At 63.3% G+C, this 111,668-nt stretch carries 107 protein-coding genes, 1 tRNA gene and 2 pseudogenes; 61 read left to right on the forward strand and 49 right to left on the reverse strand.

Annotated elements, in window-relative coordinates; all coding sequences use genetic code 11:
- Positions 1–30: 30 nt before the first annotated feature.
- Positions 31–312 (reverse strand): DUF2199 domain-containing protein, encoded by a 282-nt coding sequence (locus ABIG06_RS15985; protein ID WP_424578351.1) that lies wholly within the window; start codon positions 310–312, stop codon positions 31–33.
- A 112-nt stretch (positions 313–424) separates the two neighbouring features.
- On the opposite strand from ABIG06_RS15985, the gene ABIG06_RS15990 reads away from it, so the two are divergent.
- Positions 425–1,018 (forward strand): hypothetical protein, encoded by a 594-nt coding sequence (locus ABIG06_RS15990; RefSeq protein ID WP_370137747.1) that lies wholly within the window; start codon positions 425–427, stop codon positions 1,016–1,018.
- A 119-nt stretch (positions 1,019–1,137) separates the two neighbouring features.
- On the opposite strand, the gene ABIG06_RS15995 is transcribed toward ABIG06_RS15990, so the two are convergent.
- From ABIG06_RS15995 to ABIG06_RS16015, 5 genes are all read right to left on the reverse strand, one after another.
- The gene (locus ABIG06_RS15995; protein WP_124163985.1) at positions 1,138–2,226 is read right to left on the reverse strand and encodes a TRAP transporter substrate-binding protein; all 1,089 of its coding nucleotides are present in this window, start codon (positions 2,224–2,226) and stop codon (positions 1,138–1,140) included.
- Positions 2,227–2,406: 180 nt separating this feature from the next.
- The gene (locus tag ABIG06_RS16000; RefSeq protein ID WP_370137750.1) at positions 2,407–3,720 is read right to left on the reverse strand and encodes an NAD(P)H-dependent oxidoreductase; all 1,314 of its coding nucleotides are present in this window, start codon (positions 3,718–3,720) and stop codon (positions 2,407–2,409) included.
- A 168-nt stretch (positions 3,721–3,888) separates the two neighbouring features.
- Positions 3,889–4,689 carry a phytanoyl-CoA dioxygenase family protein gene (locus ABIG06_RS16005; protein ID WP_370137752.1) on the reverse strand — a complete coding sequence of 267 codons (801 nt, stop codon included), beginning with the start codon at positions 4,687–4,689 and terminating at the stop codon, positions 3,889–3,891.
- A 134-nt stretch (positions 4,690–4,823) separates the two neighbouring features.
- Positions 4,824–5,501 (reverse strand): GntR family transcriptional regulator, encoded by a 678-nt coding sequence (locus ABIG06_RS16010; protein WP_124163988.1) that lies wholly within the window; start codon positions 5,499–5,501, stop codon positions 4,824–4,826.
- A gap of 175 nt (positions 5,502–5,676) precedes the next feature.
- A complete protein-coding gene (locus ABIG06_RS16015) occupies positions 5,677–6,531 on the reverse strand; it encodes a sigma-70 family RNA polymerase sigma factor (RefSeq protein ID WP_370137753.1) in 855 nt (284 codons plus the stop codon).
- 99 nt (positions 6,532–6,630) lie between these two features.
- On the opposite strand from ABIG06_RS16015, the gene ABIG06_RS16020 reads away from it, so the two are divergent.
- Entirely contained in the window at positions 6,631–7,086 is a 456-nt protein-coding gene (locus tag ABIG06_RS16020; protein WP_370140861.1) for a carboxymuconolactone decarboxylase family protein, read from the forward strand.
- Positions 7,087–7,269: 183 nt separating this feature from the next.
- Here the strand turns inward: ABIG06_RS16020 and ABIG06_RS16025 are convergent, their stop codons facing one another.
- Both ABIG06_RS16025 and ABIG06_RS16030 read right to left on the reverse strand, forming a co-directional pair.
- On the reverse strand, positions 7,270–8,082 hold the full coding sequence (locus ABIG06_RS16025; RefSeq protein ID WP_124163977.1) for an alpha/beta fold hydrolase: 813 nt from the start codon (positions 8,080–8,082) through the stop codon (positions 7,270–7,272).
- Between the two features lie 3 nt (positions 8,083–8,085).
- The gene (locus tag ABIG06_RS16030; protein ID WP_124163978.1) at positions 8,086–8,904 is read right to left on the reverse strand and encodes an alpha/beta fold hydrolase; all 819 of its coding nucleotides are present in this window, start codon (positions 8,902–8,904) and stop codon (positions 8,086–8,088) included.
- Positions 8,905–9,037: 133 nt separating this feature from the next.
- Here ABIG06_RS16030 and ABIG06_RS16035 point away from each other — a divergent pair, with 133 nt between their 5' ends.
- Positions 9,038–9,580: a methylated-DNA--[protein]-cysteine S-methyltransferase gene (locus tag ABIG06_RS16035; RefSeq protein WP_370137756.1), complete on the forward strand. Its 543-nt coding sequence runs from the start codon at positions 9,038–9,040 to the stop codon at positions 9,578–9,580.
- 139 nt (positions 9,581–9,719) lie between these two features.
- On the opposite strand, the gene ABIG06_RS16040 is transcribed toward ABIG06_RS16035, so the two are convergent.
- Both ABIG06_RS16040 and ABIG06_RS16045 read right to left on the reverse strand, forming a co-directional pair.
- Complete coding sequence (locus ABIG06_RS16040) at positions 9,720–11,264, reverse strand: acyl-CoA synthetase (protein ID WP_424578352.1); 1,545 nt, start codon at positions 11,262–11,264, stop codon at positions 9,720–9,722.
- 115 nt (positions 11,265–11,379) lie between these two features.
- Positions 11,380–12,552: an acetyl-CoA C-acetyltransferase gene (locus ABIG06_RS16045; RefSeq protein ID WP_370137759.1), complete on the reverse strand. Its 1,173-nt coding sequence runs from the start codon at positions 12,550–12,552 to the stop codon at positions 11,380–11,382.
- Positions 12,553–12,706: 154 nt separating this feature from the next.
- On the opposite strand from ABIG06_RS16045, the gene ABIG06_RS16050 reads away from it, so the two are divergent.
- The 8 genes from ABIG06_RS16050 (at position 12,707) to ABIG06_RS16085 (ending at position 21,871) form a co-directional block, all read left to right on the forward strand.
- Positions 12,707–13,366 (forward strand): TetR family transcriptional regulator, encoded by a 660-nt coding sequence (locus tag ABIG06_RS16050; RefSeq protein WP_370137760.1) that lies wholly within the window; start codon positions 12,707–12,709, stop codon positions 13,364–13,366.
- 67 nt (positions 13,367–13,433) lie between these two features.
- On the forward strand, positions 13,434–14,192 hold the full coding sequence (locus ABIG06_RS16055) for an SDR family NAD(P)-dependent oxidoreductase (RefSeq protein WP_124163983.1): 759 nt from the start codon (positions 13,434–13,436) through the stop codon (positions 14,190–14,192).
- 186 nt (positions 14,193–14,378) lie between these two features.
- Positions 14,379–15,185 carry an enoyl-CoA hydratase/isomerase family protein gene (locus tag ABIG06_RS16060; RefSeq protein ID WP_370137762.1) on the forward strand — a complete coding sequence of 269 codons (807 nt, stop codon included), beginning with the start codon at positions 14,379–14,381 and terminating at the stop codon, positions 15,183–15,185.
- 43 nt (positions 15,186–15,228) lie between these two features.
- Entirely contained in the window at positions 15,229–17,100 is a 1,872-nt protein-coding gene (locus ABIG06_RS16065; RefSeq protein WP_370137764.1) for an AMP-binding protein, read from the forward strand.
- A 143-nt stretch (positions 17,101–17,243) separates the two neighbouring features.
- Positions 17,244–18,371 (forward strand): acyl-CoA dehydrogenase family protein, encoded by a 1,128-nt coding sequence (locus tag ABIG06_RS16070; RefSeq protein ID WP_124163297.1) that lies wholly within the window; start codon positions 17,244–17,246, stop codon positions 18,369–18,371.
- A 118-nt stretch (positions 18,372–18,489) separates the two neighbouring features.
- Positions 18,490–19,734 (forward strand): acyl-CoA dehydrogenase, encoded by a 1,245-nt coding sequence (locus ABIG06_RS16075; protein ID WP_124163296.1) that lies wholly within the window; start codon positions 18,490–18,492, stop codon positions 19,732–19,734.
- 119 nt (positions 19,735–19,853) lie between these two features.
- The gene (locus ABIG06_RS16080; RefSeq protein WP_124163295.1) at positions 19,854–21,098 is read left to right on the forward strand and encodes an acyl-CoA dehydrogenase; all 1,245 of its coding nucleotides are present in this window, start codon (positions 19,854–19,856) and stop codon (positions 21,096–21,098) included.
- A gap of 74 nt (positions 21,099–21,172) precedes the next feature.
- Positions 21,173–21,871 (forward strand): nitroreductase, encoded by a 699-nt coding sequence (locus ABIG06_RS16085; RefSeq protein ID WP_124163294.1) that lies wholly within the window; start codon positions 21,173–21,175, stop codon positions 21,869–21,871.
- A 79-nt stretch (positions 21,872–21,950) separates the two neighbouring features.
- On the opposite strand, the gene ABIG06_RS16090 is transcribed toward ABIG06_RS16085, so the two are convergent.
- Together ABIG06_RS16090 and ABIG06_RS16095 are read right to left on the reverse strand one after the other, a co-directional pair.
- Positions 21,951–22,499: a sigma-70 family RNA polymerase sigma factor gene (locus ABIG06_RS16090; RefSeq protein WP_018316216.1), complete on the reverse strand. Its 549-nt coding sequence runs from the start codon at positions 22,497–22,499 to the stop codon at positions 21,951–21,953.
- Entirely contained in the window at positions 22,499–22,729 is a 231-nt protein-coding gene (locus ABIG06_RS16095) for a NepR family anti-sigma factor (RefSeq protein WP_199752298.1), read from the reverse strand. The genes ABIG06_RS16090 and ABIG06_RS16095 overlap by 1 nt, the downstream gene beginning before the upstream one ends.
- Before the next feature lie 218 nt (positions 22,730–22,947).
- Between ABIG06_RS16095 and ABIG06_RS16100 the strand changes: the two genes are divergently transcribed.
- From ABIG06_RS16100 to ABIG06_RS16150, 11 genes are all read left to right on the forward strand, one after another.
- The gene (locus ABIG06_RS16100; RefSeq protein ID WP_370137767.1) at positions 22,948–23,754 is read left to right on the forward strand and encodes a response regulator; all 807 of its coding nucleotides are present in this window, start codon (positions 22,948–22,950) and stop codon (positions 23,752–23,754) included.
- A gap of 163 nt (positions 23,755–23,917) precedes the next feature.
- Positions 23,918–24,517, forward strand: coding sequence for a nuclear transport factor 2 family protein (locus ABIG06_RS16105; RefSeq protein WP_370137769.1), 600 nt, complete (start codon positions 23,918–23,920; stop codon positions 24,515–24,517).
- 252 nt (positions 24,518–24,769) lie between these two features.
- Positions 24,770–25,192 carry a hypothetical protein gene (locus tag ABIG06_RS16110; RefSeq protein ID WP_124163290.1) on the forward strand — a complete coding sequence of 141 codons (423 nt, stop codon included), beginning with the start codon at positions 24,770–24,772 and terminating at the stop codon, positions 25,190–25,192.
- 112 nt (positions 25,193–25,304) lie between these two features.
- Positions 25,305–27,182: a molecular chaperone HtpG gene (gene htpG, locus ABIG06_RS16115; RefSeq protein ID WP_370137772.1), complete on the forward strand. Its 1,878-nt coding sequence runs from the start codon at positions 25,305–25,307 to the stop codon at positions 27,180–27,182.
- 130 nt (positions 27,183–27,312) lie between these two features.
- Positions 27,313–27,597: a DUF3551 domain-containing protein gene (locus ABIG06_RS16120; protein WP_124163288.1), complete on the forward strand. Its 285-nt coding sequence runs from the start codon at positions 27,313–27,315 to the stop codon at positions 27,595–27,597.
- A gap of 9 nt (positions 27,598–27,606) precedes the next feature.
- Positions 27,607–27,900, forward strand: a complete 294-nt coding sequence (locus ABIG06_RS16125; protein ID WP_370137774.1) for a DUF3551 domain-containing protein — start codon at positions 27,607–27,609, stop codon at positions 27,898–27,900.
- Positions 27,901–28,126: 226 nt separating this feature from the next.
- A complete protein-coding gene (locus tag ABIG06_RS16130; RefSeq protein ID WP_370137776.1) occupies positions 28,127–29,935 on the forward strand; it encodes a long-chain-acyl-CoA synthetase in 1,809 nt (602 codons plus the stop codon).
- Between the two features lie 143 nt (positions 29,936–30,078).
- Positions 30,079–30,324 carry an acyl carrier protein gene (locus ABIG06_RS16135; protein ID WP_370137778.1) on the forward strand — a complete coding sequence of 82 codons (246 nt, stop codon included), beginning with the start codon at positions 30,079–30,081 and terminating at the stop codon, positions 30,322–30,324.
- The gene (locus ABIG06_RS16140; protein ID WP_370137780.1) at positions 30,311–31,693 is read left to right on the forward strand and encodes a class I adenylate-forming enzyme family protein; all 1,383 of its coding nucleotides are present in this window, start codon (positions 30,311–30,313) and stop codon (positions 31,691–31,693) included. Before ABIG06_RS16135 ends, ABIG06_RS16140 begins: the two co-directional genes overlap by 14 nt.
- Positions 31,686–32,408, forward strand: a complete 723-nt coding sequence (locus ABIG06_RS16145) for an SDR family NAD(P)-dependent oxidoreductase (RefSeq protein WP_370137781.1) — start codon at positions 31,686–31,688, stop codon at positions 32,406–32,408. The genes ABIG06_RS16140 and ABIG06_RS16145 overlap by 8 nt, the downstream gene beginning before the upstream one ends.
- A gap of 126 nt (positions 32,409–32,534) precedes the next feature.
- Complete coding sequence (locus tag ABIG06_RS16150; RefSeq protein WP_370137782.1) at positions 32,535–32,744, forward strand: hypothetical protein; 210 nt, start codon at positions 32,535–32,537, stop codon at positions 32,742–32,744.
- 105 nt (positions 32,745–32,849) lie between these two features.
- Here ABIG06_RS16150 and ABIG06_RS16155 read toward each other — a convergent pair whose 3' ends face one another.
- Positions 32,850–33,248, reverse strand: a complete 399-nt coding sequence (locus tag ABIG06_RS16155) for a hypothetical protein (protein ID WP_370137783.1) — start codon at positions 33,246–33,248, stop codon at positions 32,850–32,852.
- 210 nt (positions 33,249–33,458) lie between these two features.
- Between ABIG06_RS16155 and ABIG06_RS16160 the strand changes: the two genes are divergently transcribed.
- The gene (locus tag ABIG06_RS16160) at positions 33,459–34,604 is read left to right on the forward strand and encodes a DUF3095 domain-containing protein (RefSeq protein WP_370137784.1); all 1,146 of its coding nucleotides are present in this window, start codon (positions 33,459–33,461) and stop codon (positions 34,602–34,604) included.
- Between the two features lie 23 nt (positions 34,605–34,627).
- Here the strand turns inward: ABIG06_RS16160 and ABIG06_RS16165 are convergent, their stop codons facing one another.
- From ABIG06_RS16165 to ABIG06_RS16175, 3 genes are all read right to left on the reverse strand, one after another.
- Positions 34,628–35,062 carry a DUF2147 domain-containing protein gene (locus ABIG06_RS16165; RefSeq protein WP_370137786.1) on the reverse strand — a complete coding sequence of 145 codons (435 nt, stop codon included), beginning with the start codon at positions 35,060–35,062 and terminating at the stop codon, positions 34,628–34,630.
- Between the two features lie 105 nt (positions 35,063–35,167).
- On the reverse strand, positions 35,168–36,553 hold the full coding sequence (locus ABIG06_RS16170) for an MATE family efflux transporter (RefSeq protein ID WP_370137788.1): 1,386 nt from the start codon (positions 36,551–36,553) through the stop codon (positions 35,168–35,170).
- An 81-nt stretch (positions 36,554–36,634) separates the two neighbouring features.
- Positions 36,635–37,162, reverse strand: coding sequence for a GNAT family N-acetyltransferase (locus tag ABIG06_RS16175; protein ID WP_370137790.1), 528 nt, complete (start codon positions 37,160–37,162; stop codon positions 36,635–36,637).
- 245 nt (positions 37,163–37,407) lie between these two features.
- Between ABIG06_RS16175 and ABIG06_RS16180 the strand changes: the two genes are divergently transcribed.
- The 11 genes from ABIG06_RS16180 (at position 37,408) to ABIG06_RS16230 (ending at position 45,431) form a co-directional block, all read left to right on the forward strand.
- Positions 37,408–38,004 carry a superoxide dismutase gene (locus ABIG06_RS16180; RefSeq protein ID WP_027573470.1) on the forward strand — a complete coding sequence of 199 codons (597 nt, stop codon included), beginning with the start codon at positions 37,408–37,410 and terminating at the stop codon, positions 38,002–38,004.
- 246 nt (positions 38,005–38,250) lie between these two features.
- Positions 38,251–38,859: a permease gene (locus ABIG06_RS16185; protein ID WP_370137792.1), complete on the forward strand. Its 609-nt coding sequence runs from the start codon at positions 38,251–38,253 to the stop codon at positions 38,857–38,859.
- A complete protein-coding gene (locus ABIG06_RS16190) occupies positions 38,856–39,356 on the forward strand; it encodes a hypothetical protein (RefSeq protein ID WP_131869035.1) in 501 nt (166 codons plus the stop codon). The genes ABIG06_RS16185 and ABIG06_RS16190 overlap by 4 nt, the downstream gene beginning before the upstream one ends.
- Before the next feature lie 43 nt (positions 39,357–39,399).
- Positions 39,400–39,636 carry a hypothetical protein gene (locus ABIG06_RS16195; RefSeq protein WP_370137794.1) on the forward strand — a complete coding sequence of 79 codons (237 nt, stop codon included), beginning with the start codon at positions 39,400–39,402 and terminating at the stop codon, positions 39,634–39,636.
- A gap of 2 nt (positions 39,637–39,638) precedes the next feature.
- Positions 39,639–40,394: a metal ABC transporter ATP-binding protein gene (locus ABIG06_RS16200; RefSeq protein WP_370137796.1), complete on the forward strand. Its 756-nt coding sequence runs from the start codon at positions 39,639–39,641 to the stop codon at positions 40,392–40,394.
- Between the two features lie 6 nt (positions 40,395–40,400).
- Positions 40,401–41,270, forward strand: a complete 870-nt coding sequence (locus tag ABIG06_RS16205) for a metal ABC transporter permease (protein ID WP_370137797.1) — start codon at positions 40,401–40,403, stop codon at positions 41,268–41,270.
- Between the two features lie 2 nt (positions 41,271–41,272).
- Positions 41,273–42,136, forward strand: a complete 864-nt coding sequence (locus tag ABIG06_RS16210) for a metal ABC transporter substrate-binding protein (RefSeq protein ID WP_370140862.1) — start codon at positions 41,273–41,275, stop codon at positions 42,134–42,136.
- A gap of 54 nt (positions 42,137–42,190) precedes the next feature.
- Complete coding sequence (locus ABIG06_RS16215) at positions 42,191–43,231, forward strand: CobW family GTP-binding protein (RefSeq protein ID WP_124163270.1); 1,041 nt, start codon at positions 42,191–42,193, stop codon at positions 43,229–43,231.
- Positions 43,231–44,250: a WD40 repeat domain-containing protein gene (locus ABIG06_RS16220; protein WP_370137799.1), complete on the forward strand. Its 1,020-nt coding sequence runs from the start codon at positions 43,231–43,233 to the stop codon at positions 44,248–44,250. The genes ABIG06_RS16215 and ABIG06_RS16220 overlap by 1 nt, the downstream gene beginning before the upstream one ends.
- 30 nt (positions 44,251–44,280) lie before the next feature.
- A complete protein-coding gene (locus ABIG06_RS16225) occupies positions 44,281–44,997 on the forward strand; it encodes an MgtC/SapB family protein (protein ID WP_124163268.1) in 717 nt (238 codons plus the stop codon).
- A 101-nt stretch (positions 44,998–45,098) separates the two neighbouring features.
- Entirely contained in the window at positions 45,099–45,431 is a 333-nt protein-coding gene (locus ABIG06_RS16230; RefSeq protein ID WP_199752288.1) for a hypothetical protein, read from the forward strand.
- A gap of 69 nt (positions 45,432–45,500) precedes the next feature.
- On the opposite strand, the gene ABIG06_RS16235 is transcribed toward ABIG06_RS16230, so the two are convergent.
- The 5 genes from ABIG06_RS16235 to ABIG06_RS16255 all read right to left on the reverse strand — a co-directional run bounded on the left by ABIG06_RS16235 (position 45,501) and on the right by ABIG06_RS16255 (position 50,331).
- Entirely contained in the window at positions 45,501–46,943 is a 1,443-nt protein-coding gene (locus ABIG06_RS16235) for a homospermidine synthase (RefSeq protein ID WP_124163266.1), read from the reverse strand.
- 64 nt (positions 46,944–47,007) lie between these two features.
- The gene (locus ABIG06_RS16240) at positions 47,008–47,397 is read right to left on the reverse strand and encodes a RidA family protein (protein WP_370140863.1); all 390 of its coding nucleotides are present in this window, start codon (positions 47,395–47,397) and stop codon (positions 47,008–47,010) included.
- Between the two features lie 145 nt (positions 47,398–47,542).
- The gene (locus ABIG06_RS16245) at positions 47,543–48,130 is read right to left on the reverse strand and encodes a GNAT family N-acetyltransferase (protein ID WP_124163265.1); all 588 of its coding nucleotides are present in this window, start codon (positions 48,128–48,130) and stop codon (positions 47,543–47,545) included.
- Positions 48,131–48,262: 132 nt separating this feature from the next.
- Positions 48,263–49,405, reverse strand: coding sequence for a type III PLP-dependent enzyme (locus ABIG06_RS16250; RefSeq protein ID WP_124163264.1), 1,143 nt, complete (start codon positions 49,403–49,405; stop codon positions 48,263–48,265).
- Positions 49,406–50,076: 671 nt separating this feature from the next.
- On the reverse strand, positions 50,077–50,331 hold the full coding sequence (locus tag ABIG06_RS16255) for a hypothetical protein (protein ID WP_124163263.1): 255 nt from the start codon (positions 50,329–50,331) through the stop codon (positions 50,077–50,079).
- A 134-nt stretch (positions 50,332–50,465) separates the two neighbouring features.
- On the opposite strand from ABIG06_RS16255, the gene ABIG06_RS16260 reads away from it, so the two are divergent.
- The 4 genes from ABIG06_RS16260 to ABIG06_RS16275 all read left to right on the forward strand — a co-directional run bounded on the left by ABIG06_RS16260 (position 50,466) and on the right by ABIG06_RS16275 (position 54,979).
- Entirely contained in the window at positions 50,466–52,547 is a 2,082-nt protein-coding gene (locus ABIG06_RS16260; RefSeq protein ID WP_370137802.1) for a M3 family metallopeptidase, read from the forward strand.
- Positions 52,547–53,185 carry a DUF1007 family protein gene (locus ABIG06_RS16265; RefSeq protein WP_370137804.1) on the forward strand — a complete coding sequence of 213 codons (639 nt, stop codon included), beginning with the start codon at positions 52,547–52,549 and terminating at the stop codon, positions 53,183–53,185. The genes ABIG06_RS16260 and ABIG06_RS16265 overlap by 1 nt, the downstream gene beginning before the upstream one ends.
- Entirely contained in the window at positions 53,182–54,306 is a 1,125-nt protein-coding gene (locus tag ABIG06_RS16270) for a nickel/cobalt transporter (protein ID WP_370137806.1), read from the forward strand. The genes ABIG06_RS16265 and ABIG06_RS16270 overlap by 4 nt, the downstream gene beginning before the upstream one ends.
- Before the next feature lie 235 nt (positions 54,307–54,541).
- A complete protein-coding gene (locus ABIG06_RS16275) occupies positions 54,542–54,979 on the forward strand; it encodes an acyl-CoA thioesterase (protein ID WP_370137808.1) in 438 nt (145 codons plus the stop codon).
- A 7-nt stretch (positions 54,980–54,986) separates the two neighbouring features.
- Here ABIG06_RS16275 and ABIG06_RS16280 read toward each other — a convergent pair whose 3' ends face one another.
- Positions 54,987–55,385, reverse strand: a complete 399-nt coding sequence (locus ABIG06_RS16280) for an MAPEG family protein (protein WP_194391378.1) — start codon at positions 55,383–55,385, stop codon at positions 54,987–54,989.
- Positions 55,386–55,468: 83 nt separating this feature from the next.
- On the opposite strand from ABIG06_RS16280, the gene hemH reads away from it, so the two are divergent.
- The 4 genes from hemH (at position 55,469) to ABIG06_RS16300 (ending at position 59,177) form a co-directional block, all read left to right on the forward strand.
- Positions 55,469–56,506 (forward strand): ferrochelatase, encoded by a 1,038-nt coding sequence (gene hemH, locus ABIG06_RS16285; protein ID WP_424578353.1) that lies wholly within the window; start codon positions 55,469–55,471, stop codon positions 56,504–56,506.
- Positions 56,507–56,549: 43 nt separating this feature from the next.
- Positions 56,550–57,494, forward strand: a complete 945-nt coding sequence (locus ABIG06_RS16290; RefSeq protein ID WP_424578582.1) for an ABC transporter substrate-binding protein — start codon at positions 56,550–56,552, stop codon at positions 57,492–57,494.
- Positions 57,495–57,718: 224 nt separating this feature from the next.
- Positions 57,719–58,708 carry an SPFH domain-containing protein gene (locus ABIG06_RS16295; RefSeq protein WP_370137813.1) on the forward strand — a complete coding sequence of 330 codons (990 nt, stop codon included), beginning with the start codon at positions 57,719–57,721 and terminating at the stop codon, positions 58,706–58,708.
- A gap of 25 nt (positions 58,709–58,733) precedes the next feature.
- Positions 58,734–59,177, forward strand: a complete 444-nt coding sequence (locus tag ABIG06_RS16300) for an NfeD family protein (protein WP_370137814.1) — start codon at positions 58,734–58,736, stop codon at positions 59,175–59,177.
- A gap of 32 nt (positions 59,178–59,209) precedes the next feature.
- Here the strand turns inward: ABIG06_RS16300 and ABIG06_RS16305 are convergent, their stop codons facing one another.
- Positions 59,210–59,536: a winged helix-turn-helix transcriptional regulator gene (locus ABIG06_RS16305; protein ID WP_370140864.1), complete on the reverse strand. Its 327-nt coding sequence runs from the start codon at positions 59,534–59,536 to the stop codon at positions 59,210–59,212.
- Positions 59,537–59,608: 72 nt separating this feature from the next.
- Between ABIG06_RS16305 and ABIG06_RS16310 the strand changes: the two genes are divergently transcribed.
- Positions 59,609–60,166 (forward strand): carboxymuconolactone decarboxylase family protein, encoded by a 558-nt coding sequence (locus tag ABIG06_RS16310; protein WP_370137816.1) that lies wholly within the window; start codon positions 59,609–59,611, stop codon positions 60,164–60,166.
- A gap of 147 nt (positions 60,167–60,313) precedes the next feature.
- Here ABIG06_RS16310 and ABIG06_RS16315 read toward each other — a convergent pair whose 3' ends face one another.
- A complete protein-coding gene (locus tag ABIG06_RS16315) occupies positions 60,314–61,321 on the reverse strand; it encodes a KpsF/GutQ family sugar-phosphate isomerase (protein ID WP_370137817.1) in 1,008 nt (335 codons plus the stop codon).
- Positions 61,322–61,512: 191 nt separating this feature from the next.
- Between ABIG06_RS16315 and ABIG06_RS16320 the strand changes: the two genes are divergently transcribed.
- Together ABIG06_RS16320 and ABIG06_RS16325 are read left to right on the forward strand one after the other, a co-directional pair.
- Complete coding sequence (locus ABIG06_RS16320; protein WP_370137819.1) at positions 61,513–63,255, forward strand: outer membrane beta-barrel protein; 1,743 nt, start codon at positions 61,513–61,515, stop codon at positions 63,253–63,255.
- A gap of 9 nt (positions 63,256–63,264) precedes the next feature.
- Complete coding sequence (locus ABIG06_RS16325) at positions 63,265–63,531, forward strand: hypothetical protein (protein ID WP_370137822.1); 267 nt, start codon at positions 63,265–63,267, stop codon at positions 63,529–63,531.
- 162 nt (positions 63,532–63,693) lie between these two features.
- Here ABIG06_RS16325 and ABIG06_RS16330 read toward each other — a convergent pair whose 3' ends face one another.
- Both ABIG06_RS16330 and gltB read right to left on the reverse strand, forming a co-directional pair.
- Entirely contained in the window at positions 63,694–65,145 is a 1,452-nt protein-coding gene (locus tag ABIG06_RS16330) for a glutamate synthase subunit beta (protein WP_370137824.1), read from the reverse strand.
- A 145-nt stretch (positions 65,146–65,290) separates the two neighbouring features.
- A complete protein-coding gene (gene gltB / locus ABIG06_RS16335; protein WP_370137826.1) occupies positions 65,291–70,024 on the reverse strand; it encodes a glutamate synthase large subunit in 4,734 nt (1,577 codons plus the stop codon).
- A 480-nt stretch (positions 70,025–70,504) separates the two neighbouring features.
- Here gltB and ABIG06_RS16340 point away from each other — a divergent pair, with 480 nt between their 5' ends.
- On the forward strand, positions 70,505–71,257 hold the full coding sequence (locus tag ABIG06_RS16340; RefSeq protein ID WP_370137827.1) for a hypothetical protein: 753 nt from the start codon (positions 70,505–70,507) through the stop codon (positions 71,255–71,257).
- A 93-nt stretch (positions 71,258–71,350) separates the two neighbouring features.
- Here ABIG06_RS16340 and ABIG06_RS16345 read toward each other — a convergent pair whose 3' ends face one another.
- Positions 71,351–72,121, reverse strand: a complete 771-nt coding sequence (locus ABIG06_RS16345) for an alpha/beta fold hydrolase (protein WP_370137829.1) — start codon at positions 72,119–72,121, stop codon at positions 71,351–71,353.
- Between the two features lie 183 nt (positions 72,122–72,304).
- Entirely contained in the window at positions 72,305–72,769 is a 465-nt protein-coding gene (locus ABIG06_RS16350; RefSeq protein WP_199752279.1) for an Hsp20 family protein, read from the reverse strand.
- A 205-nt stretch (positions 72,770–72,974) separates the two neighbouring features.
- Between ABIG06_RS16350 and ABIG06_RS16355 the strand changes: the two genes are divergently transcribed.
- Positions 72,975–73,922, forward strand: a complete 948-nt coding sequence (locus ABIG06_RS16355) for an alpha/beta fold hydrolase (protein WP_370137830.1) — start codon at positions 72,975–72,977, stop codon at positions 73,920–73,922.
- A gap of 59 nt (positions 73,923–73,981) precedes the next feature.
- Here the strand turns inward: ABIG06_RS16355 and ABIG06_RS16360 are convergent, their stop codons facing one another.
- Positions 73,982–76,789 carry a di-heme-cytochrome C peroxidase gene (locus ABIG06_RS16360; RefSeq protein ID WP_370137832.1) on the reverse strand — a complete coding sequence of 936 codons (2,808 nt, stop codon included), beginning with the start codon at positions 76,787–76,789 and terminating at the stop codon, positions 73,982–73,984.
- A gap of 168 nt (positions 76,790–76,957) precedes the next feature.
- Positions 76,958–78,754, reverse strand: a complete 1,797-nt coding sequence (locus ABIG06_RS16365; protein ID WP_370137834.1) for an adenylate/guanylate cyclase domain-containing protein — start codon at positions 78,752–78,754, stop codon at positions 76,958–76,960.
- Positions 78,755–78,979: 225 nt separating this feature from the next.
- On the opposite strand from ABIG06_RS16365, the gene ABIG06_RS16370 reads away from it, so the two are divergent.
- A complete protein-coding gene (locus ABIG06_RS16370) occupies positions 78,980–79,612 on the forward strand; it encodes a LysE family translocator (protein ID WP_370137835.1) in 633 nt (210 codons plus the stop codon).
- 66 nt (positions 79,613–79,678) lie between these two features.
- Positions 79,679–80,089, forward strand: a complete 411-nt coding sequence (locus ABIG06_RS16375; protein WP_370137837.1) for a GFA family protein — start codon at positions 79,679–79,681, stop codon at positions 80,087–80,089.
- A 5-nt stretch (positions 80,090–80,094) separates the two neighbouring features.
- Here the strand turns inward: ABIG06_RS16375 and ABIG06_RS16380 are convergent, their stop codons facing one another.
- A complete protein-coding gene (locus ABIG06_RS16380) occupies positions 80,095–80,847 on the reverse strand; it encodes a sulfite exporter TauE/SafE family protein (RefSeq protein ID WP_370137839.1) in 753 nt (250 codons plus the stop codon).
- An 89-nt stretch (positions 80,848–80,936) separates the two neighbouring features.
- On the opposite strand from ABIG06_RS16380, the gene ABIG06_RS16385 reads away from it, so the two are divergent.
- The gene (locus ABIG06_RS16385; protein ID WP_370137840.1) at positions 80,937–81,827 is read left to right on the forward strand and encodes a LysR substrate-binding domain-containing protein; all 891 of its coding nucleotides are present in this window, start codon (positions 80,937–80,939) and stop codon (positions 81,825–81,827) included.
- A gap of 278 nt (positions 81,828–82,105) precedes the next feature.
- On the opposite strand, the gene hisN is transcribed toward ABIG06_RS16385, so the two are convergent.
- Both hisN and ABIG06_RS16395 read right to left on the reverse strand, forming a co-directional pair.
- Entirely contained in the window at positions 82,106–82,888 is a 783-nt protein-coding gene (gene hisN, locus ABIG06_RS16390) for a histidinol-phosphatase (RefSeq protein ID WP_124163236.1), read from the reverse strand.
- A 535-nt stretch (positions 82,889–83,423) separates the two neighbouring features.
- A complete protein-coding gene (locus tag ABIG06_RS16395; RefSeq protein ID WP_370137842.1) occupies positions 83,424–84,314 on the reverse strand; it encodes an N-formylglutamate amidohydrolase in 891 nt (296 codons plus the stop codon).
- A 350-nt stretch (positions 84,315–84,664) separates the two neighbouring features.
- Here ABIG06_RS16395 and cpdR point away from each other — a divergent pair, with 350 nt between their 5' ends.
- The 4 genes from cpdR (at position 84,665) to ABIG06_RS16415 (ending at position 87,914) form a co-directional block, all read left to right on the forward strand.
- Positions 84,665–85,024: a cell cycle two-component system response regulator CpdR gene (cpdR, locus tag ABIG06_RS16400; RefSeq protein WP_028179810.1), complete on the forward strand. Its 360-nt coding sequence runs from the start codon at positions 84,665–84,667 to the stop codon at positions 85,022–85,024.
- A gap of 72 nt (positions 85,025–85,096) precedes the next feature.
- Positions 85,097–85,171: transfer RNA gene (locus tag ABIG06_RS16405), tRNA-Val, on the forward strand.
- A 428-nt stretch (positions 85,172–85,599) separates the two neighbouring features.
- The gene (locus ABIG06_RS16410) at positions 85,600–86,361 is read left to right on the forward strand and encodes a hypothetical protein (protein ID WP_124163234.1); all 762 of its coding nucleotides are present in this window, start codon (positions 85,600–85,602) and stop codon (positions 86,359–86,361) included.
- 257 nt (positions 86,362–86,618) lie between these two features.
- On the forward strand, positions 86,619–87,914 hold the full coding sequence (locus ABIG06_RS16415) for an ABC-three component system protein (RefSeq protein WP_124163233.1): 1,296 nt from the start codon (positions 86,619–86,621) through the stop codon (positions 87,912–87,914).
- 17 nt (positions 87,915–87,931) lie between these two features.
- Here ABIG06_RS16415 and ABIG06_RS16420 read toward each other — a convergent pair whose 3' ends face one another.
- The 4 genes from ABIG06_RS16420 to ABIG06_RS16435 all read right to left on the reverse strand — a co-directional run bounded on the left by ABIG06_RS16420 (position 87,932) and on the right by ABIG06_RS16435 (position 92,305).
- Positions 87,932–89,206 carry a DUF2130 domain-containing protein gene (locus tag ABIG06_RS16420; protein WP_158626792.1) on the reverse strand — a complete coding sequence of 425 codons (1,275 nt, stop codon included), beginning with the start codon at positions 89,204–89,206 and terminating at the stop codon, positions 87,932–87,934.
- Positions 89,207–89,346: 140 nt separating this feature from the next.
- Complete coding sequence (locus tag ABIG06_RS16425; protein WP_245333864.1) at positions 89,347–90,924, reverse strand: AAA family ATPase; 1,578 nt, start codon at positions 90,922–90,924, stop codon at positions 89,347–89,349.
- The gene (locus ABIG06_RS16430; RefSeq protein ID WP_124163232.1) at positions 90,921–91,325 is read right to left on the reverse strand and encodes a hypothetical protein; all 405 of its coding nucleotides are present in this window, start codon (positions 91,323–91,325) and stop codon (positions 90,921–90,923) included. The genes ABIG06_RS16425 and ABIG06_RS16430 overlap by 4 nt, the downstream gene beginning before the upstream one ends.
- A 119-nt stretch (positions 91,326–91,444) precedes the next feature.
- Positions 91,445–92,305, reverse strand: coding sequence for a hypothetical protein (locus ABIG06_RS16435; protein ID WP_124163231.1), 861 nt, complete (start codon positions 92,303–92,305; stop codon positions 91,445–91,447).
- A 92-nt stretch (positions 92,306–92,397) separates the two neighbouring features.
- On the opposite strand from ABIG06_RS16435, the gene ABIG06_RS16440 reads away from it, so the two are divergent.
- Positions 92,398–92,631, forward strand: a complete 234-nt coding sequence (locus ABIG06_RS16440; RefSeq protein ID WP_124163230.1) for a helix-turn-helix domain-containing protein — start codon at positions 92,398–92,400, stop codon at positions 92,629–92,631.
- 10 nt (positions 92,632–92,641) lie between these two features.
- On the opposite strand, the gene ABIG06_RS16445 is transcribed toward ABIG06_RS16440, so the two are convergent.
- The 3 genes from ABIG06_RS16445 to ABIG06_RS16455 all read right to left on the reverse strand — a co-directional run bounded on the left by ABIG06_RS16445 (position 92,642) and on the right by ABIG06_RS16455 (position 94,206).
- Positions 92,642–93,244: a LuxR C-terminal-related transcriptional regulator gene (locus ABIG06_RS16445; RefSeq protein ID WP_124163229.1), complete on the reverse strand. Its 603-nt coding sequence runs from the start codon at positions 93,242–93,244 to the stop codon at positions 92,642–92,644.
- Between the two features lie 10 nt (positions 93,245–93,254).
- Complete coding sequence (locus ABIG06_RS16450) at positions 93,255–93,536, reverse strand: response regulator (RefSeq protein WP_124163228.1); 282 nt, start codon at positions 93,534–93,536, stop codon at positions 93,255–93,257.
- Between the two features lie 115 nt (positions 93,537–93,651).
- Complete coding sequence (locus ABIG06_RS16455) at positions 93,652–94,206, reverse strand: SDR family oxidoreductase (protein WP_124163227.1); 555 nt, start codon at positions 94,204–94,206, stop codon at positions 93,652–93,654.
- Positions 94,207–95,162: 956 nt separating this feature from the next.
- Between ABIG06_RS16455 and ABIG06_RS16460 the strand changes: the two genes are divergently transcribed.
- From ABIG06_RS16460 to ABIG06_RS16470, 3 genes and pseudogenes are all read left to right on the forward strand, one after another.
- On the forward strand, positions 95,163–95,609 hold the full coding sequence (locus ABIG06_RS16460; RefSeq protein ID WP_199752273.1) for a hypothetical protein: 447 nt from the start codon (positions 95,163–95,165) through the stop codon (positions 95,607–95,609).
- A gap of 18 nt (positions 95,610–95,627) precedes the next feature.
- Positions 95,628–96,317, forward strand: coding sequence for a GDSL-type esterase/lipase family protein (locus tag ABIG06_RS16465; protein WP_124163226.1), 690 nt, complete (start codon positions 95,628–95,630; stop codon positions 96,315–96,317).
- Positions 96,318–96,542: 225 nt separating this feature from the next.
- Positions 96,543–97,980, forward strand: a pseudogene (locus tag ABIG06_RS16470) (IS1182 family transposase).
- Between the two features lie 191 nt (positions 97,981–98,171).
- On the opposite strand, the gene ABIG06_RS16475 reads toward ABIG06_RS16470, so the two are convergent.
- From ABIG06_RS16475 to tnpA, 4 genes are all read right to left on the reverse strand, one after another.
- Positions 98,172–98,819, reverse strand: coding sequence for a tetratricopeptide repeat protein (locus tag ABIG06_RS16475; RefSeq protein WP_124163225.1), 648 nt, complete (start codon positions 98,817–98,819; stop codon positions 98,172–98,174).
- A 2,680-nt stretch (positions 98,820–101,499) separates the two neighbouring features.
- On the reverse strand, positions 101,500–103,149 hold the full coding sequence (gene tnpC, locus ABIG06_RS16480; RefSeq protein ID WP_424578129.1) for an IS66 family transposase: 1,650 nt from the start codon (positions 103,147–103,149) through the stop codon (positions 101,500–101,502).
- A 44-nt stretch (positions 103,150–103,193) separates the two neighbouring features.
- Entirely contained in the window at positions 103,194–103,541 is a 348-nt protein-coding gene (gene tnpB / locus ABIG06_RS16485) for an IS66 family insertion sequence element accessory protein TnpB (protein WP_424578130.1), read from the reverse strand.
- Positions 103,538–103,939, reverse strand: a complete 402-nt coding sequence (gene tnpA, locus ABIG06_RS16490) for an IS66-like element accessory protein TnpA (RefSeq protein ID WP_424578131.1) — start codon at positions 103,937–103,939, stop codon at positions 103,538–103,540. The genes tnpB and tnpA overlap by 4 nt, the downstream gene beginning before the upstream one ends.
- A 124-nt stretch (positions 103,940–104,063) precedes the next feature.
- On the opposite strand from tnpA, the pseudogene ABIG06_RS16495 reads away from it, so the two are divergent.
- Positions 104,064–104,274: pseudogene (locus tag ABIG06_RS16495) on the forward strand (hypothetical protein).
- A gap of 18 nt (positions 104,275–104,292) precedes the next feature.
- Here ABIG06_RS16495 and ABIG06_RS16500 read toward each other — a convergent pair.
- Positions 104,293–104,493, reverse strand: a complete 201-nt coding sequence (locus tag ABIG06_RS16500; protein WP_124163223.1) for a hypothetical protein — start codon at positions 104,491–104,493, stop codon at positions 104,293–104,295.
- A gap of 370 nt (positions 104,494–104,863) precedes the next feature.
- On the opposite strand from ABIG06_RS16500, the gene ABIG06_RS16505 reads away from it, so the two are divergent.
- On the forward strand, positions 104,864–104,971 hold the full coding sequence (locus ABIG06_RS16505; protein WP_370137847.1) for a CsbD family protein: 108 nt from the start codon (positions 104,864–104,866) through the stop codon (positions 104,969–104,971).
- 356 nt (positions 104,972–105,327) lie between these two features.
- Entirely contained in the window at positions 105,328–105,594 is a 267-nt protein-coding gene (locus tag ABIG06_RS16510) for a hypothetical protein (protein WP_124163222.1), read from the forward strand.
- A 350-nt stretch (positions 105,595–105,944) separates the two neighbouring features.
- Here ABIG06_RS16510 and ABIG06_RS16515 read toward each other — a convergent pair whose 3' ends face one another.
- The 4 genes from ABIG06_RS16515 to ABIG06_RS16530 form a co-directional block, all read right to left on the reverse strand.
- Complete coding sequence (locus tag ABIG06_RS16515; RefSeq protein ID WP_199752527.1) at positions 105,945–107,132, reverse strand: IS256 family transposase; 1,188 nt, start codon at positions 107,130–107,132, stop codon at positions 105,945–105,947.
- 152 nt (positions 107,133–107,284) lie between these two features.
- Positions 107,285–108,298, reverse strand: a complete 1,014-nt coding sequence (locus tag ABIG06_RS16520; RefSeq protein WP_124163221.1) for a hypothetical protein — start codon at positions 108,296–108,298, stop codon at positions 107,285–107,287.
- The gene (locus ABIG06_RS16525) at positions 108,298–109,269 is read right to left on the reverse strand and encodes a DGQHR domain-containing protein (RefSeq protein WP_124163220.1); all 972 of its coding nucleotides are present in this window, start codon (positions 109,267–109,269) and stop codon (positions 108,298–108,300) included. The genes ABIG06_RS16520 and ABIG06_RS16525 overlap by 1 nt, the downstream gene beginning before the upstream one ends.
- 162 nt (positions 109,270–109,431) lie before the next feature.
- Positions 109,432–111,114 carry a recombinase family protein gene (locus ABIG06_RS16530; protein WP_124163219.1) on the reverse strand — a complete coding sequence of 561 codons (1,683 nt, stop codon included), beginning with the start codon at positions 111,112–111,114 and terminating at the stop codon, positions 109,432–109,434.
- Positions 111,115–111,668 lie beyond the last annotated feature (554 nt).

Below are 111,668 nucleotides of genomic sequence, written 5' to 3' on the forward strand. Positions count from 1 at the left end.
GGTCGCGTTCCGACCAGTCCAGGCCTGGACTTAAACATCGCGAAGCTGCTCCGGCTCAGCGACACCGGACTGCGAGACGAATGGTTCGGTCTCTCCTTGGACCGGAATCTCCAGACAACCCCGCGCGAAGTGGTATCCGCCATCAACGATGCAGGTGTCTGCGTCCAACGACCTTCGGCGCTCGCAGCAGCTGCATTCGAATCCGAACAAGGGCCTCACCGTTTCGTGACGAGATCCGGAAGCACATCGCAGAGAGCCCGCTCGGCTTGATCGAACAGGGGCGCCATCAGGCTCCCACCGAGTCGTGATCATTCGGCCATGATCTGTTGCTAGCAGCGATGCGCGGAGTTCATGCGCAGTTCACGTCGTGGCCCCTAGCTTTCAGCCGCCAAGACCAACCATCCCCCTCCAGGAGGAGCCCTTCATGTCAGCATTGCTTCGTCCCGCCCTCACCGCGCTGAGCGTTGCGTGCCTTCTGTCTGCAGCTTCGTTCGCCTCCTCCGGCTCTGCTTTCGCGCAAGCCAAGCAGCAGGCTGCGCCCGCTCAGCCGGCCGCGCCGGCGCAGCAGGCGCCTGCGTTGAAGCAGATTGCGCTGACCGACAAGCAGCTCGACGGCGTGCTCGCTGCGCAGAAGGACATGGACGCGATCACGGAGAAGCTCCCGGAGAACACCGCCCCCGACCAGAAGGTCATCGCGCAGCTCGAGGATGTCGCCAAGAAGCATGGCTTTGCCAGCTATGACGACTACAACACCGTCGTGGACAACATCAGCCTCGTGATCGGCGGCTTCGATCCGGCGACCAAGAGGTATGTCGGCCCCGAAGCAGTCATCAAGGCGCAGATCGCGGAGGTCCAGGCCGACAAGAAGATGCCGGCCAAGGACAAGAAAGAAGCACTCGACGAGCTCAACCAGGCGCTGAAGACGCCGGCCCCGCCAATCGAGAACAAGGGCAACATCGATCTCGTCGGCAAGTACTACGACAAGCTGGTCGCTGCGCTCGGCGACGAGGACAATTGATCGTGGAATGCCGTCATGCCCCGGCTTAACCAGGCCGGCGACGAGACCCACGCTCGAAGCAAAAGCCCCGGAGACATCTCCGGGGCTTTCGTCGTTTTGCCGTTCGCAGCGTGATGCAGCTACGTCCTCGTCCGCATTCGCATCATGAAGGTGTCGAAGCTGAGCTCGGCCACCTGCATCCAGGCGAGCGACTCGCTGCGGAAGGCGGTGAGGCTCGCATACATCTTGCTGAAATGCGGGTTGTTCTTGGCGAGATCGGCGTAGATCTCGTTCGCTGCGCCGTAGCAGGCCTCGAGCACCTCCTGCGGGAACGGCTTGAGGATCGCGCCAACAGACAGCAAGCGCTTCAAGGCCGGCGGGTTGACGGAGTCGTACTTGCCCGTCACCCAAGTGAAGGTGTCCAGTGATGCCGTGCTGATCGCCGCCTGATAGTGCTTCGGCAACGCATTCCACTTTTCGAGGTTCATGATGTTATGGCCCTGGCCGGTGCCTTCCCACCAGCCGGGATAGTAATAGTACTTCGCCACCTTCACGAAACCGAGCTTTTCGTCGTCATAAGGCCCGACCCACTCCGCCGCGTCGATCGTCCCCTTCTCCAGCGCCGGATAGATGTCGCCGGCCGCGATCTGTTGCGGTACGCCACCAAGCTTCGAGATGATGGTGCCGGCGAAGCCGCCGACGCGGAATTTCAGGCCCTTGAGATCATCGACGGTCTTGATCTCCTTGCGAAACCAGCCGCCCATCTGAGCACCGGTCGACCCTGTGGGAACGCCGATCGCATTGTGCTCCTTCAAGAGAGCGTTGAGCATGTCCTGACCGCCGTTCCACAACAGCCAGGAGATGTGCTGGCGCGTGTTGAGACCGAACGGCAGCGATGTGCCGAAGGTGAACGCGGGGTTCTTGCCCCAATAGTAGTAAAGCGCAGTGTTGCCCATCTCGACGGTGCCGTTCGAGACGGCGTCGAGCACCTGCAGGCCCGGCACGATTTCACCGGCAGCAAAGGGCTGGATCTGAAAGCGGTTGTCGGTGATCTCGGCGACGCGCTTGCAGAAATATTCGCAGCCGCCGTAGAGCGTATCGAGCGATTTCGGCCAACTCGCCGCCAGCCGCCATTTCACCTCGGGCATTGATTGCGCGATAGCCGGCGCGGCAACGGCACTCGCGGCCAGGCCCAATCCGCCTGCCGTCAAAAATTTACGACGTTCCATGCGTTTCCCTCCTGTGATGTCGTGTCCTCGACGAGGGACCGCGGTCTTGGCGCCGCTTTCGTCTTCGCCGGTGGCCGACGTTTCTTGATGTCCGAAGTTCAATATTCCCGGATCGCAGTCAGCATGACCAAAGGGGAACCGCAAATCAAGCGCACTTTGGTTGTGGCGCCGGCCGGCCGGTCAATGCTGCGCTGCGAACGCGGCTTCCATGGCCTTGCGCGTCTTCACCGTTTCGTTGCCCGCATCGAATTCGATGTCGCTCCAGCGCACCACCGCGCCATGGGCGACGTCATGTTTCAGCTTCACGCGATGTGCTAGTCCAATGGGCAGGGCGCCGGTCGTCAGGCTCGCAGCCGCCGGTAACAGCTTGCCCCACACCGTATAGCCCCCCTCGCCGTCGAGCATCTCGCCGGCGCGCAGATTGCGCTTGGCCACCGCTGCGACGTCGCCGCGGAAGCCGATGGCCTGCCCGGTCGGTTCGCCCCGCAGCGCGGCCGACAGCACCGAGATGTTCAGCTCGAGCCCGATCAGATGGTAGGGCTTGTACATCGCGGCGAAGCGTCCGCTGGCGTCAGTCTTCAGGCCATATTGCCTGAAGCAGTCGGCGGCATAGTCGTTCGGCGCCTCCAGCACGACATAGACGCCCCAGCGCAGATCGCGAAACACCGGCCGGCCGTCGCGCTCGAGCGAGGAGACGACCTCGACGACGCCGGACCGTTCCAGCACGCCGCCGCGCGAGCGCGGCCGCATGATGTGCGGCAGGTCGTCGACGCCGCAGGGCGGAAACAGCAGGCCGTCCGTGGGCACGTCGAGACCGCAGGCGTTCGCAATCGCGGCCATCTCGATCGCCGATTTGGTGCCGTCGAGAAAGGAATTGAACATCTGCGGATTCATGCCGGCCGATTGCGCCTCGCCCGCAGTCAGGCCGTAATGCTGCCACACGCCGTCGGGCGTCACGTCGTGATAGGCCGGCAGATATTTCGTGCCTTTGCCGGCAGCGACGACGCGGAAGCCGGTGGCCCGCGCCCAATCCACCATCTCCGCGGTCAGCGCCGGCTGGTCGCCATAGGCGAGCGAATAGACCACGCCCGCCTTGCGCGCTTCCTCGGCGAGCAGGGGGCCCGCCAGCACATCGGCCTCGACATTCACCATCACGATATGCTTGCCGGCCGCGATCGCGGCGCGCGCATGCTTGATGCCGACCGCAGGATTGCCGGTCGCCTCCACCACCACGTCCATCGCGCCGCCGGCAATGGCGCGTGCGCCGTCATCGGTGAACATGGTTGCGGCGATCCGCTCGGCGCTCCAGCCGACCGTGCGGCAGGCCTCACGCGCGCGGTCGCGGTCGATGTCGACGATGATGGGCACCTCCAGCCCAGGCGTGTGCGGCACCTGCGCCAAGAACATCGAGCCGAATTTGCCGGCGCCGATCAGCGCGACTCGGACCGGCTTGCCGGTGGAGAAACGGGCCTGGAGGAGGCGGAAGAGGTTCATGGGAGATTTTTCCAGTGATGCAGCAGTCGTGAGACGCATGTCTCTATCAGATCGTCATGGCCGGGCTTGACCCGGCCATCCACGTCTTCCTGATGGCGATCGCGTCAAGTCGTGGATGCCCGGGTCAAGCCCGGGCATGACGACTGAGGATGTGGCACGAGGCCTATTTTACTCCGCAGCCTGACGCGGTGCACGGGCGAGCCGCAGCAGCGCGTCGTCGTCCACGGTCTTGATCGGCGTGAAGTCGCGATGCGCGATGTAGTCCGGCCGGGTCGGTGTGCGGATGTAGTTCGAGACCGCGTTCAGCGTCAGGTACACGATCTTGCGCGGGTAGGGCGTGATGTTGCCGGCAGATCCATGCACGAGGTTGCCGTGGAACATCAGCATGCCGCCTGGCTTGCCGGTGGGCGCCACGATGCCGCCCTGCTTGACGAGGCGCGTCACGGTGTCCTCGTCCAGCGTCCACAGCGGATAGGAGGTGGTGGCGAGGTCATGCGAGGCCTCCAGGTCGCCGGCATTCTGGCTGCGCGGCACCAGCATCAGGGGGCCGTTGATCGGCATCACCTCGTCGAGGAAGATCGCGATGTTCATTGCCCGCGGCTCCGGCATGCCGTCGTCGCGCTTCCAGGTGCCGTAATCCTGGTGCCACTGCCAGACGTCGCCGGTGAAGGCCGATTTCGCGTTGATCTTGAACTGGTGCATGTAGACGGGCTCGCCGAACAGCTGCTCGACCGGCTCGATCATGCGCGGATGCGCGCCGAGGAGTCCGAAGGCCTCATTGTAGAGGTGTGCGGCAAAGGCCGTGCGCGGCGCGCCGCTCTTCTCGCGCCAGACCTCCGGCCGGTTCGCGTCGTAGATGCCGACCGCCTCGCGCGCAAGCAGATCGACCTCCTCCTGGGCGAACAACTCGGGCAGAAACAGCCAGCCCTCGCGGTGGAAGAACTTCAATTGCTCCTGAGACAGTTTCATGGGGCGTCCTCCTTGGTTTGTATATCTGTCTTCTCTTTCGTCATGCCCGGGCTTGCCCCGGGCATCCACGTTCTTTGGACCGGGCGGAAAGGCGTGGATGGCCGGGACAAGCCCGGCCATGACGGCGTTTGCGATTACGCCGCCGCCTCGTCCGTCGCCCTCAATCGCTCCTCGGTCATCCGTCCTGCCGTCTGCGCATGCACCAGCGCCGCACGCTCGGCTCCGTTCGCGTCGCCGGCGAGAATGCGTGCGGCGATGTCGGCATGTTCGGCCCAGGCGCTGTCGCGATAATCGAGCTCGGATAACACCGTCGCCATCGAGCGCCGCATATGCGGCCATTGCGGTGCGATCGTTTCCTCGATCACGGGATTGCCGGCGAGCTGATAGATCGCGCGGTGGAAGTCGACATCGAGCGCGATGAGCTCGGCCAGCGCCGTGTTGCGGTCGCTGCGGCGTCCGGCGGCAAGCGCCGCGTCGAGCCGTGCGCGTCCGGCCGCGTCAGTGCCTGCTCGCGCCGCGGCGAGTCGTGCCGCCAGTGCGTCGATGGCGCCGCGTACCTCGTAGAGCTGGCGGATGCGCGCGGGATCGAGCTGGGTGACTTCAAATCCCCGGCGGCCGCTTTCGGCGACCAGGCCCTGGCGGTGCAACAGATGTAGCGCATGCGAGACCGGCTGGCGCGACACGCCGAGCCTGTCGGCCAGCTCGTTCTGACGGATGCGCTGGCCGGGACGCAATGTGCGGTCGGAGATCGCTTCCAGGATCCGCGTATAGACCTGGTCGATCAGATTCGGGAGCGGATCGAGAGGAATCACGCCGGCGGCTCCTGGTGCGGAATACGGAATTCCATATCGGAGGGTATGTCGGGAGGGGAGAGGCGTCAAGGCGGACTTCGGGGTCCGCTCTCCAAAGCAGCTCTTTGAGCTCTGCTAAACCATTGATGTCACAAGGATCGTCTACTGTGCATGGGGTTGTTTTCGCCGAAATGGGTCACTCCAGCACCTCCACCCCCAGCGCGGCGATCCGTTCCCGATCGGCCAGTGCCTCGATCCCGCCAATGCGGTCGCCATTGAACGTCACCCGCAGCGCGATGCGCAGCTGCCCGCCGAGGACGACGGCAACACCCAGCTCGCCATCGACCAGCGCCGTTCGCGCGGCCTGGGCGCGGCCCTTGAAGGTCTGCGCGACGGCGTCGGCACCGCGGATCTCGGGCAGCGAGCCGAGCCGCACGGCGGCCTGATCGGCGCGGAACACGACGTCGGGATCGAGCACCGCGAGCAGGCCCTCGAAATCGCCTTCGCGCGAGGCTTTGAGAAATGCATCGACGATCCTGCGTTGATGCGACAGATCCGTCTCGGGCACCGGCGCCCCCTGCACGCGCCGCCGGGCGCGGCTCGCCAGCTGGCGCGAGGCCTCGACGGAGCGGCCGACGATCGGCGCGATCTCCTCGAAGGGCACGGCGAACATGTCGTGCAGCACGAAGGCGAGCCGCTCCGCCGGCTGCAAGGTATCGAGCACCACCAGCAGAGCCGCGCCGACGGAGTCGGCCATCTCCGCCTCGCGCTCCCGCGTCTCGTCGACCGGCTCGGGCACGTGCGGCCCCATTGGATCCTCGCGGCGCGACTTCGGCGCGCGCAGCATGTCGAGGCAGATGCGCGCAACCACGGTGGTCAGCCAGCCGCGCAGGTTCGCGACATCGGACATGTCGTAGCGGCTGACCCGCAGCCACGCCTCCTGCACGGCATCGTCGACCTCGGCGCACGAGCCCAGCATGCGGTAGGCGACCGCGCGCAAATGGTCCCTGCTCGCCTCGAATTGTTGGGTGAGAAAATTCTGTCCGGTCATCCGTCACATTTCCTCTTTGCGATCCGTCACGCTCTTGACGAAGCCAATCCGGCCGATGTGACCGGAACCTTCGAAATTCGACAGATGGAGACGCAAATGATGCACGCCCGCATGAATCACCCCGTCATGGTGCTGCCCGAGGCCATGAAAGTCCTGCAGTCTCTCGGCGACCTGACAAAGCAGGGCATGCCGGAAAAGCTCCTGGAACTGGTGCACCTGCGCGCCAGCCAGATCAATGGCTGCAGCGTCTGCGTCGATATGCATCCCAAGGTCGCCCGCAAGCTGGGCGAGACCGACGAGCGCCTGTTCGCCGTGTCCGCCTGGCGCGATGCACCCTATTTCACCGACGCCGAGCGCGCCGCGCTGGCCTTGACCGAGGCGGTCACGCGTCTTGCCGATCGCGAGGACCCGGTGCCGGATGCGGTCTGGAACGAGGCCGACAAGCATTTCGACGAGCGCGAGCTCGCAACCCTGATCCTCGCGATCGCGACGATCAACGTCTGGAACCGCCTGAACGCGACGATCAAGATGCCGGTCGGCGTGTGGAAGGTGTGAGTTTCCGTGCCCTCTCCCCTTGCGGACCCCTTGCGGGAGAGGGCAGCTCCGCCAGGAGACACGAACTCACTCGGGTGAGGGGTATTTCTCCGCAGACTCATTTGCAGATGTAACGGCGGACAGAACCCCTCATCCGGCGCTTCGCGCCCCTTTCTCCCACAAGGGGCGAAGGAAGAAAGAGACCTACTCAGCCAGGAATCTGTTCACCACCTCGCCGAACTCGAGCGGCGCCTGCTCGAACATCCAGTGGCCGGCGTTCGGGATCACCGCTGTCTCAGCGCCCGCGATGTGCTCGGCCAGCACACGCCACATCACCGACAGGCTGCCGGTGGTTGCGCCGCCGCCGATCAGCAGCGTCGGCGTCCTGATCGCCTGCGCATCGCTGAGCGTATAAGGCCGGCGCTGCTCGTTGATCTGGCCGAGGAAGGTGAGCGCGTTGTCACGCAGCTGCTGCTTCGCGGCTGCCGGCACGCGGCGCCAGGAGCCGTCGCCTTCGATGCCTTCGTAGAAGTTCTGCAGCGCGCCTTCGATGTCGCCGGTGCGGATCATCTCGACCGATCGTACGGTGCGGGCCGCCAGCGGCGGATGCGCGGGCGTGCCTTCCGGCACCGGCAGGGATGCGTCGAGATCGCCGCCGGGCTCGGCCAGCACCAGCTTGCGCAACAGATCCGGCCGCGCCTGCGCGGCGCGAAAAGCGATGTGGCCGCCGCGCGAATGGCCCATCAGATCGACCGGGCCGGGCCGGACCTGCTCGATGAACGCGATCACGTCGGCGACGTGCTGCGCCATCTTGTAGTCGTCGCCGACCGCATCCCAATGCTCGGGGAAGAAATGCCGCAGGCTGACCGAGATCACCCGATGTGCTTTCGACAGTGGGCCCAGCACCGCATACCAGGTGCGGAAATCCCCGAGCGTGCCATGCACGCAGACCAGCGGCGGGCCTTCGCCGGCTTCGAGATAGGCCATGTCGTAACCGTTGACGCGGAGGGTTTGCATTGGTCAGCTCGCCAGAAAATCCAGCACCACTTCGGAATATTTCTGCGGCGCCTGCTCGAACATCGGATGCGTCGCGTTCGGGATGATCGCCGTCCTGGAATAGGGCACATGCGCGGCCAGCGCATGCAGCACCTTCGGCAGCAGGCCCTTGGTCCGGGCGCCTAGGATGAACAGCGTCGGCATCTTGATCGCCTCCGCATCCGCCTTCGAGAATGGCGGGCGGTTGTCGCGGACCTGGCCGATCAGCGTCATGGCGTTGTCGCGCAGATTCTGTTTCACCATCGCCGGCAATCGCGGCCAGGTGCCGGGCCCCTCCAGCGCGTCGACGAAGACGGCAAGGCCGCCGTCGACATCGCCGGCCGCGATCTTCTCTGCGGAAGCCGTGAAGCGCGCCAGCAGCGGCGAGGGGCCGCCGACGTAATCCGGATCGAGGCTCGCATCGAGCTCGCCGCCGGGCTCGGCCAGGATCAGCCGCCGGAGCAGGTCCGGTCGCCGCTGCGCCACGCGGAAGCAGATATGCCCGCCGCGGGAATGACCCATCAGGTCGACCGGCCCGAGATCGATCTCGTCGATGAAAGCGATGACGTCGTCGACATGCTGTGCGATCGAATAGGTGTCGCCGACGCCGTCCCAGCGCTCCGGGAAGAAGTGCCGCAGGCTGACAGCGATCACCCGATGTCGCTGCGACAGCGGCCCGAGCACGCAGCCCCAGACCCGGAAGTCGTTGAGCGAGCCGTGGACGCAGACCAGCGGCGGACGGCTTCTGTCCTCGCCCACGTCGAGATAGGGCATGTCGTATCCGTTGACGTGGAGGCTTTGCATTCCGGGCTCGCGATGGGTTGGAACTCCTGTGCAAGATTCCCGGAAACCGGGTGGATCGCAACTATTTCCAAGCCTAGATTTGGCACGACATCAAAGTGGGGGCCTGCACCAGACGCAAGCCAGGAACCAAGTCATGACCGACCAGCATTTTGCCCTGTTCGACACCCGGATCGGCCTGTGCGCCATCGCCTGGGGTCCGCGCGGCATCAACGGCACGCAATTGCCGATGGGGGGCGAGCAGAAGATCCGCACCCGCATCCACCAGCGCCACGCCGATGCCAGTGAAGCCGAGCCGACCGCCGAGGTGCAGCAGGCGATCGACCGCATCACGAAACTGCTCGTGGGCGAGCCGGATGATCTCATCGACATTCCGCTCGACCTCGACGGCGTTCCCGAATTCAACCGCGGCGTCTACGAGATCGCCCGCACTGTCCCGCCGGGCAAGACGATCACCTATGGCGACATCGCCAAGCAGCTCGGCGGCGTCCAGCTGTCGCGCGACGTCGGCCAGGCGCTCGGCCGTAACCCGTGCCCGATCGTGGTGCCCTGCCATCGCGTGCTGGCGGCCGGCAACAAGCCGGGCGGCTTCTCGGCGAATGGCGGCGTGGTGACCAAGCTGAAGATGCTCGAGATCGAGGGCGCGCTGGTGAACCACACGCCGAGTTTGTTCGATTGAGGGCACCGGTCTCGTGTCCCGGACCCAGTGCGGCACGTAGTGACGCACTGCAGAGCCGGGGCCCGGCACTGCAGCGAGGTGGGTCCCGGCTCTGCGGTGCAACGCTGCGCGCTGCACCGCGTCCGGGACACGAGACCTTCTAAATCTTGGTCGCCGTCTTCGGCCAATATTTGTCGCGCAGATGCCGCTTCACCAGCTTGCCCGTGGGCGTGCGCGGCAGCTCGGCTTCGAAATCGATCGAACGCGGGCACTTGATGGCGGAGAGGCGGGTCTTGCAGTAGGCGATCAGATCGGCCTCGAGCGCCTTGCCGGCGCCAGCCATATCGTGCGGCTGCACCACCGCCTTGACCTCTTCGCCCATCTCCTCGTTCGGCACGCCGAACACGGCGACGTCGGCGACCTCCGGGTGCGTGATCAGCACGTCCTCGGTCTCCTGCGGGTAGATGTTCACCCCGCCCGAGATGATCATGTAGGACTTGCGGTCGGTGAGATAGAGGAAGCCGTCCTTGTCGAGATAGCCGACATCGCCGAGGGTCGACCACCCCTTGGCGTTGTAGGCCTTCTTCGTCTTCTCGGGATCGTTGTGATAGGTGAACGCGGGCGCGTCGGCGAAATAGACCGTCCCGATTTCGCCCACCGGCTGTTCCTCGTCGTTCTCGTCGAGAATCTTGATCTTGCCGACCACGGCGCGGCCGACGCTGCCGCGGTGCTCGAGCCATTGCTGCGAGTTGCAGACGGTGACGCCGTTGCCTTCCGAGCCGGCGTAATACTCGATCAGGATCGGCCCCCACCATTCGATCATCTTTGCCTTGACGTCGACCGGGCAGGGCGCGGCGGCGTGGATCGCGCCCTTCAGGGTGGAGACGTCGTACTTCGTGCGGACCTCGTCCGGCAGCTTCAGCATGCGCACGAACATGGTCGGCACCAGCTGGGATTGCGTCACCTTGTATTTCTCGACCAGCTTCAAGAACTCTTCAGCGTCAAAGTGCTCCATGATGATGGAGGTGCCGCCGAGCACGATCGCCATCATGTTGAAGCGCAGGGGCGCCGCGTGATAGAGCGGCGCCGGCGACAGATAGGTGCTCTCGGCGTTCATGCCGCACATGTCGGCGCAGAGGATGCGCAGAAGCGGATTCGGCTCGTCGATCGCTTTGCCCTCGAAGGCCTTCTTGACGCCCTTGGGCCGTCCGGTGGTGCCGGATGAATAAAGCATGTCGTAGCCGGCGACCTCGTCCGCGATCGGCGTCGTCGGCTGCGCGGCGGCTTCCCTGTCGTAGGAGCGGAAGCCCGGCAGCGGCTCGTCCATCATGTAGAAGATCGGCTCGCCGGCCGTACCCTTGATCAGCCCCTTGATCTGGTCGGCGCATTTGGGGGTGGTGATCACGACCTTGGCGCCGCAATCCTTCACGATGTAGTCGATCTCGTCCTGCTTCAGGTAGCGGCTGATCGCTGTGTAATAGAGCCCGCTGCGCTGCGCAGCCCAGCAGATCTCCATGAAGGCGAGGCGGTTCTCCATCAGCAGCGCGATATGGTCGCCGGTCTTGAGCCCCAGCGAGCGGAACAGCTGCGCGCCCTGGTTCGAGAGCTCGTCGAGCTCGCGATAGGTGATCGCTTTGCCGGTACCCGCCATCTGGTAGGCGATCTTGTCGGGCGTAGTGCGGGCGTGGACGGAGGGATGGGTCATGGCGTTTCCTCAAAACGCGAATGGCGAGTAGCGAGTGGCGAATAGGGAAGAAGGACAAACCGTTCTTCGCCTACTCACCATTCGCTACTCGCCACTCACTACTCGCTTTTGTTTTTTACAGTCGTTCCACGATCGTCACGTTGGCCATGCCGCCGCCTTCGCACATGGTCTGCAGGCCGTAGCGCTTGCCGCGCTGGTGCAGGGCGTGGACCAGCGTCGTCATCAGCTTGGTGCCGGAGCCGCCGAGGGGGTGACCGAGCGCGATGGCGCCGCCGTTGACGTTGAGACGCTCCGGATCGGCGCCGGTGGTCTTCAGCCATGCGGTCGGCACCGAGGCGAAGGCCTCGTTGACCTCGAACAGGTCGATGTCGCCGATCTTCATGCCGGCTTTTTCCAGCGCTTTCTTGGTGGCGTGCAGCGGCGCATCGAGCATGATGACGGGATCGCCGCCGGTCATGGTCATGTGGTGGATGCGCGCCAGCGGCTTGACGCCGAGCTGCTTCAGGCCATTCTCGTTCACGACCATCACGCCCGAGGCGCCGTCGCAGATCTGGCTGGCGCTCGCAGCAGTGAGCTTGCCGTTCTCGGCGATCAGCTTGACGCCCTTGATGCCGTCGAGCGTGACGTCGAACCGGATGCCCTCGTCGATGTGGTGAGTGTCTTTGCTGCCGTCGGCGCGGGTGATCTCGAGTGGCACGATCTCCTTTTTGAAATGACCAGCCTGCGTCGCCGCGATCGCGCGCTGATGGCTGTTATAGGAGTACTCGTCGAGTTCATCCTTCGAGAGGCCGTACTTCTCGGCCATCATCTCCGCGCCGGTGAACTGGCTGAACACGATGTTCGGATACTTCTTCTCGATGCCCGGGCTCTTGTAATTGCCAAAACCGTTCTTGGCCGGCAGCTGCGAGGACAGGCCCATCGGCACCCGCGTCATCGATTCCACGCCGGCGGCGATCACGACATCCATCGCACCCGACATGACTGCTTGCGCGGCGAAGTGCAGCGCCTGCTGCGAGGAGCCGCACTGGCGGTCGATCGACGTGCCCGGCACGCTCTCCGGCAGCTTCGAGGCCATCACCGCATTGCGCGCGACGTTGTTGGATTGCTCGCCGACCTGCATGACGCAGCCCATGATCACGTCCTCGACCAGGGCGGGATCGACCTTGGTGCGATCGACCAGTTCATCCAGCGCTTTTGCGGCGAGATCGGCCGGATGCCACCCGGCGAGACGGCCCCCCTTGCGCCCGCCCGCGGTGCGCGCAGCGGCGACGATATAAGCCTCGGCCATGTCGGTCTCTCCCTGAATTTTTGACTGGGTTGGTTGTCGGGATCGGATTTAAGGGACGAGAGATCGTTTAGTCAATCGATCAATTAACTCTTGTGATGAGGCGCTGCTTGGGCTTATCTGCGCCCCGCTTCAAGCGGCGAAAACAGGGATATCCGTGGCTACCAGCGTATCGAACAGGCTCCCCGGCGGGAAAAATTCCACGGCAGAGAAATTGCTGGTGGCCGCCAGCGAGCTGATGATCGAACGCTCCTCGATCGAGATATCGCTGTCCGATATCGCGCAGAAGTCCGGCGCCAACGCCGCCCTGGTCAAATATCACTTCGGCAACAAGGACGGCCTTTTGCTGGCGCTGCTCGCGCGGGATGCCGCGACCGAGATGTCCAATCTGGAATATCTGCTGGCGCAGCCGATCACGTCGACGGCGAAGCTGAAGCTGCATATCGCGGGCATCATCCGTGCCTATCACCGGTTCCCGTACATGAACCGGCTGATCCACTATCTGCTGCACGAGACCAGCGCCGGCTCCGCCGATGAAGTCTCGAAGTTCTTCGTCGCCCCGCTGCTCGACTTCCACCGCCGCCTGCTGGCGGAAGGTGTCAGCCGCGGCGAATTTCGCCAGACCGATCCGGTGCTGTTCTACACCAGTCTGATCGGTGCCTGCGATCATCTGTTCTTCGGCCGGCACGCGATGTCGCGCGCGACCGGCGTCGGCCCGGTCACCGATGATGTCTGCCGGCAATACATCAAGCACATGGAAACGCTGATCTGCGGCGGCATCCTCACGCAAGCCGGGGAAGCTGCCGCTGCCGGATAGTCCGGCCAATGATTCACAAGTCTAGAGAAGAAACGCCCAAGGAAAAGGTAGAGGAAAGGTAGAAGCGATGCAGTTGAAAGACGTAGCCGTTCTCATCACCGGCGGTGGCTCGGGCCTTGGTGCCGCGACCGCCCGCGCCATGGCTGCCAAGGGCGCCAAGATCGGCGTGATCGACCAAAGCAAGGAAAACGCCGAGAAGGTCGCTGCGGAAGTGAATGGCGTTGCGCTTCATGCCGACGTCACCAGTGAGGAGCAGATCAAGGCCGCGATCGCCAAGGCCGAAGCCGCGCATGGCGTCGCGCGCGTGCTGATGAACTGCGCCGGCATCGGCGGCTCGCAGCGCATCGTGGGCCGCGACGGCGTCTATCCGCTCGAAAAGTTCGCGCGCATCATCAACGTCAACTTGATCGGCACCTTCAACTGCCTGCGTCTGTTTGCCGAGCGCCTCGTAACTGCGGAGCCCATCGGCGAAGAGCGCGGCGTCATCATCAACACCGCTTCGGTTGCCGCTTACGAAGGCCAGATCGGACAGATCGCCTATTCGGCCTCGAAGGGTGGCGTCGTCGGCCTCACGCTTCCGGCCGCGCGCGATCTCGCCAGCCAGAAGATCCGCGTCAACACCATCGCGCCCGGCCTGTTCTTCACGCCGCTGCTCATGGGCTTGAACGAAGAGGCGCGCAAGAGCCTGGGCGCCCAGGTGCCGCACCCATCGCGTCTCGGCGACGCCAACGAATACGGCATGCTCGCCGTGCACATCGTCGAGAACCCGATGCTCAACGGCGAGACCATCCGCCTCGACGGCGCCATCCGCATGGCGCCAAGGTAGGTGGCGCATTTACCCTCCCCTGGAGGGGGAGGGTCGGCGCGAAGCGCCGGGGTGGGGTGATCTCTCCACTCGGGCATCGTTCGGCGGGGAGAGACCGTCACCCCACCCCGCTCGCGCTGCGCGCGATCGACCCTCCCCCTCCAGGGGAGGGTGGCAGTCCGGCCCATGACTGAAGTGCGAGGCCCCATGTCCCAACCGCTGCTGATCGAGCACGATGACGGCGTCGACCGGGTGACGCTCAATCGTCCTGACAGTCTCAATGCGCTCGATCCTGCGCTGATCGACGCGCTCAACGACTACTTTCAGGGTCTTCAGCGCAATCGCGACACGCGTGTCGTCGTGCTGAAGGGCGCCGGCAAGAATTTCTGTGCCGGCCTCGACCTCAAGGCCGCGATGCAGCGCCGGGCCGGGCAGCAGGAGCCGCCTGCGGTCGCGGAGTCGCTGGACTCGCAGCGGCGCATCGCCGACATCGTGATGCTGATGCGGCGCTGTCCGCAGCCGATCCTGGCGCTGGTGCAGGGCGCGGCTGCGGGCGGCGGCTTTGCGCTGGCGCTAGCGTCCGACATCCGCCTTGCGACGAGATCGGCGCGGATGAACTGCGCCTTCATCAAGCTTGGTCTCGGCGGCTGCGACATCGGCACCAGCTATTTCCTGCCGCGTCTCGTCGGCGTGTCGGTTGCATCCGAGCTGATCCTCACCGGGCGCTTCATCGGCGCGGAGCGCGCGCTCGCGGTCGGCCTGGTCTCGGAAGTCGTGGACGAGGGCGAACTCGACGACGCGGCCGAGCCCTATGTCGAGGCGATGATGACCGCCTCGCCCGTTGGGCTGCGCCTGTCCAAGGAATGTCTCAACATGAGCGTCGATGCCGGATCGCTGGAAGCTGCGATCGCGATGGAAGATCGCAACCAGGTCCTGTGCAGCCGCTCGGAAGAGTTTTCGGAAGGCATCAGGGCCTTCCTTGAGAAGCGAAAGCCTGTCTATATCAAGCGCTGAACGACGAAGATCCGCAAAGGACAGTAATTCCGGGAGACGCAAAATGAGTGGAAGCGCGGCGGCGGTGATGACGAGGCCCGCCTTTCGCAAGGTCGCGTGGCTCGCGCGCGACATCGATGTCGAGCGTCGCGATGGCGGCACGGTGGTGCTGAAGTCGCGCATTCCGCTGCAAGCTTACGAGATGCACATCCCGGCTTCGCTGGCGAAATGGGCGGAGGAAGTGCCTGAGCGCATCTGGCTCGCGCAGCGCGGCGGGCCCAACCGCGAATGGCGCAAGGTGTCTTATGGCGAAGCCAAGCGCATCGTGGATGCGCTGACGCAAGGCTTGCTCAATCTCAAGCTCGAGGGACGTCCGGTCGCGATTCTCTCCGGCAATTCGATCGAGCATGCGTTGATGACGCAGGCCGCGATGCAGGCTCGTTCACCCGCGGCGCCGGTGTCGCCGGCCTACTCGTTGATGAGCCACGATCACGTCAAGCTGAAATATCTGTTCGACCTCATTAAGCCGGCCGTGGTGATGGTGCAGGACGGGCCGACCTTCGAGAAGGCGCTGAACGCGCTCGATCTCACCGGCGTCACCGTGGTTCACGTCGCGCGCCCCTGCGACGGCATCGCAAGCGTCAGTTTCGCCGAGCTCGCGGCAACGCCTGTCACGGCCGATGTCGAGGCGTCGATCGCACAGATCACGCCGCAGACCGTAGGCAAGCTGCTGTTCACGTCAGGCTCCACCGGTATGCCCAAGGCCGTCATCAACACGCAGCAGATGATGTGCGCCAACGCGGCGATGATGATGCAGGTTCGTCCGCGTGATCCCAACGGGCCGATCTCGACCATGCTGGACTGGATGCCCTGGAATCACACGATGGGCGGCAATGCGGCGTTTCATCCGATCCTGGTCGATGGCGGCACGCTCTACATCGACGAGGGAAGGCCGATGCCGGGCCAGTTCGAGGAGACGCTGCGGAACCTGCGCGAGATCTCGCCGACCTATTACGCCAACGTGCCGGCCGGCTACGCGGCGTTGGCGGCGGCGATGGAGAAGGACGACGCGCTCTGCCGCTCCTTCTTCAAGAACCTGTCGATCATGGCCTATGGCGGCGCGCGGCTGCCGGACGATCTGTACGACCGCATGCAGGCGCTCGCCGTGAAGACCACGGGCGAACGCATCGTGTTCTACACCGGCTGGGGTTCGACCGAGACCGCGCCGACCTCGACCGGCACCTATTGGGATACCGAGCGCGTCGGCCTGATCGGTCTGCCGTTTCCCGGCGTCGAATTGAAGATGGTGCCGTGCGGCTCGAAATACGAACTGCGCCTGCGCGGCGTCAACGTCACGCCCGGGTATTTCGGCCAGTCGGATCTCACGAAGAAGATGTTCGACGAGGAAGGATTCTACTGCATCGGCGATGCCGGCATCTTCGTCGACGATTCCGATCCGGTGCAAGGCATCATCTTCGCCGGCCGCGTGGTGGAAGACTTCAAGCTCACCACCGGCACTTTCGTCCATGTCGGCTCGCTCCGTACCGACGCGATCGCCGCAGCAACGCCTGTGGTGCACGACGCGTTGGTCGCGGGACAGGATCGTGCCTACATCGGCCTCTTGGCCTGGCCGAACCTGCACGCCTGCCGCCAGCTCGTCGGCAATCCCGATTTGAGCTTTGCCGATGCGGTGAAGCATCCCGAGGTGATTGCCTGCTTCAGGCGCGGCCTGGAAGCCCACAACCGGGAATGCGAGGGCGCCAGCAGCCGTATCATCGCGCGCGCGATGCTGATGGTCGAGCCGCCCTCGATCGACGGCAACGAGCTCACCGAAAAGGGCTACATCAACCAGCGCGCCGGCCTCGAGCGCCGCGTCGCGCTGGTGGAGCGGCTTTATGCGGACGCGCCGGACCAGGATGTGATCGTGCTGCGATGAATGAACACTCTCTCCAATCGTCATTCCGGGGCGCGCGTAGCGCGGACCCGGAATCCATCGGGCCGCAAACGTGTGGCGAAATGGATTCCGGGCTCGCAACTTCGTCGCGCCCCGGAATGACAGCAAGAAAAAGGTAGCCCGCCATGAACTTCGATTTCTCCGACGACCAGAAGCAGCTCCGCGACCAGGCGCGCAAATTCCTCGCTGAGAAGTGCCCGCCCAAGGCGGTGCGCGTCGTGCTCGATGGCAAGGCGCCTTACGACAAGGAGCTGTGGAAAGGCCTCGCCGAGATGGGCTTCCTCGGCGTCGCGATTCCCGAGGAGTTCGGCGGCGCCGGTGCCGGCCATCTCGAGCTCTGCGTGATCGCGGAGGAAATGGGCCGGGCCAACGCGCCGGTACCGTTCTCCTCGACCGTGTACCTTGCTGCCGAAGCGCTGCTGATTGCGGGCAATGATGCGCAGAAGAAGAAATGGCTGCCGGCGATTGCTTCCGGAGAGGCCATCGGCACGCTCGCGCTGTTCGAGGGCAAGGGCAACCCTTCGCCGAAGCACGTCAAGCTGACGGCTGCGAACGGTGTGCTCAATGGTGTCAAGAAACCGGTTGCCGATGGGGCAATCGCCGACTTCGCGGTGGTCGCCGCGCGCACGGGATCGAGCGGGCGCGACAATGACATCTCGCTGTTCCTGGTCGATCTCAAAGCCGGCGGCGCCCAGGTCAAAAGCCTCACCAATCTCGATCCGACCCGCGGGCAGGCCGAGATCATCTTCAAGGACGCCAAAGCTGAGCCGCTCGGCGCACCCGGCGAAGGCTGGAGCATCCTCACCCAGGTGCTCGACCGCGCAGCAGTGCTGTGCGCGTTCGAGCAGGTCGGTGGTGCCGATCGCGCCCTGGAGATGGGCCGCGACTACGCGCTCGACCGCATCGCTTTCGGCCGCCAGATCGGCTCGTTCCAGGCCGTCAAGCACATGCTTGCCGACATGTATGTCTCGGCGACGCTGGCGCGATCCAACAGCTATTACGGCGCCTGGGCGCTCTCGACCAATGCGGCCGAGCTGCCGGAAGCCGCGGCTGCGGCGCGCATCAGCGCGACGCAGGCATTCCAGCACTGCGCCAAGAACAACATCCAGGTTCACGGCGGCATGGGCTTCACCTGGGAGTTCGACTGCCACATGTACTATCGCCGCGCCAACGCGATGGCGCTCGGGCTCGGCAGCCTCACTTATTGGGAAGACCAGTTGATCGATCGGATGCGGAAGAAGAACGCAGCGTAACGAGAGGTGCGTAGGGTGGGTTAGCCGAAGGCGTAACCCACCACTGACCGGCAGTGCTCGACAGAATTGGTGGATTACGCCTCCGGCTAATCCACCCTACGGACAACAGAGAAGCAAGATGAACTTCGACGACACCCCGCAGGAAGCCCAATTCCGCGCCACCGCGCGCGCGTGGATCGCTGCCAACGCGCCCAAGCAGTATGAAGAGGAACTGCGCAAATCCTCACTCGGCCGCACCGTGCTCAAGAACGCCAACATTCTCGAAGTGGCGAAGGCGTGGCAGAAGAAGAAGGCCGACGCCGGCTGGGCCTGCCTGCACTGGCCGAAGGAATATGGCGGGCGTGGCGCCTCGCCGATCGAGCGCGTGATCTGGCAGCAGGAGGAGGGGCCGTTCGGCCAGCTCTCCCGCATGTTCATCATCGGTCACGGTATGTGCGGGCCGACCATGATGGCGTTCGCGCGCGAGGAGCATAAGCGCACCTATCTGCCGCCGCTCGCCTCCGGCGAGAAGGTCTGGTGCCAGCTGTTCTCCGAGCCCGCCGGCGGCTCGGACGTTGCGGGCCTGCGCACACGCGCGGAGAAGGACGGCGACGACTGGATCATCAACGGCCAGAAGATCTGGACCTCGGGTGCACATTATTCCGACTACGGCATTTTGCTCACCCGCACCGATCCGACCGTGCCCAAGCACAAGGGCCTCACCATGTTCTTCCTGGACATGAAGAGCCCGGGCGTCGAGGTCAGGCCGATCAAGCAGGCGAGCGGCGCCTCCGACTTCAACGAGGTCTATTTCACCAACGTCCGCATTCCCGACCATCAGCGCCTCGGCGAGGTCGGCGACGGCTGGAACGTCTCACTGACCACGCTGATGAACGAGCGCAGCGCCATCGGCGCGGCCGTCTCGACCGGTTTCCCCGAATTGTTCGAGTACTGCTCCAGCCTGATGCTCGACGACGGCCCGGCGATCGAGGATCGCGCGGTGCGATCCAAGCTGGCGAACTGGGCGGTGAAGGCAAGCGGGCTGAAATACACCAGCATGCGCGCAATCTCGGCGCTGTCGAGGGGCGAACGCCCGGGGCCGGAGAACTCCATTGGCAAGCTGGTGGCCGGCTCCATGATCCAGGACGTCGCGACCTATGCACTCGATCTGCAGGGCGCATCCGGCGTCGTCAGCGGCGAGGATGGCGAGCTGGCCGGCCGTTTCCAGGCCATGCTGCTGCGTGCGCCGGGTACGCGCGTCGAGGGCGGCACCGACGAGATCATGCGCAACATCATCGCCGAGCGGGTGCTGGGCCTGCCCGGCGACATCCGCGTCGACAAGGACGTGCCGTTCAACAAGATCCCGACGAAGGGAAGAGGCTGAATTCGTAGGGTGGGCAAAGGCGGGGTACGCGCCGTGCCCACGTGTTCTATCGAAGGAAGGTGGTGGGCACGTTTCGCTTTGCCCACCCTACGCGCCGCGCAAGGATTGAGAGGTCCGCCATGAATTTCGACGACACCCCGCAGGAGGCCGTGTTCCGTGAGACCGCGCGCAAATGGATCGAGGCCAATGCGCCGAAGGAGCTGCATGGCGAGCTGTCAAAGTCCTCGCTCGGCCGCATCCGCCTTGCCAATCACGACATCGTCGATGTCGGCAAGGCCTGGCAGAAGAAGAAGTTCGAGGGCAATTGGGCCTGCCTGCACTGGCCGAAGGAGTATGGCGGCCGTGGCGCGACGCCGATCGAGAAGGTGATCTGGCAGCAGGAGGAGGGCGTCTACGGCAAGCTGACGCAGCCGTTCCAGATCGGCGAAGGCATGTGCGGCCCGACCGTGATGGCGTTCGGCAGCGAGGAGGCCAAGCGCCGTTACTTGCCGAAGCTCGCATCGGGCGAGGAGATCTGGTGTCAGCTGTTCTCCGAGCCGTCTGCCGGCTCGGACGTCGCGGGCCTGCGCACCCGCGCGGAGAAGAAGGGCGACAATTGGGTCGTCAACGGCCAGAAGATCTGGACCTCGGGTGCGCACTATTCCGACTACGGTCTCCTGATCGCGCGAACCGATCCGAACGTGCCCAAGCACAAGGGTCTCACGATGTTCTTCCTGGACATGAAGAGCCCCGGCGTCGAGGTCAGGCCGATCAAGCAGGCCAATGGCATGCAGGAGTTCAACGAGGTCTATTTCACCGACGTCGTGATCCCCGACAGCCAGCGACTCGGCGCGGTCGGCGAGGGCTGGAGCGTGTCGCTGACCACGCTGATGAACGAGCGCATGTCGATCGGCGCGCGGCTTGCGACCGGCGTGCCTGAGATGTTCGAGTTCTGCTCCAACCTGATGCTGGAGGACGGCCTCGCGATCGATGATCCCGCCGTGCGCTCGAAGCTGGCGAGCTGGGCGGCGAAGTCGAATGGACTGAAATACACCAGCTACCGCACGATCTCGGCGCTATCGAAGGGCGAGCGGCCGGGCCCGGAAAATTCCATCGGCAAGCTCGTCTCGGGCATGATGCTCCAGGACATCGCGACCTACGCCATGGACCTCCAGGGCGCGGCCGGTGTTCTCACCGGCAACGACGAGGAGACGGTGCAGGGACAGTTCCAGCAGATGCTGCTGTCCTCGCCCTCGATGCGCATCGCCGGCGGCACCGACGAGATCCTGCGCAACATCATCGCCGAGCGCGTGCTGGGCTTGCCCGGCGACATTCGCGTGGACAAGGACGTGCCTTACAACAAGATCCCGACCAAGGGACGGTGATCTCGATGCGGAAACAACGGAGGTGGGTTACGTCTTCGGCTAATCCACCCAATGAGAGCAATGCGAGCTGATTCATGGACGCGACAGTCAAACAGAACGACCGCATCGGCGTGCTCGAAGAGCTCCTCAACGAGCGCTACTCGGTCCGCGCCTTCCTCCCGAAGGAGGTCGATCGCGCGACCATCGAGCATGTGCTGACCACCGCGCAGCGCACCGCGTCCTGGTGCAATAGCCAGCCCTGGCAGGTCATCATCGCCAGTGGCGAGGCCAAGGAGCGCTTTCGCAAGGCGATCTACGCGGAGGCCTCAAAGGGCCTTGGCGACGACTACGATTTCACGCCGCCGCGCGAATATGTCGGGGTCTATCTGGAGCGCCGCCGTGAGAGCGGCTTCCAGCTCTACAACACGCTCGGTATCGCGCGGGGAGACAAGGCGGCCTACGCCAGGCAGGCGCTGGAAAACTACAATTTCTTCGGCGCGCCGCATGTCGCGATCATCCACACCAACGAGCCGCTCGGCATTTATGGTGCGATCGATTGCGGCGCTTATGTCGGCAATTTCATGCTGGCCGCGCAGGCCCTCGGACTCGGCACCATTCCGCAGGCAGCGCTCGCACGGCATTCCGGCCTGATCCGCCGCCACTTCAATTTATCCGACGACCGCCGCGTCGTCTGCGGCATCTCGTTCGGCTATGCGGACCATGCGCATAAGGTCAACAGCTACCGCACATCGCGTGCGAGCGTGGCCGAAACCGTGACCTTCGTGGACGTGTGATCGGCCTCGGACACGCAAGAAGACGGCCGTGGAAGCGGCCGTCTTCATCTCGTCCCGATGATCCAATCGACGCCGGCTATCAGCCGCCGCTGCCGCCGATCACGGCCCGCACGGTCTCATCGGGCCCGAAATCCTCGGCGCCGTCGACATAGAGCAGCGCGGCGAGCTTCGAGCGGGCGCGGTTCACGCGGCTTTTGATGGTACCGACCGCGCAGCCGCAGATCGAGGCCGCGTCCTCGTAGGAGAAGCCGGACGCGCCGACCAGGATCAACGCTTCACGTTGATCCTGCGGAAGCTTGTCGAGCGCCGTGCGAAACTCTTCGAATTCGAGATGCGCATTCTGCGAAGGCTGGGTCTTCAGCGTCTTTGCGTAGTTGCCTTCGGCATCCTCGACCTCGCGCCGCCGCTTGCGATAGTCGGAACGGAACAGGTTGCGCAGAATCGTGAACAGCCAGGCCGGCAGGTTGGAGCCGGGCTGGAACGAGTCGATGTTGGCAAGCGCACGCAGCAGCGTCTCCTGCACCAGGTCGTCGGCACGGTCCGCATTGCCGCTGAGCGAGATGGCGAAGGCGCGCAGACTAGGGACTGCCGCCAAGATGTCGTTACGCAGGGAGTCCGTGAGAGGCATTAGTCCCTCCCATTGTTGTCGTTGGATCCGCCCTCATTTTCCACGTGGGGTGTCGCCCCCGGCGCATCAAGCTTCTTGATCAGTTCTGCGAACCGATCCGGAACCCCCTGTCGTACGACATCGTCGTACATGGCGCGCAACTGGTGCCCGATCCGTGATTGGATCTCCGGAGTGAGGCCTCCCTTGCCGGGGGTCGTGCTTCTGCTGGCTTGAGACTTGAGATCTTTCATGACCTGTTCCACGTTTCCCCGAGTTAAGTGACTGCAAATTCGAGAGGTTTTCTCAACCGGGAGCCGTTCCCTGGATAGGCACAATTCCAGGTCAGCGAAAAAGTTCCCAGCTCAGCGGAACTTTTCTTGACCTGATGCGTAATCAGCCCAGCAGGGGAACCCGGGCCCCCCGCGTGACTCCTGGACCTCAAGGCTGGCCCGAAGACGAAGGAGTGGGGATGTCCCGTTCACAGCTTGTTGCTGAACACTTGCCGTTGTTGCGCCGGTATGCGCGCGCCCTGACCGGCAGCCAGGCCTCCGGTGACGCCTATGTCGCAGCCATGTTGGAAGCCATGCTGGGAGATCCGTCGGTGCTCGACGAGAGCCATGGGCCTCGGGCCGGCCTGTTCCGGCTGTTCACGCAGATCTGGAATTCGGTCTCGGTCAACGAAGATGCCGAGGTGACGACCCTGCCGATGCCGCCGGAGCGGCGGCTGTCGAACATCACGCCGCTGCCGCGTCAGGCCTTCCTGCTGCTTTCGCTCGAGGGCTTTTCGGAAGAGGAAGTCGCCTTCATTCTCGGCACTGACGTCGCGGAGACGCGGCGTCTCGCAGATGCGGCCGGACGCGAGATGGCGGCCGAGATTGCCACTGACGTGCTGATCATCGAGGACGAGACCTTCATCGCCATGGACCTCGAGAGCCTGGTGAAGAATCTCGGCCACAACGTCGTCGGCGTCGCGCGCACCCATGCCGATGCGGTGGCGCTGGCCAAGAACAAGCGGCCCGGCCTGATCCTCGCCGACATCCAGCTCGCCGACGGCTCCTCGGGCCTGGACGCCGTCAACGAGTTGCTGTGCACCTTCGAGGTGCCGGTGGTGTTCATCACCGCCTATCCGGAGCGCTTCCTCACCGGCGAGCGTCCCGAGCCGGCGTTCCTGATCTCAAAGCCGTTCCAGCCAGCGATGGTATCGGCGGTCGCGAGCCAGGCGCTGTTCTTCCAGCGCAATTCGCGCAATCGTGCGCCGAAGGCACCGGCGGCGTAACAGGGCGCTGGTGGCCCTGCCAGTTGGGAAGTGATTTGCTCCGGCGTGCTGCAAGGCACGCCGGATTTTTCATGCTCTCTGGCACGCTTGACGGCCGTGGAATTCACCGCTCATACGTCATGCAGCGGCTCCGCTTGCGGCCGCGCCAATCGGAGATGTGTCCATGGACCAGCCGCTGCTCGACCGCCTCGCCATCCGCGACCTCGTCGAGAACTGGGCGGTGTGGCGCGACGCCGGCGACTGGGAGCGATTTGCCACGGTCTGGCATGACGAGGGCTGGATGTCCGCCACCTGGTTTCAGGGGCCGGCGCGGGATTTCATGCGGGTCAGCCAGGAGGGGTTTGCCAAAGGCGTGCGCATCCTCCATTTCCTCGGCGGCACCAGCATCGATCTCGCGGGCGAGCGAGCCATCGCCCAGACCAAGATGACGATCTCGCAGCGCGCCCTGGTGCACGACGTGCTCTGCGACGTCGTCTGCACCGGCCGCTTCTACGATTTCCTGGAGAAGCGGCAAGGCAAGTGGGGCATCGTCCGTCGCCAGCCGATCTACGAGAAGGACCGGATCGATCCGGTCGATCCCGCCGCGACGCTGCGCCTCGACCAGAAGGCGCTCGCCGCGCTCCCCAAAGGCTACCGCCACCTCGCCTACATGCAGGAGCTGATCGGCTACAGGGTCAAGCGCGACATGCCCGGCCTCACCGGCCCGGAAGTCGAGAAGCTCTATGGCGAAGGGCGGGAATGGCTCGCGGCGAAGGCGAAGTAGGCGCCAGAAAAAAAAAGTAAGGCGCGACTGGCATCACCACAGTCGCGCCCTACGTCGCCGGCTTATGGGGCAGGGGGGAATAGCCGGCTGCTGAGACGACTCCCGACTGTCAGAGTCGTTCCACGGCTAGCGAAATATTTCGCTGACCTGCGGCATTTTTCGCACACGGTTAAGTGATCGTAACGGCCGAGAACCGCCGATCCTGCGGCGGCGTTGTTCCCGCGATCGCCATGGGGCGAGGGATCGACGGTCATGTCGCAGATTCAAAAGGTTTTTTTAGGCACCATTGCGATCGTCGCAACGCTCGGTGCTGTGCAATTGGCCTCCGGACATGACTTGGCTGATCGCTGGCAGGCGATCGCCGACACATCCAGCCACAGCTCGAACCTCGCCCCGAGCCAGAACGTCAATCGCGCCGCGAAGGCGGACCGGCTCGCCGAGATCAAGCCGGCGCCGGTTCCGACCCGCACGGTGTCGATGCGGCTGAACGACCTCCCCGATACGTCCGTGCTGCTGCGGGTGCCCGCGGTGATCGAGACCGGCAATGCCAAACAGCCAGTGCTGCTCCAGAACCAGCAGAAGGTTCGCAGCAAGCCGACGATCGCCTGTGAGCCGATGGTCAGCTCCCTGACCGAGGTCGCGAAGCTGCTCCAGCCCGGCCGTTGCGTGACCTGATCCGCGCCTTCCGTGACGGCGATCCTCCGGGCGGATACTTCACGTCCTCTTGATCCGCCGTGGCCTCGCGCTATATCCGGGTTCCTCCCTTTTGTTTTCACCGGGTAAGCGCATGACGACGTCAGATACGGCTGTGCATATGCAGCCTTTCCAGGCCGAAGTTTCCGAACTGCTGCATCTGATGGTGCACTCCGTCTATTCGGAAACCGACATCTTCCTCCGCGAACTCATCTCCAATGCCTCCGATGCCTGCGACAAGCTGCGCTATGAGGCCATCGAAAGTCCCGCCCTGCTGGGCGAGGGTGACGCGCTCAAGATCCGCATCATCCCCAACAAGACGGCCAAGACGCTTACGATCGCCGACAACGGCATCGGCATGGAGCGGCAGGAGCTGATCGACCATCTCGGCACCATCGCCCGCTCCGGCACTAAGGCGTTCGTGTCCAAGCTGAAGGAGGCCAAGGACGGTCTCGGCCTGATCGGCCAGTTCGGCGTCGGCTTCTATTCCGCCTTCATGGTCGCCGAGAAGATCGTCGTGATCAGCCGCCGCGCCGGCGAGAGCGATGTCTGGACCTGGAGCTCCCAAGGCGGCTCCGGCTTCGAGATCGCCCGGGCCAGCGACGAGGAAGCGGCGCGCGTGATGCGCGGCACCGAAATCGTCCTGCACCTGAAGGACGACGCCAAGAAATATCTCGAGACCTACGAGATCGAGCGCATCGTCACGGCCTATTCCGACAACATCCTGTTCCCGATCGAGCTCGTGGCCGAAGAGGGCGAGCCGCGCCAGATCAATTCGGCGAGCGCGCTTTGGCAGCGCTCCAAATCCGAGCTGACGGCAGACGACTACAAGAAGGCCTATCAGCAGATCGCCTCCGCCTTCGACGATCCCGCGATGACGCTGCACTACCGCGCGGAAGGGCGCTACTCCTACGCCGTGCTGCTGTTCGCGCCCTCGACCAAGCCGTTCGACCTGTTCGAGCCGAACCGCAAGGGACGCGTGAAGCTCTACGTCCGGCGCGTCTTCATCACTGACGACGCCGATCTGTTGCCGGGCTATCTGCGCTTCATCCGCGGCGTCGTCGACAGCGAGGATCTCCCGCTCAACATTTCGCGCGAGATGCTTCAGAACAATCCGCAGCTCGCGCAGATCCGCAAAGCCGTGGCGACCCGGGTCGTGTCCGAGCTCGAAAGCCTTGCCGATAAGGACCCGGAGAACTTTATTAAGATCTGGGACGCCTTCGGCGCGGTGCTGAAGGAAGGCATCTACGAGGATTTCGAGCGGCGCGAAAAGCTGCTCGCGCTGTCGCGCTTCACCACCACGTCGGGCGAGAAGCGGTCGCTGAAGCAGGTCATCGCCGATTTCAAGCTGAACCAGACCGAAATCTATTATCTGGTCGGCGACAGCATCGAGCGGCTGAAGTCCAATCCGCGGCTGGAAGCCGCGACTGCGCGCGGCATCGAGGTGCTGCTGCTGTCCGATCCCGTCGATGCCTTCTGGACTTCGATGCCGTCGGAGTTCGAAGGCAAGCCGCTGAAATCGCTGAGCCAGGGTGATCTCAATCTCGACCTGATTCCGCGCGTCGACGAGGCGGACGAGGCGAAGAAGGACGAGCCCGCCGCGGATGAAGCGGCCACCATCGCCGTGATCAAGGCCGCGCTCGGCGAGCGCGTCAGCGACGTCAAGGCCTCGACGCGGCTCACCAGTTCAGCCTCCTGCCTCGTCGCCGACAGCCAGGGCCCCAGCCGCGAGCTCGAGCGCATCCTGTCGCAGCAGAACCGCGGCATGAAGACCAAGCCGATCCTCGAGATCAATTTGCGCCATCCGCTGGTCACCGCGGTCACCAGGGCGCAAGCCGGCTCGAAGGTCGTCGACGATCTCAGCCTGCTCCTGCTCGAACAGGCGCAGATCCTGGACGGCGAATTGCCGGAAGATCCGGCGGCGTTCGCGGCAAGGCTGAATCGGCTCGTGCTGCAGGGGCTGGGCGCCTAGCGCCGCAGCCCCACCGTGCTCACCTTGCCGTCATCTTTTCTCCAGGAACAGTCGCGTCCGCCGTGATGTTATGGCATATGATGCCGCCAGCCCCCGATCCGCCGGCGGCTACTGACTTGAGGACGCGTCCATGCGCTTGCCGATCTTGACCCTCACCGCGATTGCCACGCTGTTCGTCGCGGCAGATGCCAGCGCCCAGACCTATGATCCGCGCTATCCGGTGTGCATGCACGTCTATACGCCCGGCGGCTTCGGCGGTGGCGGCGGTGGGGACTATTTCGACTGCTCCTTCACCTCGCTGCCGCAGTGCCGCGCCACCGCGTCGGGCCGCTCGGCGAGCTGCGATCTCAACCCCTATTACGCCTTCGACGAACCGCCGCCGCCGCCGCGCCGGCGCCACAAGAAACAGCACTAGCAGTCGGCGATGCGGTTCTCCCGGATATTCGCCTCGCGTGGTTCGCTCGGCCTGGCCATGGCCGTCGGTGTCCTGCTCGCCGCCGCCCCGTCGTATGGGCAAACCTTCGATCCCCGCTATCCCGTCTGCATGCACGTCTATTCCGGTGCGAATGGCGGTGGCGGGGACTGGTACGACTGCTCCTTCACCTCGCTGCCGCAGTGCCGCGCCACCGCTTCGGGCCGCGCCGCGACCTGTGACCTCAATCCGTACTACCCGGTTAACGCGCCGCCGCAGCATCTGCGTCACAGGCGAGCCGGCTAGCGCCTAACGGGTCGCCGCTTCCGCTTCGCGCGTGTGCTGCAACTACTGCTGATCCCAATCATTCCGCCCACCTTGCGCCAGCCGATTCACGCCAGCCCTCGGCTCGGTAAGGAATGAATAGCGTTAATCGCGCACTAACCGGCTTTTACCCTGCCCCTTAACACCTGGGCAGGCGGCGCGGGCTAAGCTTGGACAACCAGCAGCCACGGCCCGAGAGAATAACGGCATGACCACCGGTATCATCATCGAGCAAGCGAAAGCCGCGCGCGCGCCGTCGGCGTCAAAGATCTGGCTGAAGGCCATCGAGCTCACAGCACGGATCGAGACGCTGCCGGGCCGGCTGTTCGCCGACGTTGTCGACGATTGGGCGCGGCGCCAGCCTGGTCGCATCGCGCTGGTCATGGATGACGCAGCGCTCGACTATGAAGGCTTGTCGAAGCGCATCAACCGCTATGCACGCTGGGCGCGCTCGGTCGGCGTGGCCAAGGGCGATACCGTTGCGCTGATCATGCCGAACCGTGCCGACTATGTCGCCGCCTGGCTCGGCATCAGCCGGATCGGCGGTGTGGTCGCGCTGATCAACACCAAGCTCGTCGGCCAATCGCTCGCGCATTGCCTCGATGTCGCAAAGCCGGCGCACATCATCGTCGCGCACGATGTGATGGCGACGCTGGAGAGCGCGAAGCCCTATCTGAAGACAGAGGCAAAGGTCTGGACCCACGGCGATGCCCGCAGCCAGCGCGCGATCGACGTCGCTCTTGCCGTCCTCGACGACGGTCCGCTCTCGCCGGACGAACATGGCGGCGTCACGGTCGACGACCGTGCCTTGCTGATCTACACGTCAGGCACCACCGGCCTGCCGAAGGCCGCCAGCATCAGCCACCGCCGCATCCTCAACTGGGGCTTCTGGTTCGCCGGCCTCGCCGGCGCGACGCCGCAGGACCGGCTCTACGACTGCCTGCCGCTATTCCACTCGGTCGGCGGCATCGTCGCGCCGTGCAGCATGCTGGCTGCCGGTGGCTCGGTGGTGATTGCTGAGAGGTTCTCGGCTTCGCACTTCTGGTCCGACATCGTCCGGCATGACTGCACGATATTTCAGTATATCGGCGAGCTCTGCCGTTACCTGCTGAAGGCGGCGCCGTCGGAATACGAGAACCGGCACCGCCTGCGGCTCGTCTGCGGCAACGGCCTGCGCGGCGACATCTGGGAAGATTTCCAGGCACGCTTTGCCATTCCACGCATTCTCGAATTCTACGCGGCGACCGAAGGCAATTTCTCACTGTTCAATGTCGAGGGGCAGCCGGGCGCGATCGGGCGCATTCCACCGCTGCTTGCGCATCGTTTTCCCGCCAGTCTCGTCAAGCTCGACCCCGACAGCGGCATGCCGCTGCGCAATGACGAGGGCTTTTGCATCGCCTGTGCCCGCGGCGAGGCCGGCGAAGCCATCGGCCGGATCGGCACCGCGGACGAGGGCGGCGGCCGCTTCGAGGGCTACACCGATGCCGGTGAGACCGAGAAGAAGGTCTTGCGCAACGTCTTTGCCAAGGGTGATGCCTGGTTCCGCACCGGTGATCTGATGCGGATCGACGACAAGGGGTTCTTCCATTTCGTCGACCGGATCGGCGACACCTTCCGCTGGAAGGGCGAGAACGTCGCGACCTCGGAGGTGAACGACGCCGTACGCGATTTCGCCGGCGTGGTTGACGCCACCACCTACGGCGTCGCCGTCCCCGGCGCTGATGGCCGCGCCGGCATGAGTGCGATCGTCGTGAACGAGGGCTTCGAAATCGCCGCGCTGCCTGCGCATCTCGCGCAGCGGCTGCCGGCTTATGCCCGTCCCGTCTTCATCCGCATCTCGCGCGAGCTCGATGCGACCGAGACGTTCAAGCAGAAGAAGGGCGATCTCGCGCGCGAGGGATTTGATCCGGCTGCGATCTCCGATCCGCTGTTCATGCTCGATCCGAAATCCGGCACCTATGTCACGCTGGATGCCAATACATTTGCCGCAATCGTCGACGGTGCGATCCGGCTGTAACGGCAACAAAATCCGTCAGATAGGTCCAATTTTATCTGCATTGTCCAAGAAGCCATTTACTTCTGTCGGGTAGACAGACGGCCATGGGGAGGCGGTCATCAAGAGCCGCCGCAACACGAACGATAACGAAAAGCGAGCCAGCCATGTCGGTAAGGTCAAAGGTCATTGAAGCGATCCAGCAGATCGCCAAGGAGCAGCACGTCACGCTGCCCGCACTCTCGGACGATCTGTCCCTGCACGAGACGGGCTTCGACTCGCTCGCCTTTGCAATTCTTGTGGCGCGCCTCGAGGACGAGATCGGCGTCGACCCCTTCACCATTTCCGAGGACGCAGCGTTCCCCGCCACTGTGGGCGATTTCGTGCGGGCCTACGAAAATGTCCCCGCGTGAGATCTTTGCGTTTCGCGACCATCTCGGCGCGGAGCTGAAAGGCCGCACGATTTCCGATGCGCACGATGTCGTGTCGCTGACCGACGTCCTGTCGCACACGGTTCTGGGCGGCCGTCTGCGCGAGCTGGCGGGCCGCGCCGTGCTGCTCAAGCTGTCCGACCAGCTCCGGTCAGGACTTGCCATGATCGAGCTCGACGGCATCGCCCGCCGCATGCTGCTGTGTCCGCCCGATCTCAACCCGGCGCATCTCGACTCGTTGATCGCTGATGCCGGCATCGATGCCGTCGTCACCGACGAGCCCGATCGCTGGGTCGGCACCGGCGTTCCGCTGGTCGTCACCGCGCATTTGCCGCTTCAAGCTACCGCGCCGGCCACGAGCGAGCGTGCGACCGAATGGTTGATGTTGACTTCGGGCACCTCGGGCGTGCCAAAGATCGCCGGTCATATGCTGGAGGCGCTGACCGGAGCGATCGTTGCCGAAGGTCCGACGCGCGGTCCGGCGCCGGTATGGGCGACGTTCTACGACATTCGCCGCTACGGCGGCCTGCAGATCTTCCTCCGCGCCATCCTGTCCGGCGGCTCGATGGTGCTGTCCGATCCGCATGAAGCGCTCGGCGACCATGTCGCTCGGTTGAATGCGAGCGGCGTCTCGCATATCTCCGGCACGCCCTCGCATTGGCGCAAGCTCCTGATGAGCGGCGCGGCCGCGCAATTCGCCCCGGCCTATGTCCGCCTTTCCGGCGAGATCGCCGACCAGGCTGTGCTCGATGGCTTGAAGGCGGCGTTCCCCAATGCTTCCGTCGGCCACGCCTATGCCTCGACCGAGGCCGGCGTCGGCTTTGCCGTGAATGACGGGCTGGAGGGCTTTCCGGCCGACTATCTCGGCAACCGCAACGGCGTCGAGATGAAGGTCGTCGACGGCTCGCTGCGGATCCGCTCGGCGCGCACCGCGCATGCCTATGTCGGTCGCGATGCGGCGGCGCTCACCGATGCCGACGGTTTTGTCGACAGCGGCGACATCGTCGAGCTGCGCGGCGACCGTTATTACTTCGTCGGCCGTCGCGGCGGCATCATCAATATCGGCGGGCTGAAGGTCCACCCCGAGGAAATCGAGGCGGTGATCAACCGCCATCCCGACGTGCGGATGTCGCGCGCGAAGTCGCGCCGCAGCCCGATCACCGGCGGCATCGTCGTCGCCGACGTGATCCTCACTGAGGGCATCGATCCGGCGCGTGCGAAAGAGATTCGCGACCGGATCCTGGAGCAGTGCCGCGCCCAGCTCGCGTCCCACAAGGTGCCGGCGGTGATCCGCTTCGTCGAGGCGCTCGACGTCACCCCGGCCGGCAAACTGGCGCGCACCGATGCATAACGTTCTGGTCACCGGCGGCAGCCGCGGTATCGGCCTTGCCATTGCAACGCGCCTCGTCGGCGGTGGCTTCAACGTGATCGCGGCGGCGCGGCGCGAGAGCGACGAGCTCAGGGCGGCGATCGCCGAGTCCGACGGGCGCCTGCATCTCCGCGCCTGCGATCTTGCGGTGATCGATGCAATACCGGCCTTCGCAAAGCTCGTGCGCGACGAATTCGGCCCGATCTACGGCCTCGTCAACAATGCCGGCCTCGGCACCGAAGGCTTGCTCGCCACCATGCACAATTCCGAGATCGCGGCACTGGTGCAGCTCAACGTTCTGTCGCCGATCATCCTCACCAAATATGTCGCGCGGCAGATGATGGCCGATGGCGCCGGTCGCATCATCAACATCTCCTCGATCATCGCGACCACGGGCTACAATGGCCTCTCGGTCTACGGCGCGACCAAGGCTGCCGCCACCGGCTTCACCCGCTCGCTAGCCCGGGAGGTCGGCAAGCTCGGCATCACCGTGAACGCGATCGCACCGGGTTTCATCGACACCGAGCTCACGCACAATCTCTCCGACGAGGGACGCAAGCGCATCGCCGGCCGCAGCGCGCTGCGTCGCCTGCCGCAGACGGACGACGTCGCACGCATGGTGGAATATCTGCTGGGGGAAGGCGGCCGCAATGTCACCGGAACGGTGTTCACCGTCGACGCGGGGAATACGGCATAAGCGGAACTCAGTCATCATGATCGCGTTGATCCGGCACAATGACATTCAGCCGGATTTGGTCGTAAGATGCCCCGCAATCGGTTGGGTTACGTCAATCGATCTGCCCTAATCGACGGGGAGCAGTCCATGACCACGCCGAACATGACCGCTTCAAATCGGGGCTGCACGGAAAAATCCCGTGCGAAGTCGGACGATGTCCACTGCCCGCCGATGTCGCATCAGAATTCCGGCAGTCACGGGCATGAAATATACCCGCAGGAATTCGTGCGCCTTGTCGGCTGCCATGATGCGTCTCTCGATCCGCTGCGCAAGCGTCAGGACGTGAAGCTGCACTAGAGCATGATCCGGAACGGTGTGCAGCGGCTTTCCGACGAGATCATGCTCACACGGATGAACCAAAGCGCGATGACGATCCATCCAGGCTCATCACGCGTCAACTGTTCACGTCCGCTGCTTCGGTAAGTCCTTCGGCAGGTCAATCCGTTCGTGTGAGAATTCGGGCGGCCCTTCGGTGAGGCGGCGGATGCGGCGCTCGCGTTCGTCCGCCGGCAACGCCGGGTCGAGCAGCGTCTCGATCTCGTGGACGGCGATCTCCTCGATCCTGGTGGCCTCCGATTCGATCGGGTGCACCGGCGTGAGGACCGGCGGCGGGATATTCAGGCCCAGCTCGATCAACTTGCAGATCGCATCCGAGCGGGTCAGGTGATGAGCTTCAGCCCAGGCGTCGACGGCTGCCGTCAGCCTCTCGGGCATTTTCACCGCGCTGATCGGGTCGATACCCGTGCGCCGGCGGACCGGCGAGGTGGAGTCCTTGTTGCCGAAGTCGGGCACCTCGATCATCCCATGCAACCCCTTGGAGCTGAGCGACGATATCCGGTCTCCCTCGGCGGTCGTTTGATGCCGATCAATGATCCCGCCGCGGCGTTGCAACGCTGCCGTATCTTGTTGTCAGGGTCGGTTTCGGCCAATGATTGTATGGGGCGCCGGTCAGCGAACCCGGATCGATCCTGCCACGTATTTGTTTCGCACTCCAACCATCCGGCATCCCCGATGACCTCTGGCGAATCCTTCTATGGCGGCATTCCGGTGTTCCGAGGCTTCACCAGCCTGATGGACCCTGCGCTGTATTCGCCGCTCCCGGACGACTGGAGCATCGGTGTTGCCGACATCGTCGATTCGACCAGGGCGATCGCGGCGCAGCGCTACAAGGCGGTCAACATGGCTGGCGCCGCCGTGATCGCGGCGGTGACGAACGCGTTGGGAGGACGCGAATTCCCCTTCGTGTTCGGCGGCGACGGCGCAAGCTTCGCGGTTGCGCCAGACGATCTCGAACTTGCCCGCGAGGCGCTGGCTGCGACCGCGACCTGGGTGCGGGAAGATCTCGATCTGATCATGCGCATCGCGCTGGTGCCGGTCAGCATCATTCGCGCTCAAGGCCTTGACGTGCGCGTCGCCCGCTTCGGGCCGTCGGCAAACCTGTCCTATGCGATGTTCTCGGGCGGAGGACTCGCTTGGGCCGACGCCGCGATGAAGCGTGGCGAGTTTGCGGTCACGGCGGCGCCCGCCGGCGCACAACCGGACCTCTCGGGCCTGTCGTGCCGCTTCGAAGTGATGCCGGCTGCGCGCGGCCTGATCCTGTCGGTGCTGGTGATGCCGGTGCGCGGCGTCGATCCGCACGCCTTCCGAAAGGTGATCGAGGACATCATCCATCTCGTCGAGCGCAGCCCGGAAGGGGGCCGTCCGGTGCCGCCGCAGGGGCCGCCGCTGAAATGGCCGCCGCAGGGGGTGGAATTCGAAGCCCGCACCAGGCGCGGCGGTTCGCTGCTCGCGCGCAGGGCCAGCGTGCTGGCCTATACGCTGTTCGCCTATCTGATCATGCGCTTCGACATCAAGATCGGCGGTTTCGTGCCCAGTCTCTACAAGCGCCAAGTCGTCGAGAACTCCGACTTCCGCAAGTATGACGACGGCCTGCGCATGATTCTCGACTGCACCCCGCAGCTCGAGCGACTGTTGAGCGATCGTCTCGCGGCAGCCGCGCGCGACGGCATCGTCCGGTACGGCCTCCATCCGCAGGATGCCGCGATGATGACCTGCTTCACGCCGTCGGCGCTGCGCAGCGACCACGTCCACTTCATCGACGGCGCCCGAGGCGGCTATGCCTCGGCGGCGACGGCGTTGAAAGCGATGATGGCGTGAGAAGATCGCGTCCGGGGCACAGACTACCGTCCCGCGCGCGTCCAGGTCTCGCCGCCACAGAGCGCCCCGACGCAGCCTTCGACCCGCAGCGAGTCCGCGCCAGTCAGGCTGATGTTGCTCGCATAGGTGCTGCCGTCGTCGGCATTGTAGATCTGCCCCGACCATTTGTTCGGACCTGCGGACTGCATGTCGCTGAACAATGGCAGGCCGATCATCGGGCGTCTTGCGAGCGCGGGATTGGGATTCTTGCTGTCGGTGGCGGGCTGACCGGTCGAGGTGTCGTAGGGCTCGCGCAGCCAGACGATGTGGCCGCAGATGCCGCCGCCGCATTTGCTGATCTTCACGCGCGCGTCGCCCGCCTGCGTGAGCCAAGTCCCATCGGCGCTCTGCGCACGAGCGCCAGATGTGCCAAGCAACGCGGCGAGGAGGACGCTGAGAGCTGCGAATCTGGACGTCATGGAAGGCCCCCAAAATGGAGCGCCTCCATAGCAGCCCGGTAGGATAGTGCAACGCCGGCTGGAATCACTTTCCTGCGTTCAACGGCTTGAACGATTTGCCTGCGCTCATTTGCCCCATCGCACGAAGGCGACCGAGGCCGCGGTCGACAGTCCGAACGCCACCATGGCGCCGCCGACCAGCGCGAACAAAGTCCAGGCCGGAGCTTGCGCAGCCATGAGTCCGACGCCGCCGATCGCCACGATCAGGAGCCGCGCCGTCGAGGCGAGCACGGGCCCGCCGACGCGTGCCGCGCCCTGTGACGAGAAGTATAACGACACACCCATGCCGAAGAACACGAAGGCCGGACCGGCCCAGTGGAAATAGCTGTGCGCAGCGGCGGTGACGCCGGGATCCCGCGTGAAGAGCCCGACCCACAGCGACGGAGCGAGCGCAACGGTGAGGCCGATCAGGCCGACCGTGAGTCCGGAGGCCGCAGCCGCTGCCCAGGCCACATGCCGCGCGCGCTTCACATGCCCGGCGCCCATCGCCATGCCGACCATCGGCACCGAGGCGATGCCGAAGGCGAAGGTGATCGGAATCAGCAGAAATTCCAGCCGCGATCCGATGCCATAGCCTGCCAGCATCTCGGTGCCGAAGGTCGCGAGGATTTTTGTGAAGATCAGGATGGTAAGCACGGTCTGGAGCGGCGACAAACAGGCCACCGCGCCGACTTTGAGGATGTCCAGGAACATCGCGCGCTCGAAATGAAACGCTCGGATGTCGAGCGGCAGCCGGCTGCGCCCGGACAACAGATACCAGAGGAAGAAGATCGCGGCGCAGCTGAACGCGATCAGCTGCCCGCTCGCGACACCCGGCATGCCGAATCGCGGCACTCCGAACAGGCCGAGCCCGAGGGTGCCGCCGAGCACGATCTGCAGCGCGCTCGCGCCGATCAGAATCATCGAAGGCAGGCGCATGTCACCGGTGCCGCGGATCACCGAGGCCAGCGTGTTGACGAGCCAGATCGCGACCGCGCCGGAGAACAGCACCTGCGAATAGCCAACGGCTTCCTCGAGAACGCGCTCGCGGCCGCCGAGCAGCGCGAAGAGGGAGCGGCCGAAGGCGAGCATCATCACCGTGAAGAACAGCCCGCCGCAAAGGCCGATGATGGCGGCATGCAGCGCCAGCGTCGCGGCGCGGTCGCGATCCCCGGCACCGAGCGCGCGGCTGATCGCAGAGGAGACACCGCCGCCCATCGCGCCCGCGCTCATCATCTGCGTCAGCATCGCGAACGGAAACACCAGTGCGATCGCGGCGAGCGGAATGGTGCCGAGCCGGCCGATATAGGAGGTCTCGGCGATCGCAACCAGCGTGCTGCCGACCATCGCGATCATATTGGGAATCGCGAGCCGCAGCAGCGTCGGCAGGATCGGCGAGGTCAGGAGGCTGGCGATGGGGGAGGCAACCGGCGCAACCGGCGGGACGGCGTCTGCAGGGGCGTCGATCGTCATGTTCACCGGGTGGAATATTAAATGATGATCGACATATTATAAGACGAGCGGCAGCCGGTGCAGCCCTCGCTCACGCAGGGCTCACCACGGCAGGCCGCATAGGTCGATTGTTCCGAGCGTCGGAGCGCGCACGATGTCGAGGACATAGGGCGCCATGTAGTCGAAGCGGATCCGCCCCTCCGGCTGCTCGCAATAGACCTCGCCTTTGAACGGCTGCCACTTGCGGGCCTCGTAGAACGCGAAATTATGCGGCTCGCAGAACAGCAGCCCGAAGCGGACCGCCTCGTTGGCGCGCATGGTATGCACCGCGGCGTCGATCGCGATGGTCGCATAGCCGCGGCCACGCCGGTCCTCGCGCGTGGAGACGCCGCCGATGCCGCCGATATGAACCTTCTGTCCATTCCAGGTGATGGTGCGGAAGTAGATGCCGACATGGCAGACGAGGCCGTCCTCGGGCGTCTCGACCAGCACGCGGAGATCGGCATTGGCCCATTTGACATGAGCCCAGGGCTTGCCTGCGACCAACTGCGGTGCCCAGACCGCCTGAAGTAGCGGCTCGGCCATCGGCCACGAGGCGTCGCCGTTCAATATGTCGATCTCGATGCTCATGGCTCTGTCCTTCGCAACGTCGGTGCGCAGGGCATTGGTTCTGCCATAAGCGCCTCAAAGGCAATGATATTTTGTATTGAGCCACCACGACCGCGCAGATGTCCGCGTGCTGCGACGATTTTATGCAATTGTGCCAAGCGTCCCGGTCACGCGTTTTCGAAATTCTGAGGTATTTAATGGCGGCGGAACCTTCTATAAGGGGTGACCGTTAGAACTCGTTCCCCACCAGTTGCGGACAAGAACCCATGACCTTTACGCTGCCCCCACTCCCTTACGCCTATGACGCCCTCGGCCAGTACATGTCGAAGGAGACGCTGGAATATCATCACGACAAGCATCATCAGGCCTACGTCACCAACGGCAATAACGCGCTCAAGGGGACCGAATGGGAAGGCAAGTCCCTTGAAGAGATCGTCAAGGGCTCGTTCGGCAAGAACCCCGCGGTGTTCAACAATGCCGGCCAGCACTACAACCACATCCACTTCTGGAGCTGGATGAAGCCCAATGGCGGCGGCACCAAGCTGCCCGGCAAGCTCGAGAAGAAGATCAACGAGGACCTCGGCGGCTTCGAGAAGTTCAAGACCGACTTCCAGGCGGCCGGTGTCGGCCAGTTCGGCTCCGGCTGGTGCTGGCTCCAGGTCAAGAACGGCAAGCTCGAAATCTCCAAGACCCCGAACGGCGAGAATCCGCTGGTGCACGGCGCCACCCCGATCCTCGGCTGCGACGTCTGGGAGCACTCCTACTACATCGACTATCGCAATCGCCGCCCCGACTATCTCAAGGCGTTCGTCGAGAACCTCGTGAACTGGGAATACGTGGAGTCCCTGTTCGAGAAGGCCTGAGTTCTCACCTCGTCATTCCGGGATGGTGCGCCAGCACCAGACCCGGAATCTCGAGATTCCGGGCTCGCGCATCGCGCGCCCCGGAATGACGGAAGTCAAAAAAGGCGGTCGCGTCAGCGGCCGCCTTTTTTGCTGTGCGGAATTGCCCTGCACGGTGCGCGTATCGGCCTGTGATCGTTCCGTTTGCAACGCCCGGCCGGCGCTCCTAATCAGAACGGGCCATCCCATCGATCCCGACCGAGCCCGTTGTCAGAACCTTCCCCGAAAGACCCGGCTGCCGAGGACGCAGACTCCGAGCCGCGGCCGGGGCGCGTGCGCAAGCCGATCGGCTGGTCGACGATCATCATCGCAGTCCTGGTGGCGGTGAGCGCGGCGCTGGTCTGGCGGCGCGACGGCGCCGACGGCGTCCTCGACATTCTCACCCACGACCTGTCGCTGTTCGGCGGCATCCTGCCGCGCGTGCTGGCCGGTTGCCTGCTCGGCGCCTTCATCTCCGAGATCCTGCCGCACGAAAAGGTCTCGCGCTCGCTGGGGCCGAAATCCGGCCTGATGGGCCTTCTGATCGGCACCGCCTTTGGCGCGATCCTGCCGGGCGGTCCCTTCACCGCCTATCCCGTGGCCAGCGCGCTGCTCGCGGTTGGCGCCGATTTCGGCGCCACCATCGCCATGGTCGTGAGCTGGACCCTGATCGGCTACGGCCGGGCGGTCGCCTGGGAGATCCCGATCATGGGCACCGATTTCACGCTGTGGCGGATCGTGATCTCGCTGCCGCTACCGGTGCTCGCAGGTGCCCTCGGCCGCTTCGTCTATGTCAGGCTTTATCCGAAGCCGCTCGCGAAGGAGGACGAGAATTGAGCGCAGCGCTTCTGATCGACATCTTGTTGTGGGGCTCGGTGCTGGGCGTCGGCCTGATCGCGTTCCGCCGCGGCCCTCCCGTGTTCAAGGCCTCGCTCCGCGAAGGCTCGATGGACTTCATCAACATCGTGCCGCGGATCGCGCTAGGTGTGATCGGCTCCGGCTACATCGCCGCCATCATCCCACAGGAGGTCATCACCGGCTGGCTCGGCCCTGACAGCGGTTGGTTCGGGGTCGCGGCCGCCGTGGTCGCCGGCGCCGCCACGCCGGGCGGCCCGGTGATCGGCTTCTCCATCGGCACCGTGGCGCTGAAGTCCGGCGGCGGGGTGCCCCAGGTGGTCGCCTATGTCGTCGCCTGGGCCCTGTTCGCGTTCCAGCGCGTGATTTTGTGGGAAATCCCGTTCATGCCGGCCCGTTTCGTCTGGTTCCGCTGCGCCGTATCGGTGCCGTTCCCGTTCGTGGCCGCCGCCATCGCGATGGTGATCGGCAAGCCGTGAGCCGGCGTGGACAGGCGGAATGTTATAATATAACGTTGTTGGCATGGTTCCCGCCGCGTCCCGTGCCCATCATCATGACCATGCCCACGGCAACGCCCATGGATACGGGCATGCGCACGGGCGCGACCACAGCCATGCCCATGTTCATGATGCGGCGTCTCCGCATCCGGCCCAGACGGCGCCCTGGTCGATCCTGCGCATGACCATGGCGGGCCGTCTCGCGGCTGCCGCCGCCGTTTGTGCCGTGCTCTGGGGCGTCGTTCTTCTGGCGATGAGGTGAGGATGGCGGCGCTGCATTTCCACAACGTCACGCTGGGCTATGACCGTCATCCGGCGGTGCACCATCTCAGCGGCGAGGTCGCCCCGGGTGCACTTGTCGCCGTGATCGGCCCGAACGGCGCCGGCAAGTCGACCCTGCTGCGCGGCATCGTCGGCATCCTCAAACCGCTCGATGGCACCATCCATCTCGGCGGCCTCGATGCCCGCGACATCGCCTATCTGCCGCAGAGCGCGGAGATCGACCGCAGCTTCCCGATCTCGGTGTTCGACTTCGTGGGCACAGGGCTGTGGCGCGCGACTGGCCTGTTCGGTGGCATCGGCAAGGCCGCCCGCGAAAAAATCCTCGGCGCGATCACGTCCGTCGGCCTCAATGGCTTCGAGAACCGCCCGATCGGCACGCTCTCGGGCGGCCAGATGCAGCGCGTGCTGTTCGCGCGCGTGCTGCTCCAGGATGCGGGCCTGATCGTGCTCGACGAGCCCTTCAACGCCATCGACAGCAAGACCACGGCCGATCTGCTCGCGCTGGTGAAGCAATGGCAAGGCGAAGGCCGCACCGTGCTCGCCGCGCTGCACGACATGGAGATGGTGCGCAACCATTTCAGCGAGACGCTGGTGCTGGCGCGCGGCCCTGTGGCGTGGGGCCCGACCGCGGAGGTGCTGACGCCGGAAAACCTGATCGTTGCGATGCGGATGTGCGAGGCCTTCGACGACAGCGCCGCGGCCTGCGCGGCCGATGATATCAGCTCGCGGGCGGCTTGATGTTCGATGATCTATGACGCGCTGATCGGTCCGTTCACCGAATTCGAGTTCATGCGGCGGGCGCTCGCCGCCGTGATCGCGCTGGCGCTGGCGGGTGCGCCGATCGGCGTATTCCTGATGCTGCGGCGGATGAGCCTCGTCGGCGACGCCATGGCGCACGCGATCCTGCCCGGCGCGGCCGTCGGATTCCTGCTCTCGGGCCTTAGCCTGTTCGCGATGACGGCCGGCGGCCTGATCGCCGGCTTTGCCGTCGCGATCCTCGCCGGCGTGGTCGCCCGCTCGACCGGGCTGAAGGAGGACGCCTCGCTTGCGACTTTCTACCTGGCCTCGCTTGCGCTCGGCGTCACCATCGTCTCGATCAAGGGCACGAATATCGATCTGCTGCACGTGCTGTTCGGCAACATCCTCGCAATCGACGATCAGACGCTGCTGGTAGTCGCCTTCAATGCCACGGTGACGCTGCTGGTGCTCGCGGTGATCTATCGCCCGCTGGTGATCGAGAGCGTCGATCCCCTGTTTTTGCGCACCGTGAGCCGCGCCGGCGGCCCCGCGCATCTCGCCTTCCTCGCGCTCGTCGTCATCAACCTCGTCAACGGCTTTCAGGCGCTCGGTACGCTGCTCGCGGTCGGCCTCATGATCCTGCCCGCGGGCATTGCCCGGTTCTGGTCGCGAGATCTGACCAAGATGATCTGCATCGCCGTCGTTGCCGCCGCGGTCTCGGGCTATGCGGGGCTGGTGCTGTCGTTCCAGACCCGTGTGCCGTCAGGTCCCGCCATCATTCTCGTGGCGACGATGCTCTACATCGTCTCCGTGCTGTTCGGCCGTGTCGGCGGCATCGTCCGGCAACTGCTTCCCGGCCGGCATCTGGAAGCATGACGATGCGGCTCATCCTGTTTTGTGCGCTGTTGCTGGTCGCCGCGCCGCTGCATGCCGCGGAGCGGCTCAACGTCGTCGCGAGCTTCTCGATTCTCGGCGATTTCGTCCGCAATGTCGGTGGTGACCGCATCGATCTGACGACGCTGGTCGGCCCGGACGGCGACGTCCACGTCTACACGCCGGCCCCCGCCGACGCGAAGCGGGTCGCGGATGCAAAGCTCGTCATTGTCAATGGACTCGGCCTCGAGGGCTGGCTGCCGCGTCTCGTCCAATCCTCCGGCAGCAAGGCAACGGTCGTCGTTGCCAGCGCCGGAATCGTACCTCTGAAACTTGGCTCAGCCGCGGATCCCCACGCCTGGCAGTCTGTCCCGAACGCCAGGATCTACGTGACCGACATCGCCAATGCGTTGGCCGCCGCCGTCCCGGGTGAGGCGGACTTCTTCCGCGCCCAGGCCAAAGCCTATCTGGAAAAGCTCGAAACGCTCGACCGCGAGATCCGCGACGCCGTGGCGAAAATTCCGCCGGAGCGGCGCAAGGTGATCTCCACCCACGATGCCTTCGGCTATTTTTCCGCCGAGTACGGTATCCGGTTCATCGCCCCCCTGGGCGTCTCGACGGAAACCGAACCCAGCGCGCGCGACATTGCGGCCATCATCAGCCAGATCAAGGCCCAGAAGATCCCGGCCGTGTTCCTGGAAAATATCAGCGACGATCGCCTGATCCGCCGGATCGCGGCCGAGAGCGGCGCCAAGGTCGGCGGGACCCTGATTTCGGACGGTTTGACCGGCGAAAAGGGGGCTGCACCCACTTACATTGACATGGTCAGGCACAATATAAAGGCCCTGACCAGCGCGCTTGACCACTAGGGCGGGGGCCACCCCGCCTCGCGTCGCGCGACAAGCCCGAAGTCCGGAGTTGTTATGTCTGAAGCGACCTCCCAAAAGATTCCCGTGACTGTCCTGACCGGCTATCTCGGTGCCGGCAAGACCACGCTCCTGAACCGCATCCTGTCGGAAAACCACGGCAAGAAGTACGCGGTCATCGTCAACGAATTCGGCGAGATCGGCATCGACAACGACCTCATCATCGGCGCCGATGAGGAAGTGTTCGAGATGAACAATGGCTGCATCTGCTGCACCGTGCGCGGCGACCTCGTCCGCATCATGGATGGACTGATGAAGCGCAAGGGCAAGTTCGACGCCATCATCGTCGAGACCACGGGTCTCGCCGATCCGGCGCCGGTCGCTCAGACCTTCTTCGTCGACGAGGACGTGCAGAAGAACGCACGGCTCGACGCGGTCGTCACGGTCGCCGACGCAAAGTGGCTGTCCGACCGGCTGAAGGACGCACCCGAGGCCAAGAACCAGATCGCCTTTGCCGACGTCATCGTGCTGAACAAGACCGACCTCGTCAACAAAGGCGAGCTCGCGGAGGTCGAGGCGCGCATTCGCGGCATCAACCCCTATGCGAAACTCCACCGCACCGAGCGCTGCTCGGTGGCGCTGGCCGACGTGCTCGACCGCGGCGCGTTCGACCTCGACCGCATCCTCGACATCGAGCCGGACTTCCTGGAGGCCGACGATCATGACCACGACCATGATCATCACCATCACGGCCACGACCATCACCACCACGATCACGGCCTGAAGCACTATCATGATGAGGAGATGCAGTCGCTCTCCCTCAAGACCGACAAGCCGCTCGACCCGAACGTGTTCATGCCCTGGCTCCAGAACCTGGTGCAGGTCGAGGGCGGCAAGATCCTTCGCTCCAAGGGCATTCTCGCCTTCCATGACGACGACGACCGCTATGTCTTCCAGGGTGTCCACATGATGCTGGAGGGCAATCACCAGCGGAAGTGGAAGGAGGGCGAGCCGCGCGAGAGCCGTCTCGTCTTCATCGGCCGCGAATTGCCGGAAGAGGCGATCCGCAAGGGTTTCGAGAGCTGCATCGTCTCGTGATGAAAGAGTTCACGCCGCCTCCCGACTCCGCCTCGATCGTCTCAGTCACCGACCGCGTCAAGCCTCTTACGCTCGGTATGGCCGTGACCTCGGTGCATTTCCTTGGCCCGCGCGCTGCCTTCGTCGGCGGCGAGGAAAACGTCGCATTCGTCGATGGCAAAGGCGAGATCACCACGGTTGCCGTGCACAGTGGCGGCATTCTCTCGACCGCTTCCGATGGCAAGCACCTCGTGATGGGCGGCGACGACGGCAAGGTCGTGTCGCTCGACGCCAAGGGCGAGGTGACGCTGCTCGCCACCGACCCGAAGCGGCGCTGGATCGATGCGGTGGCGCTGCACGCAGACGGTGCCTTCGCCTGGTCGGCCGGCAAGACGGCCACCGTGAAGAGCGGCAAAACCGAGGAGAAGTCGCTCGAGGTGCCCTCGACCGTCGGCGGCCTTGCCTTCGCGCCGAAGGGCCTGCGGCTCGCGATCGCGCATTACAACGGCGTGACGCTTTGGTTTCCGAACATGGCGGGATCAGCCGAATTCCTGCCCTGGGCCGGTTCGCATCACGGCGTCAGCTTCAGCCCGGACAACAAATTCCTGGTCACCGCGATGCACGAGCCGGCGCTGCATGGCTGGCGGCTTGCCGACAACAGGCACATGCGCATGACCGGCTATCCCGGCCGCGTCCGCTCGATGTCCTGGAGCGCCGGCGGCAAGGGGCTCGCGACCTCGGGAGCCGACACCGTCATCGTATGGCCGTTCGGCAGCAAGGACGGCCCGATGGGCAAGGAGCCCGCGATGCTCGCCCCGCTGCAGGCGCGCGTTTCGGTCGTCGCTTGCCATCCCAAGAACGACATCCTCGCCGCCGGTTACAGCGACGGCACCGTGCTGATGGTGCGTCTTGAAGACGGCGCCGAGATCCTGGTCCGCCGCAACGGCACGCCGGCCGTGGCCGCGCTCGCCTGGAACGCCAAGGGGACGCTGCTGGCCTTTGCCGATGAAAATGGGGATGGCGGCCTGCTGGAGCTTTAATCTGTCATGGTTCCGGCCGTATAGGGAACCATGCGATTTCTCACGACCTTCCAGCTCGCCGATTTCGCGGACACGCTGGCCAGCCTGACCACGGCCTTCGTGCTGGGCACGCTGATCGGCGCGGAGCGGCAATACCGCCAGCGCACCGCGGGCCTGCGGACGAATGTGCTGGTCGCGGTCGGAGCCGCTGCCTTCGTCGATCTCGCCATGAACTTGGCAGGTGCGGACGGTGCGGTGCGGGTGATCGCCTATGTGGTGTCTGGCATCGGTTTCCTGGGGGCCGGCGTCATCATGAAGCAGGGCATGGACGTGCGCGGCCTCAACACCGCGGCAACGCTGTGGGCGTCCGCAGCGGTCGGCTCCTGCGCCGGCGCCGACATGATCGCGCAAGCTGCGGCGCTGACCGTCTTCGTCATCGCCGGCAACACCATGCTGCGTCCCCTCGTCAACGCCATCAACCGCATCCCGCTGAACGAGAAGGCGCTGGAGGCGACGTATTATTTCAAGCTCGCGGTTGCGGCTGATGCTCTTCCGGACATGCGCGACCGTCTGGTCGAGAAGCTCGAGAGTGCGAAATATTCGGTGGCCGACATCGATGTGGCCGAGATCGGCGACGACATTCTGGAGATCGCAGCAAAGCTGGTCGCGACCGCGGTCGATCCGAACGAGCTGAACGCGGTGGCGACTGATCTCCAGCATTTGCCGGGCGTGCGCCACGCCACCTGGGAGGTCAGCACGACCGAGTGAGCGCGGCGTTTTGGCACGCAAGGGGTGGGTTCCCGCCTCTTCGGTCCGGGAACCGGGGCGGCCCGGTTTCGTTGATCCCGCGGACAAAGGCGGTGATCGATATGCCCGGCCAAGATGAGAAGCGCAGACTGAAGCTCGATCTGACAATTGCCGGCGCGCTGTTCGCAGCAGGCGTCGTGGTGTCGGTGATGTCGCTCGCGCAAATCCGCGCCGAAAGCCGGATGGAACTGGCACAGGCGACGCCACCGCTCCAGGGCACTCCGTCCGACGATCAGAACAAGACGCCCGCGGAGTCCAAGCCCGGTGGTGACCGGCCCACCACGCCGGCCCCCGAGCCCGCGCGACCGGATTCCCAGACGCAGGGTGCGGCGACCAAGCCTGCATTGCCGCAGGCGCCGGCCGAGAAGATCGCGCCGCCGATCAAGGAGAAGTAGGTTTCTCCGTCATTCCGGGCTCGCACCAAGTGGCGCACCCCGGAATGCAGGGTGGACAGGGATGGCGCCTCACCGCACCAGAATATTCCGGAACTGCCAGGGATCGCTGGTGTCGATATCCTCCGGGAACAGTCCGGGACGATCCGTCAGCGGCGTCCAGTCGGTGTAGAAGCCCTTCACCGGGCCGAGATACGGCAGCTGGATTTCCAGGAGGCGATCGAAGTCCATCTCGTCGGCTTCGACGATGCCTTCGTTGGGATTTTCCAGCGCCCACACCATGCCGCCGAGCACGGCGGAGGTCACTTGCAGGCCGGTGGCGTTCTGATAGGGCGCCAGCTTGCGGGTCTCCTCGATCGAGAGCTGCGAGCCGTACCAATAGGCATTGTTGTCGTGGCCGAACAGCAGCACGCCGAGTTCGTCGATGCCGTCGACGATCTCGTTCTCGTCGAGGATGTGGTGCTTTTCCTGCATCTTCCCGGCGCGGCCGAACATTTCATGCAGCGACAGCACGGCATCGTCAGCCGGATGGTAGGCGTAGTGGCAGGTCGGCCGGTAGATCGCCTTGCCCGATGCGTCGCGCACCGTGAAGTAGTCGGCGATCGAGATCGACTCGTTGTGGGTGACGAGAAAGCCATATTGCGCGCCGCGGGTCGGGCACCAGGTGCGCACGCGCGTATTTGCGCCGGGCTGCATCAGATAGATGGCGGCGCCGCAGCCGGCTTCGTGGGTCCGTGCATTCTCGGGCATCCATTTTTCATGGGTGCCCCAGCCGAGTTCCGACGGCTGCACGCCTTCCGACAGGAAGCCTTCCACCGACCAGGTGTTGACGAAGACATCGGGCTCCTTCGGTTTCTTGGACCGCTGGGTGTCGCGTTCGGCGATGTGGATGCCCTTGATGCCGGCCTGCCGCATCAGGTCTGCCCATTCGGCCCTGGTCTTGGGCCTGGGGGCGTTGAGCTTCAGGTCGGCGGCAACATTGAGCAGCGCCTGCTTGACGAAGAAGGAGACCATGCCGGGATTGGCGCCGCAGCAGGAGACCGCCGTGGTGGAGCCCGCGGGGCGGGCCTTCTTGGCGGCCAGAGTCACTTCGCGCAGCGCGTAGTTGGAGCGCGCTTCCGGTCCCTTGGAGGCATCGAAATAGAAGCCGAGCCAGGGCTCGTTTACGGTGTCGATATAGAGAGCGCCGAGCTCGTTGCAGAGCTCCATGATGTCGGTCGAGCCGGTATCGACCGAGAGATTGACGCAAAAGCCCTGGCCGCCGCCCTCGGTGAGCAGCGGCGTCAGCACCTCGCGATAATTGTCCTTGGTCAGGCCCTTCTGGATGAACCTGACATTGTGCTTCTCGCAAAGCGCCTTGCGGCCCTCGTCCTTGGGATCGAGCACGGTGATGCGCGACTTGTCGTAGTCGAGATGCCGCTCGATCAATGGCAATGTGCCTTTGCCGATGGAGCCGAAGCCGACCATGACGATGGGACCGGTGATCTTCGCGTAGATCTGCGAGGCGGGGCTCATGGGATGGTTTCTCCGGAAAGTGCTGGCAGACAAGGGTGGGGTGGATCAGGCGCTGCGGCGCTCGTCAGATGCTGCGGCGCTTGGCGGTGACTTCGATCTCGACCTTCATCTCGGGCTTGGCGAGGGCGCTGACGACCAGCAACGTCGCGGCCGGCCTGATGTCGCCGAGAACCTCGCCGCAGACGGCGAAGTGGGCGTCGATGTAGCTGGAGTCGGTGACGTAGTAGGTCGCACGGACGATGTCGGCCATCTCGAATCCGCCCTCCTTCAGGGCGGCTTCGATGGTCTTGAAGCAGTTGCGTGACTGGCTCGTGACATCGGCCGGCATCGTCATCGTGGTGTAGTCATAGCCGGTCGTTCCCGCGACGAAGGCAAAATCGCCGTCGATCACGGCGCGGCTGTAGCCGACGGTCTTCTCGAGGGGCGAGCCGGTGGAGATCAGGCGACGGGACATGGTCATGGACCTCGACGGACAGAAGGGTGTTTCGCGGGGTTAAAGGGCGTTTCGCGCGCCTGCGCAACCCCAAAGGAAGCCAGCGCAGGCGCGGCCGGGCGCTGGCGCTCAGTGCTATTTCGCTCTTCGCTATGAAGGCGACCTCTTAGGCCGCGTGCGCCTGGAGAGCGCGAACCGCCCTCCGTTTGGACAAGGCCGCGCCGGTCGGGACGATCATCCCTTCGGCGCCGTCGAGCGCGCCATCGGTGAATTCGACCGCCAGCAGGCGGTCGCGCTCGAACGGGCCGGGCAGCGAGAGCTCGCCGGTCTTCCCCGCCGAGAAGCCGAAGCGGGCGTAATAGGGCGCGTCGCCGAGCAGGATCACGGCGGCATGCCCGCGCGCCCGGGCGGCGGCCAGCGCTTGATGCATCAGCGCGGCGCCAATCCCGAGCTCGCGGCAGGCAGGGTCCACCGCCAGCGGTCCGAGGACCAGAGCGGGCCTGCCTCCGGCGCTGACGTGCCACAGCCGCACGGTTCCCACGAGCTTGCCCTCGCGCATCGCCGATAGGGCAAGGCCTGCAGCGGGTGCGCGTCCGTCGCGCAGGCGCTGGCAGGTGCGGCCGTGGCGGGTCTCGCCAAAGCAGGCATCGAGCAGTGCCTCACGCATCACGACGTCGGCGGCACGCTCCGCGCGGATCACGAACGGAGCGGCTTTCGAGGAGAGGGCGATCTGTGGCTTCCGAGGAGCAGTCATGGCACGTCAGTCCCCGCTCGAATCCGAGCGCCAGGGGCACGCGGACTCGCGCGTCGTCAGAATGGCAATGTCGGGAAGGGAGCCGGCGGACCGGCTCCCGGGTTCGTCAGGCCTCGAGAACAGAGAGGCGGATCAGATGTGGTACGTCCTCAGCGGCGGGATGCCGTTAAACGCCACCGACGAGTAGGTCGACGTATAGGCCCCGGTGCCTTCGATCAGCACCTTGTCGCCGATCTCGAGCGTGACGGGAAGCGGATACGGGTTCTTCTCGTACAGCACGTCGGCGCTGTCGCAGGTCGGACCTGCGAGCACGCACGGCGTCATGTCCGCGCCGTCGTGACGGGTGCGGATGGCGTAACGGATCGACTCGTCCATGGTCTCGGCGAGACCGCCGAACTTGCCGATGTCGAGATACACCCAGCGGACCTCGTCCTCATCGCTCTTCTTCGAAATGAGCACGACCTCGGATTCGATGATGCCGGCGTTGCCCACCATGCCGCGGCCCGGCTCGATGATGGTCTCCGGGATCTGGTTGCCGAAGTGCTTGCGCAGCGCGCGGAAGATCGAGCGGCCGTAGGTCACGACCGGCGGCACGTCCTTCAGGTACTTGGTCGGGAAGCCGCCGCCCATGTTGACCATCGACAGGTTGATGCCGCGCTCGGCGCAGTCGCGGAACACCTGCGAGGCCATCGCCAGCGCACGGTCCCACGCCTTCACCTTGCGCTGCTGCGAGCCGACATGGAACGAGATGCCGCACGGCTCCAGGCCCAGGCGCTTGGCGAGGTCGAGCACCTCGACCGCCATTTCCGGGTCGCAGCCGAACTTGCGGGACAGCGGCCACTCGGCGCCGGCGCAGTCATAGAGGATGCGGCAGAACACCTTCGCGCCGGGGGCGGCACGCGCGACCTTCTCGACCTCGGCGGCGCAGTCCACGGCGAACAGCCGAATGCCGAGCGCGAAGGCGCGCGCGATGTCGCGCTCCTTCTTGATCGTGTTGCCGAAGGAGATGCGGTCGGGCGTCGCACCAGCAGCCAGCGCCATCTCGATCTCGGCGACGGTCGCGGTGTCGAAGCAGGAGCCCATGGAGGCGAGCAGGGCCAGCACTTCCGGCGCCGGGTTCGCCTTGACGGCGTAGAACACGCGGCTGTCGGGCAGCGCCTTGGCGAAGCTCTGGTAATTGTCGCGCACGACCTCGAGGTCGACCACGAGGCACGGCTCGGTGTCGAGGCCATCCTTGCGGCGATTGCGCAGGAATTCCTGGATACGTTCGGTCATGGCACTCTCCCAAACGGCCCAGCGACGGGCCCGTTCAAAACATGACGTCGGATAAGAGTGCTCTGGCCGGATCGCGCGATGGAGGCGCGACGAAGCCACAAGACTCAAACCAGACTGTGCTGCCGTGGATTGGTTGGGAGTGTTCCCGCCCGCACACCTGGCAATGAAGGACAAGCCTTTTCAGTAGCCCGCGCCGGCGTTGGACCGCCGGTAGAGACCAAAAAAGCCCGATCCGTCGTTGCTTTAAGTCGCGTCCCCCGTTGAGAGCGGGGTGCGCCGGTTCGCCTCCGGCTGCCAGTCACGGTTGCAAAGAGTAAAGTCACCTTCGACATGGCATCTCTTTGAGAGAGATGCTGGACGCTTCGGGTTTGCCCTCGTCTTCGGACCTCGATCCTCCGACTTCTGCACTTCCGAAGAGCCCCTCGGCTTCTTCACCCCTTGGCGGCTGTCCGGCCTCTTGTCCGGATACCTACCGACTGACACACGACCACAGGCACGTGCGAAATTGGGCAAATCCGCACATAAGCGTTTTGACTCTGCTTCGCAAGAATTTTTTTAGGCTGCCAACCGAATTGCCTAACATCTGCTTGCGCAGTGTTGCGCGAGCGACGCGGAAGATGAACGCGCGTTAAGCTTCTCCACGCGGCGCGCGCGTCTGTCGCGCGCGAGCTTCAGCCGCGCTTCGTGAACGGCTCGACGCGCTGAGCTGCGCGGATGAACGCGGTCATCACCAGCACGCCGAGTGCGAACAACACGGCCTGGAGGATGTGGGCGCCCTGGTCGCCGAGCCCGAACAGAATCGCGAGCGCCCAGCCGCCGGCAAAGGCCGCGCCGAACACCTCGGCGCCGATCAGAATGGCGGCGCTGATCACGGTGATGACGCTGGGCCAGGCGATCTGGCGGGAAGAGGAAGAGGGCGCGTTCATGGGCTCGGGGGTCCTGACTTCGAGGGCCGCAATCTCCCCGAAAAGGCGGCTCGGAGCAAGGGCAAACGGCCCAAAAAAGCCCCATCGCGTGCTATAGCTGGCCGCAACAATCGCCCATGAAAATCGGACTTGTGATGTCAGAATCCCGCCAAATTTCGGATGCCCAGACCAATCCGCTGCTGAAGGCCTGGGTGACGCCGTTTGCGACCCCGCCCTTCGACGAGATCAAGCCGGAGCACTTCCTCCCGGCGTTCGAGCAGGCCTTCGCCGACCACGCGGCCGAGATCGCGGCGATCACCAACGATCCAGCGGCACCCGACTTCGCCAACACCATCACGGCGCTGGAGCGCTCGGGCAAGCTCCTGAGCAAGGTCGCGGCGGTGTTCTACGACCTGGTCTCGGCGCATTCCAACCCGGCCATCCTGGAGATCGACAAGGAGGTCTCCTTACGGTTGGCGCGACACTGGAATCCGATCATGATGAACGCCGTGCTGTTCGGTCGCATCGCCCAGCTGCACGAGAAGCGCGCCAACCTCGGGCTCACGCCCGAGCAGCTGCGCCTCCTGGAGCGCACCTATACCCGCTTCCGCCGCGCCGGCGCCGGTCTCTCCGAGGAGGCGAAGACGCGGATGGCCGCGATCAACGAGCGACTCGCCCAGCTCGGCACCAGCTTCAGCCACCATCTGCTCGGTGACGAGCAGGACTGGTTCCTGGAGCTTGGGGAGGTCGACCGCCAGGGCCTGCCGGAGAGCTTCATCGCTGCCGCCAAGGCTGCGGCAGAAGAGCGCGGTATGGCCGGCAAGGCCATCGTCACCCTGTCGCGCTCCTCGGTCGAACAGTTCCTGAAGAGCTCGGCGCGGCGCGACCTGCGCGAGAAGGTCTACAAGGCCTTCATCGCGCGCGGCGACAACGGCAACGCCAACGACAACAACGCGGCCATCGGAGAAATCCTGAAGCTGCGCGAGGAGAGCGCAAACCTCCTGGGCTACCCGACCTACGCCGCCTACCGGCTCGAAGACTCCATGGCCAAGACGCCGGACGCTGTGCGGAGCCTGCTCGAGCGGGTCTGGAAGCCGGCCCGGGCCCGGGCGCTCGCCGACCGCGACGAGATGCAGGCGCTGATCACGGACGAGGGCGGCAATTTCAAGCTCGCCCCCTGGGACTGGCGCTTCTACGCCGAGAAGCTCCGCCTCCAGCGCGCCAATTTCGACGATGCCGCGATCAAGCCATACCTCAGCCTCGACAACATGATCGCGGCTGCCTTCGACTGCGCCACGCGCCTGTTCGGCGTCACCTTCGAGGAGCGCAAGGACGTTCCGGTCTGGCACCCGGACGTCCGGGTCTGGGAGATGAAGGGGCCGGATGGCAAGCACAAGGCGCTGTTCTATGGCGACTACTTCGCCCGGCCGTCGAAGCGCTCCGGCGCCTGGATGACCTCGCTGCGCGACCAGCAGAAGCTCGACGGCGACGTCGCGCCGCTGGTTCTCAACATCTGCAATTTCGCCAAGGGGGCCGGCGGCGAGCCGTCGCTGCTGTCGCCCGACGATGCCCGCACCCTGTTCCACGAGTTCGGCCACGGCCTGCACGGCATGCTCTCCAACGTGACCTATCCCTCGCTGTCGGGCACGTCCGTGTTCACCGATTTCGTCGAGCTGCCGTCGCAGCTCTACGAGCACTGGCAGGAGCGGCCCGAGGTGCTGCAGAAGTTCGCCCGCCATTACCAGACCGGCGAGCCGCTGCCGGATGAGCTGCTGCAACGGTTCCTGGCCGCGCGAAAATTCAACCAGGGCTTCGCCACGGTCGAGTTCGTTTCCTCGGCGCTGATCGACCTCGAATTCCACACCCAGCCGGCCGCCGCGGCAGAGGACGTGCGCGCGTTCGAGAGACGCGAGCTGGAGAAGATCGGCATGCCCGAGGAGATCGCGCTGCGTCACCGGCCCACGCAGTTCGGCCACATCTTCACCGGCGATCATTATGCCGCCGGCTATTACAGCTACATGTGGTCGGAGGTGATGGACGCCGATGCCTTCGGTGCGTTCGAGGAGGCCGGGGACATCTTCGATCCTGCCGTCGCCAAGCGCCTGCACGACGACATCTATTCGAGCGGCGGATCGGTCGATCCCGAAGCTGCCTATGAGGCCTTCCGCGGCCGCCCGCCCGAGCCGGATGCGCTGCTCCGCCGCCGCGGCCTGCTCGACGCAGCGAAGGCCGCCTGATGGGCATGCGCGCTCTTTTCGGCCTGCTGCTCGCCGCCGCGATGACGCTCGCGGCGGGCGCGGCGCAGGCGCATCCGCATGTCTGGATCACCGCGACCAGCGAGCTGCTCTACGCCGCCGACGGCAGCATCACCGGCGTGCGCCATGCATGGACCTTCGACGACATGTTCTCGGCCTATGCGGTGCAGGGGCTCGAGAGCAAGACCAAGGGCGCTTATACGCGCGAGGAGCTGACGCCGCTGGCGCAGACCAATGTCGAGTCGCTGAAGGAATACGCCTACTTCACCTTTGCGCGAGCCGACGGCAAGAAGGAAAGATTCCAGGAGCCGGTCGACTATTTCCTCGACTACAAGGATACGGTGCTGACCCTGCACTTCACGCTGCCGCTGAAGAACCCGGTCAAGCCGAAGCAACTGGTGCTCGAAGTGTTCGACCGCTCCTTCTTCATCGACTTCCAGATGGCCAAGGACAATCCGGTCAAGCTGGTCGGCGCGCCAGCGGGCTGCCAGATGAAGCTGGAGCGACCGAACGACGGCACCGCGAGCGCGCAGAAGCTGAACGAGCAGACCTTCCTGAACGGCGAGAACGCGAATTTCGGCATGATGTTCGCCAACAAGATCACGGTGGATTGCCCTTGAAGCCGCAACTCTCTCCGCTCGTGCGCGGGCTGCTCGCCTGCACCGCCGTTCTGCTTGTCGTCGCCGTGGCCGATGCCGCGCTCCATGATCTGCTCGCGCAAAATCCGTTCGGCGCGCCGCGACCGGCGCAGGCGGCCGAGCCTGAAGCCGGCGGTGTGATCGGCTGGCTGCTGGCAAAACAGTCGGAATTCTATCGGCAGATGTCGGCGACCATCCGGGCGGCGAAGTCCGACGGCTCGGCGGTGTGGACGCTGCTGTTCATCTCGTTTGCCTACGGCATCTTCCACGCCGCCGGTCCCGGCCACGGCAAGGCGGTGATCGCGTCCTATCTCGTCGCCAATCGCGAGACCGCGCGCCGCGGAATTGCGCTGTCCTTTGCCTCGGCGCTGATGCAGTCGCTGGTGGCGATCCTGATCGTCGGCATTTCGGCCTGGATCCTGAATGCGACCGCAAAGACCATGTGCAGGGCGGAAGGGGTGATCGAGATCGCGAGCTACGCCCTGATCGCGCTGTTCGGTCTGCGATTGGTCTGGGTCAAGGGCGGCACCTTCATCCGTGCGCTTCAGGCGGTCCAGCCGGTGCCGGCGATGGCGGGCGTGCCGCACCATCATGATCACGATCATCGCCATCATCGTGATGCCCATGCTCATCATGACCACGATCCCGGGCATGATCACCACCATGGCCACAGCCACGCTCATCATGACCACGGGCATGGCCACGTCCATGACGAGCATTGCGGCCATTCCCACGGCCCCACCCCCAGCGAGCTCGCTGGCCCCGGTGGCTGGCGGCGCGGGTTCGCCGCGATCCTGACCGTCGGCATCCGCCCGTGCTCGGGTGCGATCCTGGTCCTGGTGTTCGCACTGGCCCAGGGCCTGTTCTGGGCCGGCGTCGCCGCAACCTTCCTGATGGGTCTCGGCACCGCGATCACGGTGGCGGCCATCGCGATCATTGCCGTCTCCGCCAAGGATATCGCCGCCCGCCTCAGCGCCGGGCGCGACGGCGGCGGTGCGCTCTTCATGCGCGGCATCGAATTCGGCGCCGCCGGCCTGGTGCTGCTGTTCGGCGTCGGCCTCTTGTTCGGCTACATCGCGGCCGAACGGACGACGTGTTTTTGAGGACGCGCCTGCGGTTCGCGGCGCTAGCTGGACACGACAGTCGTACACCTTGCTCCGTCATTGCGAGCGTAGCGAAGCAATCCAGAGTGTCTCTGCAGCGGCAGTCTGGATTGCTTCGTCGCAAGGGCTCCTCGCAATGACGAGGATGGACCATCCGGGCCATGGCACCTTTGCGAACTCCCTCCGGTCCGCTATTCACATCATCAAACCAAACAAGAACGTTTCGGGGGATTCCATGTCGCGCGAAAATTTCTGGTTCTTCCACCCATTCCGGGTGCGCTATTCCGAGATCGACGGCCAGGGTGTCGTCTTCAACGCGCATTACCTGACCTATTTCGACACCACCATTACCGAATATTTCCGCGCGCTGGGCTATGACCAATATGCGGATGCTCAGGCGAGCGGCATCGATTTTCACGTCGTCAAATCGCTGATCGAGTACAAGGCGCCGGTGCGCTTCGACTGGGAGCTCGATGTCGGCGCACGCGTGGCGCGGATCGGCAATTCGAGCCTCGTCTTCGAACTCGCCATCTTCCGCAAGGGCGGCGCGGACGCGCTGGTGACCGGCGAGATCGTCTGGGTCTACACGGACCAAAACACCCATCGTCCGGTCACGATCCCGGCATCGATGCGGGCGCTGATCGGGACGCGCGAGCGGCATCTGTCGGCGTGAGACCCGCTCACACCGGCAGGAACCGTTTCAGGGCCGGCATGAAGAAGATCCCGAGGTTGATCGCAAAGCCGATGCTCCAGAGGATCGAGCGTAGCGTCGGGCGGTTGCCGAGATAGGTCAGCACATAGGCGAGGCGCACGATCAGGAACAGCGCGGCGAGCTCGTCGATCAGCCGCTGCGGCGAGTCCCTGTATTCGGCCAGCAGCACCGCGAAGGCGAAGAACGGAAAGGTCTCGATGCCGTTCTGGTGCGCCCCGAGAGCGCGTTGCGAGAGGGCGTCCTCATAGAAGGCGGGGTCGCGCGGCCGGGAATTGTCGAAGCGGCGAAACCTGATCCATTTGACCGAGGCGATCGTCGCCAGATACAGCAGCAGCGCTCCGAATACGCACCATTCCGCGAGCGTCATCTTGCCTCCCCCCGCTTGGGTGCGACCCTAGCGAACCCCGGCTGATCTTGACAAGTTCGGACCAACGCGCGACCCACACAGCCATGACCAGTGTCGTCCCCGTCGAGACCGCGAGACCGGCCGCCCAATCCGCCTTGCCGCGCGTTGGCATACTCCTGATCAACCTCGGAACGCCTGATACGGCCGATGCGCCGGGCGTACGGGTCTACCTCAAGGAGTTCCTCAGTGACGCCCGCGTCATCGAGGACCAGGGCCTGATCTGGAAGCTGGTGCTGAACGGAATCATCCTGCGCAGCCGTCCCCGCACCAAGGCGTTGGACTACCAGAAGATCTGGAACACCGAGCGGAACGAGTCGCCGCTGAAGACCATCACGCGCTCGCAAAGCGACAAGCTCGCAGCCTCCCTATCGGACCGCAGCCACGTCGTTGTCGATTGGGCGATGCGCTACGGCAATCCGTCGATCAAATCGGGCATCGACGCGCTGATCGCGAAAGGCTGCGAGCGCATCCTGGCCGTGCCGCTCTATCCGCAATATTCCGCCTCGACCTCGGCGACCGTCTGCGACGAGGTGTTCCGCGTGCTGGCGCAGCTTCGCAACCAGCCGACGCTGCGGGTGACGCCGCCCTATTATGACGATGCCGCCTATATCGAGGCGCTCGCGACCTCGATCGAGGCGCATCTGGCGACGCTGTCCTTCAAGCCGGAGCTGATCGTGGCGTCCTTCCACGGCATGCCGAAATCCTATGTCGAGAAGGGCGATCCCTACCAGCAGCACTGCATTGCCACGACAGAGGCGCTGCGCCGCCGGCTCGGCATGGACGAGACAAAGCTGCTGCTGACCTTCCAGTCGCGCTTCGGCAACGACGAGTGGCTCCAGCCCTACACCGACAAGACCATGGAGCGCCTCGCGAAAGAAGGCGTGCGCCGGATCGCGGTGGTGACGCCCGGCTTTGCCGCCGACTGTCTGGAGACGCTGGAGGAGATCGCGCAGGAGAACGCCGAGATCTTCAAGCACAATGGGGGCGAGCAGTTTTCCGCAATTCCCTGTCTGAACGACAGCGTATCAGGCATGGACGTGATCCGCACCCTGGTGCTGCGCGAGCTTCAGGGCTGGATCTGATGGGCAGTCCATGAATCGCCGTGGGTGCCTGGCGCTTCTTGGGATGATCGTGGCGCTGCCGGCCCCGACACTGGGGCAGCCGCCGAACGCGGCGCGGCGGCTCGGCGTGCTCTCGGTCACGGCCGCCGATGACGCGATCGGGCGGGGGCGCAGCACAATTCTGGTCGAGGCGCTCTCCGGCCTGGGCTGGAAGGAGCGCGACAACCTCAAGATCGATTGGCGCAGCGGTGGTGGTGACCGCGCGCGCATCGCACAGCTTGCGGACGAGCTGATCGCGCTCAAGCCCGACATCCTGCTCGCGATCGGCACGCCCTCGGTGGAGGAGCTGCGCCGGCGTACCACGACGATCCCGATCGTGTTCGCCGTCGTCACCGATCCCGTCAGCCAGGGCTTTGTCGAAAATCTCGCGCATCCCGGCGGCAACATCACCGGCTTCACCGATTATGACGGACCGCTCGCCGGCAAATGGCTGGAGATGCTGACCCAGGTGGCACCGCCCGTCCGCCGCGTGCTCGTCGTCTACAATCCCGCCACCGCGCCGTTCGCGCCCCTGATGCTGCGCACCATCGAGGATGCCGCACGAACGCTTCGCGTGGTGGTCGAGCCCGCGCTGGTCCATGACGCCGCCTCGATCGCGGCGCTGGCTTCGCGGAAGGACGGCGCCATGCTGGTCCTGCCGGACTTCTTCACCATGGCCAACCGCGCGCAACTGCTCTCGGCGATCGCACAGGCGCGCGTGCCCGCGGTATTCTGGAGCCGGACCTTCGTCGACGAGGGCGGGCTGATGTCCTACAGCACCGACAGCGCCGAGCAACTCCGGCGCGCCGCGGACTACATCGATCGCATCTTCAGGGGGGCGCAGGCGGCCGACCTCCCGGTCCAGAACCCCACCAAGTTCGAGCTGACGATCAACCTGAAGACGGCGAGGGCGCTCGGCGTCACACTTTCCGCGGGCCTGCTCGCAATCGCGAATGACGTCATTGAATGAAGCCGCCCGCGGCCGACGGCACGACCGGATGCGTTAATATTTGTCGCGGCGGGCGCCGCTCGCTTTCAAGAGCCTCATGCAAATACATCTCGCGAGCATTCCCTCTTCGCGCGACTTGTGCAGAATCGCACCTATGCCGAGGTTACGCGCGACCGCTGAACCGGTAAGGTCGCGATCTCGACCAATGGCAGCGCGGGAAAGGGCTCTCCCGCCTTGGAGGATATATGAGCGGTTTCGACATTTTTGCGATTGTTCTGGTATTGCTCGTCATCGTCACGCTGGTGGCCGGCGTGAAGACGGTGCCGCAGGGCTATGACTGGACCATCGAACGGTTCGGCAAATACACCCAGACGCTCAGCCCCGGGCTCAATCTGATCGTGCCCTATTTCGATCGCGTCGGACGCAAGATCAACATGATGGAGCAGGTGATCGATATTCCCGAGCAGGAGGTCATCACCAAGGACAACGCCACCGTGACGGTGGACGGCGTCGCCTTCTACCAGGTGTTCGATGCCGCAAAGGCGAGCTACGAGGTCGCCAATCTCAACCAGGGGATCACGGTCCTCACCATGACCAACATCCGGTCGGTGATGGGCTCGATGGACCTCGACCAGGTGCTGTCGCATCGCGACGAGATCAACGAGCGCCTCTTGCGCGTCGTCGACGCCGCGGTCTCGCCCTGGGGCGTCAAGGTCAACCGCATCGAGATCAAGGACATCGTGCCGCCGGCCGACCTGGTCGAGGCCATGGGCCGGCAAATGAAGGCTGAGCGGGTCAAGCGCGCCGACATCCTTGCCGCCGAAGGCCAGCGCCAGTCCGAGATCCTGCGCGCCGAGGGCGCCAAGCAGGGCCAGATCCTCCAGGCGGAAGGCCGCAAGGAAGCGGCGTTCCGCGACGCCGAGGCACGCGAGCGTTCGGCGGAGGCCGAGGCGAAGGCCACCCAGATGGTGAGCGAAGCGATTTCAAAGGGCGACGTCGCCGCATTGAACTATTTCATCGCAGACAAGTATATCAAGGCGTTCGGCCAGCTGGCGGACTCGCCGAACCAGAAGGTCATCATGCTTCCGGTCGAAGCGATGAGCATGCTCGGCTCGCTCGCCGGCATCGGCGAGATCGCCAAGGCGACGTTCGGCGAAGGCGCGGTGTCCGCGGCCGCCCCCCGTGGCTCGGTGCCGTCGTCCCGTCCGACGCCGCCGACCGTGCCGCCGCAGTGACGGGATCACCCACAGAGGCCGTATCATGACCGACATGTTCGTATCGCTCGGCACCTGGAACTGGCTGATCTTCGGCTTCGTCCTGATGGCGCTGGAGGTGCTGGCGCCGGGCATCTTCCTGTTCTGGCTCGGACTGGCTGCGCTGCTGGTTGGGCTGGTCTCGTTCGCGGTCGGCGTCTCCTGGCAGATCCAGCTCGTCATGTTCGCGATCTTCGCCGCCGCCCCGGTGCCGGTGTGGCGCCGCCTCGCCAGGCCGAAGCCGGACGCGAGCGCCAGCCCGTTCCTCAACAAGCGCGCCGAGGCGCTGCTGGGGCGCGAGTTCACGCTGGAGAAGCCGATCATCGACGGCAGCGGCACCATGCGTATCGGCGACACGGTGTGGCGCGTTGCCGGTCCGGATACGCCGGCCGGAACGCGGGTGAAGGTGGTGCAAGTTGACGGTGCGAACCTGACGGTCGCCGCGGCGTGATTCTCTTACCCTCGGGGAGGGTAAGAGATGTCCTATCTCTTCCACCGCTCCGCAAACCTATGCAGCGGCATGAACGTCTCGCACAATTCCTGCCCCAGCGGCGTCAGCCCGTAACCGCCGCCGTCACCCAGCTCCACGAACCCAGCCTCGCGCAGCTCCGTCAGCCGCGCTTGCAGCACCGTGGGCGAGGCCTCATCGCAGGCGGTGCGTAGCGCACGGGAGGTGAGGGGGCCGTCCCGCAATTCCCACATTATTCGCAGGCTCCAGCGCCGGCCGAGAAGGTCGAGCAGCACCATGATCGGCCGTCCGGTGCGCGAGCCCCGCACCGGACTGGTCTTCGTGTCTGCCTGTTTTGCCATCATCACCCTCTTGCATGGCGCTACGAATAGTGTAGCATCTTGCTACGATAATTGTAGCGATGGAGGCAGCCGATGTCCCAACCCGCGCCACGCATTGCCCCGCTCGCGCCGCCTTATCCCACGGAAATCCAGGCGCAGCTCGATCGTATCATGCGGGGTGCGCCGCCGCTGGTGCTGTTCCGGGTGCTGGCGGGCCACAGCCGCGCCTGGGACAAGTTTCGCGCCGGCGGCCTGCTCGATCCCGGACCGCTCTCCCTGCGCCAGCGCGAAATCGTCATCGACCGCGCCTGCGCGCTGACCAGGTGCGAGTATGAATGGGGCGTGCATGTCGCAATCTTCGCCGGGCCGGCAAAGCTCACCGAGGATGAAGTGCGTGCGACGGTGCAGGGCGACGCGGCATCGCCATGCTGGTCGCCGGCCGAGCAGGCGCTGATTGCCGCCGTCGACGCGTTGCATCATCGCGCGACGTTGAGCGACGAGGAATTCGTCGCACTCTCGGCGCATTACGACGAGGCACAGATCCTGGAGATCATGCTCTTGTGCGGCTTCTATCGCACCGTGTCGTATCTGGCCAACGGGCTGCGACTGCCCCTGGAGGAGAACGCGGCGCGGTTTCCGGCGCCGCTCTAATCACCGACATTGCGAGCCACACCCTCGCTGTCATTCCGGGGCACGCGAAGCGTGAACCCGGAATCTCGAGCTTCTCGGGTGCGGGAGCCCGCACCCTAGTTCGATGCTTTGCATCGCCCCGGAATGACTCCGTGGAGAGTGCGTGCCCTACGCCACCCCCGCCCGCAGCAGATCGTGCAGATGCACGATGCCGATCACCTTGCCCGCTTCGGTCACCAGCAGCGTCGTGATCTTGCGGGTGTTCAGCACCTCGATCATTTCGGTCGCGAGCATCGAGGGCGGTACGGTCTTGGGCTGCTTCGTCATGATCTCATCGACCGTCACCGTCAAAAGGTCGGGCCGCATGTGGCGGCGCAGATCGCCGTCGGTGATGATGCCGACGGCCTCGCCCGCATCGTTGACGATGCAGACGCAGCCGAGCCCCTTGGCCGACATCTCGACCACGGCCTCCGACATCTTGGTGCCTTCAGGCTTGACCGGAATCTCGGCGCCGGTGCGCATGTAGTCGCGAACGAATTTCAGCATCGCGCCCAGCTTGCCGCCAGGGTGGAAATGCGCGAATTCCAGCGCTGTGAAGCCGCGGCCTTCGAGCAGCGCGATCGCGATGGCGTCGCCGATCGCAGCCTGCATCAGGGTCGAGGTGGTCGGCGCCAGATTGTGCGGGCAGGCCTCGCGCGCCTTCGGCAACTCGATCACGATGTCGGCGGCCTGACCCAGCGACGAGGCCGCGTTCGATGTCACCGCGATCATGGGAATCGCAAAGCGCGCCGAATAGTTCACGAGGTTCTTCATCTCGGGCTGCTCGCCGGACCAGGACAGCGCCATGATGACGTCGTCGGTGGTGATCATGCCGAGGTCGCCATGGCCGGCTTCGGCGGCGTGCACGAAGAAGGCGGGCGTGCCGGTCGAGGCCAGCGTCGCCGCGATCTTGCGGCCCATGTGTCCGGACTTGCCGAGCCCGGTGACGATGACGCGACCCTTGGCGTTGCGGATCAGGTCGACGGCCTTCGCGAACGTCGCGCCCAGTGGGCCGCGCAGGGCTGCGGCGAGGGCGTTGATACCGCCGCTCTCGGTCTCCAGCGTGCGGAGCGCGGATTCGACGCTGTCGGGGATGGGGCCGGATGATGCGGTCATCAGCGGTTTCGAGCTCGGCATGGTCTGGTCCAGGGAGGATGGGCGTTCGCCCGTTGGCGCCTGCTTAGCACGCCCCGACAAGCGAGGCGACGAGTGCTCCGACACCCTCAACGGGTCATTAACCATAATTGTTTTAACTCCATTAACGATGGCTCCTGCCGGCCGGCCGGGGCGATCGTGGAAGTGTTTGATTTTGTTGAGGTTGTTCCATCGTGGGGTCGTCTCCAGGCACTGGCCGGAGCAAACGCGCGCATTTCCTGCGCGCGGCTTTGCCATGCCTCGCGCTGACCGCCCTCGGAAGCGGCCCGGCGGCCGCCCAGAACCTCACGCCCGACCTGTTCAATCCCAACCGCGGCGGCTTTGCCGCGCCCGACACGTTGCCGACGCGCCGCACCGCGGGCGTGCCGCAGGCGCCATCGGATGCGTTGCCGACGCTGCCCGATCCCAATGCCGATCCTCGCAAGGCCAGCGAGAGGTCGGCGGCCTCGCGCGTCGGTCAGGTCCCGACCTACGGCCTGCCCGCAGCCACCGGCGCGAGCAGCTCCGGCTACGACTCGCTCAACCGCAAGCGGCAGCAGCCAAAGCTTTATCCCGGCCAGCCGAAGCCGAAGCGCGCGGCCGGTCCGGGCTCGAAGGCCCCGCCTGCAACACCGGAGCGCACGCTCACTCCGCCGCGCATCGCGCCGCCGCCCTCCGAGACCGCGCACAAGGTCCCGGTGCCGCCGGCGATGGCGGGCAACGTGCCTGGCCAGCCGCTGCGCCGCCGCCTGAGGGCCGATGAGGATCCGTTCGGTGCCGTCGGCGACTATGCCGGCAGCTTCCTGATCAAGGGCGGGCTCGAGCTCTCCGCGGGCTACGACACCAATCCGACGCGCCTCAACAAGCCTGTCGGTTCGCCGGCCTATGTGATCGCGCCGGATCTGCTCGTGGTGTCCGATTGGGAGCGCCATGCGCTGGTCGCCGATCTGCGCGGCTCGTTCTCGGGCTACACCAACGACATGCCGGCGACGATCGACGGCCTCGCCTCGCCGTCGCCGGTCGAGGCCAACCGTCCCGATTTCACCGGCCATGTCGATGGCCGGCTCGACGTCACCCGCGACTTCAAGCTTCTCTCGCAGCTGCGCCTGCGGCTCGCCACCGACAATCCCGGCAGCCCGAACGTGCAGGCCGGCCTGCAAAGATACCCGGTCTATGCCGCTTACGGCACGACCATCGGCTTCGACCAGACCTTCAACCGCTTCCAGGTCTCCGCCGGCGCCACCATAGATCGCACGGCTTACACGGATTCGAAGCTCACCGACGGCTCGATCTTCCCCAACACCGACCGCGACTTCAACCAGTATGGCGGCGTCGGGCGCTTCTCCTATGATCTGAAGCCCGGCCTGAAGCCGTTCGTCGAAATCGAAGGCGACACCCGCGTCCACGACCAGGCCGCCGACCGCAACGGCTATTTCCGCGACTCGAACGGCGGCTATGCCAAGGTCGGCTCGTCCTTCGAGTTCTCGCGCATCCTCACCGGCGAGATCTCGGTCGGCTATTCCGCGCGCAACTATACCGACCCGCGTCTCAGCCAGCTCTCCGGCTTCCTCACCACGGGCTCCCTGATCTGGAACGCCAGCGGCCTCACCACGGTGAAATTCTTCACCGACACGCAGATCAACGAGACCACGATCCCCGGGTCCTCCGGCGTCCTGGTGCGCACCTACGCCGCCGAAGTCGACCACGACTTCCGCCGCTGGCTTACGGCGGTCGGCAAGTTCACCTACGGCACCTACGACTACCAGAACCAGGGTCGCAACGACAAAACCTACTCGCTCGAAGGCAACCTGATCTACAAGCTCAACCGCAACATCTGGGTCAAGGGCACGCTGCGCCACGACATCCTGGATTCGAACGTGGCGAGCGCGAGTTCGCAGGGGACGGTGGTGCTGCTGGGGGTGAGGCTGCAGAATTAGAGGGACACCATGGCTGCTCGAATCACATTGGACATCAACTCGGCTGGCGAATTCGAGCTATGGCTTAATCCGGAAGGTCGAGACCTTCTTGTGAAGCAGCTACTGGCTCTGAGCGAAACCAACGAGCACTTTCACTTGATCCCAAGCGAAGTCCCATCGGACGTTGAGATTTCGACGCGCCCCTATCGACCGAGCGATAAGCTTCTCGAATACGGCAAGGTGCTGTTCCGGCTTGACGAGTGGGACGCGCGCGACTTTCCGTACGTATTGGAGTGAAGCCCGTCGCTCACTCCATTCACTCCGCTGTCATGCCCCGGCTTGACTGGGGCATCCAGTACGCCGCGGCTTATCGGTTCAATTGCAACTGTCTCTGGGATATGGATCGCCCGCTTTCGCGGGCGATGGCACCGTTCGGAAATCTCGCAGTGGAGCGAGAAGCTACCGCGGCAGATCCGTCTTCCCCATCAAGAACGTATCGATCGACCTTGCGCACAGCCGGCCCTCGCGGATCGCCCACACTACGAGCGATTGCCCACGCCGCATGTCGCCGGCGGTGAACACGTTCGGGCGCGAGGTCTGGTAGTCGAGCGTGTTGGCCTTGACGTTGCCGCGCGGGTCGAGGTCGACCGCGAGCAGCTTCAAGAGGCCTTCGTGCACGGGGTGGACGAAACCCATCGCGAGCAGGACGAGATCGGCATCGAGCTCGAACTCGGTGCCGGGAAGCGGCTTGAACTTGTCGTCGACGCGCACGCAGTGCAGCTTCTTGACCTTGCCGTTCTCGCCGGAAAACTTCTGGGTCAGCACGGCGTATTCGCGCACGGCGCCTTCGGCCTGGCTGGAGGACGTCCGCATCTTCAGCGGCCAGTTCGGCCAGGTCAGGCCCTTGTTCTCGCGCTCGGGCGGAGCGGGCATGATCTCGAGCTGGGTCACCGACAGCGCGCCCTGGCGCAGCGAGGTGCCGATGCAGTCGCTTCCGGTGTCGCCGCCGCCGATGACGACCACGTGCTTGCCGCCGGCCAGGATCTCCTGCACGCCGCCGAGCGGCTCCTCGGAGACGCGGCGGTTCTGCTGCGGCAGGAAATCCATGGCGTAGTGGATGCCGGCGAGGTCGCGGCCGGGGATCGGCAGATCGCGCGGGGCTTCCGCGCCGCCGGTCAGCGCCACCGCGTCGTACTCGTTGAGCATCTCGCGCGGATCGACATTGCCCTCGGCGCCGACATGGCTGTTGTAGTGGAAAGTGACGCCTTCGGCTTCCATCTGCGCCACACGGCGGTCGATGACGCTCTTCTCCATCTTGAAGTCGGGGATGCCGTAGCGCAGCAGGCCGCCGGCCTTGGCGTACTTCTCGTAGACATGGACGTCGTGGCCGGCGCGCGCCAGCTGTTGCGCGCAGGCCATGCCGGCCGGGCCCGAGCCGATCACCGCGACCTTCTTGCCGGTCTTGTGGGCGGCGATCTCCGGCTTCAGCCAACCATTGTCCCAGGCGCGGTCGACGATCGCGCATTCGATGGTCTTGATAGTGACGGGGTTGTCGTCGATGTTGAGCGTGCAAGACGCCTCGCACGGCGCCGGGCAGATGCGGCCCGTGAACTCCGGGAAATTGTTGGTCGAGTGCAGATTGCGCGAGGCCTCTTCCCAATTGTCCTGATAGACGAGGTCGTTCCAGTCGGGGATCTGGTTGTTGACCGGGCAGCCGGGCGTGCCGGGCGCCACCGAGCCGGTGCCGTGGCAATAGGGGATGCCGCAATTCATGCAGCGCGCGGCCTGGTCGCGCAGCTCCTTCTCGGAGAGCGGAACGACGAATTCCTTGTAATGCTTCACGCGCTCGGCGACCGGGGTGTACTTGCGGTCGTGCCGTTCGATTTCCAGAAAACCCGTGATCTTGCCCATTAAACCCGAAGTCCCTGCCGCTTAAGTTCGTCTTGTTGTTTCCTCACCGTCATTGCGAGGAGCGAAGCGACGAAGCAATCCAGTCTTTTTCCGCGGAGAGATTCTGGATTGCTTCGCTTCGCTCGCAATGACGAGGTGTAATGCCTTACGCCCCGATCGCGATTTTCGGCTCGGCGTCCGCGTTGGCGGCCATCTCGCGCAGCGCGCGCCGGTACTCGACCGGCATCACCTTGCGGAATTTGGGCAGCCATTCCTTCCAGTTGGCAAGGATGTCGGCGGCGCGCTTGGAGCCGGTCGCCTTGGCATGGCGCGAGATCAGGACGTGCAGGCGCTCGACGTCGGAGGCGAGCAGGTTCCTGAACACGTCGACCCGGCCGTGCGCCTCGAGATCACCGGAATGGTGATAGGTGCCGGCGTTGATCAGCTCCTCCGACAGCACCGGCTCGAGCTCGACCATGCTGAGGTTGCACAGCTTGTCGAAGTCGCCGGCCTCGTCCAGCACATAGGCGATGCCGCCAGACATGCCGGCCGCGAAGTTGCGCCCGGTCTTGCCGAGCACGACCACGATGCCGCCGGTCATGTATTCGCAGCAATGATCGCCGGCGCCTTCGACCACCGCGACGGCGCCGGAATTGCGCACGGCGAAACGTTCGCCGGCGATGCCGCGGAAGTAGCATTCGCCCTCGATCGCGCCGTACATCACGGTGTTGCCGACGATGATGCTCTCTTCCGGCACGATCGCGGAGTTCTTCGGCGGCTTGACGATGATCTTGCCGCCCGAGAGGCCCTTGCCGACATAGTCGTTGCCTTCACCCTCGAGCTCGAAGGTGACGCCGTGGGCGAGCCACGCGCCGAAGGCCTGTCCGGCAGTGCCCTTGAGGCTGACATGGATCGTGTCGTGCGGCAGGCCGGCATGGCCGTAGATCTTGGCCACCGCGCCCGACAGCATGGCGCCGGCGGAGCGGTTGGTGCTGTTGATCGCGGCCTCGATCTTCACCGGCGCGCCGCGGTCGAGCGCGGGCTGCGCCCGCTCGATCAGCGTGCGGTCGAGCACCGCCTCCAGATGATGGTTCTGGCGCTCGGAATGATAGATCTTCTGGCCCTTCTCTTCCTTCTGCTTGACGAAGAGCTTGGAGAAATCGAGGCCCTTGGCCTTCCAGTGCGCGACCAGCTTGGTCTGGTCGAGCAGCTGCACCTGGCCGACCATCTCATTGAAGGTACGGAAGCCGAGGCTCGCCATGATCTCGCGGACTTCCTCGGCAACGAAGAAGAAGTAGTTGATCACGTGCTCGGGCTGACCGGTGAAGCGCTTGCGCAGGACGGGGTCCTGCGTCGCGACGCCGACCGGGCAGGTGTTGAGATGGCACTTGCGCATCATGATGCAGCCGGCCGCGATGAGCGGCGCGGTGGCAAAGCCGAACTCGTCGGCACCCAGGAGCGCGCCGATCACGACGTCACGGCCGGTACGGAAGCCGCCGTCCACCTGAACCACGATGCGGCTGCGCAGCCGCTCGCGCACCAGCGTCTGGTGGGTTTCGGCGAGCCCGATTTCCCACGGCGATCCCGCATGCTTGATCGAGGTCAGCGGCGATGCACCCGTGCCGCCCTCGAAGCCCGCGATGGTGACATGGTCGGCGCGCGCCTTGGCAACGCCCGCGGCGACGGTGCCGACGCCGATCTCGGAGACGAGCTTGACCGAGACGTCGCCCGTCGGGTTGACGTTCTTGAGGTCGTAGATGAGCTGCGCCAGATCCTCGATCGAGTAGATGTCGTGGTGCGGCGGCGGCGAGATCAGGCCGACGCCCGGCGTCGAGTGCCGGACCTTTGCGATGGTCGCGTCGACCTTGTGGCCGGGCAGCTGGCCGCCTTCGCCGGGCTTGGCGCCTTGCGCCATCTTGATCTGCATCATGTCGGAGTTGACGAGATACTCCGTGGTGACGCCGAAGCGGCCGGAGGCGACCTGCTTGATCGCCGAGCGCATGGAATCGCCGTTCGGCATCGGCTTGAAGCGGTCGGCTTCCTCGCCGCCTTCGCCGGTGTTCGACTTGCCGCCGATCCGGTTCATGGCGATCGCGAGCGTGGTGTGCGCCTCGCGCGAGATCGAGCCGAAGCTCATCGCGCCCGTGGCGAAGCGCTTGACGATGTCCTTGGCCGGCTCGACCTGGTCGAGCGGGATGGGCTTGCGCTTCTCCTCCTCCGCGTTCTTGATCCGGAACAGGCCGCGCAGCGTCAGCAGCCGCTCCGACTGCTCGTTGAGGATCTTGGCGAAGGCGCGGTAGCGCTCCTGCGAATTGCCGCGCGCGGCGTGCTGGAGCAGCGACACCGATTCGGCGGTCCAGGCATGGTCCTCGCCGCGGCTGCGATAGGCATATTCGCCGCCGACGTCGAGCGCGGTCTTGTAGACCTGCGCCTCGCCGAACGCATCGGCATGGCGGCGCACGGCCTCTTCCGCGATCTCGGCAAGACCGACGCCCTCGACCCGGGTATGCGTGCCCGCGAAGAACTTCGACACGAAGTCGGCCTTGAGGCCGACCGCGTCGAAGATCTGCGCGCCGCAATAGGACTGGTAGGTCGAGATGCCCATCTTGGACATCACCTTGAGCAGCCCCTTGCCGATCGACTTGATGTAGCGCTTGACGATCTCGTAGTCGTCGAGCGAGCCGGGCAGCCGGTCCTTCATCGCGATGATGGTCTCGAACGCCAGATAAGGATTGATCGCTTCGGCGCCGTAGCCGGCGAGGCAGGCGAAGTGATGCACTTCGCGCGGCTCGCCGGATTCGACGACGAGGCCGACCGAGGTGCGCAATCCGACTCGGATCAGATGATGATGCACGGCGGCGCAGGCCAGCAGTGCCGGGATCGGCACCCGGTCGGTGCCGACCATGCGGTCGGACAGGATGATGATGTTGACGCCCTCGCGCACCGCGCTTTCGGCGCGCGCGCAGAGTTCGTCGAGCACCTGGTCCATGCCGGCCGCGCCGAGCCCGGCATGGAAGGTGGTGTCGAGCGTGCGCGACTTGAAATGAGACTCCGCCACGTCCGAGATCGAGCGGATCTTTTCCAGATCCGCATCGGTCAGGATCGGCTGGCGCACCTCGAGGCGCTTGGTCGTGGCCATGCCCTGGAGGTCGAACAGGTTCGGCCGCGGTCCGATGATGGAGACGAGGCTCATCACCAGCTCCTCGCGGATCGGGTCGATCGGCGGGTTGGTGACCTGCGCGAAGTTCTGCTTGAAGTAGGTGAACAGCGGCTTGGCCCTGTCCGACAGCGCCGAGATCGGCGTGTCGTTGCCCATCGATCCCGCGGCTTCCTCGCCCGTGGCCGCCATCGGCGTCATCAGGATGGTGATGTCTTCCTGGCTGTAGCCGAACGCCTGCTGGCGATCGAGCAGCGACAGGTTGGAGCGCACGCCGGTGGTCGCAACCTTCGGCAGCTCCTCCAGCACGATCTGGGTCCGCTCCAGCCACTCCTTGTAGGGATGGCTCTTGGCGAGCTCGGCCTTGATCTCGTCGTCGGGGATCAGGCGGCCCTGTTCGAGGTCGACCAGCAGCATCTTGCCCGGCTGCAGGCGCCACTTGGTGATGATCTGGTCCTCGGGGATGGTCAGCACGCCCATCTCGGACGCCATCACGATGCGGTCGTCCTTGGTGACGAGATAGCGCGCGGGCCTGAGGCCGTTGCGGTCGAGTGTGGCGCCGATCTGGCGGCCGTCGGTGAAGGCGATCGCGGCGGGGCCGTCCCACGGCTCCATCAGCGCGGCATGATATTCGTAGAAGGCGCGGCGCTTTTCATCCATCAAGGGATTGCCGGCCCACGCCTCCGGAATCATCATCATCACGGCGTGTGGCAGCGAGTAGCCGCCCTGCACCAGGAATTCGAGCGCGTTGTCGAAGCAGGCGGTGTCGGACTGGCCCTCATAGGAGATCGGCCAGAGCCGGTTGATGTCCTTGCCGTAGAGCTCGGAGCTGACCGAAGCCTGGCGCGCCGCCATCCAGTTGGTGTTGCCGCGCAGCGTGTTGATCTCGCCGTTATGCGCGATCATGCGGTAGGGATGCGCCAGCGACCAGGCCGGGAAGGTATTAGTCGAGAAGCGCTGGTGCACGAGGGCCAGCGCGCTCTCGAAGTCCTTCTCGTGCAGGTCGGGATAGTACTTGCCGAGCTGGTCGGCGAGGAACATGCCCTTGTAGATCACGGTGCGGCAGGACATCGAGCAAGGATAATAGCCCGCAAGGCCGCGGTCGCGGCGCTGGTAGATCGCCTGCGAGATCGACTTGCGCAGGATGTAGAGCCGGCGCTCGAATTCGTCCTCGGTCTTGGCGGTGCCGTTGCGGCCGATGAACACCTGCATGCAGGCGGGCTCGGTCGGCTTCACGGTGACGCCGAGCGAGGAATTGTCGGTCGGCACGTCGCGCCAGCCGAGCAGGGTCAGGCCCTCTTCCCTGATCTGGTCGGCGATGATGCTCTTGATGACATTGCGCCAGGCGGTGTCGCGCGGCATGAACAGCGCGCCGATGGCGTATTCGCCGGGACCCGGCAGCGCAAAGCCGAGCTCCTTGGCCTTGCGGCTGAAGAAGGCGTGCGGGATCTGCACCAGGATGCCGGCGCCGTCACCGGCGCGCGGGTCGGCACCGACGGCGCCGCGATGCTCGAGATTGCAGAGGATGCTCAGCGCGTCCGAGACGATCTCGTGCGACTTCTTGCCCTTGATGTTGGCGATGAAGCCGACACCGCAGGAATCCTTCTCCAGGCTCGGATCGTAGAGGCCCTCGGCTTTGGGACGCGAATTGTGTTCCTGAATCGGGTCAGTCGTTTTCGAGGCGACCGTCGCCGACAGCTCTTCTGCCACGATGTTTGCGCGCTCGAATTGCGACCCGTTCATTGCTCTGTCCTCTCCATGCGGCAAGCTGCCTCACCGCCACCTTCGGCGCACCTTGGGCGTCCCGCGGCACCCGCTTCTGGGCCACCGCTCGTCCGCTGCGAGCCGCATTTTCTTAAATTCAGGCCTAGGCGCTCTTCGTCCCCGAGAACGGCTTTGCCTGGTACCCTCGAGAGCACCGGTTTTCGCTGCAATCCCTGTGCCGGAACCGCAAGCAAATTGAGACAGTCTTCCTGTCCTAACCATCACCTTGCCAAATTTTTGTCTAGCACACAAGCGTGCGGAAGTCCCGATTCCCGATATGTCAATCAATCGCTTTCCAAAAGTTGCGCGGCCCCGGTTTTGAAGCAAACGCGCCGCGATCCGGCCCCGCGCGCGCCGAAATCCGCAATGAAGCTTCGGATCAACCCTTCGGAAGGCGCGCCACGCCGCGAGAAGCGAAAGACGGCGGGCCATCGGGGGCCTGACAGGAGCGTCTCGACCATGAAATTTTTCACAGGATGTGTGGCCGCAGCGCTGGTGCTGGCCGCAAGCGCGGGCCATGCCCAGGTTCCCGCCAGCGGTATCGCGAGAGGGGCTGTGATCGCGGTGTCGGATTTCGACGCCCCCTACGCGCCGGAGGCTGTCCCGCCGTCCCCGCGTTACGGTTACGGCTATGGCTACGAGGAACGCAGTCCGGCGCTGGTGTTGTTGCCATCAACCGAGGTCTACGCGGTGCTGCGCGAAAACGGCTTCTTACCGCTCGGCATCCCGCGCCTGCGCGGCAGCGTCTACACCATCGCGGTGATCGACCGCCGCGGCGACGATGATGGCCGGCTGGTGATCGACGCCCGCGACGGCCGGATCATCCGCTTCATGCCCGCCGCTGACGCCTACGGCATGGCGCCCGCCTATGACGAACGCGCGGTCGCGCCTTACGGTCCGCAAAGCGCGCTGCCGCCGCCGACCGCGATCCGCAGCGGCCCGCCGCGCCCGCCGGCTCCGATCCCGCATGTGGCAAGCCGCGCCGTGCCGCTGCCCAAGGCCGCCCCGCGGCGCGCCGAGACGCCGGTCGCTGCCGCGAAGGCCGCGCCGGTGGCGCAGCAGGCTCAAGCACCGCAGGCCCAGCCTTCGCAGCAAGCGGCCGCCGTGCAGGCCAAGCCCGCCGAGGCCGCTGCGCCCACAATTGGTCAGGCCAACCCCGCAGCGACGATTCTGCCGACACAGGAGATGCCGGCCGTGCAGGGGCTGGATTAGGTCTGCGAGTTTGACGCGGTGGCGCGAGCCACGCCAATGGTGTCAAAAAGCGCCCGAAAATCTCGGGCGCTTTGGCAGTACGGCGATCGCCGCTCAGCTTCGCGGATACCCCGCCGCCTCCAGGATCAGATTCGCGACCTCCTTCGGATGCGACACCAGCGAGAGATGGCCGGCATCGAGCTCGATCGTGGTGGCGTTCATGCGCTTGGCGAGGAAGCGCTCGAAATCTGGGTTGATGGTGTAGTCGTTCTTCGACACCGCGTACCAGCTCGGCTTGGAGTGCCACGCCGCTTCCGTGGTGCGGCCGGCGAAGATCGAGGCCGCCGTCGGCCATTGCACCGCATAGAGCTCCCTGGCCTGCTCCGGTTTCACGCCATTGGCGAAGTATTTCAGGAAGGCGTCTTCCGAGAGCTTGGTGTAGCCGTCGCGCTCGACGATGCCGGCGCGCGCGGGCCCGGTCGGAAACTGCTTCGACAGCGCCACGAAATCCTCGTTCGCATCGGGCGCGCGGGCGGCGACGTAGACGAGCCCGGTGACCTTCGGGTCGGTGCCTACCTGGCTGATCACGGTGCCACCCCAGGAATGCGCGACCAGCACCGTCGGCCCGTCCTGCTCGGCCAGCGCACGCTTGGTCGCCTCGATGGAGTCCGCAAGCGACGACAGCGGATTCTGCACGGCGGTGACATGCAGGCCTGCAGCCTGCAGGATCGGGATCACCTCCGACCAGCTCGAGCCGTCGGCCCAGGCGCCATGCACCAGCACGACGTTCTTCGCCTTCACCGTTTGCGGTGTCTGCGCATGAGCAAGGCCGAGGGGAGCCGCCAAAAGGCTCGCGGCAACGAGAAGGCTGCGCCAGAGTGACATGATCTTTTTCTCCGTCTTGTCTTGTCTTGGGTTCGGTTCTTGGGTTCGGTTCTTGGGGTCGGTGCCCAAACGACGGAGGGAGAGACGGCGGCGTTACTCCCCTTCACCGCTCTGTGATGCAATGCACAACGAAAAAGCGCCCCGGGGCACCGGGGCGCTTTTGTAACTTGGAGTTCGCTTGGCTTAGGCGGCTTGCGCGGCCGAGCCCTCGATCACCTGCGCCTTGGCGCCGGCGTTGATCGCGATCTGGCGCGGCTTCTTGGCCTCGGGAATCTCGCGTACGAGGTCGACGTGAAGCAGCCCGTTCTCGAGCGAAGCGTCCTTCACCTGCACGAAGTCGGCAAGCTGGAAGGCCCGCTCGAAGGCGCGCGCGGCGATGCCGCGGTAGAGCACTTCAGACTTCGAGTTCTCGTTGGCGACTTTCTCGCCCTTGATCGTCAGCGTGTTTTCCTTCGCGACGATGGAGAGCTCATCCTTGGAGAAGCCGGAGACCGCAACGGTGATGCGGTAGGCGTTCTCGCCGGTGCGCTCGATGTTGTAGGGGGGATAACCGGGGCTGCCGTCCGAACCGGCCTGGTCGAGCAGGTTGAAGAGGCGGTCGAAGCCGACGGTGGAACGATAAAACGGGGTGAGATCATAGGTACGCATGGTCAAGTCCTCCATTGAGCGACTGTTAGGTAACCCGCCCGCCAATCGGGCCGGGCTCATCTCTGTGTGCAGCCTGATGTTCCGGTTCCGAAACACTGGTAGCGGCCTGCACGAAAATGATATGGGTGGAACGAGACGGCGTTCAAGAGGGCGGCATTTGCGCCTTTTCGGCGCTTTAGCCCCTTGATTGCAGTACTTCCCGCCTATGACGCTGGTCTCGATCCCGTCCAATCCGGTTCCCGAAAACGTCGTCAGCGGCACCATCAGGACCCCCGATGGCGCCGAGTTGCGCTTTGCGCGGTGGGCGCCGCCGGCAAACCGCAAGGGCACCGTCTGCGTCTTCACCGGACGCGGCGAGCAGATCGAGAAATATTTCGAGACCGTGCGCGACCTGCGCGACCGCGGCTTTGCGGTGGCGATGATCGACTGGCGCGGGCAGGGCCATTCCTCGCGCCGCCTGCGCGATCCGCGCAAGGGCTATGTGCGCGACTTCTCCGATTTCGAAATCGACGTCGAGACCTTCGTGCAGCAGGTGGTGCTGCCCGATTGCCCGCCGCCCTTCTTCGCGCTCGCCCACTCGATGGGCGGCACGGTGATGCTGCGGGTGGCGCATGCCGGCAAGCGCTGGTTCGACCGCATGGTGCTGTCCGCCCCGATGATCGACCTGCCGGGACGCACCACCTCGTTCCCGGTGCGTGCGCTGCTCAAGACGATGCGCCTGCTCGGGCAGGGCGGCCGCTACGTTCCCGGCGGCAGCGACCGCCTCACCGGGCTCGATCCCTTCATCAACAATCCCCTGACCAGCGATCCCGTGCGCTATGCGCGAAACGCCGCGATCCTGGAGGAGGATCCGACGCTCGGACTGGCGTCACCGACGGTCGCCTGGGCCGATACCGCCTTCCGTGCGATGCACACCTTCAAGCGCGTGAACTACCCCTCCCAGATCCGCCAGCCGATCCTGATGCTGGCGGCCTCCAATGACACCGTGGTCTCGACCGCGGCGATCGAGGAGTTCGCCTATCACCTGCGCGCCGGCTCCCATCTCGTGATCGCTGGCGCCAAGCACGAGATCCTGCAGGAGCAGGATCGCTACCGTTCCCAGTTCTGGGCCGCTTTCGACGCCTTCGTTCCAGGCACGCCGCTGTTCAAGTGAGAGCTTGAGCGAGGGTTGTGCCACAAGCTCGGCCATGACGACGGCGAACTCCAGTCGCCCTACAGCGTCTTCAGATACTCGATCAGGTCGTAGCGCTCCTGCTCCTTGAGCACGCGGCCGATGGTGCCGTCCTTGCCGGGGCCTGGCGTACCGTCGAACGAATGGCCGGCATTGCTGTTGCCGAACAGTTCGGTGCCATCAGACGCCCGCGTCGAGAAGCGCGACTGCCCGGTCTTGCAGCCCTCGCCGTCGGCGACCGCGAAGCCGACCTGCTTCGGATCGTAGTCGCGGCCACCACCCATGCAGAACGATTTGGGGCGCTCGGCCGCGGGGCTCAGCATCCAGTAGAGCGAAGGGACCGATCCGTTGTGCAGGTAAGGCGCGGTGGCCCAGACGCCATCGAGCGGTCGCGCGCGATACCAGGGCCCCGGCTCGGTCTTGTCGGGCGGCTGCGGACCGGGATTGGGGCAGTTCTTGCGCTTGCCCCACCAGGCTTGCTGATCCTTCGGGTCGATTTTGGCATCGTCCATTGCCTTGCGGGCGACGATGTCGACGAGCACCATCAGGCCAAGCGAATACGGCATGTCGGTCGAAGAAATATCCGGCAGATTGCAATTCCACCAGGCATTGAGGTTCTGGGTGGGATCAAGCCTGAGAAAGCCCGGCACCTGAATCGTGCGCGTCGCCAGCACCCCGGCCTGAGCAGGATCGGTGCCCATGCCTTTGGCGCTCTTCTGGACCTCGTTCAGGAATTTCTCCTCGCCGATGGTTTCCCACCGTGACGAGGACCAGATGCTTTGGGCCGGAAACTCGCTGTCGAACACGGGATCGTTGACCGGACCCAGATGGCATTCGACGCAGAGCTCCGAGTAGAGCTTGCGGCCACGTTTGACGCGGTCGCCATCGATCTTCCAGGCATCATCGCCGAAAATGTCCGACGGCCATTTCGGCGATGTCAGTCCGGAGAGCTGCTTTTTCGGATACGGCGCCGATCCCTTCAGCAGATCCTCGATCCAGTTCAGATTCTTGATGTCCATCGACGAGCGGAACAGCCTGTCCTTGGGCGTATTGTCGGACAGATTGAGCAGCGCGGTCACGCCCAGCGCTTCGCCGGCGTTGCGGATCAGAGGCTGTTCGATCGAAGCGTCATATTGCGCGTATTTGAGCCAGGGTACCGTCCAGATCGGGGGGAAGCTGACCGGCGCGTCCCTGGCGTGCAGATTCTTTTCGAAGCCGCTGAGCCCGCTAAGCGTCATGTCCTGCGAGAAGACCTGGTTGCCGATGCGGTTGAGCGCATCGAGGCGGCCATAACCTTCCTCGGTGTCCTGCTGCTTCTCTTCCCGCTTCGTCTTCTCGTTGAACCTCGTCTTGCCGCCGATGGTCTTCGCGTAGGTCTTCTCCCAGTCGACCAGGAACGTGCCGATCGCACTCAGCTTCTGCTTCAGTGCGTCGCGGTCCGCATCGCTGGCGGAAGGGCCGAGCACGCGGTCGGCGAAGCGCGTGAAGCGCCCCGGCACGTAGAGCGTGTAGGCGATCGACAGGCCGGTCGTGACCTCGAGCTTCCTCAGATCGGTCATCGCGGGACCGCCGTCGAAGCGGATGTCGATGCCCTTGTAGTGGATCTGGCCGGTGTGGCAGGCGGCGCAGGTCAGGCCGATCCGGTCCTCGCCGATCTGGCCGGTCGTAGGATCGGCTACGCCGGTCATGCGTGCGAAGCCGACGGGCAGGCCGTCGACGTTTTCGGCCTGGGGACCCCAGTTCACCGGCGGATTCCAGAGCCGCGCCGGCACCGGCTTCGTCTTGTCGTAAACGTTGGCATAGCCGAACCGGCGGAGCGTGGCGTTGTCGGTGTTGATCGTCTGCGGGCTCGGGATGAAGCCGAAGCGCTGAAGGTGGTCGCCGTCATGCAGCATCCCGGGCTTTGCGAAGAAATGAAGCCGCGGCTGCTCGAGCGCCATGAACCAGCGATAAGGCACCGGGAAAGTCGCGGTGCCCTGGCTGGCGTGATGAAACCAGTGCCGGTCCTCCAGCGCCCAGTTCTGCTCAAGCCAGTATGCAGCCTTGGGTTCGACGAGCTGCGGCAGTGGCGGCGCCACGAGATCGCCGAGGATGCCGGGAAGCATCGGCTGGAATTGATCGGGAAAGCGCAGTGCGACGACGCCAAAGACGAGGAGCGCGGCGACGAGGCCGCCGGCGGCGCGCAAGATCAGCGACGGCGGTTTGACCGGCTGGGCGACAATCCTCTGGGTGATCCTGTCCGGGAATCTGCGCTCGTCGAACAATGTCCTCACCTCGGCCACGCTGAGATAGCGGTCGTCGCCCCGACCCTTGCCCATGATCTTGAGCAGGATCGGCCATTCGAACTTCATCAGGATCGGGTAGTACCAGCGCGCTTGCTTGCCGGCGCGCTTGAGATTGTCTTTCATGAAGGTCTGGATTTGAGAGGCGTTGAGGCCGGTCTCGGTGCCGCCGTCGGGGTCGGCATAGGTGCCGCCGAAACTGGCGAGCCGTGCAATCTCGTCCTCGTTGACGCGACCGTCGACCCCGAGGATGCGCGAGCCGGCACCGAGCTTGTCGAGCGGGCCGCCGCGCAGCGTGTTGAGCTGCGCGCCCCAGAAGATGCTTTGCAGGATGTGACAGGCACCGTTGGCGATCAGTGCGACGCCGCGGACCTGGATGCGGGCCGAGGTCTTCTTCAGCCCGGTCTCGCCGCTTGCATTGGCGATAGTCTGCGACAGGGTCCGGAGTGGGACGGTGCCGCCGTCGACAAAACCTTCGCCGACGAGGCCGCGCAGGAAGGGGCAGGGATTGTTCGGCGAGACCTGGATCGAGGGGTCGAAGGGCGGCTTCGAAGCGCGGTCATGCATGGCCCAAATCCTGAAAACGGCGAGTCTAAAAAAGCAGGCGCGCTGTTAGAACGCGGAAAGTCCTAACAAACGAGGGTATATACTACTTCAGCGTGCAACGAAGTGTGGCTGACTTCACTGTCCTGCCAAAAAAAGCCGGTGTCGGACGGCACTGGCACGGGCAGTTTCTCAGGATTCGGCGGCGCGTTTGACGCCGCCCTGAACCAGGGCGAGCTTGCCCAGCGGCACGCCGGCCTTCAGTAGCCCGTCGCGATAATGGGCGATGTCCTCGGGCCGCTTCCAGTGGAAGTTGCGCAAGTGCCTCTCGACGTTCAGCGCTGGATAGTTTGCCATCAGCACGCGGGCGGCTTCGCTCGCCTCGTCGCTTCGCCCCAGTTGCGCCAATGCCGCGGCGCGGATCGCCAGCGCCTGCATGTGATTCGGGTTGATGTAGAGCTGCTCGCGGGCCCATGACAGCGTCGCGTCATATTGGCGCAGAAGATAATGACTGAACGCGTTCAGCGCCGACCATTGATAGCGCGGGTCGCTGTTGTCGCGTTGCGCAGCCATCGAGAACAGCTCGATCGCCTCGCGGTGCTCGCCGATCATGAAATGACAGATGCCGAGCACGCCGCGCGCGCCATTGTCGTAGGGGTTGAGCGCGACGGCGCGCTTGGCGGCGTCCATCGCCGCCTCATGATGTCCCTCCATCGCATGGGCCCAGGACAGGATCGAGAACGCAAAGGAGGAGCGCGGGTCGAGCCGGACGCTGGTTTCGGCGAGGTTCATTGCCTCGGTCCACATGTCGCGCGTGCCCTTGACCCAGCCGAACTGAATGCTCTGGATCTGGATCGTGGCGAGATAGGCGTGTGCGATCGACAGTTTGGGATCGAGCCGGATGGCCTCACGGAACAGGTCCACGGCGACGGCCAAGTCCTCCTTGGTCTGCCGGTAATAGTGCGACAGCCCCTTGAGGAAACGGTCCCAGGCGGACACGTCAGTCGAGATCCGCGCCGGTGCCGAGGCCTCGGCACGGACGATCTCGGTGGCGACCGCGGCAGACAGGTTGGTCGTGATCTCGTCCTGCATCGCGAAGAGGTCGCCGATGTCGCGGTCGTAGCGGCCGGTCCAGAGCTGCTCGCCGGTCTCCGGCGCAATCAGCTCGGCCGTGACGCGGATCTTGGCGCCGGCGCGGCGCACGGAGCCCTGGATCAAATAGGTGGCGTCGATCTCGCGTGCGATCAGGCGGGTGCTCGTGTTCTTGCCCTTGAAGGCGAAGGTCGAGTTGCGGCTCAGCACGCGATAGAAGGATTGCAGCGACAGCGCGTGGATCAGGTCCTCGGTGAGGCCATCGGAGAAATATTCATCCTGGGCGTCGCTGAGATTGGCAAAGGGCAGCACGCCGACGATCGCGGTGCGGTACTGCTGCGAGAGGGCGGAGGCTTCCCGGAGCTCGGGGGCAAGCGCCGGCGCGCCCTCGGGCGTCCAGGTCCAGACCCCGACCGCATCCTTGATGTTCTTGAAGCGATGGTTGCCGGCATCGGTCAGCGGCACCGAGAGATGCTTGCTCGCCTCTTTGTAGGCCTTGGCCGAGATCGCGAAGCCGCCGGGGCTCGCCACGGATTCCAGACGGACGGCGATGTTGACATCGTCACCGAAGACCTCGTCCTCGTCGGCGATGACATCGCCCATGTGGATGCCGAGCCGGAACTGCATGGCGCGGTCAGCGGGCAGATGCTGGTTGCGCTCCGCCATCACCGTCTGCATCGCGATCGCCGCCTCGGTGGCGCCGACAATCGAGGCGAACTCGAGCAGGAAGCCGTCGCCGGTGTTCTTCACGACGCGGCCGCCATGATTGAGGATGATGGGGTGGATTGCCGCGCGATGGGCCTTGAAGGCGGCATGGGTGCCGGCCTCGTCGCTTCCCATCATGCGCGAATAGCCGGCGACATCGGCGCAGACGATGGCAGCCAGACGTCTTTCCATATCCGCGAAGCTCCAAGGGAGAGGGGACCGGCCACGGCGTGGCAGTCGCCTCGAGTCCCGCATTTCAAGAACCCTGCCTTTATAAAGCAGATGAGGCCAAGCGAAAGCATGATCCGCATTGCAAATTCGAGGTAAATCCTAGGCAATCGCGGCGGTGGACGGGGACGGGCGAACCGACTAAGCGGAACCGGGACCGCCCGGACGGGGCGGCGGGAGGCATTTTGCATGCTGGGCATTCACGAGATCGGGCTTTTCATCCTGTCGGGTGTGCTGCTCAACATCACGCCGGGGCCGGATTCGGTCTATGTGATCGGCCGCAGCATGCAAATGGGCTGGCGGGGCGGCGCCGCTGCCGCCTTGGGCATCAGTTGCGGCTGTTTTGTCCATGTCGCGTGCGCGGCGATCGGTCTTTCGGCGCTGCTGATGGCCTCGTCCACCGCTTTCTCGATCCTGAAGCTGCTCGGCGCGGCCTATCTCGTCGTAACCGGGCTCCAGATGCTGTTGTCGCGCCCGGTGCCGGCGTCGGCGATCGACGAGCCGGTGCGGAGCTCATTGCGGCGGGTCTTCCTCCAGGGCGTCTTCACCAATGCGCTCAATCCCAAGGTCGCGCTGTTCTTCCTGGCCTTCCTGCCGCAATTCGTCGCAGCCGATGCGCCGCACAAGCCGCTCGCCTTCCTGACGCTCGGCCTGATCTTCATTTTTACGGGGACGTTGTGGTGCCTGGTGCTCGCCGCGTTCGCGGCCAAGGCCGCGCACCGGCTGAGGCAATCCGAGGGTGCCATCGCCTGGGTCAATCGCGCGCTTGGCGGCCTCTTCATCTATCTCGGCATCCGCATCGCCATGCTGGAGACGCGGTAACTCGCTCGAACGAAGGACTGGTGCAGCGGGCGCTTCGCCCTATGAAAGCTGTGCAGGGAGGTTTCGATGATCCGTGGAAGCTGTCTGTGCGGCGCTGTGCGGTTCGAGATCGATCAGGTGCGTTGGCTGACCCATTGCCATTGTGCCAATTGCCGCAAGCTGACCGGCGCGGCATTCGCCACCTACGCCCATGTCGATGCCGACAAGTTTCGCTTTGTTGCAGGCGAGAACCTGACCGTGGCCTACGAATCCTCGCCGGGAAGTTTCCGCCATCGGTGCAGGACCTGCGGCTGCCCGACGCCCGGCAAGGCGAGCTATCTCCCGACCGTCAGCATTCCCGCTGGCCTGCTCGATGACGATCCGGAAGTTCGGCCTCGCCTCCACGTTTTCACCTCGTCGCGCGTACCGTGGTGGACAATCCAGGACGATCTGCCTCAACACGAAAAATGGGTGCCGGGCTATGGGCCGAAATCGTAAGGCGCTTAACCGAATTCCTTCGCCAGCGCGCTTCCGGCGAGATAGAGGCCGAGCAAAATCATCGCGATCAGGAACCAGCGGCGAAACGCTTCCGCCGGCATCCGCGCCCGCACCGATTGGCCGATGAACATGCCGGCAAAGGCCATGGCGAGGCCCACGGCGCCCGGTACGGCATTGGCGGGCGTCAGCAATCCGACCGCGGTCAGGTTGAAGGCGAGCGCGAGCGTCGCCGTCGTGAAGAACACGCCGAGCGCCTGCACCAGCTCGTCCTTTTCCATGCCGATCGCCTGCATGAACGGCATCGAGGGGATCACCTGCACGCCGGTCGAGGCCGAGATCACGCCGGTGACGATTCCGACCACGCCGCCGACCCATTTCTCGTTCTCCGGTGCGACGCGAAACTGGAACTTGTTCAGGCCGATCACGGCGTAGGTGACGAGCAGGGCGCCGAGCACGATCGTGCCGTACCGCGCATGCGGGCCGGTCAGCGCCCCGGCATTGAGCCAGCACCCGATCACGGTGCCGATCATCAGCGGCCACAGCCGCCTCAGGATGTCGCGCAGATAAGGGCCGACGAAGGTCTGCCAGATGTTGGTGATGATGGCGGGCACGATGACGATGGCGATGGCGCGGCTCGGCGCCATGCTCACGGCGAGCAGGCCCATGGACACCGTTGGCAGGCCAAGCCCGACCACACCCTTGACGAATCCGGCAAGCAGGAAGACGGCGGCGACGAGAATGAGAAGCGGGTCGATCATCCCCGCACATTGACCGATGCCGCGATCGGGCACAATCTGGAGGTTACGGAGAGAGCCTTCGTCTGGGGCGAAGGCTGAGGAGACACGGCATGCGCTTCGACCTCGTCGACCTCCAGCTCTTCATCGCGGTCGCCGACCAGCGCAGCATCACACGCGGTGCCGAGCGGTCACACCTGGCGCTGGCCTCCGCCAGCGCACGCATCAAGGGGCTCGAGGATGCGCTCGGCGTCGCGCTGCTCAAGCGCGGCCGCCGCGGCATCGAATTGACCGCGGCCGGCGAGAGCCTGCTCGATCATGCGCGGCTCGTCATCCACCAGATCGACGCCATGCGCGGCGATCTTGCCGGCTTTGCCAGCGGTTTGCGCGCCAGCGTGCATTTCCTCGCCAACACCTCAGGGCTCTCGGAGCATCTGCCGAAGGCGCTCGCCGGCTTCCTGCGCGCGCATCACGACGTCGCCGTCGACATCGAGGAGCGCGAGAGCACCGACATTGCGGCGGCGATCACGACGGGCGCCGCCGATCTCGGTTTTGCCGCCGAGCACGCGCTGCCTGACCATATCGAGCGCTTCGTGTTCAGCGAGGATCGCCTGACGCTGGTGACCTCCCGCCGCGGCCCGTTCGCCGGCCGGCGCCAGATCGATTTTCAGGAGGCCGCGGCCTGCGACTTCGTCGGCCTGACCAGCGCCACAGCGCTCCAGATGCACATCTCGAAGCACGCGGCGCGACTCGGCATGCGCCCGCATTTCCGCGCGCGCCTGCGCGATTTCGATGCGATCTGCCAGATGGTTGCCGCCGATGTCGGCGTTGCCCTGGTGCCGGAAGCCGCCGCCCGCCGCTGCGCCAAGCTGATGCCGCTCGCCATGGTCCGCCTGCGCGACGCCTGGGCCAACCGCCGCCTCGTGATCTGCGCGCGAAGCTTCAAGGCGCTACCAAAGCCGGCCAAGATGCTGGTGGAGCATCTCAGGGCAGAGGCGGTGTGAGGAGGGCCGCGCTCTGGTGTGAGCCCACGCTGCAGCAGCGAGCCCAACTGCGCTCCCTCCCCCCTTGCGAGGGAGAGGGGTACCCAGCAAAAGGTCTCTCTGTCGTTAAGAAGGTGATCGATGGAGTCCCCGTGTGAGCCCCTTTCCCTAGCGCTCCCCCCCCAAGGGGGGGACGCACCTGTCGCGTTGTGAGAGAACGGCTCTTGACCTCCAGGGTAAGTGGCCTACTTCGCTGTCTCCGCGCCCGCGTCGGTGATGCAAGCCCTCCGCTCGCGTTGTTACTGGTTCAAGAGCCTCAAGGCCTCTTCGTGAACCCGCGCGTCGCCGGCCGCGATGATGCGGCCGCCGCCCTGGGCCGGCTTGCCTTCCCACGTGGTGACCACGCCGCCGGCGCCGGTCACGATCGGGATCAGCGCCGCGATGTCGTAGGGCTTCAGCTCGGTCTCGACCACGAGATCGACGTGGCCGGCCGCCAGCATGCAATAGGAGTAACAATCGCCGCCATAGCGCGACAGCCGCGCGCCCTGCTCGATGCGGCCGAAGATGGCGCGGTCGCTCTCGTTCATCAGCAGGGGACTGGTGGTGTAGGTCGTGGCTTCCGACAGCGAGGCGCAGCGGCGGACCTGGAGCCGGCGCTCGCCGGAGGGGCCCCTGTAATTGGCCGAGCCGTTGTCGCCGGAAAAGCGCTCGCCGATGAAGGGCTGGTGCATCATGCCGTAGACCGGCGCGCCTTTGTGGAGCAGCGCAATCAGCGTGCCCCAGATCGGAAAGCCGCCGATGAAGGATTTGGTGCCGTCAATGGGGTCGAGCACCCAGACATACTCGGCATCGTCCTGCTCATTGCCGAATTCCTCGCCGACGATGCCGTGCTGAGGGAAATTTGCCCTGATCAGGCGCCGCATCACCGCCTCCGCGGCGCGGTCGGCCTCCGTCACGGGGTCGAAATCCTTGGTCTTGCTCTTGTCGTCGACCGACAGCGAGGTGCGGAAGAACGGCAGGATGGTTTCGCCGGAGGCGGTGGCGAGCCGACCGATGAAGGCGGAGAAGTCGATCACCGTCACGGGAATCCTCGAAGCGAAGGTTGGCTGAAGCTCGCCTCCTGCCTAGCCCAATTCGTCCCCCGGGTGCAGCGCTGTCTTGATTTGCTCCCTGGTATTTTGGATGCCGAGGCGTGCTGCCTCATCCCAGTCATCTGCTGGCCAAATATCGATCATGGAGTTGAAAACTACGTTCCGGAGTTGCCTCGTTCGTATGCAAATGACTATCAACCCATTGAATTTCCTTATCAAAGAAACTGAATCTGGGTTTCTCTGGAAGCAACCGAGCCATGTGCGAATTGCATGGGAAATGGCTCAAAAGGCCTTGCGCTTTGTGCGGCGCGGTCGCATATTGTTGCGGTGCGGTAGCGCTTGGCGTTACCGCTGCCCTCCTTGGGCGTTTCCTCCCTAGACTTGGGCCGCTTCTTCATCAGAAGCGGCCCTTTTTTCTTTGCGCCTCTTTTTTCTTCGCCCCCCTTTTTGTTTCGGGTGCGCAGCGAAGCGAAGGCGCGTTCGCGCCAATCGCAGACAACATGATCGTAAGTCGAAGAGCCGGCGCCTATTCCGCCGCAGCCTGGAACGGGCCGAGATCGGCGAACGGAATCGTGGTGGCCAGCACGTCGGCGAGAACGCCGAAATCGGAGGCTACTTGCGCAAAGCGTGAACTCCGCTCGCGCCGCCGCTCGTCCATGTAGATCGCGCGATTGAGCTCGAGCTGTACCGCGTGCAGGCCGCTTGCGGGATTGCCGTAGTGTTCGGTGATGAAGCCGCCGGCATAGGGCTTGTTGCGGCCGATCGAATAGCCGAGGCCCGTCATGGTCTCCTCGACGCGATCGGGAAGCAGCGGCGTGCAGCTCGTGCCGTAGCGGTCGCCGATCACGACGTCGGGTCGGCGCGGCTCGTCCCTGCTGACGCCGACCGAGGGCATCGAGTGGCAGTCGACCAGCACCACGGTGCCGAACATCTGGTGCACCTTGTTGATCAGCCGGCGCAGCGCGCGATGGTAGGGCTTGTACAGCGCCTCGATCCGCCCCAGCGCATCGTCGACCAGGATGCGGTCGCGGTAGATCTCCTGGCCGTCGCCAACCACGCGCGGAATGGTGCCGAGGCCGCCGGCGACCCGCATCGAGCGGGTATTGGCAAAGCTCGGCAGCCGCCCGCTGAACATGCGGGGGTCGAGCTCATAGGGCTCGCGATTGACGTCGACGTAGGAGCGGGGAAAGTTGACCCGCACCGTCGGAAAGCCACGATCGCTCAAATGGCCGATCAGCTCGTCCATGAACGAATCTTCCGACCGCCGCAACGTCGGCAGGTCGATCCGCGACGCCGCCAGGAATTCGTCCGGATAGGTCGAGCCCGAATGGGGCGAGTTGAAGATGACAGGCGCGCGCCATTCGGCGGGCTCGAAGATCTCGAAGGCTGGCGACATGTCGCCGTCAAACCGGGTCATCTTCTCAAGCTTCGTCCTTACTCGGGCTTCGCCCCCTCGGCGCCTCACGATCCGGGATCGCTCCGGATCGAATGATTCGGCCGGTCGAACGGCTCTTATGTGTCCGTCATTGTCCGGAATCGCAACCATTCTGCCAAGCGAAAAGATGTGATGGACGCTGGAACATGTCTTAACCGTGCGGGCATCGTGGCGGGGACCAGTCGGTCCGGCTCGATTGATTTGGAGCCCGTTCCGTTTCACAAGTGCCGGCAGCGCAGCCGGCCCAAGGTAAAGATTTTCACCCCAAATTTACCCTCTGTCGGGCTTAGTGACCTCTGCTGATATCCTCTGGGGATTCGACGTTTCCTGCCATGGCAAAAATCCTGCTCGCCGAAGACGACAACGACATGCGCCGTTTCCTGGTCAAGGCGCTGGAAAATGCCGGTTTCCAGGTTTCGTCCCATGACAACGGCATGGCCGCCTATCAGCGGCTGCGGGAAGAGCCGTTCGAGATGCTGCTCACCGACATCGTGATGCCGGAGATGGATGGCATCGAGCTCGCCCGCCGGGCCTCGGAACTCGACCCCGACATCAAGATCATGTTCATCACCGGCTTTGCCGCGGTCGCCCTGAACTCGGATTCGGACGCCCCCAAGAACGCCAAGGTGCTGTCCAAGCCCGTGCACCTGCGCGAATTGGTCAGCGAAGTGAACAAGATGCTGGCGGCCTAAATCGGCCCCCTTCCGTCCTTGCGCCGGGTCCCCTGAGCCGTTATAGGGACCCCACCGATGAAATGACCTCTAGGGCACGTAGCTCAGCGGGAGAGCACTACCTTGACATGGTAGGGGTCACAGGTTCGATCCCTGTCGTGCCCACCATCCTCTTCAATGACTTAGGCGCCCCGCGCCCGAGGCCTGAAGGGGTGGTTTCCACGAAATTTCCACGAAGGCCCATTTCCGCGCGGGCCGCCCCGTCCAGATGAGGCTGGCTGCCCCAATGCGGGTGCTCGGTTTCCAGGCCCCTGGAGACGGATGCCGAAGCATAGCCTCGCTTCCCCCACGTTACTCCGAAGGTAACGCAGAAGACCGCGTGCTCTTTCTCTGTCATCTTCTCCGTCATTCCTTCGGCCTGAGCCATCACTTCTCTATCTCGCATCGAGCGCGCTAGATCGTATCGACTGGAGAGAGAGCGCGACAACAGTGTCACGCGAAGCGCCTCTGTCGTCAACAGCACATTTCTTTTGTTAAGCCAGTGCGCTGGCTTATACTAATGGGCCCTCACGCATCTCGATTCGGCGCCTCCGCGTATGTCACCATCTCCCGGAAGAATAGCCAGCGAGTGGCTCGCTTACATTCGGCCGCATGTCCGCCCCTACGAGGCGCTCGGCCGAGGCGATCGGCGCGACTACATCGCCAAGCTGTCGAAGCGGGTGAAGCTGAGCGATAACACACTTCGGCGTTTTATCTGGGCTGCCCAGTATCTGGATGCCGAGGGCATCACCAAACTGCCGTCTGGCGTTCGGATGCCCGTGGCTGCCGTCGAGCGCGTCGCTCGCATTGCAGCCCGCCAACCCGAGAAACGACAGCAATTGCTCAAGGACGTTGCCGAGGGCAGGCTCACCATCGTTGAACTCAGGGAGCTTCTCAAGAAGAGCACCAGGGCTGCTCGTAAGCGCCAGCGCATTGCAAACCCAGAAGAGCCGCTGGAGAATCGGGCGTTGGCGGCACTTAAGGCGCGAGGCGTTCTCAAACAATCCGATGCAGTGTTTGCTACGTTTCACGGTCTGGAGCATTGGCCGTACTTCGATTCCCAGGCGAATCCTGTTGTGGTTATTCTTCTTTCGCAGGACCGACGCATCGTCGCTATGAATGATCGACCGCTCGGCGGGACGACTGCCTCGTTCGCGAGGAAACGAAGGGAGTTCTTGCGCAACATCCTCGCCGGTACAGCCCTTTATGACCTGGTCCTCGTCTTCGCCTCGATATGGCACGATGACGTCGGGAAATTGATAGGGGCGATGCGGCCAGAGATGCGGCAGCGCGTTATTCTATTAGGGTCGGAAGCATAGGGACACAACAACGGCGCAAGTTCTTTCCCTCACTACTCTCGTAACCTCGACGTCCGGCGGAGTAGACGTCGGTGGGATCTCCAACATGACAAAAGCGCACCCACTATTTTCCAATTGATTGCCGAAGCGATATTGAGCCAAGATTACAACCATTACGCTGTTGCTGTGATTCCCCTCTGTTGCCCGGCGGGCCGTACTGGAGCCCAGAACCGCGTCAGATTGCCGTCACGTAAGCCCATTTGGAACAAGGTCACTGGATGCGTCGCGATTATCGCCTCTACGAACTAAGCGAGGGTGAGTTTGAAGAGCTCGTCGTCAAGATTTGCATCAACTGGCTGGGTGAAGGTGTCACGCCATTCGCGCCCGGTCGCGACGGCGGTCGTGATGGCAAGTTCAACGGCAAGGCCGAATGCTTTCCCAGCGCCAACATGCCCCTTGAGGGTCAGGTTGTCCTCCAGGCCAAGCACGTAGCCGTATTCGACAAATCATGCTCGGATAAGGATTTTGAGCGCCTCCTGAAAAAGGAGCACGCAAAAATTAAGCGGCTCGCAAAGAAGGGCCTATGTGACCACTACCTAGTGTTCACCAACCGCCGCTATACTGGAGGTGCCGACGAGAAGTTAATCGCCAGCCTGATGGCACTCGGCGTCAAGCGTGCTCACATCATCGGGGTTGAGCGTCTCAACGCCGCACTGGATGATATGCAGCATATCCGGGAATGGCTTCCGAACCGGAAAGATCCCATCCCGTTCCGCTTCGAACCGGACGATCTCATCGAAGTGATTGGCGCGGTCCACGACTACGCAGATGGGTCAGCGCTGAGCGCGGTCAACAGCGCCAGAGACTTTGAAAAGCTCAAGCTGCGAGAGGAGAAGAACAAAATCAATGGATTGTCAGACGAGTACTACAACCAGATCATCGTCAGCAACTCTTTCCCTCACTTTGCGCGGATCGACCATTTCCTGAAGAATCCCCGCAATACTCAGGTTGCCGCCCTTTATCACGACAGCGCCGACGAACTAAAGCAAAAGATACTGGCCGCCCGTGCCGAGTTTGCAACGTTCGATAATGTTTTTGCCTTTTTGATCGAGGAGATCCAAAAGAGGCGCGCTGCACTGAAGGGCAGGAGGCGTATGATAAGCGTCATGCTCCACTATATGTACGCCAACTGCGACATCGGCTCGAAGAAACTTCCATCAACCACGCAAACCGGCAAGACCTCTAGCCAGGGAGAAGGGACGAGTTACAAAAAGCTGGTCTGTGCCCTGTTCGATCTAGCTCTGCTGAAGGTGTATGAGGACGTAGGCTTCTTCCATTTTGTCTACCACGACGGAATCTTCGAAGCTCTGGACGACCGAAAGAAGCTGGCGCTGTTAGAGGTTGTGCGTGAACAGACGAGTACCAAGAAGATGCAATACATAATGACGCTAATTGCTTCAGACCTGCCGCGTATCGAAGAGAAGTCACCCCCCACGTTTGCGCCGGACGAAATTATACTTCGCCTTCACGACGACGGAGCCGACGGTCGCCTCTTCAAGATGGCAGAATTCTAACCTCTGAGGGGGCCAATCTACTCCGCCGCCTCGCCCTTCACCTCAATCATCAGCACATCAAGACTCTCGATCTCCTGCATCGCGCGGCCGGCGATTCCCTGGAGGTCGCCATAGAGACCGGCCGTGGAGTCGAGCACCCCACGGAGCTGTTCCTCGCGCTTGGCCCAGAGCCGCATCATCGTCTTGCGCTCGCGGTCGAGGTCGGCCTGCATGTCGGTGAACTTCTCGACGATCGCATCGATCCGGTGACGGAAGCGCGGACCGGTCAGATAGCCGTACATCATCTCCATCTTGGTCTGCTGGCCTTCCTGGGACTGACGGCTGCCGGCGAGGTCGATCAGCCCGTGCCGGAGTACGATCGCCAGCGGAACGGCGAACCGGGGCTCTGCGACCCAGACATTGTCGAGCAGACCGAAGGTTTCGATATCGTTCGGCAACGCGCTGGAGACAATAAGGGCGACCTCCGCTTTAGCAGCGCGCTGGTCGCTTCTGAGCTTGGTCAGCCAGTCGTCGCTCCAACGTTTGGTTCGCTTGGATTCCCACAGGATCGTGCCGCAAGTCTGCCCACCGGGACCGAACACGCGATGGAGGACGTCGCCACCAAAATCGCCCTTCGGCACCGGCTCGATGAGATCGCGCGGAAACTGATTGCGGAGCAGGGATTCCAGTTCGAGCTCCAGGGCTTCGCCTTGCAACTGCTGTGAGCCCTGTTCAGCACGGCGGCGGAGTTCTTCGATCTGCCGGTTCATGCCGGCGATCTGGGCTTCCTTCTCCGCGACTTTCGCCTTGAAGCCGTCCTCGGCCTCCAGCTTGGCCTTGTCGCGCACAGCGGCGAGTGCCTGCTGGACCTTCGTCTCGATCGTGAGCTCGACTTCGCGCCTGGCATCGTCGAGCTCGCGCTCCTTGCGGAGCATGTCCGCCTGGATCTTCTGGGCTGCGGCCAACTTCTCGTTGTTCGCTGCGAGTATTTGCTGCAAATCCGCCAATTGCCGGTCGCGTTCGCCGAGTTCATCGGCGATCGCCAGCCGTGCTCGCTTTGCTTCCATTTCGACGATATTGGACCGCTCCGCCTTCAGCTTTGCGGCGACCTGTTCGTCGACGGCCTCGCGAGCTTTCGCGATTTCTTCGCTGGCCTGCTTGAGCAGCGCTTCGCGCCGGCCAAAGTCCGCTTCCTTGGCGGCAAGCTGCTGGTCGAACTTGCGGCGCGTCTCCGCAATCAGGGGCGCCGCGAGCGATTCTGTCAGCTTGATTTCAGTGCGGCAGCTCGGGCAGACGATCTGGGGATCGGTCACGGTATTGGTCCTCGGATGATTGTCCGCGATAGTACCGGGCGAGGGTGCGCCGTTTAAGCCCTGCGCGCGGGTTATCCCGCGCAATTGCGGCGGCCGCGGCAGCGGCGGCCGTGTCTTTCCGTTGTTCTGTTCCACCATGATCAGTTCCTCAATGCTCGGACGTCGCGTTCGCGCAGGATGGCCTCGACGATGCGGCGCAGGCGCCGCACCGAGCCGCCGGCCCAGTGCTTCGCGACAGCTTCGCGCTCAACGCCGTCGAGCGGTGTCATCCAGCTCTGGTCGAGGCCGCGCTCCTTGGCGAGGTCAACGATCACGGCCGGCAGCAGCGCGTCCAAGTCATTCGCGGTCGGCTTGGGAAAGGTCACGATGCGGAAACGGTCTCTGATTGGACTTGGCAACGGCTCGAGGCGGTTGGCAGTGGCGATGTACGACACCTGCGACAGATCAAGATTGGTCTGGAGCGCGGGGTCGGGGTAGCGGACGCTCGTTTCCGGTTCGAGAAAGCCGAGCAGGCAGTCCCATAGCCGGCCGTAGTCGGACCTCGTCGCCGCTTTCTCCAATTCATCGAGGAGGACCAGCACATTTGCCGTTTTGCCTTGCGCGATGGCGAGAAAAGGATGGCAAGGCTCGCTAGAGTACCAGCGCCGGTCGGTCCCCCCGAACACCGCGCCGTCGGAACGACTGGCTTCGGTCCGCCAAACGTGGAGACCCAGCACCTCACCGAGCCGGCGGGCAAATCGGCTCTTACCGCCGCCGGGCTCGCCAACAATCAGAAGCGGGCGCAAACGGACCGTGGTGCGCCCAACAAGATCCGCCAGCGCGAAATCGATGACGTCGATGGCGTACGGGAACTCGAACTGCAGAACGCTGCGCGCCTCGTGGAGCGGCGGCACCTCAACGAGCGGCAAAGCAGTGTTAATGACGTTCTTCAGCGGGCCAAGGATTTCCTTGAGTTTGATGTTCTTCAACTCGGCCTCGGACAGACGCGCAACGACGAGATGACGGTCGGGAATGAGTTCAGGGTCCGGGACGGCTTCTTGCTTGACGGTTTCGGTCCGGTCCTCGGCTTCCCGCTTTTTCCGGCTGTCCTCCTCCTCCTTGAGTTGGAGCCGTAACGTGGCCTTGGCCGCGGTGATGCGGTGCTCGGCCAAGCGGTGCCCGACCAGGGAGGCGTTAATCGCAGCAGAGAACTTCTTCGGCAGAAAATGCGTGCAGGCCGGCAGCGCAGCCCAGCCATAGGTAAACCGTTCGAGATCGCAGCGAACCTTCTGTTCGACGTGCAGCGAATTCACCTGAAAGGCCTTGACCAGCGCCTTGGCGACCCTGCGGTGCTGCTGGAAGTGTTCGTCATCACGCGGCGTTGGCAAGCTCACGAGCCGGACGCTATCAGCAAGGCTCCTGAGAGCTGGCTCACTATGGGCTGCAGCGCGGCGATCGAGTTCAGTCGCCAGTGCCATTGCGGCCTCCAACGACCTGCTGGTGGCCCAAGCGACATTGTGTGGCAGTCCCGGGCAAAGCTCGTTGACTTCCGCGATAAGCCGTTCCTCAATGTGTTCGGCGCCATTGACGGCGAGCAGGGCATAGCGCAGAAGCCGCGGCAGGCCTTTGAGCCGCTCGTCCCAATCGGCCGAATCGGCGGCGGCGCCGGTCGTGACCGCGTCCTCCGCGGTTGGCAGATCCTGGTGATCGGCGCCGTCATCACCGCCATCGGTACTCAAGCGTCGCCCTCCTCATCGGAGAGAGCTTGCTTGACGGCCACTTCTGTCTGAGCAAACCAGCGCGGATCCCTCGTACGACCGAGATGGTGGGTGAGCCAAAGGGTCGAGAGCTCGATCTTCAGGGGGTGATCGAATTCGGCATTGCTAAGGATGTGCGACAAGACGAGGGCCGCCGTGGCGTCATCCTTGAGCGCGCAATGCAGAAGAGCCGACATGACGATATCGACTTGAAGATCGACGTCTCCTAGCGGCGTCAGCGACAGTGCCGCGGCGACGGCGGCAGCCGGATCGCCCTTGAGGGCGGCCGGGACGTTGTCGGTGACGCGGAGGACGGCTAGGCTTTCGAGAGTGGCGCCGAGATCAAGGCGTTCGGCCGCGCTGAACGCGTCGGGCGGCAGCATGCGCCACCACGCAAGCGGGTTTGAGTCATCCGAGGCGTATGGCCAGGGATTGCTGCGGCCGGCGATGGTGGAGTTTAGTTCGCGGACTTGACGCATGTGTGCAGCTTCTCCTATTGCCCTCACCGCGCGTTGGATGACACCGCGGGCGCTATCCACTGTCCGGGCCCGAGCGGGCGCGCCTGAAGAACGCTGGTCAGCCAATCGTGCTGTTCGATGGGAGTCTCAGGTTCGGGTGCCGGCTTAACTACCTTGGGCTTCCGCGCTGCGTTCAGCTTGCTAATGGCGGGCTCGAGGATTGCGCCGAGGCGCGTGTGCATCTCCTGCCGCAGCGCGGCGGTCATGGTCTCGATGCGCTCGACCACCGCGACGCCGAAGTGCGCGTTCAATTCATCGCGCACGAGCTTGATGTCACGCGAGAACCCCGAACCGCCGTAGTAGTCGATGACCGCGGTCGTCACTCGATCGACGTCATGTCCGAGCTTCTTGAGATGCGAGGCCAGCACGAGGCGGGTCGCGCGCAGATCCCTCTCGATCGGTTTGCGCTTGTTCCAAGCCGTTTCGCCATTGCCCCTTTTCACGTCGTAAGCGCCGGCCCAGCCGCGTTCGGAATCGATGACAATCAGGTCGAGCTTCGCCATCCTGATGACAGGCGAGTCCGACTTCAGTTGGATCTTCGCCAGGGCTGCGTTGGAGTTCTGGGAGGTCAGAAGATCGTTGGCCGCCACGGTGATCGGCACATGGATTTCGCTCAGAACTTCGAAACGACCGCTGGTGGCGAGCGTGTCTGCGAGCGTCGTCTGGATCAGAAGACCGTGGCGGCGCACGCAAGAAGAAATGACGGCGAACGATTGGGAGAGTTCGTCGCCGATAATCGGGTCGATCGAGAAGTTGGCTTCAAGGGCCGTTGCGACGACCTGCTTGGCCGCGCGGACGGCGTCCTCATTGGTTTTCAGCAATTCGGTGAGTGGATCGATAGGCACGTTGTTCTCCTCTGTATCGGGAGAACTTTTCTCATGGCCGGGACCAAATGTCAGTTGATCTGACAAATTAACCTTAATAGAATCTTTCCGACATGATTTCCGTAGAACAGATTCGCGCAGCGCGTAGCTGGTTAGGGATTTCGCAGCAGGAGCTTGCGGACGCTGCCGGCGTAGAGGTGAAGACTATTCACCGGATCGAGACAGGCTTTCGCGGAGCCACGGAACGAACCCTGGAAAGAATCCGACGGGCTTTCGAAGCGAGGGGCCTCGAGTTCATTTTCGACGGAAGCAAGCCGGTCGGTTTGCGAACCCGAAGCGCGCGCTAACGTAAGACTATCATCGCCGAGACTTCGCGGCCGCTTTTGGCGCGAGGCGGCCATCGCGCCAACGGAAGCGGGTTTCGACAGTTTCGCGAGCTTTACCTTGACTTCGATCCGCGTGTGTCGACACGACCGAATTCGTGCTCGACGAATATGCCTGTGGCTGCAATGAGCCATCCGGCGCTGCACGATGCAGATTGCAGTAGGCGGGCAGTAAGCCCTCATCCGAAACGCGTTGGGCAGCGTGGTCGTGGCTGGTTGCCAAGATGTCGTCGGGGCGGATCGCTCTTCCGTTCTGCGCCTGTCCGATTTTGTCCGCAATGCGAACCAGATCCGCGATGGACTGTGCCCCCATTTTGGTCATGATCCGGCCACTGTGAACACGGGCAGTATGCGTACAGATCCCTAGCCGGCCAGCTATGTGCTTGGGTCCAAGTCCTGCCGAGAGCAGCGCCATGGTCTCTCTTTCGCGGGGCGATAGCGACGCAAAGCCTCGCACGCAGTTCGTCCTGGATCTGCTCTTGCCGGTGCCGCGTGAGATCGCGTTCGATGCCGCGTCTGACCGCGTCGACAAGCTGTTCAATCTGGAACGGCTTGATGAGATAGTCGATGGCGCCATTCTTCATCGCCTAGACGCAGGTCCTTGCCTCGTCCTGAGCCGTCAGAAACAACAATGGTGTCTTGCGTCCAATCCTTGTCTGGTGGGATTGAAGATCGAGACCGCCGATGCCAGGCAACCGCACATCCAATATGATGCAGTGAAGTGGATTGGTCTCGCTTCTCATCAAGAAATCCTCGGCTGAATTGAATACCTCGACCGTCAGGCCAGCCGCGACGAGGCAATCCAGCGCCTTCGCTCGCGAGGAGCTGTCGCTGTCGATAACTGCTACTAGCGGTCGGTCAATGATCATCGGCTATATCGTCGGCACTCTTGATGGAGGACGGCATCGTTCCGCATCTCGGTGTACTTTCATCACGATAAGGTCGGGTATCGAGCTACGGAGCGGCTGCGCGAGATCGTTTCGATTACCATTTGCCGACATGTGCGCCGCCGTCGACGCGCAGGATCTCTCGCGTGATGCGGCGAGCCTCGATCACAATCTCCTGAATGCTCGAAATGCTTCCCATCGGGGACGGTCTGCGAAGAAAGTCCCAATCGGGTTTGCCCGCGAGGGCTGCAGTGATGCTGACAATGCTGCCGCCTGACGTTTGTGCCATGATCTGTATCTGTCTGATCGCGACTTGGGTCATGTAGATGAAGCCGTTGAGATTGGTGGAGAGCAGCTGCTTCAAATCATCACCCGGGTAGTCGGTGAACGGGTTGACCACGAAGATCTCAGCATTGTTCACCAACGCATCTATCGAGCTGAACTTGCCAACAGCTGTCTCGGCAACCCTGGTGGCTGTCGAGGCATGCCGACGTCCCCATCCACCAGGGCCAAGCTCGGAGAGGAGGGATCGCGTCACTCTGCGCGAGGTCGCGACGACGTTGTAACCTCGTTCAATGAATGTCCGTACCGCACTTAAGCCGATCCCCTGCAAGCCGCCGGTGACAATCACGGTCTTTGATCCTTGAGTCACGCTAGGTCTCCTTGCTCTAGCCGGGCAGTGGCGATGATTAGTTTCTTATCGCCGTGGAACTCGATCGCTGAATGTGCTGTGCCGCTTGGGGGCAGCTCGCTTGAAACGCGACCTCACAGCTTGCCAATTCGGAAGTCGGGTTCGCGAAGTTACATGCGCGCGAAGACGTGACTTCGCTTTGCTCTCGTTGGCCCAACGCACGCCGGGATAATGAGCGAGCAGAGTAGCTGGATGTACCCCACGAACGAGAACGCATTCGGTTCGGCCACTACGCCGGTTGAGGTAGAAGCCGCACACCTGCACGTCGTCAAGCGGCAATGACGGAAGAGGCGCGAGCTAAGGCAGCGCTGCTTGAGATCGCCGAAGAGTATCGCGCGCGGGCCGAACACCAAGAGCGGGAGCTCCCTGAGAGGAGCAAAAGCTAGTGAACGTCGCCTTATGGCCCATCTGCGAAGTTGCACCGCATCTGACGGAGGTCCCCTCATCACGCCACAGCGGACCAGATTTGCTCAACCGCAGTTCTTCGCATTTTGACCCAACCCGGACATCAGGGGCTGCGCAGCCTCTACCGAGGGGGCCCACGATCAACGAAATATGCCCCCGGATACGCCTTTGGACTCATCTCGGGCTGACGGTTATTTCACCGGCTCACCCATTCAAAATTCCGAGTTGCGGGCGCATATTGTAGCGATAGGGCGCCGCGAGGTGACTTAATGAAACGCCGCGATTTTGTCGCTCTTCTCAGCGCTGCGGTAGTCGCCTTGCCCCTCGCAGCCCACGCGCAGCAACCAGCGGTGCCGCGGGTCGGCTACGTCTGGAGCGGCGCTCGCGGGACGGACGTGTACTACCAGACCGGATTCCGTCAAGGACTAGAGGTCTTCGCATTTTGACCCGTTGCGGACTTTTGGATATCGGTACTAGAGAACCCTATCATCGTGGATTCCGGGGAGCAGAGCTTGAAGAACATTCAGATCATCGATCCCGCCGTCAACGCGACGTTCAGCTTGTTTCAAGCGACTGATGATGAGTTTGCTGCCATCTTTCCTGGGGCGGGCCAAGACTTAGAGTTGATCGAGGACTTTACCGAACGCGTAGGGGAAGAGCAGGCTTTGCGAATATTGTCGCCCGTATGGGAGCGCCCTATCTTGAAGCGCGATGCGCAAGGTATCCACGGGACGCTGTACTACGAGTACGCGGACCGGAAGCAATATCTTCCGGCATCCAGGAGAGAGGTCGACTGGCCCGATTCCTACGTTAATCTCGCGCAGCGCAAGCCGTCCGAGCGAATGAGCCGCGCGAACTGCCATCGGCGGGCGCCACGATACACAACAGAACCGACAGTCCCTTTGTGCCGGTCTCTCACTGAGCGCTGCCAGCTCAGGCACGCGAAACGATCACGTTGATCGCAACGAGGCAGCACGATGAAATCAAGACTTGGAAGGTTCATTACGCCATTTATCGCCACGCTCGCTCTTCGCGCGATAGTCATTGTCGCCACGGTTTGTACTGTACTGACGTGGGCCACGATCCACAGCGTTCGCGCCGAAGAAAGGGTGATCAAGATCACGGTGCTCGGGGATTCTCTCATCGAAAATAAAGGTGTTCCCGTTGCCCATCGTTTCCCGGACAAACTTGAATTTGCACTGAAAGCCAGAGGTCAATCAGTCGCCGTAACCAATGCCGGCTGGGCTGGTGACACAGCCGCAAAAGGTCTCGCCAGATTGGACCGAGTGATCACCGACCAACCCGATGCGGTCATTGTGGTGCTCGGTGCGAATGACATGGTCTGGGGAATCGATCCAAATGCTACTCGTGCCGCGCTGGCGGAAATTTTACGTAAACTCGAAGCGCGGCGGATTGCCGTGCTTCTTTGCGGCGTGCGGACGCAATCAAAATTTGGAGAAGAATACAAGAATGCTTTTGCGGCGATGTTTTCTGGTCTTGCCAGCGAGCACAACGTGCTGTTCTACCCAGCTTTCGATGATGCGTTTGTCGATGATGCCCAACTCAAAGCGCTCGATGGTCTACACCCGACCCCGGCCGGAATCGAGGCGGTCGTAACGCGCATCCTACCACAAGTCGAGGCCCTGATCGCGAGCGCGCGCCGCTAGGGACCGTTGAGACTCACGATTGGCATGAAGAAGGCTGCTACGTCGTTAGCGCGGGCAATTCCGACAATGGCCCTCAGCCGAATTGCCTATGAACGGCCGCAAAGGCCCCTTTCGAAGGAAAGCCGGACCTGACGAGCTGAGTGGTCGAAACCGCCGCTTGTGACCCTGGCTGTGTGAAAAGTCTCGGCCTGCTATAGTTCTCCTGCTGAATCGGTGGGGGACATGATGCCGGGCTTTGTTGCGGGGATGGACCGGGGGCAAGCGACGCTGTTGCCGGAATGCCTCGACGACTGGGTCGACGACAGCCATCCTGTTCGCGTGATCGATGCGTTCGTCGAGATGCTGGATCTGCGCGCTCTTGGCTTCACCAGCGTCAATCCGGCCGACACCGGTCGTCCGGCTTATCACCCCTCGATCCATCTGAAGCTCTACATCTACGGCTATCTCAACCGCGTGCATTCGAGCCGGCGGCTCGAGCGCGAGGCGGGCCGCAACGTGGAGGTCATGTGGCTCTTGGGCCGGCTGGCGCCGGACTTCAAGACGATCGCCGATTTCAAGGACAATGGGCCGGCGATCAAAAAAGTCTGCGCGCGCTTCGTCGAGGTGTGCCGCGAGATGGGATTGCTCGCGAAGGCCAGCGTCGCGATCGATGGCAGCAAGTTCAAGGCAGTGAATAACCGCGACAAGAACTTCACGCAGGCGAAAGTCGAGCGCCGGCGGAAGCAGTTGGAGGAGAGCGTGGCACGCTATCTGGCACGACTCGACTCCGCAGACCGGCAGGATCCGTCGGAAGTCGTCACGCTGAAGAAGATGCGTTACAAAGAGAAACTCGAGAAGTTGAAATCCGAAATGGCGAAGCTGGCGGCTATCGAGAAGCAGGTTCTGGCCGCGCCCGATAAGCAGGTTTCGTTCACCGATCCCGACAGCCGCTCGATGGCGACCAGCGGGGCGCGGCTCCGGCGTCGTCGGCTACAATGTGCAGACGGCGGTCGACACTGAGAACCATCTGATCGTCGCGCACGAGGTTACGAATGTGGGCTCGGATCGCTCGCAACTTGCGAATACGGCGCAGGCGGCCAAAGAAGCGTTGAAGGTCGAGAAACTTGAGGCCGTCGCCGATCGCGGTTACTTCAACGGCGAGGAGATCAAGGCGTGCGAGGACGCCGGCGTCACCGTGACGTTGCCGAAGCCGATGACATCTGGTGCCAAAGCGGAAGGCCGTTTCGGCAAGCAGGATTTTGTTTATCTGGCTGAGGAGGATGTTTATCGCTGCCCGGCCGGGGAGCAACTCACCTATCGAATGACGACCGTGGAAAACGGCCAGAACATGCGCCGGTATTGGACAAATGCGTGCCGAGCCTGTCCGCTCAAGGCGAAATGCACGAAAGGCTCGGAGCGGCGGATCACCCGCTGGGAGCACGAGCAGGTGGTCGAGGCTGTGCAGGAGCGGCTCGACAAGAACCCCGAGGCGATGCGCACGCGGCGCGAGACGGTCGAGCATCCGTTTGGCACACTGAAGATGCGCATGGGCGCGACGCACTTCTTGTGCAAGACGCTGCCCAAGGTTGCGACCGAGATGGCGCTCTGCGTGCTCGGCTACAACATGACGCGCGTGCTGAATATCGTCGGCGTCAAGCCGCTGCTGGCGGCGATCGCGGCCTGAGACGGCCCCACTGCAGGCTCTGCACAGCCTGAGAGCCGGTCAGGTTTACCTGATGATGAACCAGCTTGCCTCCCAGACCCGAAATCGGAAAAATATGCTCGAAACCGTCACCTTGCAGCGCATCCAGCCTGGAGCGGCTCGCCGATACCCCATCCGCCGCGTTATCACACGGCCAAGACCCAGAGCCGACATCACTCCTTCGGCACTCCGGCCAAGTGAAACCCTTTTACGGCGCGCTTGGCACCTGCGAGAAACGCCGGATTGTCGCTTACTGAAAAGCTTTTGAAGCGTTTGATAGCAAACGTCGGATTTAGCGCAAGCCCCGCTTGCACGGCAGCCCACGCCTCCTCCTGCTTACCGAGAAGCGCGAGCGCAGCAGCCAGCCCAAAATGCGAGGTGGGATGATTACGGTTGGTCTCGATGCTGCGACGGAACCAGCTGAGTGCTTCGTCGTCCGCGCTAACCTGCAACTTGGCGAAGCCTACCATCATTGACCATTGGAAGCTCAGGATATCGCGAGGAGAGAGACGAAATGCTTCACTGATATGAGTCTCGGTCTCTGCTCCGCGCCCCATAAAATACTTGGCCCAGCCGATCAGCGCGTGCGCCTCAGCTATGTTTCGATCCAGCGCCAATGCTCGTTCGCACTCAGCAAGGCCCTGAGCGGCTCGGCAACTACACATGAGCACGCCGCCCAAAGCTAAATGGGCAAACGCATGATTAGGCGCGAGGGACAGCACCCTTCCCAGCGCGGCCTCGGCCGCCACAAGATGCGCGGTTCGTTCGTCGGTAAAGAAGCTACTTCCAACCACAAGATCGACAAACGCAATGCCCACCATCGCTTCGATATTTCCAGGATCGAGGAATAGCGCCCGTTCAAAAAAAAGCCCGCGCTTGTTCCATATGTTCAGGCGTCCACCCCTTGTTCCACGAAGCTTTACCTTGGAAGCACAGATCCATTGAACCGCGATGCACAGATCGTTCTGACCGCTGGGCCTCGAATTCTGTCAGCTGAGCATTTAGCGCATTGGGGCGGAGGATTTCGTAGGATCTAACCCCAAAAATGATGTACCTTCGAGGTCGCGGTGTTGAAATCTCAATGCCTGAGAACTCGCAATAGCGCTCTGGTCACTTGCCGCCGTCTGCGTGGTGGCGTTCAGTGTGGCCGCAATCGTGTCTCCTCACTGATCGAACAAGAGACCGTCTGCCTCCCGCCGGGGTCGAGGAGCCAGCGCCGCTGGGCGCCGCAGCAGGTGGTGATTGTTCGACGCCAACTTCGCCGCAACGCCCGGCCCCAGTGGCGGCAGTGGCCGCAGCCTCCACTGCGCCGAGGCGGGCGACGACGCAGCGGTGTGTGGTCGGCCTCGGCCTTAAGCTTGAATTGAGCGATGGGCCAATTGCTCGCCTAGTAAACGCACTGTCTGACCCAGTAGCCACCGCTCACCCGTATCCACTGACATGGCTCGGCGGGGCTCTTTGATGATCGGCCACCCGTGAATATCGATGTTTGTTGGCGCGGTGATCCGCGCCAAAAGACAGCATTCGCTTCGGAGGAATGGAAGACCAGAGCTCCGGCGAAGCAGGTAGCGGCTACACAGCACAGCAGGAAACGGCTCATTTGTCTGATCCCGGTGAGACGTTGAACCCTTGCGAATGCTACGCGAGCCGCCGGGTTTTATCCACACCCGGGCAAACAAGAGCAGCTAGGTTTCGCAGTACCGTCAGCGAAAGTTGCCGAATTCCTTGAGCGGGCTGAGCACTACGCAGCGCTAAAAAAAGCAGCTGAAACACTTGCCGACCCGCCGCATTTACGAACAAATGGAAGCAGCTACCGCATTCCCGCCCAGAGCCAGTTGCATCTGAATTTCCGTTTTTAGGGGGTTTTTGATCCATGTGCCCAACTCAATGTGAGTACATTGCTGCGTTGATCAAGCTGCACGACCAACATATTGAAACTCTTCGCGTCAGCCCCGCGATTGAGAAGGAATATGCGGAGATGCTTCTGTTGAGGGAAAGGATAAGAACGGCACTCGATAGGAAAGACCACGTCCTCGCCCCGGAATTGATCGGCTCTAGGAACCGGCCCATTTCTCGAGCATAGGAGGCCGACATGATCGAGACTGCACCGACGCAAGTTATACTTGCATGCTCGAAATGCGGAGAAGCGTACAGCGCAGTTCAAGCCCAATCGTCTGTGAACAGGACAAAATCGTTTCAACTGTTTAGTCTGCGCAGCCGTGGTCCTCAGCTGGATGGGTGACTACGACCATAGCGACTGAAAGCCGCTTCCGACGCGGCCCGAGAGAGCGATCTGATCCCCGAGAGAGGAGCGAACTTCACTGGGCCGCAGAGTTGTTACCATTTTTTCCCAATCCTAAATCATTGTTTACAATCTGCTGTCATCCTTGTTCGCATGCTGAAAGGTATTGTGATCTGCTTTTTCGCCTTCGTATTTTCAAGCCCTGGACGGCTACCTGATGCCGGTCGGCATCGCGACGCGGTTGTTACAATGCTGATCGAGATCGACGACAGTTGGAGCCGCTAGCGCTTTCGCTCCAATGGGACAGCCAGGGCACATAGAACTCATCGTCTCGCCTGCGATACGTCGCGCGATGATTGCGATCAACGACCAGAAAGCGTTTCGCGCTTTACGGTCCAAATGGGAGCGTCTGGAAGTGCGAGCGCGATGGTGTCTCGCCGCGCACACTCTGGAAGCTGCTCGCGAATCTCCTGATGGAGGACGAACCGCAGACAACCGTTACGACGGCTTCACTCACCACAGTCCGTATGCGCCTGAGCAAGGTTGGCCTAAATGTCTTGAAAGCGAACTTAGTCAGGAAGGCATGACGCTGGCGCTAATGCTCGATCTTCCTTCGGAGCTACCATCACGGCGCGTCAATCGGGCGACGGCCGTTGCAGCGTCTCCGCTCATCCCATGGCGCTCGCATCCAGACATTGCGCCGTTAAGGAACTGGTTACTAGTCACTGTCACCTTTGCTGTATTAGGCCGCGATATGCGGCAGTGCATTCCGAGAACGGTTTAATACTTCGACACGCCCGGTTGGCGGTTTCTTGAAGGAGAGGCCCAATGTTTAAGGGCTTCACGGTGGCAGTTGTGGCGTTGATTAGCACAGCGCAGCTGGATCGATACCTAACCAACGGTCGGTACACCGACGCGGCTATAGCTATGCTGCGGCAAATTGGGCGCTCGTTTGGTTTTTGAATATTATTGGACGCGGAGGCGCGTGATGGACATCTCATGGGCTGATCTCGATAGCGATGAGCAGCGCACCATTGCGATATTGGGAGCCGGACTTTCCATTGAACTGTGCGACCCTCTTGCCCTCCTGACGCTAAGGCGGCTCGGTCTGGTCATAGGGTCGCATTTGACCGCCGCTGGACACAATCTGCGAAGAGATGCCGTTGTGAAGAGTGCCGCGGGGTAGGCATACGATGAAGACCGCCCGATTGCCGCGTGCGCGCGGGCCCGGCGAGCTCTATGATGGCGTTGCGTGAAGGTCAGGCGGCCTGTTGACCGGCGGGGTTGCCGGCTTGGCCCAGCTTCCATTCCCAGGGCAGCAGTTCGTGCAGACGCGATGTGGGAAGGTCGGCGATACGGGCTAGGACGTCGGCGAGCCAGGCCTTGGGATCGACCTCGTTGAGGCGACAGGTCGTGATCATCGTCAGCATGATGGCGGCACGGTCGGCGCCGCGCTGGCTGCCGGCGAAGGTCCAGTTCCGCCGTCCCAAGGCGATGCCTCTCAATGCGCGCTCGGCACAATTATTGGTCAAGCAGATCCTACCATCGTCGAGGAAGCGGGCGAAGTCGCCCCAGCGCCTGAGCATGTAATTCATAGGCTTCAGGACCTCGGAGGAGCGCGAGAGGGTTTCGCGCTCACGCAGCAACCAGACGTGCATGTCCTCGAGAAGCGGCTTGCTCTGTTCCTGGCGCACGGCACGCCGCTCCTCGGCGCCGCGGCCGTTGATGGCGCGCTCGATCTCGAACAATGCATCCAGGCGTCTGACCGCCTCCAGTGCGATCGGAGAGACCGGTTTGCCCTTCTTACCTTGCCGAGCATTTTTCTCGATGTCGGCCAGGTCGAAGAAGCCCCGTCGTGCATGGGCATAGCAAAACGCCGGCGTAATCGGCCGCGCCTTCTTCTGCGGATCGAACAGCGGCTCGAACCCGCTGTAGCAATCGGCTTGCAGGATACCGGCGAAGGCGGCCAGATGCTTCTGGGGATGCTCGCCTCGTCGGTCGCTCGAGGCGTAATAGACCGCAGCCGGCGGCGCGGGCCCGGCGAAGGGCCGGTCATCTCGCACATAAGTCCAGATCCGTCCGGTGGTACACTTGCCCTTCGCCAGGATACGGATGGTGGTGTCATCGCCATGAAGGCGCTCGGCCGCGAGCACATGGCGTTCGATCAAATGGAAGAGCGGCATGACGGCGAAGGTGCCGTGGCCGACCTGGTCGGCCAGGGTCGACAACGACAGGTCGATCCCCTCGGCCTTGAAGCGCGCACTCTGGCGGTTGAGCGGGATATGCATGCCGAACTTGTCGAACAGGATCGTCGCCAGCAATTGTGGGCCAATGAAGCCGCGCGGCGTGGCATGGAACGGCGCGGGCGGCTGGCTGATCTTCTCGCAATCGCGGCAGGTGAACTTCTCCCGTACCGTCTCGATCAACTTGAAGCGGCGTGGGATCTCCTCCAGCGTCTTGGTCACATCCTCGCCGATCTTCGCCAGCCGCGATCCACCGCAGCAGGCGCAGCTCGTTGGAGCCTCCATGACGACGCGCTCGCGTTCGATGTCATCCGGCCATGGCTTGCGCACCGGCCGCTTGCGCGTGAAGGAACGGACGTTCTGCGTCTTTGCTGCTGCAGCCTGCGCGGCAAGCTCATCTTCGCTCGCTGTGGTAACGAGTTCCTCGAGCTCCAGCTCCAACTGCTCGAGCAGCCGTGCCGTGCGCTCGGAGCGCGGCCCGTACAGTTCGCGCTTGAGCTTCTCGATCCGCAGCTCCAGATGCGCGATCAGCGCCTCGTTGTCCGACAGCTCCGCCCGCACACTGGCAGCCACCGCCTCGGCGTGTAGCCGCGCCTCACGCTCGGCCTGCAGCGCCGCCAGGGCACTCGCAAGGTCCGATGGAAGATCGTCCGGCTTCGACATCATGAAGCCAGTGAATCAGATCAAGCCGCAGATTCAAACATAAAACGCTATCCGATCCGCGTTGGACGCTGGGTTTCTTGTGGGTTGCGCCAATCGATCCCTGACAACAGATAGCTCAACTGCGCCGGCGAGATCGTGACTGATTCACCGGCAACCGATGGCCAGATGAACCTTCCTCTCTCAAGTCTTTTGGTAAACAGGCATGCTCCCTGGCCATCGTGCCAGATCATCTTCACAAGATCGCTGCGGCGACCACGGAAGACGAACAGATGACCGTTGAGCGGGTCTTTGTGCAGCACCTCCTGCACCTGGAGTGCCAACGACGGAAAGCCTCTGCGCATATCGGTGTAGCCTGTCGCGAGCCACACTCGCGCGCTGGTCGGAACCGGGATCATCGGCGCACCAGGGCATCGACAACGCGACGCAGCGCGTCTCCATCAACCTCGCCATCGACCCGGATGCGGTGTCCGCTACCCAGATCAATCTCGATGATGCCCTGGCTCCTCCGTCGACGCGCCGGCGCCGTCGTCAACGGCACTTCGGTCAGGTCCCGCGGCGGCACAGACGGTCCGATCTCGACTGGCACGAACGGCGCCATACTCGTCTCACCGCGCTTGCAAAACTCTTTGCGCCACCTGAACAGCTGGCTCACATGAAGGCCGGCCATGCGAGCCACCTCGGAAACAGTGGCTCCGGGCGCGAGCGATGCGGCAACTAGTCGTTCCTTCTCATCTCGCGACCACCGCCGCCGCCGCTCGACGGATGTGATCACCTCTGCCCGCGAAATCGTCATAGCGCTTCTCCTAGGATTACCCCTAGGACCTGCAGCGCTCGCCTCCCTCAAACAAGGCGGCTGTCAACGGAGGCGTACGCCGCGGGCTAAGCGTTGCGGGTGTTCATTGAGACTAGGATCGGGGATGCCAAGCGCAATCGAACTTATTGTAGACGCTTACGTTCGCCTCAATGACAGGAGAGCTCTCGACGATCTGCGCATACAGCGCCGGAAGCTGGCCCGACCTGAAGGCACGCACCGACTTTGACTGCCGGACAACCATTCAGCAGATCGAGGAAGATATCCTCGTGATCGAGGCTGGGCTGGCGCAGCTGGATGGTGCGGCGACGAGCTAAGCCGCCGACCTGCTCGACCTAGATCATCCGCTCCTTGGTGACCCGCAAGCTGCGAACGTAATAGCCCTGTCTTTGAACGGCTGACTTGATCTCGTCGCTGACTTTGAGAACTCGTTTTCTGCTCTTGCGCCAATTATTTGCAGAGTAAGCGCCGGGTATCGCGGCCCCTGTGCTTAGAACGAGCAAGTCCCGCTTGCCATTGCGATAGACATCAAACACTTTCCGCCCCCGCTGATTGTATCGAAGTAAACACGAAGTATGTTTCAGTCATTCTGCTCGGTCAGCTTACTACCTCGAATGGCCGTGCGGGTTGCAAATGTGCAACGCCCCGCGACTTCTGCTTCACCAGCAAAGATGCGGTGGAACGTCCTTTGCGCCTGACCGCTCGCCTCGGGATTGCACACCCTCAGTGCCACGGCGCTACAAAAGTAGCCACCGAGGACGAACATTCGTGGGTCAAGTCTATTGCCGCATAAGAGGTCCACTCAGCCGATTGGCTTTGCTCACCAGCACTATTCGGAACGTTGCACTTTCTGGTGCGTTGGGTGTCATCCAGATCTAAGGAGCGCGTTATGGATCGCGCGAGCATGTGAAAGGTGCTGCTGATAAGGCCAAGGGCAGCATTAAGGAAGGCGCCGGTAAGCTAAGCGGCGATAAGGACCTGCAAATGGAAGGCAAGGCACAATGCCGCAGGTGACGTTAAGGATGCGGCGAGAGACGCAGCAGACGCCATGAAGAAGTGAGTTCCGCTCATTATCTAGGTTTAGCGCTCGCCGCTCCTTCCGGGGGGCTTTTGTTTGTGCTTCTAGAAAGAAAGCGCGCGCAAATGCAGCGGCCATCAGAACCTGAGCACATCATCCAACAACTGGCCGTTGCGGCACCTTCACCTCGTTCCAAGGCTTCGTTCTGAGGACGTGGCCTTTCGGAACTCTTGCAGTCCGCAATGAGTTACAAAGCCGCCGACAGGAGGAGCATGAGCGGTCGCGTGCGCGGTAGCACGTGACGGTTGCTTGATCGCGCCGGCCGGCAGCACTTGAACAGAGAGAGGCGACAATGAAGGCAAGACTTCTTCTTGCTGGCGCATTAATCATCGGATGCGCCGCCCCGGCACTGGCCGATGAGTACTATGTCGTGCAGGGTCCGAACCGCCAATGCACCGTTACCACCACACGTCCGGCGGACAAGGAGGTCGTAACACAGATCGGTCCGCTGGCTTTCAAGAGCCGCGTGGAAGCCGAAGATCGCATCAAGCAGACCAAAGTCTGCGAGGAAGGGACGGTTGGCAGTAGCGGCAGCACGACTGTCATCAAAGAGAAATAGTCGAGGGCATCATTCCTGAACGTCTTTGGCTATTCGAGAAAAGTCGCGCCCATCCTGTCGGCGCGACTTTTTGTTTGCCATGCCGGCATTCGACCAGTGGATTTCTGGCGCGTGCCTCTGCGGCGACGATGATTGCTGAAGTTAGCGAACTGGCCGGGTGTCCGCGGCGACGGTGGCATGCCCCAAGTGCATCAGCGCTATCATCTCTCCCACCTTCGATGTTGCGCGTCGCGGGCGCGGGATAGTCCGGGAAGTCGCCGGCTCGGCTGCAAGTTGCCGATGTGGACACCGACCACGCCGGTAGGGCGCGAGGATGGCGGGGTACTGTCCAGAATCTTTCGCACTTTTGATCAGGCGACGGCTCCGGTTTCAGAGAGTTGTGGCTGATAGAGCGGTCGCATGTTCATGTAGCATTTGGTCGACCACGCCGTTCCGGCAATGTGCCGCAGCCGGGCCGCCGCTAAGTTGAGACAGGATTGACCGTCGGGGAAGGCGCCGACGACACGGGTTCGTCGCCGGATCTCCTTCATGATGCGCTCGAGCGGATTGTTCGTTCGAATCTTCCGCCAATGGATGTCCGGAAAGGCATAGTAGGCGAGCGTCTCGTGAACCGCCTGCTCGACGAGATCAGCAGCTTTGGCCATACGGCTGGCCCGCAGATCCGCGATGACGGTCCTGGCTTTCTCGTCGGCCGCGGCGCGGCTCTCCTGGGCATGAATGGCCTTGAGCATGTGGCTCACCTCGCGGACCCGGGTCGACGGCACGTGGCTGAAGACATTGCGATAAAAATGCACCATGCAGCGTTGATAGCGTGCCTCCGGCAGATAATCCGCAACGCTTTCGACAAGACCTCGGCACGCGTCGGAAACCACCAGCTGCACGCCCTTGAGACCGCGATCGACGAGATGCCGCAGAAACGAGGACCAGCCGGATTTGTCCTCCTTGGCGCCTTCACAGATGCCGAGGATCTCCCGGAACCCCTCAGCATTGACCGCCGAGGCCACCAGCAGCGACACGTTGCGAACCTCACCAGCCCAGCTGCGCTTCATCACGATGCCGTCGAGGTAGAGATACGGATGCTCGCCTTCGATCCTGCGATTCCGCCACGCCTCGATCTTGGTATAGATCTTCTTGTTCAGGTTCGACACTGTGCTCGGGCTGACCCGGGTGCCCCACAGCGCCTCCGTGATGTCTTCGACCCGCCGAACCGAAATCCCGGCCAGATACATCTCGATCAGCGCCTCCTCAACCGAGCTCTCCCGCCTCCGGTAGCGCTCGATAATCGCCGTCTCGAAGGTTTGCCGCCGTAGCTTCGGAACCTTCAGATTGACGTCGCCCGCCTTGGTCTGCAGCGTTCGCTCGTAGCTGCCTGCCCGCGTGTCCTGCCGCGCCGGGCTGCGCTCATACCGCCCAGCACCGCACAGCTGGTCCGCTTCGGCCTCCAGCATCGCGTTCAGTGTCTCTTCCACTGTCCCGCGGACCATCTCGCCCAGGTGATCTCGAATCCGGGCCTCATCAATTTGGATCACCTGACCCATGGCATTCCCATCGTTCATTCAAAGCTCCTTCATTCTAGAAGAAGCCGTCAATCCTGAAAGTGCGAAAGACTCTGTACGTTATCGGATGGCGGCTTGGTTAATTACCCTTGAGTGCAGCTCCTTGCTCTCAATGAGAGGCCGAAGCCCTTGGATCAGGCAAAAGGCCACTTAGGCTCGTTATACAAAGAAAATTGGCGGTTAAGAAATGTGCTGCGGGCATTTTGCCATCTAATGTCAAGACGCCTTCGCGCTATCACTTCGGAATGAAGTGTATGGCAGAGAGCATCGAGCACGATTGTCGTTTCAAGAAGAATTTTTGACGACAGGTTTAGGTCATCGACGACGGTCGAAGATTTTGAGATCGAGGAGATTGCGTCTTCTAGTCGTCCTAAGCTTGCGTCGAAGCTAGTGGGCGGATCAACCTTGACTGCTGCGAACGCCTTTATCTTGCCTGCGACGCGACCAGCGGAATAGCCTTCACCCGGCCTGTAGTTCACCGCATTCCTTAGGTCCGACGGCCATGCGCTTCCGAGAAAATCAAAAGCGGTCAAAAGCGCAAGGTAAAGGCGATCTTCGTCATCGCCGGAAATCGTGAGTTTTGCTAGTTTAGCGATTTCTTCGGCGACTAACTGCCAAACGAGATTGTGTACCCTGGTCTGGCTGGATTTCGTCAGCTTCACATCGGCATAGGCTAACGTGTTGGATGGCGAGCACTCCATGACAAACGCGCCTGCTCCGGGTGAGGGGGATGCCATCGCAGATAACGTATGAAGCGACTGAACTTGTGGCTTTTCCAAAAATACCGCGGTTCGCCCGAGCATGCGCGTTAGGCTAAGAGCGAGAAAAAACGCCCAATAGTAGAAAGTTACGCATACCCAACCGGTGCTAAACCAACGCCCTGAACCCAATTGGTTTCGCAGCGTAACCGAATGTTCCGCAGCGTGATCTAGGTAGAACGCTACTTCCGAATGAAGGGCAGCGGCTATCTCGACATGGGAAGCTGAAAGGAGGAACTCTCGGCGCGAGGTTGCAGCCGTAACGAAGGCTCCGGTTGATAGCCATTCCCGCACCGTCGTCGGTCTAGTTTTTAGTACTACCGTTCTCTCGGGCACAACCATCAGCGCTTGCTGCCGAAGGCTCTGCCAAGCAGGGCCTTGAGGAAGCATTAAAGCATCTCGTTGCTAATAGGCGTCTTAGCTCTCAACGTAGATTGCATCAGCTCTGTCATCGCCTTCTTGTCAAGGAGCGACTGCCCGCCCGAGCCCCGATAGCTCAAACGCGCAAGCGGTCTTATGATTTTGCGAATGGCTTCTGGCTTCGCGCTTTTCGAGGTGGAAATCGCGGTCTGAATGACTTGATCGAAGATGTTGAAAATCGCTTCGAAGAAAGTTGACCGGGTCAGGAGAGAGCTATCCTCCAGTTCCGCATCGAATGCGTTTAGATAATTTCGGATGAGCTTGTACCGCTGGTCGTCTCCTGTCTCGGACATCACACCTCCGGTTAAACTCGACCCGATTGCACGATTGAAGGTGACGCGGGAGATTTTTCCGGTCGCGCTCTTGGCAGGACTAAGCCGTCCAGCAAGTGGACTTTCAGCATCCCGATTTAGACGGTCAAAGATGCTTCTAAGGATTTGCTCTTTGTCGGACTCCAACTGAGCGATGTGCTTAATATCAAGCAGCAGCGCCGCTGGCACACCTCGCTGTGTTGTATTGATGTCCACAAATAGTTTTGCTTCCTCGGCGGGCGAAAGGTCCGAATAGATAGCAACAGGCACACGGTGCCGAACCCGACACTTGTGATAACCCCAAAGCCGGTGCTGTCCATCAAGAACTAAGAAAGCCTTCTTGATTGGCTCGAACGAAATAGATTTCGTTCGGCGCATGTATCGAAAAGCTGCACCCGTTTGGGCAGACAAAACGATGTTGCTTGGAATTGATCCGGAGCCATCGGCGAGATACTTAGCAATATCGTCGGCTCGTGCTTCATTGAGGGACCGCTGAAATCCAGTTAGCGGGTCGTCATCCCTTCTCGCGACAAAACAGCTAGGAAAAAGGTCGTCTACCGGAATGGTTGCAAAATAAAATCGATGCTTATTTTGATTGAGCAAAAGTCCGGGATAAGATTTGCGTGTCATTCAAGCCCCACAGCCAACCCCCGAGATCATACATCTCCTCTGGCCGGTGAATAGAAGTGATGCAACTTATCCGCGATCTTGTTCAGGGTGCTATGCAGCAGAAGAGTTCCAAAAGCACTCGGACCATCGTTAAGCAATTGAAGTAACTTGCTCAACCGAAGGCTAGGCCACGGAAACCATAAACTCAGCGGAAAGGTGTCGGGGGGAACGTAGGTAGCGCTCCCCCGCTACCACCTTTCCCCACACTCCCTTGACTCTGTTTGGATAGGCCTTTTCTCCGAGCGGGGCGTTTAGCCGGCCTGCTATCTCGACGGCTAAACCACCTGGGCGTTCCGGTTCGCGGAACACGGTGACCGTCTCGACCAAGTCTCTAATGGCTTCTGCGGCCTCTCCGTCGCCCGCACTGACACCTTTACCCAGTGCTTCTTCAAGCCGACCGAGTTGCTCCTCATATCGTTTGAGGATGGCCGGATGCAGCGCAATTTCGATCGGAGCGGGTGGTTCGCTTTGTAACTCCTCAGATATCCGCTTTCGTTCGGCATCTAAGGCAGTCGATCGCGGCCCGAGCACGGACGGATCGCCATGTCCCTTTGCGATCGCATCCACCAGTCGTTCGATTTCTCGACTCAACTGCCCTAGCTGCTGCTCAAGGCGGTGCCGCTTTGCCTGTGATGTAGCTAGGAGGCGCTTCCGCTCCTCCAGATACGTTCGTACGTATTCCGAAAAAACCGTCGGTGCACGCAGTTCGGCCCTGAGCCCGCTGAGGACCGCACTTTCGACCGCGTCTAAATAAAAGGTCTTGGCATCAGAACATGTGGCGCTCTCTTTCGCCGCAGAGCAGCGAATACGAATGCGGCCTGACTTGTGGCGTCCATTAGTTGCCATACCCGAACCGCATGAGCCGCACCGGAGCAGTCCGGATAGCATCCGACGAGGCCGACGTTGGTGGCTGGGGTGGATGTGACCGCGCTCTTCCTTGCGTTGCTGAGCAGCCGTGAATAGCTCTGGATTGACAATTGCAAGATGCGGCACTTCAGCCACCTGCCAGCCACTCTTCGGATTTGGTCGTGACAGGCGTTTTCCCGAGTCGGGGTCCTTCACCATCCTGACTTTGTTCCAGACAAGGCGCCCCACATAAAGTTCGTTTGGCAGAATGCCGGCGCGCCTCTCATGATTGCCATTGATTGTTGACGCATTCCAGCCTCGCCCCCGCGGAGGTGGTACGCCCTCGTTGTTGAGATCATGCGCGATTTCCCGAGGCGTACGACCGTCCACGTATTCCTGAAAGATGCGCCGGATCACTTGTGCCTCGGCCTCGACAACCACTCGTTCACCACTTCTTCCAGGTACCGCTGCGTATCCGTACGTCAGGCCCCCGCCAGCCAAACCTTGCTTGACCCGCCCCGCTTGGCCGCGACGCACTTTGTGCGCATTGTCCTCGCGATAAAGTTGTCCGACCAAGCCGCGAAGGCCCACCAGCACGGTGTTAACGACGCCCTCGTGGACCGCCCGGATCTCGATCCCGAGAAATGACAGCCGCTTATGAATGCCAGCCAGATCTTCCATGTCGCGAGAGAGGCGATCGAGCGCTTCGACGATCACCACGTCAAAGGATCTCTCCCGCGCTTGGTCCAACATCCGTAGAAGGCCTTCGCGGCCCATGACAGACCCGCCCGAACGAGCCCGATCTTCATGGGTACTGACAACAATTAATCCTTCGCGCTCGGCATAGCTCTGACAAAGTGAAAGCTGATCCTCAATCGATCGCTCGTTCTGAAGATCGGTTGAGAATCGAGCATAGATCGTCGCTCTTTTCCCCGCTTCGCTCGATGAGCTGTCTTTCATGATCTTCCCTCGCGGCCACACGGGCAAGTACTCGCGCGAGGCGTAAGATCGCCCTATCTGGATTCGCCTGCAAGGAAAATTTGCGATCGGCTTCCCGCACGATCGAACCTCTAGGCAATCGCGCAGCTCAACGAGGTGCACGCACCTACGCTGGCGTCAGTCGACAAGACGACGTGGGGGGAACTGATCATCTCGAGCATCCTGCTCGGATGATGACTAAGTGCAACGGCCGCTATGAACTCGTCGTGAAATTGGATGCCTAGGCGAAGAAAAGGACAAGGAGCGAACGGCTTTGCGTGCATGGAATTGATACTGCTGGGAAGCGCACAACCTCTCCCATCTAGCGAATACCGAAGTGGAAACTCCGGGCCTGGCCAAAGGACTCTATTCCAGCTGTCGAATTCGCCACCAGTTCGGCCTGATTGGAGCCGTTAGCTAGACCGTGGGCGAGGAGGCGGTGGATGGTTCAATCGTCCTTAGGCAGGTCTACCCAGCGAGCGGAAATAGCCTTCGCGGTTCTCGCAACCATCAGACAGACTGCTATGGCTCGACCT

This window comes from Bradyrhizobium sp. USDA 326 (assembly GCF_049739485.1).
In the GTDB taxonomy this organism is placed as follows: Bacteria; Pseudomonadota; Alphaproteobacteria; order Rhizobiales; family Xanthobacteraceae; genus Bradyrhizobium.

What these genes read in the sequence shown, in the direction of transcription:
- ABIG06_RS16205 (WP_370137797.1), top strand. Translation starts at nt 40,401, where the DNA reads ATGATCTATGACGCGCTGATCGGTCCGTTCACCGAATTCGAGTTCATG.
- ABIG06_RS16360 (WP_370137832.1), bottom strand. Translation starts at nt 76,789, where the DNA reads ATGCATGACCGCGCTTCGAAGCCGCCCTTCGACCCCTCGATCCAGGTC.
- tnpB (WP_424578130.1), bottom strand. Translation starts at nt 103,541, where the DNA reads ATGATCCCGGTTCCGACCAGCGCGCGAGTGTGGCTCGCGACAGGCTAC.
- ABIG06_RS16105 (WP_370137769.1), top strand. Translation starts at nt 23,918, where the DNA reads ATGGACCAGCCGCTGCTCGACCGCCTCGCCATCCGCGACCTCGTCGAG.
- ABIG06_RS16415 (WP_124163233.1), top strand. Translation starts at nt 86,619, where the DNA reads ATGCGTCGCGATTATCGCCTCTACGAACTAAGCGAGGGTGAGTTTGAA.
- ABIG06_RS16000 (WP_370137750.1), bottom strand. Translation starts at nt 3,720, where the DNA reads ATGAACCTCTTCCGCCTCCTCCAGGCCCGTTTCTCCACCGGCAAGCCG.
- ABIG06_RS16340 (WP_370137827.1), top strand. Translation starts at nt 70,505, where the DNA reads ATGAAATTTTTCACAGGATGTGTGGCCGCAGCGCTGGTGCTGGCCGCA.
- ABIG06_RS16275 (WP_370137808.1), top strand. Translation starts at nt 54,542, where the DNA reads ATGTCGCGCGAAAATTTCTGGTTCTTCCACCCATTCCGGGTGCGCTAT.
- ABIG06_RS16065 (WP_370137764.1), top strand. Translation starts at nt 15,229, where the DNA reads ATGAGTGGAAGCGCGGCGGCGGTGATGACGAGGCCCGCCTTTCGCAAG.
- ABIG06_RS16370 (WP_370137835.1), top strand. Translation starts at nt 78,980, where the DNA reads ATGCTGGGCATTCACGAGATCGGGCTTTTCATCCTGTCGGGTGTGCTG.
- cpdR (WP_028179810.1), top strand. Translation starts at nt 84,665, where the DNA reads ATGGCAAAAATCCTGCTCGCCGAAGACGACAACGACATGCGCCGTTTC.
- ABIG06_RS16015 (WP_370137753.1), bottom strand. Translation starts at nt 6,531, where the DNA reads ATGACCGGACAGAATTTTCTCACCCAACAATTCGAGGCGAGCAGGGAC.
- ABIG06_RS16155 (WP_370137783.1), bottom strand. Translation starts at nt 33,248, where the DNA reads ATGATCGAGGTGCCCGACTTCGGCAACAAGGACTCCACCTCGCCGGTC.
- ABIG06_RS16245 (WP_124163265.1), bottom strand. Translation starts at nt 48,130, where the DNA reads ATGACTGCTCCTCGGAAGCCACAGATCGCCCTCTCCTCGAAAGCCGCT.
- ABIG06_RS16330 (WP_370137824.1), bottom strand. Translation starts at nt 65,145, where the DNA reads ATGGGCAAGATCACGGGTTTTCTGGAAATCGAACGGCACGACCGCAAG.
- ABIG06_RS16170 (WP_370137788.1), bottom strand. Translation starts at nt 36,553, where the DNA reads ATGACGATCGACGCCCCTGCAGACGCCGTCCCGCCGGTTGCGCCGGTT.
- ABIG06_RS16365 (WP_370137834.1), bottom strand. Translation starts at nt 78,754, where the DNA reads ATGGAAAGACGTCTGGCTGCCATCGTCTGCGCCGATGTCGCCGGCTAT.
- ABIG06_RS16410 (WP_124163234.1), top strand. Translation starts at nt 85,600, where the DNA reads ATGTCACCATCTCCCGGAAGAATAGCCAGCGAGTGGCTCGCTTACATT.
- ABIG06_RS16080 (WP_124163295.1), top strand. Translation starts at nt 19,854, where the DNA reads ATGAATTTCGACGACACCCCGCAGGAGGCCGTGTTCCGTGAGACCGCG.
- hemH (WP_424578353.1), top strand. Translation starts at nt 55,469, where the DNA reads ATGACCAGTGTCGTCCCCGTCGAGACCGCGAGACCGGCCGCCCAATCC.
- ABIG06_RS16240 (WP_370140863.1), bottom strand. Translation starts at nt 47,397, where the DNA reads ATGTCCCGTCGCCTGATCTCCACCGGCTCGCCCCTCGAGAAGACCGTC.
- ABIG06_RS16295 (WP_370137813.1), top strand. Translation starts at nt 57,719, where the DNA reads ATGAGCGGTTTCGACATTTTTGCGATTGTTCTGGTATTGCTCGTCATC.
- ABIG06_RS16220 (WP_370137799.1), top strand. Translation starts at nt 43,231, where the DNA reads ATGAAAGAGTTCACGCCGCCTCCCGACTCCGCCTCGATCGTCTCAGTC.
- ABIG06_RS16310 (WP_370137816.1), top strand. Translation starts at nt 59,609, where the DNA reads ATGTCCCAACCCGCGCCACGCATTGCCCCGCTCGCGCCGCCTTATCCC.
- ABIG06_RS16225 (WP_124163268.1), top strand. Translation starts at nt 44,281, where the DNA reads ATGCGATTTCTCACGACCTTCCAGCTCGCCGATTTCGCGGACACGCTG.
- ABIG06_RS16025 (WP_124163977.1), bottom strand. Translation starts at nt 8,082, where the DNA reads ATGCAAACCCTCCGCGTCAACGGTTACGACATGGCCTATCTCGAAGCC.
- ABIG06_RS16020 (WP_370140861.1), top strand. Translation starts at nt 6,631, where the DNA reads ATGCACGCCCGCATGAATCACCCCGTCATGGTGCTGCCCGAGGCCATG.
- ABIG06_RS16280 (WP_194391378.1), bottom strand. Translation starts at nt 55,385, where the DNA reads ATGACGCTCGCGGAATGGTGCGTATTCGGAGCGCTGCTGCTGTATCTG.
- ABIG06_RS16355 (WP_370137830.1), top strand. Translation starts at nt 72,975, where the DNA reads ATGACGCTGGTCTCGATCCCGTCCAATCCGGTTCCCGAAAACGTCGTC.
- ABIG06_RS16055 (WP_124163983.1), top strand. Translation starts at nt 13,434, where the DNA reads ATGCAGTTGAAAGACGTAGCCGTTCTCATCACCGGCGGTGGCTCGGGC.
- ABIG06_RS16090 (WP_018316216.1), bottom strand. Translation starts at nt 22,499, where the DNA reads ATGCCTCTCACGGACTCCCTGCGTAACGACATCTTGGCGGCAGTCCCT.
- ABIG06_RS16515 (WP_199752527.1), bottom strand. Translation starts at nt 107,132, where the DNA reads ATGGGTCAGGTGATCCAAATTGATGAGGCCCGGATTCGAGATCACCTG.
- ABIG06_RS16040 (WP_424578352.1), bottom strand. Translation starts at nt 11,264, where the DNA reads ATGACCCATCCCTCCGTCCACGCCCGCACTACGCCCGACAAGATCGCC.
- ABIG06_RS16100 (WP_370137767.1), top strand. Translation starts at nt 22,948, where the DNA reads ATGTCCCGTTCACAGCTTGTTGCTGAACACTTGCCGTTGTTGCGCCGG.
- ABIG06_RS16120 (WP_124163288.1), top strand. Translation starts at nt 27,313, where the DNA reads ATGCGCTTGCCGATCTTGACCCTCACCGCGATTGCCACGCTGTTCGTC.
- gltB (WP_370137826.1), bottom strand. Translation starts at nt 70,024, where the DNA reads ATGAACGGGTCGCAATTCGAGCGCGCAAACATCGTGGCAGAAGAGCTG.
- ABIG06_RS16145 (WP_370137781.1), top strand. Translation starts at nt 31,686, where the DNA reads ATGCATAACGTTCTGGTCACCGGCGGCAGCCGCGGTATCGGCCTTGCC.
- ABIG06_RS16450 (WP_124163228.1), bottom strand. Translation starts at nt 93,536, where the DNA reads ATGATCATTGACCGACCGCTAGTAGCAGTTATCGACAGCGACAGCTCC.
- ABIG06_RS16250 (WP_124163264.1), bottom strand. Translation starts at nt 49,405, where the DNA reads ATGACCGAACGTATCCAGGAATTCCTGCGCAATCGCCGCAAGGATGGC.
- ABIG06_RS16385 (WP_370137840.1), top strand. Translation starts at nt 80,937, where the DNA reads ATGCGCTTCGACCTCGTCGACCTCCAGCTCTTCATCGCGGTCGCCGAC.
- ABIG06_RS16125 (WP_370137774.1), top strand. Translation starts at nt 27,607, where the DNA reads ATGCGGTTCTCCCGGATATTCGCCTCGCGTGGTTCGCTCGGCCTGGCC.
- htpG (WP_370137772.1), top strand. Translation starts at nt 25,305, where the DNA reads ATGACGACGTCAGATACGGCTGTGCATATGCAGCCTTTCCAGGCCGAA.
- ABIG06_RS16160 (WP_370137784.1), top strand. Translation starts at nt 33,459, where the DNA reads ATGACCTCTGGCGAATCCTTCTATGGCGGCATTCCGGTGTTCCGAGGC.
- ABIG06_RS16260 (WP_370137802.1), top strand. Translation starts at nt 50,466, where the DNA reads ATGTCAGAATCCCGCCAAATTTCGGATGCCCAGACCAATCCGCTGCTG.
- ABIG06_RS16035 (WP_370137756.1), top strand. Translation starts at nt 9,038, where the DNA reads ATGACCGACCAGCATTTTGCCCTGTTCGACACCCGGATCGGCCTGTGC.
- ABIG06_RS16130 (WP_370137776.1), top strand. Translation starts at nt 28,127, where the DNA reads ATGACCACCGGTATCATCATCGAGCAAGCGAAAGCCGCGCGCGCGCCG.
- tnpA (WP_424578131.1), bottom strand. Translation starts at nt 103,939, where the DNA reads ATGACGATTTCGCGGGCAGAGGTGATCACATCCGTCGAGCGGCGGCGG.
- ABIG06_RS15995 (WP_124163985.1), bottom strand. Translation starts at nt 2,226, where the DNA reads ATGGAACGTCGTAAATTTTTGACGGCAGGCGGATTGGGCCTGGCCGCG.
- tnpC (WP_424578129.1), bottom strand. Translation starts at nt 103,149, where the DNA reads ATGATGTCGAAGCCGGACGATCTTCCATCGGACCTTGCGAGTGCCCTG.
- ABIG06_RS16475 (WP_124163225.1), bottom strand. Translation starts at nt 98,819, where the DNA reads ATGGTGGGCATTGCGTTTGTCGATCTTGTGGTTGGAAGTAGCTTCTTT.
- ABIG06_RS16165 (WP_370137786.1), bottom strand. Translation starts at nt 35,062, where the DNA reads ATGACGTCCAGATTCGCAGCTCTCAGCGTCCTCCTCGCCGCGTTGCTT.
- ABIG06_RS16380 (WP_370137839.1), bottom strand. Translation starts at nt 80,847, where the DNA reads ATGATCGACCCGCTTCTCATTCTCGTCGCCGCCGTCTTCCTGCTTGCC.
- ABIG06_RS16440 (WP_124163230.1), top strand. Translation starts at nt 92,398, where the DNA reads ATGATTTCCGTAGAACAGATTCGCGCAGCGCGTAGCTGGTTAGGGATT.
- ABIG06_RS16060 (WP_370137762.1), top strand. Translation starts at nt 14,379, where the DNA reads ATGTCCCAACCGCTGCTGATCGAGCACGATGACGGCGTCGACCGGGTG.
- ABIG06_RS16530 (WP_124163219.1), bottom strand. Translation starts at nt 111,114, where the DNA reads ATGAAAGACAGCTCATCGAGCGAAGCGGGGAAAAGAGCGACGATCTAT.
- ABIG06_RS16465 (WP_124163226.1), top strand. Translation starts at nt 95,628, where the DNA reads ATGAAATCAAGACTTGGAAGGTTCATTACGCCATTTATCGCCACGCTC.
- ABIG06_RS16350 (WP_199752279.1), bottom strand. Translation starts at nt 72,769, where the DNA reads ATGCGTACCTATGATCTCACCCCGTTTTATCGTTCCACCGTCGGCTTC.
- ABIG06_RS16005 (WP_370137752.1), bottom strand. Translation starts at nt 4,689, where the DNA reads ATGAAACTGTCTCAGGAGCAATTGAAGTTCTTCCACCGCGAGGGCTGG.
- ABIG06_RS16150 (WP_370137782.1), top strand. Translation starts at nt 32,535, where the DNA reads ATGACCACGCCGAACATGACCGCTTCAAATCGGGGCTGCACGGAAAAA.
- ABIG06_RS16345 (WP_370137829.1), bottom strand. Translation starts at nt 72,121, where the DNA reads ATGTCACTCTGGCGCAGCCTTCTCGTTGCCGCGAGCCTTTTGGCGGCT.
- ABIG06_RS16210 (WP_370140862.1), top strand. Translation starts at nt 41,273, where the DNA reads ATGCGGCTCATCCTGTTTTGTGCGCTGTTGCTGGTCGCCGCGCCGCTG.
- ABIG06_RS16075 (WP_124163296.1), top strand. Translation starts at nt 18,490, where the DNA reads ATGAACTTCGACGACACCCCGCAGGAAGCCCAATTCCGCGCCACCGCG.
- ABIG06_RS15985 (WP_424578351.1), bottom strand. Translation starts at nt 312, where the DNA reads ATGATCACGACTCGGTGGGAGCCTGATGGCGCCCCTGTTCGATCAAGC.
- ABIG06_RS16175 (WP_370137790.1), bottom strand. Translation starts at nt 37,162, where the DNA reads ATGAGCATCGAGATCGACATATTGAACGGCGACGCCTCGTGGCCGATG.
- ABIG06_RS16300 (WP_370137814.1), top strand. Translation starts at nt 58,734, where the DNA reads ATGACCGACATGTTCGTATCGCTCGGCACCTGGAACTGGCTGATCTTC.
- ABIG06_RS16445 (WP_124163229.1), bottom strand. Translation starts at nt 93,244, where the DNA reads ATGGCGCCATCGACTATCTCATCAAGCCGTTCCAGATTGAACAGCTTG.
- ABIG06_RS16510 (WP_124163222.1), top strand. Translation starts at nt 105,328, where the DNA reads ATGAAGGCAAGACTTCTTCTTGCTGGCGCATTAATCATCGGATGCGCC.
- ABIG06_RS16180 (WP_027573470.1), top strand. Translation starts at nt 37,408, where the DNA reads ATGACCTTTACGCTGCCCCCACTCCCTTACGCCTATGACGCCCTCGGC.
- ABIG06_RS16095 (WP_199752298.1), bottom strand. Translation starts at nt 22,729, where the DNA reads ATGAAAGATCTCAAGTCTCAAGCCAGCAGAAGCACGACCCCCGGCAAG.
- ABIG06_RS16305 (WP_370140864.1), bottom strand. Translation starts at nt 59,536, where the DNA reads ATGGCAAAACAGGCAGACACGAAGACCAGTCCGGTGCGGGGCTCGCGC.
- ABIG06_RS16525 (WP_124163220.1), bottom strand. Translation starts at nt 109,269, where the DNA reads ATGACACGCAAATCTTATCCCGGACTTTTGCTCAATCAAAATAAGCAT.
- ABIG06_RS16520 (WP_124163221.1), bottom strand. Translation starts at nt 108,298, where the DNA reads ATGCTTCCTCAAGGCCCTGCTTGGCAGAGCCTTCGGCAGCAAGCGCTG.
- ABIG06_RS16230 (WP_199752288.1), top strand. Translation starts at nt 45,099, where the DNA reads ATGCCCGGCCAAGATGAGAAGCGCAGACTGAAGCTCGATCTGACAATT.
- ABIG06_RS16110 (WP_124163290.1), top strand. Translation starts at nt 24,770, where the DNA reads ATGTCGCAGATTCAAAAGGTTTTTTTAGGCACCATTGCGATCGTCGCA.
- ABIG06_RS16315 (WP_370137817.1), bottom strand. Translation starts at nt 61,321, where the DNA reads ATGCCGAGCTCGAAACCGCTGATGACCGCATCATCCGGCCCCATCCCC.
- ABIG06_RS16325 (WP_370137822.1), top strand. Translation starts at nt 63,265, where the DNA reads ATGGCTGCTCGAATCACATTGGACATCAACTCGGCTGGCGAATTCGAG.
- ABIG06_RS16290 (WP_424578582.1), top strand. Translation starts at nt 56,550, where the DNA reads ATGATCGTGGCGCTGCCGGCCCCGACACTGGGGCAGCCGCCGAACGCG.
- ABIG06_RS15990 (WP_370137747.1), top strand. Translation starts at nt 425, where the DNA reads ATGTCAGCATTGCTTCGTCCCGCCCTCACCGCGCTGAGCGTTGCGTGC.
- ABIG06_RS16070 (WP_124163297.1), top strand. Translation starts at nt 17,244, where the DNA reads ATGAACTTCGATTTCTCCGACGACCAGAAGCAGCTCCGCGACCAGGCG.
- ABIG06_RS16430 (WP_124163232.1), bottom strand. Translation starts at nt 91,325, where the DNA reads ATGCTGCCGCCCGACGCGTTCAGCGCGGCCGAACGCCTTGATCTCGGC.
- ABIG06_RS16045 (WP_370137759.1), bottom strand. Translation starts at nt 12,552, where the DNA reads ATGGCCGAGGCTTATATCGTCGCCGCTGCGCGCACCGCGGGCGGGCGC.
- ABIG06_RS16395 (WP_370137842.1), bottom strand. Translation starts at nt 84,314, where the DNA reads ATGACCCGGTTTGACGGCGACATGTCGCCAGCCTTCGAGATCTTCGAG.
- ABIG06_RS16200 (WP_370137796.1), top strand. Translation starts at nt 39,639, where the DNA reads ATGGCGGCGCTGCATTTCCACAACGTCACGCTGGGCTATGACCGTCAT.
- ABIG06_RS16375 (WP_370137837.1), top strand. Translation starts at nt 79,679, where the DNA reads ATGATCCGTGGAAGCTGTCTGTGCGGCGCTGTGCGGTTCGAGATCGAT.
- ABIG06_RS16140 (WP_370137780.1), top strand. Translation starts at nt 30,311, where the DNA reads ATGTCCCCGCGTGAGATCTTTGCGTTTCGCGACCATCTCGGCGCGGAG.
- ABIG06_RS16255 (WP_124163263.1), bottom strand. Translation starts at nt 50,331, where the DNA reads ATGAACGCGCCCTCTTCCTCTTCCCGCCAGATCGCCTGGCCCAGCGTC.
- ABIG06_RS16215 (WP_124163270.1), top strand. Translation starts at nt 42,191, where the DNA reads ATGTCTGAAGCGACCTCCCAAAAGATTCCCGTGACTGTCCTGACCGGC.
- ABIG06_RS16085 (WP_124163294.1), top strand. Translation starts at nt 21,173, where the DNA reads ATGGACGCGACAGTCAAACAGAACGACCGCATCGGCGTGCTCGAAGAG.
- ABIG06_RS16195 (WP_370137794.1), top strand. Translation starts at nt 39,400, where the DNA reads ATGGTTCCCGCCGCGTCCCGTGCCCATCATCATGACCATGCCCACGGC.
- ABIG06_RS16235 (WP_124163266.1), bottom strand. Translation starts at nt 46,943, where the DNA reads ATGAGCCCCGCCTCGCAGATCTACGCGAAGATCACCGGTCCCATCGTC.
- ABIG06_RS16265 (WP_370137804.1), top strand. Translation starts at nt 52,547, where the DNA reads ATGGGCATGCGCGCTCTTTTCGGCCTGCTGCTCGCCGCCGCGATGACG.
- ABIG06_RS16030 (WP_124163978.1), bottom strand. Translation starts at nt 8,904, where the DNA reads ATGCAAAGCCTCCACGTCAACGGATACGACATGCCCTATCTCGACGTG.
- ABIG06_RS16135 (WP_370137778.1), top strand. Translation starts at nt 30,079, where the DNA reads ATGTCGGTAAGGTCAAAGGTCATTGAAGCGATCCAGCAGATCGCCAAG.